General features: G+C 43.2%; 94 protein-coding genes, 6 tRNA genes and 2 pseudogenes (1 of these 102 running past the window's edge). 39 read left to right on the forward strand and 63 right to left on the reverse strand.

Annotation, left to right across the window (positions count from 1 at the left end):
- Positions 1–249 precede the first annotated feature (249 nt).
- The 5 genes from L3V32_RS10240 to L3V32_RS10275 form a co-directional block, all read right to left on the reverse strand.
- Complete coding sequence (locus L3V32_RS10240; protein ID WP_237284227.1) at positions 250–585, reverse strand: hypothetical protein; 336 nt, start codon at positions 583–585, stop codon at positions 250–252.
- Between the two features lie 808 nt (positions 586–1393).
- On the reverse strand, positions 1394–1921 hold the full coding sequence (locus L3V32_RS10250; protein WP_237284228.1) for a hypothetical protein: 528 nt from the start codon (positions 1919–1921) through the stop codon (positions 1394–1396).
- Between the two features lie 136 nt (positions 1922–2057).
- Positions 2058–2456, reverse strand: coding sequence for a DUF6232 family protein (locus L3V32_RS10260; RefSeq protein ID WP_017058505.1), 399 nt, complete (start codon positions 2454–2456; stop codon positions 2058–2060).
- 163 nt (positions 2457–2619) lie between these two features.
- Positions 2620–3207 (reverse strand): hypothetical protein, encoded by a 588-nt coding sequence (locus tag L3V32_RS10270; protein ID WP_029817027.1) that lies wholly within the window; start codon positions 3205–3207, stop codon positions 2620–2622.
- A gap of 287 nt (positions 3208–3494) precedes the next feature.
- On the reverse strand, positions 3495–4091 hold the full coding sequence (locus tag L3V32_RS10275) for a tyrosine-type recombinase/integrase (protein ID WP_237284229.1): 597 nt from the start codon (positions 4089–4091) through the stop codon (positions 3495–3497).
- 197 nt (positions 4092–4288) lie between these two features.
- On the opposite strand from L3V32_RS10275, the gene L3V32_RS10280 reads away from it, so the two are divergent.
- Positions 4289–4486: a hypothetical protein gene (locus tag L3V32_RS10280; RefSeq protein WP_237284230.1), complete on the forward strand. Its 198-nt coding sequence runs from the start codon at positions 4289–4291 to the stop codon at positions 4484–4486.
- A 489-nt stretch (positions 4487–4975) separates the two neighbouring features.
- On the opposite strand, the gene L3V32_RS10285 is transcribed toward L3V32_RS10280, so the two are convergent.
- From L3V32_RS10285 to L3V32_RS10295, 3 genes are all read right to left on the reverse strand, one after another.
- Positions 4976–5890, reverse strand: a complete 915-nt coding sequence (locus L3V32_RS10285) for a hypothetical protein (RefSeq protein WP_237284231.1) — start codon at positions 5888–5890, stop codon at positions 4976–4978.
- Between the two features lie 387 nt (positions 5891–6277).
- On the reverse strand, positions 6278–8197 hold the full coding sequence (locus L3V32_RS10290) for a UvrD-helicase domain-containing protein (RefSeq protein ID WP_237284232.1): 1920 nt from the start codon (positions 8195–8197) through the stop codon (positions 6278–6280).
- Between the two features lie 9 nt (positions 8198–8206).
- On the reverse strand, positions 8207–10369 hold the full coding sequence (locus tag L3V32_RS10295; protein ID WP_237284233.1) for an AAA family ATPase: 2163 nt from the start codon (positions 10367–10369) through the stop codon (positions 8207–8209).
- A 556-nt stretch (positions 10370–10925) separates the two neighbouring features.
- On the opposite strand from L3V32_RS10295, the gene L3V32_RS10300 reads away from it, so the two are divergent.
- Entirely contained in the window at positions 10926–12251 is a 1326-nt protein-coding gene (locus L3V32_RS10300) for a DUF3644 domain-containing protein (RefSeq protein ID WP_140090674.1), read from the forward strand.
- Positions 12252–12659: 408 nt separating this feature from the next.
- On the opposite strand, the gene L3V32_RS10305 is transcribed toward L3V32_RS10300, so the two are convergent.
- The 13 genes and pseudogenes from L3V32_RS10305 to nrdD form a co-directional block, all read right to left on the reverse strand.
- Positions 12660–13865 carry a hypothetical protein gene (locus L3V32_RS10305; RefSeq protein ID WP_237284234.1) on the reverse strand — a complete coding sequence of 402 codons (1206 nt, stop codon included), beginning with the start codon at positions 13863–13865 and terminating at the stop codon, positions 12660–12662.
- 274 nt (positions 13866–14139) lie between these two features.
- Positions 14140–14697: a hypothetical protein gene (locus L3V32_RS10310; RefSeq protein ID WP_237284235.1), complete on the reverse strand. Its 558-nt coding sequence runs from the start codon at positions 14695–14697 to the stop codon at positions 14140–14142.
- Positions 14698–15149: 452 nt separating this feature from the next.
- Positions 15150–16142 (reverse strand): hypothetical protein, encoded by a 993-nt coding sequence (locus tag L3V32_RS10315; RefSeq protein ID WP_237284236.1) that lies wholly within the window; start codon positions 16140–16142, stop codon positions 15150–15152.
- 579 nt (positions 16143–16721) lie between these two features.
- On the reverse strand, positions 16722–17228 hold the full coding sequence (locus tag L3V32_RS10320; protein ID WP_178981080.1) for a hypothetical protein: 507 nt from the start codon (positions 17226–17228) through the stop codon (positions 16722–16724).
- Positions 17229–17230: 2 nt separating this feature from the next.
- Positions 17231–17635, reverse strand: a complete 405-nt coding sequence (locus tag L3V32_RS10325) for a hypothetical protein (protein ID WP_237284237.1) — start codon at positions 17633–17635, stop codon at positions 17231–17233.
- Entirely contained in the window at positions 17593–19257 is a 1665-nt protein-coding gene (locus L3V32_RS10330) for a hypothetical protein (protein WP_237284238.1), read from the reverse strand. Before L3V32_RS10330 ends, L3V32_RS10325 begins: the two co-directional genes overlap by 43 nt.
- Positions 19254–20030: a hypothetical protein gene (locus L3V32_RS10335; protein WP_237284239.1), complete on the reverse strand. Its 777-nt coding sequence runs from the start codon at positions 20028–20030 to the stop codon at positions 19254–19256. Before L3V32_RS10335 ends, L3V32_RS10330 begins: the two co-directional genes overlap by 4 nt.
- A 26-nt stretch (positions 20031–20056) precedes the next feature.
- Positions 20057–20482, reverse strand: a complete 426-nt coding sequence (locus L3V32_RS10340) for a hypothetical protein (protein WP_237284240.1) — start codon at positions 20480–20482, stop codon at positions 20057–20059.
- Positions 20483–20587: 105 nt separating this feature from the next.
- Positions 20588–21157, reverse strand: a complete 570-nt coding sequence (locus tag L3V32_RS10345; protein WP_237284241.1) for a hypothetical protein — start codon at positions 21155–21157, stop codon at positions 20588–20590.
- 18 nt (positions 21158–21175) lie between these two features.
- Positions 21176–21589 carry a hypothetical protein gene (locus L3V32_RS10350; protein ID WP_237284242.1) on the reverse strand — a complete coding sequence of 138 codons (414 nt, stop codon included), beginning with the start codon at positions 21587–21589 and terminating at the stop codon, positions 21176–21178.
- A complete protein-coding gene (locus L3V32_RS10355; RefSeq protein WP_178981074.1) occupies positions 21570–22901 on the reverse strand; it encodes a site-specific integrase in 1332 nt (443 codons plus the stop codon). The genes L3V32_RS10350 and L3V32_RS10355 overlap by 20 nt, the downstream gene beginning before the upstream one ends.
- Before the next feature lie 142 nt (positions 22902–23043).
- Positions 23044–23139 (reverse strand): annotated as a pseudogene (locus tag L3V32_RS10360) (4Fe-4S cluster-binding domain-containing protein); the annotation flags it as partial.
- Positions 23140–23223: 84 nt separating this feature from the next.
- Positions 23224–25344 carry an anaerobic ribonucleoside-triphosphate reductase gene (nrdD, locus tag L3V32_RS10365; RefSeq protein ID WP_237284243.1) on the reverse strand — a complete coding sequence of 707 codons (2121 nt, stop codon included), beginning with the start codon at positions 25342–25344 and terminating at the stop codon, positions 23224–23226.
- 309 nt (positions 25345–25653) lie between these two features.
- Between nrdD and L3V32_RS10370 the strand changes: the two are divergent.
- Positions 25654–26520: pseudogene (locus tag L3V32_RS10370) on the forward strand (endonuclease/exonuclease/phosphatase family protein).
- Between the two features lie 85 nt (positions 26521–26605).
- Here the strand turns inward: L3V32_RS10370 and L3V32_RS10375 are convergent.
- Genes L3V32_RS10375 through L3V32_RS10395 form a run of 5 tightly spaced genes read right to left on the reverse strand, consistent with a single transcriptional unit; the run spans position 26606 to position 32220 of the window.
- A complete protein-coding gene (locus L3V32_RS10375) occupies positions 26606–27661 on the reverse strand; it encodes an efflux RND transporter periplasmic adaptor subunit (protein WP_237284244.1) in 1056 nt (351 codons plus the stop codon).
- Complete coding sequence (locus L3V32_RS10380) at positions 27658–30966, reverse strand: efflux RND transporter permease subunit (RefSeq protein WP_237284245.1); 3309 nt, start codon at positions 30964–30966, stop codon at positions 27658–27660. The genes L3V32_RS10375 and L3V32_RS10380 overlap by 4 nt, the downstream gene beginning before the upstream one ends.
- Positions 30967–30994: 28 nt before the next feature.
- Entirely contained in the window at positions 30995–31453 is a 459-nt protein-coding gene (locus tag L3V32_RS10385; RefSeq protein WP_005479357.1) for a YeeE/YedE family protein, read from the reverse strand.
- A 10-nt stretch (positions 31454–31463) separates the two neighbouring features.
- Positions 31464–31883: a YeeE/YedE family protein gene (locus L3V32_RS10390; protein ID WP_237284246.1), complete on the reverse strand. Its 420-nt coding sequence runs from the start codon at positions 31881–31883 to the stop codon at positions 31464–31466.
- Positions 31884–31911: 28 nt separating this feature from the next.
- Positions 31912–32220: a metalloregulator ArsR/SmtB family transcription factor gene (locus tag L3V32_RS10395; protein WP_012842251.1), complete on the reverse strand. Its 309-nt coding sequence runs from the start codon at positions 32218–32220 to the stop codon at positions 31912–31914.
- Positions 32221–32398: 178 nt separating this feature from the next.
- On the opposite strand from L3V32_RS10395, the gene L3V32_RS10400 reads away from it, so the two are divergent.
- A complete protein-coding gene (locus tag L3V32_RS10400; RefSeq protein WP_012842250.1) occupies positions 32399–32584 on the forward strand; it encodes a DUF2892 domain-containing protein in 186 nt (61 codons plus the stop codon).
- Positions 32585–32655: 71 nt separating this feature from the next.
- Entirely contained in the window at positions 32656–34359 is a 1704-nt protein-coding gene (locus L3V32_RS10405) for an FAD-dependent oxidoreductase (RefSeq protein WP_109170296.1), read from the forward strand.
- Positions 34360–34434: 75 nt separating this feature from the next.
- Here the strand turns inward: L3V32_RS10405 and L3V32_RS10410 are convergent, their stop codons facing one another.
- The 4 genes from L3V32_RS10410 to L3V32_RS10425 all read right to left on the reverse strand — a co-directional run bounded on the left by L3V32_RS10410 (position 34435) and on the right by L3V32_RS10425 (position 39316).
- Positions 34435–35130, reverse strand: a complete 696-nt coding sequence (locus L3V32_RS10410; protein ID WP_203342477.1) for an aspartate/glutamate racemase family protein — start codon at positions 35128–35130, stop codon at positions 34435–34437.
- A gap of 145 nt (positions 35131–35275) precedes the next feature.
- On the reverse strand, positions 35276–36076 hold the full coding sequence (locus tag L3V32_RS10415; protein WP_237284247.1) for a PhzF family phenazine biosynthesis protein: 801 nt from the start codon (positions 36074–36076) through the stop codon (positions 35276–35278).
- Positions 36077–36217: 141 nt separating this feature from the next.
- A complete protein-coding gene (locus L3V32_RS10420) occupies positions 36218–36694 on the reverse strand; it encodes a DM13 domain-containing protein (protein ID WP_145535125.1) in 477 nt (158 codons plus the stop codon).
- Between the two features lie 297 nt (positions 36695–36991).
- Positions 36992–39316, reverse strand: a complete 2325-nt coding sequence (locus L3V32_RS10425; protein WP_237284248.1) for an FdhF/YdeP family oxidoreductase — start codon at positions 39314–39316, stop codon at positions 36992–36994.
- A gap of 667 nt (positions 39317–39983) precedes the next feature.
- Between L3V32_RS10425 and L3V32_RS10430 the strand changes: the two genes are divergently transcribed.
- The 10 genes from L3V32_RS10430 to L3V32_RS10475 all read left to right on the forward strand — a co-directional run bounded on the left by L3V32_RS10430 (position 39984) and on the right by L3V32_RS10475 (position 53435).
- A complete protein-coding gene (locus L3V32_RS10430) occupies positions 39984–40868 on the forward strand; it encodes a LysR family transcriptional regulator (RefSeq protein ID WP_046875405.1) in 885 nt (294 codons plus the stop codon).
- 53 nt (positions 40869–40921) lie between these two features.
- Positions 40922–41752, forward strand: coding sequence for a formate dehydrogenase accessory sulfurtransferase FdhD (gene fdhD / locus L3V32_RS10435; RefSeq protein ID WP_136976393.1), 831 nt, complete (start codon positions 40922–40924; stop codon positions 41750–41752).
- A 406-nt stretch (positions 41753–42158) separates the two neighbouring features.
- Positions 42159–43553, forward strand: coding sequence for a hexose-6-phosphate:phosphate antiporter (uhpT, locus tag L3V32_RS10440; protein ID WP_021707729.1), 1395 nt, complete (start codon positions 42159–42161; stop codon positions 43551–43553).
- A 138-nt stretch (positions 43554–43691) separates the two neighbouring features.
- Complete coding sequence (gene uhpA / locus L3V32_RS10445; RefSeq protein WP_046875403.1) at positions 43692–44300, forward strand: transcriptional regulator UhpA; 609 nt, start codon at positions 43692–43694, stop codon at positions 44298–44300.
- Positions 44300–45802 (forward strand): signal transduction histidine-protein kinase/phosphatase UhpB, encoded by a 1503-nt coding sequence (uhpB, locus tag L3V32_RS10450; protein ID WP_237284249.1) that lies wholly within the window; start codon positions 44300–44302, stop codon positions 45800–45802. Before uhpA ends, uhpB begins: the two co-directional genes overlap by 1 nt.
- Before the next feature lie 6 nt (positions 45803–45808).
- A complete protein-coding gene (locus L3V32_RS10455; RefSeq protein WP_005394568.1) occupies positions 45809–47149 on the forward strand; it encodes an MFS transporter in 1341 nt (446 codons plus the stop codon).
- Between the two features lie 124 nt (positions 47150–47273).
- A complete protein-coding gene (gene manA, locus L3V32_RS10460) occupies positions 47274–48509 on the forward strand; it encodes a mannose-6-phosphate isomerase, class I (protein WP_237284250.1) in 1236 nt (411 codons plus the stop codon).
- A gap of 352 nt (positions 48510–48861) precedes the next feature.
- Entirely contained in the window at positions 48862–50124 is a 1263-nt protein-coding gene (locus L3V32_RS10465; RefSeq protein WP_237284251.1) for a hydroxymethylglutaryl-CoA reductase, read from the forward strand.
- Positions 50125–50531: 407 nt separating this feature from the next.
- A complete protein-coding gene (locus tag L3V32_RS10470) occupies positions 50532–52100 on the forward strand; it encodes a DUF1800 family protein (protein ID WP_237284252.1) in 1569 nt (522 codons plus the stop codon).
- A gap of 9 nt (positions 52101–52109) precedes the next feature.
- Complete coding sequence (locus L3V32_RS10475) at positions 52110–53435, forward strand: DUF1501 domain-containing protein (protein ID WP_237284253.1); 1326 nt, start codon at positions 52110–52112, stop codon at positions 53433–53435.
- A gap of 86 nt (positions 53436–53521) precedes the next feature.
- Here L3V32_RS10475 and L3V32_RS10480 read toward each other — a convergent pair whose 3' ends face one another.
- Positions 53522–54616 (reverse strand): ketoacyl-ACP synthase III, encoded by a 1095-nt coding sequence (locus L3V32_RS10480; RefSeq protein ID WP_139059428.1) that lies wholly within the window; start codon positions 54614–54616, stop codon positions 53522–53524.
- 162 nt (positions 54617–54778) lie between these two features.
- Here L3V32_RS10480 and trxC point away from each other — a divergent pair, with 162 nt between their 5' ends.
- On the forward strand, positions 54779–55213 hold the full coding sequence (gene trxC / locus L3V32_RS10485; RefSeq protein ID WP_005394579.1) for a thioredoxin TrxC: 435 nt from the start codon (positions 54779–54781) through the stop codon (positions 55211–55213).
- A gap of 176 nt (positions 55214–55389) precedes the next feature.
- A complete protein-coding gene (locus L3V32_RS10490; protein WP_237284254.1) occupies positions 55390–56550 on the forward strand; it encodes an MFS transporter in 1161 nt (386 codons plus the stop codon).
- Between the two features lie 47 nt (positions 56551–56597).
- Here L3V32_RS10490 and L3V32_RS10495 read toward each other — a convergent pair whose 3' ends face one another.
- Together L3V32_RS10495 and L3V32_RS10500 are read right to left on the reverse strand one after the other, a co-directional pair.
- The gene (locus tag L3V32_RS10495) at positions 56598–56987 is read right to left on the reverse strand and encodes a nitrous oxide-stimulated promoter family protein (protein ID WP_152814325.1); all 390 of its coding nucleotides are present in this window, start codon (positions 56985–56987) and stop codon (positions 56598–56600) included.
- A gap of 13 nt (positions 56988–57000) precedes the next feature.
- Positions 57001–57510, reverse strand: a complete 510-nt coding sequence (locus L3V32_RS10500) for a GNAT family N-acetyltransferase (protein ID WP_150916495.1) — start codon at positions 57508–57510, stop codon at positions 57001–57003.
- A gap of 136 nt (positions 57511–57646) precedes the next feature.
- Between L3V32_RS10500 and L3V32_RS10505 the strand changes: the two genes are divergently transcribed.
- Positions 57647–57838 (forward strand): DUF2986 domain-containing protein, encoded by a 192-nt coding sequence (locus L3V32_RS10505; protein ID WP_012842232.1) that lies wholly within the window; start codon positions 57647–57649, stop codon positions 57836–57838.
- A gap of 53 nt (positions 57839–57891) precedes the next feature.
- On the opposite strand, the gene L3V32_RS10510 is transcribed toward L3V32_RS10505, so the two are convergent.
- Positions 57892–60063, reverse strand: coding sequence for a TonB-dependent receptor (locus L3V32_RS10510; protein WP_237284255.1), 2172 nt, complete (start codon positions 60061–60063; stop codon positions 57892–57894).
- A gap of 89 nt (positions 60064–60152) precedes the next feature.
- Complete coding sequence (locus L3V32_RS10515; RefSeq protein WP_203347404.1) at positions 60153–60890, reverse strand: siderophore ferric iron reductase; 738 nt, start codon at positions 60888–60890, stop codon at positions 60153–60155.
- Positions 60891–61310: 420 nt separating this feature from the next.
- Here L3V32_RS10515 and L3V32_RS10520 point away from each other — a divergent pair, with 420 nt between their 5' ends.
- A complete protein-coding gene (locus L3V32_RS10520) occupies positions 61311–62642 on the forward strand; it encodes an anaerobic C4-dicarboxylate transporter (protein ID WP_005394592.1) in 1332 nt (443 codons plus the stop codon).
- 88 nt (positions 62643–62730) lie between these two features.
- On the opposite strand, the gene L3V32_RS10525 is transcribed toward L3V32_RS10520, so the two are convergent.
- Positions 62731–63219, reverse strand: a complete 489-nt coding sequence (locus tag L3V32_RS10525; protein WP_005394594.1) for an NYN domain-containing protein — start codon at positions 63217–63219, stop codon at positions 62731–62733.
- A gap of 117 nt (positions 63220–63336) precedes the next feature.
- Between L3V32_RS10525 and L3V32_RS10530 the strand changes: the two genes are divergently transcribed.
- The gene (locus L3V32_RS10530) at positions 63337–63777 is read left to right on the forward strand and encodes a DUF4174 domain-containing protein (RefSeq protein WP_012842228.1); all 441 of its coding nucleotides are present in this window, start codon (positions 63337–63339) and stop codon (positions 63775–63777) included.
- Between the two features lie 13 nt (positions 63778–63790).
- Here L3V32_RS10530 and cobA read toward each other — a convergent pair whose 3' ends face one another.
- From cobA to nirB, 4 genes are all read right to left on the reverse strand, one after another.
- Complete coding sequence (gene cobA / locus L3V32_RS10535; RefSeq protein ID WP_237284256.1) at positions 63791–64549, reverse strand: uroporphyrinogen-III C-methyltransferase; 759 nt, start codon at positions 64547–64549, stop codon at positions 63791–63793.
- 173 nt (positions 64550–64722) lie between these two features.
- On the reverse strand, positions 64723–65574 hold the full coding sequence (locus tag L3V32_RS10540) for a formate/nitrite transporter family protein (protein ID WP_237284257.1): 852 nt from the start codon (positions 65572–65574) through the stop codon (positions 64723–64725).
- 196 nt (positions 65575–65770) lie between these two features.
- Positions 65771–66094 carry a nitrite reductase small subunit NirD gene (gene nirD / locus L3V32_RS10545; RefSeq protein ID WP_050933088.1) on the reverse strand — a complete coding sequence of 108 codons (324 nt, stop codon included), beginning with the start codon at positions 66092–66094 and terminating at the stop codon, positions 65771–65773.
- A gap of 13 nt (positions 66095–66107) precedes the next feature.
- The gene (nirB, locus tag L3V32_RS10550; RefSeq protein WP_237284258.1) at positions 66108–68672 is read right to left on the reverse strand and encodes a nitrite reductase large subunit NirB; all 2565 of its coding nucleotides are present in this window, start codon (positions 68670–68672) and stop codon (positions 66108–66110) included.
- Positions 68673–69201: 529 nt separating this feature from the next.
- Between nirB and rnk the strand changes: the two genes are divergently transcribed.
- The 3 genes from rnk (at position 69202) to L3V32_RS10565 (ending at position 73064) form a co-directional block, all read left to right on the forward strand.
- Entirely contained in the window at positions 69202–69609 is a 408-nt protein-coding gene (gene rnk / locus L3V32_RS10555) for a nucleoside diphosphate kinase regulator (protein WP_005394604.1), read from the forward strand.
- Between the two features lie 238 nt (positions 69610–69847).
- The gene (locus L3V32_RS10560) at positions 69848–70801 is read left to right on the forward strand and encodes a diguanylate cyclase domain-containing protein (RefSeq protein WP_237284593.1); all 954 of its coding nucleotides are present in this window, start codon (positions 69848–69850) and stop codon (positions 70799–70801) included.
- A gap of 478 nt (positions 70802–71279) precedes the next feature.
- A complete protein-coding gene (locus L3V32_RS10565; protein WP_203342463.1) occupies positions 71280–73064 on the forward strand; it encodes an Ig-like domain-containing protein in 1785 nt (594 codons plus the stop codon).
- 63 nt (positions 73065–73127) lie between these two features.
- Here L3V32_RS10565 and L3V32_RS10570 read toward each other — a convergent pair whose 3' ends face one another.
- Complete coding sequence (locus tag L3V32_RS10570) at positions 73128–74723, reverse strand: DUF11 domain-containing protein (RefSeq protein ID WP_176319506.1); 1596 nt, start codon at positions 74721–74723, stop codon at positions 73128–73130.
- A gap of 680 nt (positions 74724–75403) precedes the next feature.
- On the opposite strand from L3V32_RS10570, the gene L3V32_RS10575 reads away from it, so the two are divergent.
- Complete coding sequence (locus tag L3V32_RS10575; RefSeq protein ID WP_041853064.1) at positions 75404–76690, forward strand: hypothetical protein; 1287 nt, start codon at positions 75404–75406, stop codon at positions 76688–76690.
- 72 nt (positions 76691–76762) lie between these two features.
- On the opposite strand, the gene L3V32_RS10580 is transcribed toward L3V32_RS10575, so the two are convergent.
- The 3 genes from L3V32_RS10580 to L3V32_RS10590 form a co-directional block, all read right to left on the reverse strand.
- Positions 76763–78445 (reverse strand): Ig-like domain-containing protein, encoded by a 1683-nt coding sequence (locus tag L3V32_RS10580; RefSeq protein WP_237284594.1) that lies wholly within the window; start codon positions 78443–78445, stop codon positions 76763–76765.
- Between the two features lie 982 nt (positions 78446–79427).
- Positions 79428–79501, reverse strand: a tRNA-Cys gene (locus L3V32_RS10585).
- Between the two features lie 36 nt (positions 79502–79537).
- A tRNA-Leu gene (locus L3V32_RS10590) sits at positions 79538–79624 on the reverse strand.
- 302 nt (positions 79625–79926) lie between these two features.
- Here L3V32_RS10590 and L3V32_RS10595 point away from each other — a divergent pair.
- Both L3V32_RS10595 and L3V32_RS10600 read left to right on the forward strand, forming a co-directional pair.
- A complete protein-coding gene (locus L3V32_RS10595) occupies positions 79927–80856 on the forward strand; it encodes a CHAD domain-containing protein (RefSeq protein ID WP_176319507.1) in 930 nt (309 codons plus the stop codon).
- 69 nt (positions 80857–80925) lie between these two features.
- A complete protein-coding gene (locus L3V32_RS10600; RefSeq protein WP_237284259.1) occupies positions 80926–81714 on the forward strand; it encodes a lipase in 789 nt (262 codons plus the stop codon).
- Between the two features lie 74 nt (positions 81715–81788).
- On the opposite strand, the gene L3V32_RS10605 is transcribed toward L3V32_RS10600, so the two are convergent.
- The 4 genes from L3V32_RS10605 to L3V32_RS10620 form a co-directional block, all read right to left on the reverse strand.
- Positions 81789–82043 (reverse strand): hypothetical protein, encoded by a 255-nt coding sequence (locus tag L3V32_RS10605; RefSeq protein WP_012842214.1) that lies wholly within the window; start codon positions 82041–82043, stop codon positions 81789–81791.
- Positions 82044–82173: 130 nt separating this feature from the next.
- The gene (gene amyS, locus L3V32_RS10610) at positions 82174–83697 is read right to left on the reverse strand and encodes an alpha-amylase (RefSeq protein ID WP_237284260.1); all 1524 of its coding nucleotides are present in this window, start codon (positions 83695–83697) and stop codon (positions 82174–82176) included.
- Positions 83698–84005: 308 nt separating this feature from the next.
- Positions 84006–84079 (reverse strand) — tRNA-Cys (locus tag L3V32_RS10615).
- A 36-nt stretch (positions 84080–84115) separates the two neighbouring features.
- Positions 84116–84202: transfer RNA gene (locus tag L3V32_RS10620), tRNA-Leu, on the reverse strand.
- Between the two features lie 552 nt (positions 84203–84754).
- On the opposite strand from L3V32_RS10620, the gene L3V32_RS10625 reads away from it, so the two are divergent.
- From L3V32_RS10625 to L3V32_RS10640, 4 genes are all read left to right on the forward strand, one after another.
- Entirely contained in the window at positions 84755–86386 is a 1632-nt protein-coding gene (locus L3V32_RS10625) for a methyl-accepting chemotaxis protein (RefSeq protein ID WP_012842212.1), read from the forward strand.
- 189 nt (positions 86387–86575) lie between these two features.
- Positions 86576–87805, forward strand: coding sequence for an alanine racemase (gene alr / locus L3V32_RS10630; RefSeq protein WP_164665665.1), 1230 nt, complete (start codon positions 86576–86578; stop codon positions 87803–87805).
- A gap of 316 nt (positions 87806–88121) precedes the next feature.
- On the forward strand, positions 88122–88853 hold the full coding sequence (locus L3V32_RS10635) for an AzlC family ABC transporter permease (RefSeq protein ID WP_237284261.1): 732 nt from the start codon (positions 88122–88124) through the stop codon (positions 88851–88853).
- Positions 88850–89158, forward strand: coding sequence for an AzlD family protein (locus L3V32_RS10640; protein ID WP_124007969.1), 309 nt, complete (start codon positions 88850–88852; stop codon positions 89156–89158). Before L3V32_RS10635 ends, L3V32_RS10640 begins: the two co-directional genes overlap by 4 nt.
- A gap of 87 nt (positions 89159–89245) precedes the next feature.
- Here the strand turns inward: L3V32_RS10640 and L3V32_RS10645 are convergent, their stop codons facing one another.
- Entirely contained in the window at positions 89246–90157 is a 912-nt protein-coding gene (locus tag L3V32_RS10645; RefSeq protein WP_134645709.1) for a LysR family transcriptional regulator, read from the reverse strand.
- Between the two features lie 112 nt (positions 90158–90269).
- On the opposite strand from L3V32_RS10645, the gene L3V32_RS10650 reads away from it, so the two are divergent.
- Genes L3V32_RS10650 through L3V32_RS10660 form a run of 3 tightly spaced genes read left to right on the forward strand, consistent with a single transcriptional unit; the run spans position 90270 to position 92813 of the window.
- Positions 90270–91421, forward strand: a complete 1152-nt coding sequence (locus tag L3V32_RS10650; protein WP_046875382.1) for an alanine racemase — start codon at positions 90270–90272, stop codon at positions 91419–91421.
- 2 nt (positions 91422–91423) lie between these two features.
- Positions 91424–92347 (forward strand): ornithine cyclodeaminase family protein, encoded by a 924-nt coding sequence (locus L3V32_RS10655; RefSeq protein ID WP_046875381.1) that lies wholly within the window; start codon positions 91424–91426, stop codon positions 92345–92347.
- Positions 92340–92813 (forward strand): GNAT family N-acetyltransferase, encoded by a 474-nt coding sequence (locus L3V32_RS10660; RefSeq protein WP_046875380.1) that lies wholly within the window; start codon positions 92340–92342, stop codon positions 92811–92813. The genes L3V32_RS10655 and L3V32_RS10660 overlap by 8 nt, the downstream gene beginning before the upstream one ends.
- A 60-nt stretch (positions 92814–92873) precedes the next feature.
- On the opposite strand, the gene dld is transcribed toward L3V32_RS10660, so the two are convergent.
- From dld to L3V32_RS10690, 6 genes are all read right to left on the reverse strand, one after another.
- A complete protein-coding gene (gene dld, locus L3V32_RS10665; RefSeq protein WP_109169012.1) occupies positions 92874–94580 on the reverse strand; it encodes a D-lactate dehydrogenase in 1707 nt (568 codons plus the stop codon).
- Positions 94581–94963: 383 nt separating this feature from the next.
- Entirely contained in the window at positions 94964–95866 is a 903-nt protein-coding gene (locus tag L3V32_RS10670) for a LysR family transcriptional regulator (protein WP_065645675.1), read from the reverse strand.
- Positions 95867–96102: 236 nt separating this feature from the next.
- Positions 96103–96178: transfer RNA gene (locus L3V32_RS10675), tRNA-Gly, on the reverse strand.
- Positions 96179–96215: 37 nt separating this feature from the next.
- Positions 96216–96289 (reverse strand) — tRNA-Cys (locus tag L3V32_RS10680).
- Positions 96290–96495: 206 nt separating this feature from the next.
- Positions 96496–97950 (reverse strand): ATPase RavA stimulator ViaA, encoded by a 1455-nt coding sequence (gene viaA / locus L3V32_RS10685; RefSeq protein WP_193447534.1) that lies wholly within the window; start codon positions 97948–97950, stop codon positions 96496–96498.
- A 9-nt stretch (positions 97951–97959) separates the two neighbouring features.
- The gene (locus L3V32_RS10690; RefSeq protein WP_237284262.1) at positions 97960–99621 is read right to left on the reverse strand and encodes an ATPase RavA domain-containing protein; all 1662 of its coding nucleotides are present in this window, start codon (positions 99619–99621) and stop codon (positions 97960–97962) included.
- 268 nt (positions 99622–99889) lie between these two features.
- Here L3V32_RS10690 and L3V32_RS10695 point away from each other — a divergent pair, with 268 nt between their 5' ends.
- The 5 genes from L3V32_RS10695 to L3V32_RS10715 all read left to right on the forward strand — a co-directional run bounded on the left by L3V32_RS10695 (position 99890) and on the right by L3V32_RS10715 (position 104673).
- Entirely contained in the window at positions 99890–100405 is a 516-nt protein-coding gene (locus L3V32_RS10695) for an NUDIX hydrolase (protein ID WP_005396403.1), read from the forward strand.
- Between the two features lie 22 nt (positions 100406–100427).
- Complete coding sequence (ltaE, locus tag L3V32_RS10700; protein WP_005396402.1) at positions 100428–101432, forward strand: low-specificity L-threonine aldolase; 1005 nt, start codon at positions 100428–100430, stop codon at positions 101430–101432.
- 79 nt (positions 101433–101511) lie between these two features.
- Entirely contained in the window at positions 101512–101832 is a 321-nt protein-coding gene (locus tag L3V32_RS10705; RefSeq protein WP_005396401.1) for a cytochrome c, read from the forward strand.
- 203 nt (positions 101833–102035) lie between these two features.
- Positions 102036–103568 (forward strand): putative basic amino acid antiporter YfcC, encoded by a 1533-nt coding sequence (yfcC, locus tag L3V32_RS10710; RefSeq protein ID WP_237284263.1) that lies wholly within the window; start codon positions 102036–102038, stop codon positions 103566–103568.
- 109 nt (positions 103569–103677) lie between these two features.
- Complete coding sequence (locus L3V32_RS10715; protein ID WP_145472990.1) at positions 103678–104673, forward strand: succinylglutamate desuccinylase/aspartoacylase family protein; 996 nt, start codon at positions 103678–103680, stop codon at positions 104671–104673.
- 198 nt (positions 104674–104871) lie between these two features.
- On the opposite strand, the gene L3V32_RS10720 is transcribed toward L3V32_RS10715, so the two are convergent.
- Entirely contained in the window at positions 104872–105405 is a 534-nt protein-coding gene (locus tag L3V32_RS10720) for a lipocalin family protein (RefSeq protein ID WP_074189666.1), read from the reverse strand.
- 314 nt (positions 105406–105719) lie between these two features.
- Here L3V32_RS10720 and L3V32_RS10725 point away from each other — a divergent pair, with 314 nt between their 5' ends.
- A complete protein-coding gene (locus L3V32_RS10725; protein ID WP_005396397.1) occupies positions 105720–106100 on the forward strand; it encodes a cystatin domain-containing protein in 381 nt (126 codons plus the stop codon).
- A gap of 57 nt (positions 106101–106157) precedes the next feature.
- On the opposite strand, the gene L3V32_RS10730 is transcribed toward L3V32_RS10725, so the two are convergent.
- The 7 genes from L3V32_RS10730 to tssH all read right to left on the reverse strand — a co-directional run.
- Positions 106158–109214, reverse strand: coding sequence for an AAA family ATPase (locus L3V32_RS10730; protein ID WP_237284264.1), 3057 nt, complete (start codon positions 109212–109214; stop codon positions 106158–106160).
- Complete coding sequence (locus L3V32_RS10735) at positions 109211–110359, reverse strand: exonuclease SbcCD subunit D (protein WP_145472998.1); 1149 nt, start codon at positions 110357–110359, stop codon at positions 109211–109213. Before L3V32_RS10735 ends, L3V32_RS10730 begins: the two co-directional genes overlap by 4 nt.
- 326 nt (positions 110360–110685) lie before the next feature.
- Positions 110686–111525, reverse strand: a complete 840-nt coding sequence (locus L3V32_RS10740) for an NAD/NADP transhydrogenase subunit beta (protein WP_104972671.1) — start codon at positions 111523–111525, stop codon at positions 110686–110688.
- Positions 111526–111816: a PAAR domain-containing protein gene (locus tag L3V32_RS10745; RefSeq protein WP_005375969.1), complete on the reverse strand. Its 291-nt coding sequence runs from the start codon at positions 111814–111816 to the stop codon at positions 111526–111528.
- Positions 111817–111827: 11 nt separating this feature from the next.
- Positions 111828–113663 (reverse strand): type VI secretion system tip protein TssI/VgrG, encoded by a 1836-nt coding sequence (tssI, locus tag L3V32_RS10750; protein ID WP_104970760.1) that lies wholly within the window; start codon positions 113661–113663, stop codon positions 111828–111830.
- Between the two features lie 48 nt (positions 113664–113711).
- Positions 113712–114191 carry a type VI secretion system tube protein Hcp gene (locus L3V32_RS10755; protein ID WP_005375967.1) on the reverse strand — a complete coding sequence of 160 codons (480 nt, stop codon included), beginning with the start codon at positions 114189–114191 and terminating at the stop codon, positions 113712–113714.
- 208 nt (positions 114192–114399) lie between these two features.
- Positions 114400–115343, reverse strand: partial view of a type VI secretion system ATPase TssH gene (tssH, locus tag L3V32_RS10760; protein WP_124007982.1) — the end only. The gene runs 1624 nt beyond the window's last position; the window shows 944 of its 2568 coding nt (coding positions 1625–2568); its start codon lies off the right edge, out of view; the stop codon is at positions 114400–114402.

Raw genomic sequence — 115343 nt, forward strand, 5'->3', positions numbered from 1 at the left:
TGCTTGTTTGCAAGCTCTTTGCCTAAAGACCCGCACTTTTCACACTTTAATGATGAGTGTTTATTGCTATGCCCGCACCCAAAGCACTCCCATTTACTATCCATATTTCCTCTTATAGGCATAACGCCCAGTTAAGGGGTGAAGCACGCAATACCAATGTTACCGCATGGCACTTAAACACCGAAACCACCGCATACCAAAAATGCCACGCGTGCTGAATCCCTCTTGAACTGTTTGTTATGTATTTGTTTAATCCGCGTATTCTTGCTCAAAAACTATCCCGTTAAATGTATGCGTGCAACACTTACAAAAAGGTCGTAATGTCGATTCATTTACATCAGGATTAGTCACTTGCAGAATGCCTTGCTCATCGACATATAAACCACTGTAATAACTACTCTCACCAAGGCGTACATAGTCTTGAGAACGATCTTGTTCTAAGGATACTAGCCAGTATATTGGTTCGTTTTTATCGAGCCTCGAAGCCGCCTCACTAAACACCGAATCCCACTCATGTCCGACTTTAGAAAGAAGAAACTTAAACAGTGGAGTGTAATCTAAACCTCGTCTAACTCCTTTTCTCATACCAAAAGCCGTATCTTTTCCTCGACTATCACGATAATCGCCACCATGAATATGAGGAACTCTATGGGTTCTAGTATTAACCTTTCGATATAAAGGCTTCTTCTCGAATTTGTTCACTACACCCTCTCAAATACATAACGCCCAATTAAGGGGTGAGTAACGCAACACCGATGCTGCTGCAAACCGCCTTAACCACTAAAATTAACGCATAGTAAAAAATGCCACGCGTTACGAATCCCTCTTGAATTGTTTGTTAGTACGCTGCCCTTTAAGCTTTTGGTACACGCCAAGATACTGAAATATAGCACGAAACTTGTGGCTTAAAACACTGAAACCAAACGGACAACCGCCAAACTGAAAACTAACTTCAAGACGTAAGTTGGCTAGAAGAAAAACATGCCTAACTGCCCTATTTCACCGTTTTCAAATTAGCAAAGGATTCGGGCTTCGAATCTGAACAGCAGCGAAAAAGAACCTCATTTTTTACCTAAAATTTCTCAGCACCAAAGAAACCACACCAGAGAAATAGCCCGAAAGTTAGAAACCGTAAACGGTGAAATCAAAGCGAAGACTTCACATCTAGTGCCACCGGAGCGAACGTGGAAGGCACATTTGTTCAGGTGTAAAACTGGGAAAGAAACCAATAAACATCAAGACTTTTGACCTTTGATGCCTAACCAGTACTAACGCCGCGTTAAGTAGTGAGCAACGCTGCCACCGAACCTAATCCATTGCACCGTAAACACAAAACTTAATTTAAACTAAAAATGCCACGCGTTGCGAATCTGTCTTAAACGCTTTGTTAGGCTTACTTTTCCACTGAGTTTTGATGTAACGAAACTAAAAGGTCGGTAGCTGTTAGAAGAACAAGTATTTTCGTATGGGACAAAATGTATTGTTCTCGCGGCCGTTCTTCACAGTTCCAGAAGATTTGTTCATTACCGCACTTTACTGCATTCACAAATGATTTCGTTTGGTTTGCATCCATTGAGCTCAAATGAGACTCAAAAGTAAAATTTACAAACCTTATATTATGAGCCAATTTATTACGTAATTCGAAGAGCATTTGGAGAAATTTTGCCTCCAATGAACTAATACACCCTAGTTTTCTAAGTAAGGCTACTTTTCCAAACTTACTGTTACCAAAATCAATATATGACAAGCTATCTTCTAGTTCTACACACCCTAGTCTACCGACCAAGGCTTGTGTTGCAGTAGCTTCAAATAGTGCATTCAATTTGATAACAAATGACCAATCATCTTCACTGGCTAGATTCAATATAAAATTGGCGGGAACATTTAATTTAGTCTCAAGCTCTGAAATATTTTCTAGCACTGTAATTACCTCGTAAGCCTAACGCCTTGTTAAGGTGTGAGGCACGCAATACCGAAGGTTCCGCATAACACCTTAACCACTAAAACCAACGCATAATAAAAATGCCACGCGTGCCGAATCACTCTTGAACAATTTGTTATACGAATTTCTTTAGTGCCAACACTTGCTGTTCAAATAACTCACAATCTGACTTTGAGTATGACTTAGCGACATTAACCCATTGAACGCCCGTTTCATCTATGTGGCGAAACTCGACTTGAAGTGCATATTTAGAACAACGAAAAAGAGCAAAAACCAAACCTACAACCGTCAGGCTAAGAACTAAAACGAGTAGCCATTGTGGCACCTCTTCCAACCTTGGAATAACTAACCAAACTGCCCCTGAAAAAACACACACCCAGAATAAAACTTGACCTAAATTATCAAGAAAACTTAACTTTTTAACCCTAACATTGTTTATCTTAGACAAAGGATATGAGTCTTTCTTAAACCTGAACTCTTTTGAATCCAAGTTAAAATCAGTACTTTTGTACATAATTTCCCTCTATTCGTATAACGCCCTGTTAAGGTGTGAGCAACGCAATACCGATGCTGCCGCATGCCACCTTAATCACTTAAACCAACGCATGGTAAAAATGCCACGCGTTGCGAATCACTCTTAAACAGTTTGTTAGGCAACTTGCCGCTACGAATGAAGATCACTGTCGAACATTTACAATCCGGTCTATACCAGCGCTGTATTTTATAAAGCCACCCCCACCGAAGTTTTCTTTTGTTTTTGAATCAATACTATTGCTCTGCATCGTAGAGAGGAATCGAACCAAATATAGTCCAGGTGTGCTTGCTTCATAAGCATAAGAAATATCATATTTTTCATGGGGTCCAATATCAATATAAGGCAAAGTAATTTTGTTTTGTCCTTGATACCTCGAGTGACCCAGATACACAGGTTCGTTGTAAACAACTTGTCCATCTTTAAAGTTCATTTTTGTAACTAAAATAGAATTTTTATCAAGTGAAATACGAACATCTTCATTCCCTATGTTTTCTAGAGTAATTTCCATAGCTAAAACAACACCGCTCTTTGTCGTAAACTGCTTAACTGTCATCTCCGTCAGGACACTAGACATTAAACTCGTTTTTTGTTGAAGATCGATAACCTGAAGCTCAGCAATGCTTTGTTCCCGTTTAACCCAAGTACCATACACCGCCCAAGCAGCAACACAGATGGCTGCGAGAATTGAGAAAACTTCTTTCGCTATGGTAACTTTTTCAACAATCTTCATTTTGCCACCTTGGTTGCCTAACGCTTTCTATTCTGCTTTATGCCGCCTTTCATATTCCTATAATGCAACCTTTTTAATACCACATCAACGTGTAATCAATAGGTTAATGAAAGTTAACAGAGATTAGATTGCAAGGTGCCTTATAGTTTCAGAAAAATGCTGCTACCCAAACTCCTTCGGATAACTTTTGATAGGGGAAATTACCAGATTCGAAGTAAGCAAAAGTATTTTCTCTGAATCGTTTTGGGGCACAGGCTTTTCAGGAGAAAAGCCTGTATCAGCAAGCCTCAGCAGTCTGTTTGCTCTGAGAGCCTCAGAGCGTCTTCCAGTTCCACTCCAAGGTAACGAATAGTGTTATCTAGCTTCGAGTGCCCCAGTAAAATCTGTACCGCTCTGATGTTTTTTGTTTTGGCACAGATCAAGGTTGCTTTAGTACGGCGCATGGAATGAGTGCCATAGTAGTCCGCATTCAATCCAAGTTTTACTGCCCAGTTCCTGATAATCGATCGATAGAATGAGTAGCTGATAGGTTGTCCTTTTCGGCGACCACTTGGAAACAAAAAACTGCTTGCCTCTAAGGATGCCGAGTAGATCCATCGGCTAATACTTTGTTGCGTTCTCGGGGTAATCTCGTAGTGGACGTCGGTGCCAGTTTTTTGCTGGATGCATTGAACCCTTTCATAGATTACACCTTGCGAAGAAACATCATATACATGCAGCCTTAGTAAATCACTTGCCCTTAATTTGGTATCAATGGCTAAGTTCAATAGTGCAAGCTGCATTAGGTCGCTTTCAAGCTCTAGCCTAGTTCTAATTCGCCAAATTTCTTCCAACTTGAATGGTCGTTTAATGCCGCTGCATTTTCCTGAAGATAACTTCCTCATGTTGACCTCCTCTTCGATATTATTGGTCAACATAAAGTCTGGCTATAAACTGAAACTGTTCCAGCCTGATAGCCATCGATCACGCAGTCGTTCAGGGTGCTCAGAATCATCCGTGGACATTTTTGAGTTAGTGATTTTGCTAAATTAGCGAAACACGGATTAGTTTATGTATGTATGGATGGATGGGTGGGCTTCAAATGCGTGGCCAAACTCCTTTGGCCACTACAAACGGTAGGATTAGTATTCCATTAACCAACCAAGGTGTGTTAGCCCCAAGAATGGTAAGAATGCTGAAAATTGGCTCGGACATTCGTGACGTGCACCACCCAGTGGACGTTAACGATATTGCCCCTATGAAGATGACCCTGCGCTATGTGACGAAGTATTGGCGGTGATTACCAAGCTTCCTCAAAAAGTAAACGGTTATTGACTTTCATTGGCTACCAGTTCGCTAGTGGCCATCTTCACTAAACCTTTAATCGCAAGTCTCGGGTGGAAGAACATAAGTTTTGCTTGAGAACTTTAATGCAAGCTCCCGTTCAGATACACATTCAATATAGCCTTTCTCATTAAGCTCTTGCTTTGTTGATACATTCGTATGCCAACCATATGCAAAGGAAGCCAAGAATAAGCAGCTTAGAACTAGCACAACCGCTTTAGGTAACCATCTTAAGCATCGGCCAGTAATGAATACTATCAATGACAATAACGATGCAGTGATCATTGCGTAGCTAAGAGCCAGTAATGACGCGTCATTTAGTGGGCTGTATATCTTGACCACATTTGGGAGACTTTCTGAGTCGTAAAGGCCATTGGTAGAGAAAGGGACTATGAGCAATGATGATGCTATGCATGCCGCCAAAAATAGTCCAGAGCGAAAACGATTAATTTTCATCAATCAACCTCTCAATTTCTTTTTTCATTGGTTCGGTGAACTTGTATTGGTCGTCAATAGCCGAAACAACTTTACCAATACCGAAAGCAGTAAGCACAAAGAAACCCAACAATAACACTGTTGGTGGCGCTGCAAACGCTGCGGTAACTCCAACTCTAAGCCCTATCGTTATGCCTTGAGCAATCACACCAGCAACCACACCTTTTGATACATCCGATGTAAACTGTCCTACTACCTCACCTAGCGTTTTTTCATCGTGCAATATGTAATCAACTGCATTAACCGCACCACTGAATACAAGTTCTACATAGATATTGCTGCTCAAGAAACTGACATTGCCTCGAACGGTGTTTAGGGCGTGACCAATTTTAAGCATTTTAGGCGTTGCTTCCTGCCAACGGACACCTAGATCTAAATATCGAGGCTTGTAGTTCTCAACCACAATGTTCATTACACCATTGATATTGACGGCTTTGGCGGTTGCCCCAAATCCACCGAGATCTTTGGCCACGTCATAAGCGTCTTTAAGTCCCTTGCTAACGCCAGTGTAGTCCTTACCTATAGTGAGCTGTCCGTGCGTGTCTTTAATGAGCAAATCCAAATACTCGTTGGCTTCTTCAACGGTTAGTACGGCAATACTGACGTTCTCTTGTTGAGAGGTGTCCCATTGATATTCTTTAGCTTGCTTTTGTAAATCATCGTCCCATTCTTTTTCTGTTAAGCCATAAGCTTGTTGGGCAGCTTTGCGTTCAGCAAGAACGCGCTCTCTATTTTCAGCCCATCGTTTCTCATCGCTCGCGGTATATCTCAGCTCTTCCTGACGTTCTAGGCGTTGACGTACTGTACGTTCTCTTGTGGTTTTTTGTCTTTCTACTGGAGCTACAGGAGCGGATTCATATCTCATGGGGTTTAGTTTTACTAGTAAATAAAAAAGGATAATAACAATATTTTCAGTGCTTTATCATCCCCCAACAAGATACCTCGAGGAATTAACTGGTTAAATAGGCAAATTGCCAGGTCAAACAAGCATAGTGAAGGGGCAAGTTATGTTGGTTTGTATTCTATCGGATAACTTTTTGTAGGGTAAATTTACATCAGCAAGATATGAAAGAGCATTTACTCTGAATGACTTTAGGGGCACTTCTGTGCTACGAACTACCAACTGTGAAGGTTCTGAACAAAAGCGAGCTAAGTTATTTGTTGTAGCTCGCCAATATAAGATTAGTAAAAGTAAGTTAAAACCCTAGAAACAAAAATGCATGATTGGCTCCCATTCACGAGACTTGTTTCCTTAAAGCTCAATAATCTCACCTTCTCGAGCAAATTTTCTTTCAAGAAGATTTGTCTTTAGTCTGTTTACATCGGAAGTGTATATCACATGGGCAAGACTACTTTTCGCTCGCGTAGATGTAACATAGAACAACCGTTGAGTGCGATCCAAACCAGTTTCTTCACCCGCATCCTGCTTTTTCTTGCTACTTTGAGAAAGTTCCTTTACGCCAAAATACTGCTCGTAGGAAAATAAGAACCCGCCGGCTTCATCATCATCCATGATAACCATAACACGATCGAATTCGTTGCCCTTCACGCCTTGATGGGTGCGAAAGATTGAGTTCTCCTCAATGTATTCTTTATAGTTCCGAATTTGAAAGAAATCAGTCTCTAAGGCTTCAGCCCAAGCAGAAATCTCGCTGTCATCCCAATCTTCAGGTTCAACCTCCAGTATGGCTTCCGCTTGATCTAGCTTTGATTCAACCACGCGTTCTTCAGTGGTAGCTACAAAAGACTGCAATTTCGCTGGAATTCTTAGGAGGTTATGCTCAGCAAGCACTTCTAGAACTTCACGAAAGCTAACCTCAACATTTGAAATCACACATCTAAACGCATGTTCTGCTGCTCGGGCAAGCGCTAGCGGATCATCCTTGTGAGCATCAAGCACACTGGCGTCCAGAAGCGGCGACTTCGTTTCCCTTAAGATAGACATTAATTCAGCTCGGTTTTTCTTCAAACTCGCCTCAGCAATAGGAAAAACAATGCCAGAAAAAAAATTCAGCTCTGTATTTTCACCTTCAGAAATCCGATCTTTAATTTTGCCTGACTTTGAAAGCTTGTCCCAAAGAGCATCAAAGCCAAGCCGACGGCCAGCCATCTTATGTTCCAGAAGTAAGATAGCGGTTTCTTTTGATTGAATATCTATCCAGTCAGTATCACCCGTAACTTCCGCCATAGTCTCACGAATTTTCAATTCGATGTCATCTTTATCTGAAACACCTTGCTTTAATAAGAAATATCGTACGTAACCTTCTTCTGCTCCTTCTTGGGCATACTGTTTCCGTTCATCACCTGCATTACGTATTTGATTGCCTAGCCCCACGATACGTCGTGCTGACCGATGGTTCATTTCCTTATTGAAAGTGGTCCAACCGCTTGGCTTTGTGTTGCCTAGTTCAGGTTCACCCCCGCCAAAGATGCGCTGCATCGTATCTCCAAACAAGCCGATGACAACTTTATCCGATTTGTTATTTTGTAGATCAAAAAATGCACTGACTACATCTTTGTTAGTATCCTGACTTTCGTCGAGAAATATAAAAGGGAACTTATTTACTATGACTTCGGCCATCATCGGCTTATTAAGCAAAAAAGTTGAGAAAATTTTTAATACATCTGCATGCGACAGCGAATTCGGGGAGGAGTTGACTCCATTTGGGTCGTAAATAAAAGATCGTGGCTCTGCTAGCCATTCCATTTTTTTAGTCAAACGGATGATATCTCTTTTTCGAGCATCAGAAGCCTTGCCTGGTCGACCTTTCCGTTCTTTTTCTTCAAGATCTTCTAAATCAGTGGGGATTTTTTCCAAGTACCACTTGCGAATATCCTCATTGAAACCAGCAATAGCGGACCAGCAAAAACTATGAATCGTCGAAACCGCAAAGATTGGGCTTTGTTCAATCCGATCTTTAATTTCATCGGCTGCGTTGTTCGTAAAGGTCACAACAGCAATTTGCTTTCCCTTAAGAATAAAGTCATCAGAATATTGAACTTTCAGGAATTCTAGAGCCTTTTTAAGGGAGTAGGTTTTGCCTGACCCCGCCCCTGCGAAGGTGATGAAGCTTTTTCCCGAACCAATACTTAGACACTCACGGATACCTTCATCAACTTTATTATCATGATCGATAGGTTTGGTTCCAGCCAAGTAAAATTGCTCTGACATAATTTCCCCCTACGCTTTTGATGACAGCTGATCTTGCAACCACGTAAGACCATCGCTCATATATTCTGGGGGATTGAAGCTATTCGCCTCATTATCCGCGAGATGAAAGAGGCAATTGAAGGCAAAGTCACCCTTCTTTAAGCCTTGTACATAGTCAAAAAGTGACTTCGACAACGGTTCCGTGCCGTTTTCAAAATCAGTTTTCGCATCTTTGAGCTTTTTAATGTTCTGGAAATAATCATCCTCGAAATTCGCCAAAATCAACGCATCTTCAAAAGTTCGGGATAAAATCTTTTCTCCAGAAATCTGTGTTGGTTTTTGATAGGCTACATAAAGCGGTGCATCTCCACTTGTTGTAGCATGTTCCGCTTGAGGTAAGGTCACCAAGTCATCTAGCGCTTCTTTCTTTGGATGCCACTTCTTCAAGGTATCATTATTAGTTTTTTGAACTGACTTCTGTTGCGGGAAACAAGACTTCCCTTCATTATTAACAGAATCAAGATCTGTCAGAACTAGAGTTGCTACTCCAAGCTTCTCGACTAAATTTCTGTACTTGTGCGTGTGCGCACCGTTCACCTCAAGCATAGAGATGTACCGACTCGACAACTTCGGGAAGCTCTTGGAAATAAATTCCGGCACAAGAAGGCTCTCAGCCTGGCCTTCAACAAAAATAACGCCATCGGCAAAGAAGATGTCACAATGAGTGAGCTTCAAGTGTTTTCTAACAAATAAAAGCTCATCTTTTGCCTTCGCAAAAAGTTCTGACATGTTTGCAATTGATGTATGATCCATTTTGATGGACTTATTCGCATCATTTCGTCGGAAGTAACGTAAATCTTTGAAATCAATATCGTTGATAATATGACTAGAGTGGGTACTAATCACGAGCTGTGTCTGGTATTCAGACTTATCTTTTTTGGTTGCCTTGTCGCGCAAATCGGGGTGGTTCCGCAAAGTATCATAAGCTTTCGATACAAATACTCGCTGAACTTGAGCGTGAAGATTAACTTCCGGCTCTTCGAGTAAAACTAAATGGATCGGTTCTATCTGATCCTCCACTTTATCCTCAAATGAAGCCGACTTTCCTACGCGCATCCATTTGTCACGAAACTCTAGAAGCCTAAAGGTTAGATATATAAGATTTTGGTAGCCAAGGCCTAAGTAGCTTTCGGGAAGAAACTCTTCTTCATTTGTATCAAAACGATATCGGACCGATGAGGATTTTTGTAAAGCATCCGTGCCGCTAATTTTCGCGGCAATTTCAACAGTCGGATTGCCGCCGATACCGGGATATCCCATGTTCTTCAGTTCTTCGAAGGGTGCATTGAACTGATCGTTCAACCTACTTGTAAACCCCTCTTCTAGGTTTTGCTGATGCCCCAAGACTTCAAGATCTTCTGGCTCAGGAAAATCTTCGGGGTTCAAGATACGATCGTAATATCCTCGAAGGAGCTTATTGAGCCGCTGCTTTTCCGAATATGGTCCTTTTTGATCCGTGTTATCTTCATCACCTGAGCCGCGTTGCTCAGATTGCACATCGACTCTGATTAACTTTTTCAAAGCGTCAGATTTTAGGGGCTGCAAAACCTCTTTCGAAGTAGGCTCGACTCCTTTACTCAAAATGTAATGCTTTTGCTTAACGAATTTACTGAGGTTACGACCTTTCTCCAAGAAATCACATAGATCTTTGGGCCACAAACTTACCTTACCTGTATATTTGGATACAACGCCTCTCATATCAACAAACTCACGACACAGTTTGGAAATATCGGTTGCTTCGTAAGTTATGCGAACAAATAACGCACCACCACGCCACTCCAGATCTGGTAGGATGTCACGAACCTTGTATGCCTCATTCACTTCCGCAGTGATCTCTATGTCTAAACTCGGCAGTAGACTGGTAAGAACATCCGATAATTCCTGCATTTTCTCGCTAGTAGGGAATTCTTGTTCGATTTGTTTGCCTAGTTTTTGGATTTCCTTCCAATTACGCTTCGATATATCTCGAACTTTTAGATTATCTGGGCTTTTCAGGAAGGTGTGTAGCGCCCCTATACAGGACGTTTTTCCACTATTATTAGCTCCGACAAGGACAGTTGTTTTATCATCGAGCACCAAGTTGACGTCGACTAGTCTTCGGTAGTTTTTCAAAGCGAAAGAGGAGATCTTCATATAACAAAACCTAAAAACAGAGATGGGGCTTTCAAAAACATAGTCCTGTAATTCTGAACGGATAAACGTCAATGAGAGCAATAATTTACAACATATAGTTGCCTCTCCCTCCTATTCTGCTCGCCTTTAGTAAGCAACTCAACGTATATCAGAAAACTGTGTGACGGCTCTGCGTATAATGAGAATGAACAACAGCAAAACTGATTGAGTAATAGTCTATTGTTGCATTAATATTGATAAGGCAAGGTTCAATTAACAAAATGTGAAAGAGCCTTTACTCTAACAAGAAAAGGGGCAAAACTGTGCCAGAGCCAGCAGTGCTCTAGACATTTTTCGACTAGCGCTTTTGCTAAATTGGTAGGAACGGATGAGGAGAGGTATAGCTCAAGTGGCATTTTTAGTATGCTCTCCAAACTGAAGCACAAAAACTTTGCACAGAAGACTGGTCAATTCAAATTGTTTAGGGGTATTCAATTATTTGATGCCACTCTCTGATCATCTTGGTGTTATACAATAAAATGTAGCACAACAAGGTGAATAAATTATTGGAAATCAGATGGCTAAAGTCGAAATGCAGTTATTGCTGTACCAATTCTTGCAGAAGCATCAAACAGAGAGTTCAACTTTCACCAAAGAAGAGCTTATCGCGCATGTAGGCTGGAAGCCAAGTACATTCAAATCTTACTACGGGAAGGGTCAGATAACTCAATTCTTAGCAGAGATTGGAGTTAATACATACGAAGCAATCAATGTACTAGATGTAAGTTTTATCGAGTTCAAAAAGCGTTTATCTCAGAGTAAGCACTATCAAGAGCTAGGTCATAAATGTAAATCTAACTTAGCTAAAGCCCTGCTCAAAAAGTCCAAAGATAACATGATGCTTGCATTAGAGCTTTACAACAGACCGTCACTTGAAAACAAGTTAGATGGATTTGTAATGATGTACTCAACTGCTTGGGAGCAGCTTCTGAAAGCAATAATCATTGAGCGAGATGGTGAAGAAGCGGTATTCGAGAAAGCGAATAAGCAAGGCGTAAAGAAAACAATATCTTTGAGGCAATGCTTGGATAAATTGTTCAAAGAAAATGACAATGTAAGAAAGAATATCTCTCGTATCGCTGATTGGCGTGATGGTGCTGTTCATCTACTTATGCCTGAGCTTCAAGGGTTGGCTTCTCGCATATTCCAATCTGGTGTGCTGAATTATTCATCTAAGTTTCAGGAGTTTGCAGAGGTACCATTTATGCGCTCTCAGCATGCTGGAATGATATCACTAGTTGGTGATTTTAAGATGCCACCAGAGCCAGTGTTGCGATCATTGTATGGTAAGGCAGCGGAAGATATGCTCGAACTAGCTAAAACGGTGCAAGATGAAATCGAGAAAGAAGATGATATTGAGTTCGCTATACCGATTAACGTATCACTTGTGTATGCTCGTGATGAGAAAGACAGTCAGATAATACTTGCTGCGGCTAACGGTAAAGCTCAGGACTTGGAGCAGTTGAAAAAGGCTCTTGTAGTTGAGAAGCAAGTAGATCCAGAGAAAACTCATACTTTCACTCAAAAGACTGCTATTGATGCTATTAATAAGACCCTTCATGCTAACTACGATATGGCAAAACTAGAAAAATGCTTAGTAGCTCGAGACAAAAAGGGAAAGCCAACAATAAACAGTCATTGCTTCCAAGCGGCAGTCTCAAAGCTGAACTGGAAAGCAACTTGTAACAAGCACCACCACTATCAAAAGATATCTAACACACATATTTATTCCCAAGATGCGGTTGATGAGCTCGTTAGGCAAATTACGACGAAGGATAATTTTATCAAGCAAGCAAAATCTCAAGCTAAGAAGAAAAGAAATAAACAGGCTGCTCTTGCTTAATATTTTCGATATGGCTCTTTTTGATATTGGCTAGGAGCCAGTTATTAATCTCCCTCTAATTTTAGGCCGACTACTTACATTAGAAAAAGTAACCCGACTAAGTGTCACGCAATTTGACATTGGCGTTAGTGCTAACAACGAATGGGGCACTTTTACGCTAGAAAGTACTACTATGAAGGTTCTGGACAGATTAGTGTCAGCCCAAATAAGCGGATGCAAACTGTCGAGGATTTCTGGGTTGTTGCAAATGCGCTTAGGAAGCTAAACTAACGGTAATTAGCCTAACGATCGTTAGCTTAACCGTGTGCCGCATATTTGTTAAGCCTATCTGGGATAATCTATGTTACCCCGGCATTACAACAGCGAGCAGTACGTTCGCAGTACCGAATGTTATGGATGCTATACCTTTTAGCAAGCTATAGAGTTTTTCAGAAAAGCTCCTGCACACGGTCGGTAATCTCTGAGTGTACTGTTAGTGTGCGATTTTTTCAAAGTACTTAGATTCGACATAAATTCATCTATACCCGCCTCAAGATTTTGACCACCAATGGAGCGCCAATAGTTCTGTGATTCACGCATTTTCCTAAGTAATTCTGAGTGGATTTGCTCGAAATCATCAATAATGGCCGTGGAGCCGACTGGAGACCACCGTTCCAATTGGTGTAGCTTTCCATATTCGTGAATGTGCATTCGTATTGTGAACTTACTAATTGCTTGCTGGCTTTGCTTTTTTGAACAATAGGACAGAAACTGGTCTATTGTGGTGTTGGATTCTTTACAGGCGTCCACCATTCCTTCGAAGTCTGCAACACTTGCTATAAATACATTCTCTAATGCAAGACAATCTCCCAGTGCTTCGGTAAGAGCTGCTGAATGCTCCTCTCCGAGATAGTCAGTAAGGTGTTTACCGTCAATGATGTAGAAGTCTTGATGTGTTGTAATCAGGGCATAGCGTTTTTCGATAGCAGCAAGATTAGGGTAGGCATTTTGCTCCAATATACTTGCACATTCGCTGGCCTGCTTTAGCCCCTTCAGAATGTGGCCAGCCAGCTTGTCTTTGAATACCTTCGGATTGCTGGTCAAGAGTAGCATCTGGTGAGGTTCTACGCCCTTAGCATCAATGAACACGTTGGTTTCGTTGTCTGCGATGAGAAAGTCTACCTTCTTAGCCTCAACAGCATACTGTTTGTATAGAGCTGCTAGATTGGACTCAGGGGTGTAAGCTATCCCTTTTAGATCTAATACAAGCGCTAGGTAGCACTCGAATGCTTTGGTGAACTTATCCCTAAAACGGTCACGTTCTGTCTCACTGGCTTTGAATGACCTAAGAACGTACTCACTGATGCCTATTGATGCAATATAGCTGTGAGGGGTGCTGATGCCGTTAGGGGCGTTAATCAGTGGCCTAACAAGCAGGTTTGGTTCTGCAAAAAACTCTGATGGTTTGAGTTTTCCAATTTTTTCTCTGCGCTCCTCTGCTGACACCTTCATACCATATAGATTGCTTCCTACGCTCACCAGAAACTTCTGAATAGTCTTTTGGCTGTAGGCGGGGCAGAGAAAGCGAACAATCTCATGATATGGTATGAATGTTCCCTTTTCTGCGTTTCTCATAAGGCGCGTGATAAAATGGACATTACTGTGATTCTTAGCTCAGCAGCCCATTCAGGCATGCTACCGCCCTCACGTTCGCAAAGCTCCGTGCCCCTTATCTACCCAGCATAGCTGTATACATTTCTGAGTTAGACTCATTGCTCGATATAGAAAAAATAGATTAGCAAAAGTATTGGTAACGCCCGGCTCAGGCGCAACCAGCCAGAGCGGGATTTGTGCCAAAATTGGCGCTCGCGCCATAGGCATAAATGACGCGGCCGCTTGGAGCCGTTTGTTAGAAAACACTTACTCCACGAACTCTATTTAGCATGACTTCATATATTTCCATAAGCCGCCGACAAGCAAATGTCGCTGAATTATGATCACTAGTGAACGAAGGTCGATCTTTATCTAAATTTATCTCAATACCATCTACGACTATAGCCTGTGGCTTTCCTTTATGGATTCCTAGGTTATGCACTGTGTTTCTTTGGCTTCTGTAGTAATCCAAGAACTCTCTCGCCTTTATTCGCTCCTCTTTATCCATTTCACATTTAGAAAGAACATAGCTTATCTTTTCAGCGCTGGAGATGTGAAAATTAACGCCTTTTATTTTTTCGAGCGTGAGATTCTTTTTGTTAAGGTCACTTTCTGAGTTATATCTTTCTATCAACTTAACGAGTTCTTTTTCTTTTTTATTACTTCTTGGTGAAACAGAGATTAACTCCACATAAAGCTCGTCAACGTGATACTCAAAGGCGGAGAATGTGTTAACTTTAAAATCAAGAAAGTTAGAGCCAATAATAAAATCCGTTCTATTTGAAAAAAGAACAAAAAAATCTTTTTTGCCCACTCTAACTTTTTAAAATCCTCATCCTTATAAAACTCACCAATGAGCTCATCTCTGAGTTCATTTATTGGACCTCTTTCATGAAGTGAGGCAGAGATTTCGTCATTAATAAAATAGACAAGCAACAAGTCTATTTGATTAGAAATTGAAGTGAAAAAATTACTATACCCCTGCCCCTCAACTAAGCCCTGTCTGTATGAAAAAAATCTCCTTTAATCAGAGCCTCTCCCTTCAAAACAAGAAGATTATAAATTCTTTCTTTGATATTGGTATCAAACGAATTTACTTTTTCGTACACGGATCCTCCTTGTTTTCTAACGCTAAGCACATGCGCCCGTGACCGCTGATGGCAAATTGACCACTATAAACACAACTGCCGATTCATACCAAAACCGTTGAGTAAAACGGGACGCTTGGTGCGGTTTGTTATGTATAATTACGATAGTTCAAAATAATCATTTCTTGATTTTATTCTTAGATTCTTTTCTCTTTGTTAAAAAAGGAAAATACACTTTTAATGGTATGAGTTTATTTGTTCTACCTTGATAAGGAAATAAGGTTTTATAACATGATAAGTAATGATCTTGACTACTATTCTCGTGATCAAGTTCAAATCCGAATATTTTGTAATTAACCTTGATGAAATCCTTGGTTGCTCTAATCGCTTTTTGCATACTCTCTTTATCATCAGAACAAACGTACATAACAAGAAATAATTCACAAGAAGGCCTCTTTACTCGCTTCTCTAACTGCTCAAACGCAGTTAACAACATTGATTTTAGGCTTTTCCCTTCATCAATAAACCGTTTACACTCTATAATTGCACTGTAGTCAGGATATTTCTCATAAAATAGATCAATCCTTCCGTCAACGTTCGGTTTTTCAGGAGTGCATCCTTCACCTAACAAAATGCTAAAGTTATTATTTAAGTCATTTTCAAGTTTAAAACCATCACCATCACGATATAACGAAGGATTTTCGATTAATTTATAAAGAGCACCAGTTATTTTCCCTTCAAAGGGTTCAAGAATTTGTACTTTATATCGATAAAATAAATCCCACAAAGGCACTACAATGTTCGACCTCAATACTCCACCTTGAGAATAATAATCGACATTAATTGCTTTTGAATAACTTCGTAAATTTACGCCTTGGTATCGCATCACTAGATCTGATATCATGCAGATGCGCTTCTGTATATATTCAAAAGTAAGTAAATACGTTGTAAAACCTTCAACTTGCATCGTTGAATTAACACGATACTCTATTTCTTTAATAGCATTTCTGATTGATTTTATTATATCTTGTACATCATGAGCCTTATCAAGGCAATACCTTATAGAACCCAAGTGTTCTAATGCTTGACTAGTTGTTTTAAAAATCTCATCAGAAAATAATTCAAACAATTCTATGGGGTATTTTTTAGATATCAGATACGATTTAGTCACTGTCTCTCCTTGTTTTTAGTCAGCTCTTATATGCATCTATTTCCAAACCATAACAGCATATTAGGCAGCATGCTCGATAACAAGCACGCCATCTTGATTGCATTTTAGCTACTTCAGTAACGCTATCAAGCATTTAAGCCCTACATTGATATCTATGTGCGGTTTTACGTTCGGTAAAAGCAAGCATGCGCGTATAGCGAGACCTCATATACGCTCATCAAAAATGATAAAGTTAATATTTTCAATTAGATATATAGTTATGCACTGTAGAAAGCAAGCGATTCTTGTCTCGTTAATATCGCAAGGATAGGTGAAAATAAGAGTGATTTAGTTATAACTGTATACCCACACAGTTGTCTTGGGTTGTGCGTTAATAACCTGTTGAACTTCACTTGAATGAAGTTGATAAGAAATTCTAAGGCAAATTCAGAAGAACAGCCTGTGAATGAGTCAAAGCATTAACAACGAAAGGGAAAAGGTGACTCACAGTAGAACGCCCTGATTTGTCACAAGGCAGATACGACTTAGGGCAAGCTGTTAGGTATTGTTACAACTTGGCATGTGCTCTAACCGATTGAGTCATGAAGAGTCCGAGTCATTTCCACTTGGAAACTGAATCAGCTTAGCCTTAGATGCATAGAGTCTTTGCCTATCTTTCGGTGATAAACTACTGTGTATAGCCATAATTAACTCAACTTCTATCTTTTGCTGCTGATTTAACGCAACTTCAGCACGCTCTAACTTAAACTCTAGCTCTCGTTTAGCTTCTTTGAGCTTCTTTATTTCAGATTTCAGCTTTCCAGTTAGTTGTTCCAGTTGTTCCGGTTCTTCCACTACAACTTGTTGCATTTCGTTAGCATCATTTGAGTTGGTACCGTTGTCACTAGCTGCGTCTAAAATTATCTTCTTAAGCTCAGGGTAATGTCGCAATGATCCAACTGACAACTTAGCCTCGCGCTCGACAGTATATGGGTTGATGTCATATGGCTCAGCCACATATTCTGCATTTCCCTCAACTAATCTGCTCAAAGCACTTAAAAACCGTTCTTTGGTTTTCTTTCGTTTTTGCTCACGCCTTGTGACCATGTTTACACCTCATTATTTAACGAAATCAAAATGTTCTCAATTGAATCTGGAAGAACAAACCGATCGAAAGGTATCCCGAGATCATCCATAATCTTTTCCGCAGATCTTATTCTCAACAAATCTCTGGAAACTAGGCTAGGATCTAACCAACCTTCACGTTCTGCTAGCAAAAGCATACGCATCGCTTCTTGCCTTGTAGACTCTGCGTATGAGGCCGACTCAATAATATCAAACTCGCAATCTACACATTCAGTTAAATCAATTTCCATTCGCATAGAACAATTCCTATTCGTGCAATACATGTTTGGAGCAATTGCGTGGAAATGGCTGCCATCTCTAATTTCCTTTTCCCAATAAGCTACCGTCAGCTTTCTATTTTTAAACGATTGTTCAATCGGTTTAGACATGGCTTCTCTATGTAGCTGCTTACCTTTACCTCCAGCAAGGCGTTCCCCATTAGAAATTTTTTGGTAAATACCAGCAATTTTAGTAGCTTTTTGTCTGACTCGCTCCCGTTCCAAATCGGTATACATTTTTCTAAAGGAGTCAGCATTACGGCGTAATACATCGTCATTGCCATACTATAATGAGAAAACTGCCTTTTCAGTTGTGGGTGATCTGCTAATTCAAACCCTACAAGGTAAAACGCAAGGCTTCGCCTCAATTGGTGCTTTGTAACTTTCCAAATACCATTCTTAGGTGGATTGTAATCAGGGTCGCTAAGCTGCAAAGATGCATAATCACCATTAGTCAGGGCCCAGATTGATTTATCCCGCTTGGATAGTGAGTTAACAAAGCCTCCAATTTCTGTGCGTCTTCGTGGCCAATATGTAAGAGTTAATGAACAAAACATCCACTTCTGTTCTGTAAGGGGTAAACACTTTCTGATAGGAGTATGTATTGCATTGAGCATTCTAAATGCGTTTGCGCCTGTTTCTGTTGTTACAAAAACATCATCCTTACCTTTGTAGGATAAGGTTATTTTATTCGTTCCTGTATGTACCAACGGGATTTTTTCACCGTTTATGGTCAAATATTGCAGTCCATAATTAGGATTTAAATGTGCCAATTCATCACTGCGCATTCCAGTTAAGGCTAGGACCAAATAAACACATTGATTATTTAAATCATTGATAAACTGTTTAAGTTCACTAATACTGTAGTTTTTTCCGTCTATCACTAATGGTGGACACGATTCAATAAAACTATCTGACTTTAAAGCAGAAGCATGAGCTTCACAAACTCGCATCCAATCCTCATTTTCACCATAATCATGAATTGGAATATTCTCTTTTTCAAAAGCCTTTACAAAGTCTGAGTACTGAGACTTATTTCGAGTATGCTGAAAAACTGTATAAAACGAAACTTCGTTACGCCTAAATCTAGCTAATATACTGTTTCTTTGTTCATGTTGCCAAGTTAGCAAAGCACTCCAAGTTTCTGAAATCTTATCTATATGGGGAGACCAACGTTCCAGTTCATTTGTGTAGTGATCTAATGCATTAGCATAAACTCTATATGGTATCACTGGTGTTTGAGTCTTTCTGGTTCTCTTGACACCAAAGTCTTTCTCGTAAGATAGATAGTTGACAAAATTTACTTTGAAAGGAAGGTATTCGCTACATCGAATAATTTGGTTTAGTGGCATTAAGGCGTTATGATTATGAAGTGACCATCCAAAGTTTCTATCACTAATCTCGCTGAGGAGTTCTATATCTAATCCATTGAATGTCGCCCGACTCTTTGACGCAATACTAGCAGCTAGATTTCTCAACACGGAGAGAGAACCTTGAATTGATTTCATAGCCATTCTGTTTGTATCTTTGTACATTAAAATTAATGTAAACGATTTTAGCTGATTGATGAGTAGTCGAGGCAGCTCTATTTCAGGATGATCAAACCTCAGGAACATATTGGAAAGTTTTCCTACTTCAAATCCTGTTAGATTCCATTGATCTTGCCCGAAAAAAGATAGAGCAGCTTCCGTATTTGGCTGGACAACTTCATTATATTTACGGAAAAGATTCAATTTCGGCCTCCACTAGACCCTATTGTTAGACTTAGTGTTGATGCCCAATATATGTGCCTCCCATTTAAACGCAGCAATTCACGTGCTTTTAACACAGTCCTTTTTGATAAATTAACGTTAATAGCTAAATTAATCTTTTGAATCACCTCCCCAAGATTTACTTCAAACTGACTTCGATATAGGTGTTCTGCGTCTTTTAAGCACTCTATGAATGACAACAACTTGTATACAGCATCAACTTCATCAACCATTTTGCAACTTGAACATCCTATACATTCATCATATTGGCTACAATGAAGTTGGTAATTTTTATCTAATAACTGCATTTTCTTCACACGATAGCTTTGCTGATTATGTGAAGGAGTAGAACCATAAGAACAAAAAGTACCTGCGATTGTTGTATAACCTCTAAATTTATTTATAGACTCATAAGTGAGCACATCCATTTCTAGATATTTTGCAACATTTTTTTTTGCTAACTCCAACTCCTCACCTTTTGCTAATCTTTCAATTACCAACAACGCTTGATGTACAATTTGTTTATCTCTTTCTGGATTATCTTCACAATAATGTGCTAACTGTACATTAATAGAATTATGCAGAATTTGTTGGACGCTAATTAAAGACGAGTTAGTTTTTACCCGTGCAAGCATAGCATTAGCTTTTCGAAACTTTGCGTTTTGCAACTCCAAAAAATAATCACCATTTCGAATACCATAATCCGATAATTTATTAAACCCCATGCAATTAGGAACCAAGCCTTCGATTGGCACTAATATTCCTGACTTTAATTCGGGTGTTAACATCTTATGTGGACACTTCTTTTTTTGACAGTGCTTATATCGTTCCATTGTAAAAAAACAATGTCGTCAAATATCTTTTTGTACTCTTTTTTGATTTCAAAAGAAGATAATTCTCCACTTAAAAGAGTACCGGAAACGATATAACAATCACTTTCTTCCTTAATGGTAAGAGGTAATGTTACTTTTCTGATATCAATATCATCATCAATAATACAGTTAAGTATTGCAAAGGAAATACCACCAGCCATTGCTCGCCAATGCCTTGCTTTCTTAACAGTCCTTTCTACGTAGTTTCCTTTTTTATGTGTCTTTATATGATCATATTTTTGGTTATTAACCAAATTGTAGAAAGTGTTAATCAGTGGTTCTATTGCGCGTAAGTTGTTATCTGATACTAGATGCAACAATACCTCTAACTTCAAGCAATAGGCATCCCTAGTGGGAGAGATCGGAATTGGATTTTTATCCTTATCTAATAAATAAAGTAAACTACCATTCGAATGAGAATGGAACATATTTGACAAGGTTTATAATAGAATTATGAATTGATATCCACTCTTTAAGGCTTTGCCAGTAATCCTTTCGGATACATCCCCACCAACCAGAGCATAAACATCGTGATTCCCTCTTCTTTTATAGGCTTCAAACTCAAACCACTCTTCTGTTCTATCTATTTTCTTACTTGATATTCTTTTTAATGGTCGGCAAATTGATAATAGAGGAGTTGAATTCATTGCTGTGAAATAGGACATCAAAAAGAAGCCTGCTATCATTGCCTGATTTATTGGAAAACCTAGGTGTGATGAGTTTGACAAATGTTTTCCCCGACATTCGGGTTTACCCACAGTAATTAATTTCCCATCAATACTGATATCAATAGGTGAAAATGGGTCATTAGTTCTAATTATTGATGTTGTTATCTGTGCGAAAAATGATAATAACCTACTAAGTAATAACTTTATTTCATTTTCGGAATATGATTCTATGGGATTATTATTAGATTGAAACATTGGTAATTGTGCAGACCATGAATCACTAAATACATTGCAAAGGAGTAAAGACTTTTTTACAAAACCAATTTCACCTTTTGCTGACATCTCAGTAAAAGGAAGCTCCTAATTATTCTCATACAACCAAAGTGGCTTAAACACATCACTATTGCGAACTCTCTCCCATAAGTAATTGTGGTAACTGAGATAACCTTCCTTATTCATAGGATCAACTAGATTTTCGTCACAATGCCTTAAGTATCTTTTGAATCCCATATAATAACGTTCAAGAGATGTTTGTGAACCTCCATCCTTTATATGTTTATGCAAGTTTCTAACATATGTGTCTATAAATGACTTTCTTTCTTCAATTATATCACCATGTGTTTCGACTGAGCTGACCCTCAATAACGAGCAATCAATAACTCTACGTTGGTTATTAACCTCAATTGTTATTCTGTCTATTGGTAAGTCATTGATACTACTTTCAACATTTTTATTATACTGCTGAGCTTTATAATTAACTGTACTCTTTGCCATCGTCATTCCCTGCAATAGAATCTTCACAAATCTGATTAAGCATACGACCATGTTCTTTTTTTACAGCATTCACCTCAAAAAACTTAATGTATTTTAATGTTGATGAAAAATCCTGCTGTCGCATTAGTGACTGAAGCAAAGTACCAGCCGTTATAACTCCATATATTTCCACTAACTCTTCAAACTTGTATGTTGCGAAGGTGCTACGCAAATCATGTATTCTGTAGTACCAAGAGCTATCTATTTTTCTTATCTTCCTTCTAAACGCAGACCATGCTGTTTCTATGGTATTTTTAGCAAATAACTTCCCATCTCTATTTATAAATAGTCGATCAGAATTTCCTTTTCTGTTTATAAATCTTTCTGAAAGAGTGTAATCGTATAAGTCCCACATCAGCTCTGAGGAAATTTCGATGACACCACCTTCTTTTGAGTTTTTTGTTTCCCAGTTATCTTTAATTGGACTAATAACAACTTTAATTACATCTTCAAACTTAGGTCTTCTAACAATACGAAGAGGAACTGTCACAAATTCTTCTAAACGTAATCCACACTCAATAGCAAGACGAAACATTAATTGCTTTTCGACTTTTAGCTCAGACAACATGTTGTAAAATAGCGCCTTATGCTTAGGTGTCATTGGTTTTAATGTGTCATGACTTGCACGATACTGCGAACTTGGAAAGCTCGCCATAATATCAGTAGTGTGTACAATTTTTGTATATCCACGGCTAGATCTTGCACTAATATGAGATAACATATTTGAATCTCTTGAGCGTGTATTTCTAATTTCTACTTCTTCTTGGACAAAAGCCTTGTTGATAATCTCAGGATCAATCATCCGTTCATAAATTAGGTATCGGTAAAAGGCGAGTACCGTGCGCATCCTATTTTTTGCGGTGCTCAACGAAATGTTATCGTCAGAATCAGCTATCGCTCCTATCAAGTAGTCTGCATATCGATAGGTAGGTCTATCTTCTTCTCGTTCTGGGAACACATCAAATGTACAACCGCAAAGATCAATAAAACGGAAGTAATGCAGCAATGCCTTTGCTTGAGGCGAGGTATCTTTCTTATTTTGATTTTTTTTGAGGTAATAGAGGTATTGTGTTGCTGAGCGTACTATTTGCGCATTTTTATCCATTAGAGCATGGATGGTGAGTGATATAGGCTCATGTTCTTCTTTTAAGCGAAGAGTTTCTTTTCTAGTTAAGTCGTCTATTTCAACTTGAATCTTGGGGTATTTATTAACCTCTATCAGTTGTATGTAATAATCATCAACCTGAAGACGCCCCTTGCCTTTTATGCTCATAGGTATCACTAATCCATAGCTTTATTCTATACAGATAAAAGAAAGACTTCGAACTAGCTAGTGTTCAAAATCCATACAATAAAATCATAGAAGTGAACATTATTTTTAGCAAGGGTGTTTGTCATAATGTTTTCGCAGGGGTGCCGCGACACTGATGTACACACCCCGACACAAACAATGTGCAGCGCGTACCCGGTCCGTTAACAACGTCAATTGGATAATATTGGTGGTAGTTCATAATGCGTCTCTTTGTTATCGCGAAAAAGAAAATCAACCTAAAGCAGGTTGATTTTCAAAGTGTTGAATCGAGTGGTAATTAACCTTATAGGTGTTTCACTCGACGTTTAACTTCTTCTTGTTTGCCGAAGTTAAACGGACGTGCATCTGGGCTGCCCAAGTAGCCACATACGCGACGTGTCACCGATACTTTGGTTGAATCGTGGTTGCCACAACTTGGGCAAGTAAAGCCTTTGCTTGTACATTCAAACTCACCGGTGTAACCACATTCGTAACACTCATCAATCGGAGTGTTGGTTCCGTAGTAAGGAACGCGGGTGTAACTGTAGTCCCACACGTTTTCTAGCGCTTCTACGTTACGTTGCATGTTCGGGAACTCACCGTAACAGATGAAGCCACCGCTTGAGATTTCTGGGTAAGGCATCTCGAAGTCGATCTTGTCGTAAGGGTTAACCTTCTTCTCAACGTCCAAGTGGAAGCTGTTGGTGTAGTAACCTTTGTCTGTTACGCCTTCAATCAAACCAAACTCTTTAGTGTCGATGCGGCAGAAACGACTACATAGGTTTTCACTTGGTGTTGCGTACAAGCTAAAGCCATAGCCAGTTTCGTCAGCCCATTGATTCACCGCATCTTTTAGATGTTTGATGATCGCGACCGCTTTTTCACGCAATACCGCATCATCGTAAACGTGCGCTTCAGTACCAAACAACGCGTTGATAGTTTCATGCACGCCAATGTAGCCTAGAGAAATTGACGCACGGCCGTTTTTGAAAATTTCTGCAATCGAATCGTCCGCTTTCAAGCGCACACCACATGCACCTTCCATATATAGAATGGGCGCAACGCGCGCTTTTACGTTCTCTAGACGAGAAATACGCGTTTCTAGTGCTTTACGAGCAAGACGTAGACGATCATCAAGCAGTTCATAGAACTTCTCTTCGCTGCCTTTTGCGCGAAGCGCAATACGTGGCAAGTTCAAGCTAACTACACCAAGGTTGTTACGACCTTCATGGATAAGTTCGCCATCCTCTTCGTAAGTACCTAGGAAGCTACGACAACCCATAGGTGTTTTGAATGAACCCGTTACTTCCACGACTTTGTCGTAGTTAAGAATGTCTGGGTACATACGTTTTGAAGCACACTCAAGTGCAAGCTTCTTAATGTCGTAGTTTGGATCTTCTTCCTTGTGATTTAGACCGTCTTTAATACCGAACACCAATTTAGGGAATACGGCGGTTTTACGGTTTTTGCCAAGACCAGCGATACGGTTTTTCAAAATCGATTGCTGAATAAGACGAGACGCCCAGCTTGTACCAAGCCCAAAACCAAACGTAACGAATGGCGTTTGACCATTTGCCGTGTGTAGTGTGTTTACTTCGTACTCTAGCGATTGGAATGCGTCGTAACACTCTTTCTCAGTGCGAGCTTTAGCGAACTCTTCTGGCTCAGCAATGTTCCACTCTTTCGCGATTTCTAAATGCTTTTCATAGCTCGTGATGACGTAAGGTTCTAACACTTCGTCGATACGGTTGATGGTTGTACCGCCATAAATATGGCTAGCCACTTGAGCAATAATTTGCGCTGTTACTGCGGTCGCAGTTGAAATCGATTTAGGCGTATCGATTTCTGCATTACCCATTTTGAAGCCGTGCGTTAGCATGCCTTTCAAATCGATAAGCATACAGTTAAACATCGGAAAGAATGGCGCATAATCCAGATCGTGGTAGTGAATGTCACCCACTTCGTGTGCTTGAACCACATCACGAGGCAGGATGTGCGTTTTCGCGTAGTGCTTCGCCACGATACCAGCCAACAAGTCACGCTGAGTTGGGATAACTTTGCCGTCTTTGTTCGCGTTTTCGTTGATCAAATCAAGGTTACTTTCTTCAATCAACCCCTCGATTTCACGAGTTAGTGCACTTTGCTTTTCACGCGCGATGTCGCGGTCATGGCGGTATTCAATGTAAGAACGTGCTAGGGCTTTGTAAGGACCTTGCATGAGTTCATTCTCGACTAAGTCTTGAATCTCATGGATGTGAACTTCATCGTGATCTTTTAGCTGTAACTCGACAGCAAGAGCGACATTAAGAGCATAAATGGCGACATCTTTATCCTTGTTTTCCGCTGCCGCTTCAACTGCTGCTTGGATACGATCCCTGTTGAACGGAGCTCTTGAGCCGTCACGCTTGATTACGATTGGTTTCACTTTCTTCTCCTTACCCCAGCATACTCACAGAGTTATCCACAAACACACTATATGGGGTTATTTTTTATTCTGCTAACACAATATATTGTGGCGTATTTAACGAAAAGCACCACTTGAAAACATTGATTTTGATCAATAAAGATCGGCTAGCGGACAAGAACAAATCGATCTTATTGGTACTGATCTCAGTTGCGAAGAAAACTATGAAAATTGCAAAATTGGTACGAAATCTACTTGCTTTTTTTAGAGCGCTTATAGGATAAAGGTTGGAAAGGAATACGCTAAAATCCAGGAGTGAAACAAGCCAATATGCGATCACTATTTGTTACTGCCTTATTAATTTTTAGTTCAACGTCACTTGCTCAAAACTCCATCAGCTTAACCAGTTGGAATATAGAATGGCTGTCTATAAATGGAGGTAAGGTTTCGAGAACCAGTGACGATTTCGTCAAACTCAACCAATATGTGGATAAAACTCAAGCCGACATCATCGCCTTTCAGGAGGTCGACTCCAAAGCCGCCGTTCAAAAAGCCGTAGGCGATGGCTACGCGATTTACCTCTCTGATCGAGCTCAATCAAACAATAAGCACCTTCAGTTTTCTGATACTAATCAGTACACCGGTTTTGCTGTGCGCAAAGACATAGAAGTGTCTGACCCAGCAGACTTCTCAATCACGCGTGGTAATAGCAAGTTGCGCTTTGCCAGCTACATTGTCGTTAACCCAAACCAAAAGGACGAGCTTCACCTGATCTCTGTGCATCTAAAAGCAGGATGCAGCGGAGCATACAAAAACAACCGCAATTGCCAAACACTGAGCCAACAAGGAGAAGCTCTTGCGAAATGGATGCGCGAGAGAGAAAAGAAAAAGCAGCAGTACGCCGTAATGGGCGATTTCAATCACAACTTGTCGTATCAACGTGATTGGCTGTGGGCGATCATGACGCTTGGTAACGATGCTCAATTGGTAACGCGAGATACCAAAGCGGATTGCAAGGTTCGCTCAAATAAGAACCCAAGAAAAACACACCAATTCCGCTCTTTGATTGATCACATTATTGTTAGCCCGCAAATAAAAGCGAAAAACGCACATTAAACGCTGTTCAGCTCACAAGATGTTTTGGATTACAAACTGAGTGACCATTGCCCTGTAAACGCAACGGTAACGCTTAACTGAACGAACAAAATAGCCCAGCATCATGCTGGGCTATTTTATATTGTTTGTTAGATAGACGTTTGATTAGACGAGAGAAACCGTTCTATCAAAGCGATCTTGGATTCAGCAGTACGACGTCACCCTGCTTTAACCCCGTTCGCACTCTCCCCAACTCTCCAAGCTGGATAAGTCGAGTTTCTACCTCACCGCTGTCTTGCACCACTTTTACGTAGTCCAATTGACCAACTTGGTAAACCGCCTCTTTTGGCACGCGAAGTACAACATCGTCGGTCAAGGTCAACGCGACTTTGGCGTATGTACCTGGATAGATAGCCGTTAGCGGCTCAAATTGAAGCTTTACGGTATAACTGCGCGAGTTGGCATCTGCCGACGGCGTCACTTCTTTTACCGCCGCTTGCGCGTTGAGGTTGTAAGACGGAAAAACAACGTCCACTTCTTTATCGTAAGTCACATAAGGCATGACAGACTCAGCAAAGTTCACCTCTATTTCCAACGAGTTTGGATTGTACATTGATAAAAGCAAAGCCCCCGGCGTCGCAGTATCACCTTTGTTGATGGGCTTTTGCGTGATCAAGCCATCAAACGGCGCAGTAATAATGCTGTAGCCAAAGGTCGTTTCCGCCTCAGAGACCGCCGCTTGAGCTTTATTGAAGTTGGCTTGCGCGGTTTGCAACGCACTTTCCGCTTGGTCAAATTGCGATTGAGGGATCAGTTTTTTGTTTAAAAGCGCTCTGACACGAGAAAACTCCTTTCTCGCCGCATTGAGCTGCGCTTGTGCAGAGGATAAAGCCTGCTCACTTTGACGAACTCGCGCGTCGAGATCATCGCTTTCTAGCCGCGCCAACACGTCTCCTTGCTTCACTCTATCGCCAACCTTCACCAATACCTCCATCACCGATGCCGTTAACCGTGCAGCGATATCGGCGTGCTGCTCTGCAACGACGACGCCCGGAAACTCTCGAACAACCGATTCGCTGGTTAACATCAGTTGATGTGTCTCTGCGTTATTTACATCAATCTGGTTGGTTTTCGCGTCATGTTCTGTCGGCAACTTTTCTGTAAAAAAACCAGCCATATAGAGAAAAAGAAGCGCGAGTATGGCAAACAGAATCACGCCTAACCATTTGGTATCTAATTTCATTGCTCTTCCTCCATCTGAGGTAATCCATGTCCTTTGGTGTTTTGGTATGCAAGGTTATAAACCACCGGAACCACAAGCAGCGTAAAGATGGTCGAGGCGGTAATACCGAATATGATTGCCCAAGCCAAACCGTTAAAAATTGGGTCTAGCGTAATCACGACGTTACCCAGTAACGTTGTACCCGCGGTCAGCAATATTGGCCGCATACGAACAACACCAGATTCAATCAACGCATCATGTAAACTACGACCTTCAGCCAGCGATTGCTGAACAAATTCAATCAAAACGAGTGAGTTACGCACCACAATCCCTGCTAGCGCAATCATGCCGATCATCGCGGTCGCCGTGAACAGCGCTGGGTTCGGGTAATTACCGATGTCACTGCTTAACACATTCAAAATCCAAAACCCCGGCATAATCCCAATCACGGTCAGGGGTATCGCCAGCATGATGATGCCCGATACCGCAGGTAAACCAGTTTGAATCAACATCACCACAAATACGCCAAGCAGCGCAGCGCCATAAGCAATGCCTAAATCGCGGAATACGTCCACTGTGATTTTCCATTCCCCCTCACCACTCCAAACCACTTCGATGTAATCTGGCACGCTCCAAGTGACACCAGCGCCATTGCTCAAGTACGTGCGATCTTGCCAGTGACGATGCACATCTTCCGCGTGAGTTGAATCTTGGTCAGCCATCACATCGGCAATCACTTCACCCGGAACACGCCCAACTACCTCGGCGTAGACATACACAACAGGCTTGAGGTTTTTATGGAAAATCGGTTTGTCCGCTGCGCGTTTCACAAAATGACCGACTTCAGACAACTGCACGATAGGCTGAGGAGCATCCACAACCGCCCCATTGGATTCTACTTTTGCAATGCCCGGACGGCCTCGCACATAAAGTTGCTCTAGTTGATTAAGGTTATCTCTGTCTTCGCGTCGGAGCTGCACTTCGATAGGTAATGGAGCCACTTCTCTTGGATCGGCGATATAACCGAGCACTTTGGCGTTCGCGGCGGTAATAAGCGTGTTATTGATATCAGCAACAGAAACACCAGACAGCGCCGCTTTTTCTTGATCAACGATGAACTGCCACGTTTCTAAATCACCTTGGATGCTGGTATCCACCTCAGAAACCAACTGTTCTTTGCGAAGCCTATCCGCGACTTTCTCTGCTTGAATCATCAGATCTTCATAAGATGTCGCTTCATCACCGTAAACTTCTGCCGTAATGGTGGCGATAACAGGCGGGCCTGGCGGCACTTCGACTAGCTGCACGTCAGCGTCAAAATTATCTGCAATCTGCTCTAAATCCGCCCTGAGTCGTGTCACCAGTTCGTGTGATTGCATTGCGCGGCGATTCTTCTCTGCAAGAACGACTCGAAGCTCGCCTTGGTATGGTTCGCTACGCATAAAGTAGTGGCGCACCATGCCGTTGAAATCCATTGGGGAAGCGGTGCCTGCAAAGCCCGACACACTTGTCACTTCCGGCACCGTCATTAAATAGTCCGTAAAGCTCGACAGCGCGTTGGAGGTATCCACAAAGCTTGAAGACTCTGGCATGTTTAATACCAATTGGAACTCATTTTTATTGTCATAAGGAAGCAACTTGAGTGGAACTAAGCGAAGTGCTGGCAACAATGCTGCCAAGACGAACAACAAGGCAACCAAACCAAGGAAAAGCCACGCTTTCTTACGACTTTCAAGTAGCGGAATCAACACACCACGATACAAACGATACATCGGCGAAGATTGGATGTCATAGTGGCCGTTTTCCTCAGCACCTTTGAGTAGCTTCTTGGCAAGCCAAGGCGTGATCATAAACGCAACAACGGTACTAAAGATAACGCTGATCGGAACGTTGAACGCCAGTGGCGCCATGTAAGGCCCCATCATCCCAGTGATAAAAAACATCGGCGTAAACACGATCACGATTGCGACCGTCGACATTAACAAGGCGCTACGAATTTCTGCCATGGCGAGAACAATCGCGTTGGTTCGTGTTAGATTTTTGCGTTTGAGGTAGCGTTCAATGTTGTCGATACTGGCGATCGGATCGTCCACGATCAAACCTAGCGCCAAAATCAATGCAAAGAGTGTGACTCGATTGATGGAATAGCCAAATGCCAAGTCCATCCCGAGCGCGGCGCCATAGCTAATCGGAATCGCGATACCAACCACCAATGCGCTTCGCCAGTTCAAGAACAAACCGACAAACACCACGACCGTTAGAATAGAGATGCCAAGGCTTGATACCAAGTTGTTTACTTTCGCATTCGCCGTTTCGCCATAGTCACGCATGACTGCAACATGAACTTGTGGAGGAAACTGCTCGGATTGAAGCTCCGCCAGTTTATCCCGAACAGACTGAGCGACGTTAACTGCGTTCGAGCCTTTTTGCTTAGCGACAGAAATGAACACCGCTGGGTATGCTTCATCGTGGTTTTTATCGCGATACCAAGTATCGGATGTCGCCTCACCTTCACCGTCGTAAATACGCGCGACATCTTTCAAGTAAACGGGTTTGCCATTGAGCACCGCGATAACAAGATCGCCAACTTCTTCGGCGTTGGTCAGAAACCGTCCCGACTCCAATGTGTAATTTTGCCCGTTTACGCGAACGTTCTTGCCTTGGGTTTTGCTATTACTGAGCTGAATGGCCTGTTCGAGGTCATCGATGGTTACTTTGAAGTTTGCCATCGCAACGGAATCAAGCTCTATCTGGATTTTTCTCGGCTCACCGCCAATCACTTCCACCTTGTTGGTGGCATCCAATGATTTAATGCCTAACGTGGCTTGGTCTGCAATACGTCTCAACTGATGGCGATCGAGAATGTCTGGATCGGTGGAATAAATTGCGGCAACAACAATGGGTACATCATCGATTTCAACAGGCTTTACAAGCCAGTTAGTGACAGAAGGAGGAACTTTGTCTTGGTTGGAATAGAGTTTGTTGTAAAGCTTAACCAAAGCATCTTCACGGTTTTCGCCGACATAGAAACGAACGATGACTTGCGCAGCACCTTCCATTGACGAAGAATAAACGTATTCCACACCGTCAATTTGGCTAACAAGCTTTTCTAATGGTTCAGTGATTTGATTTTCGACTTGAGAAGCGCTTAGTCCGGGAGCCGAAACCAATACATCTGCCATTGGCACAACGATTTGCGGGTCTTCCTCTTTCGGGGTCAACCACAAAGCCGCGGCACCGACCATAAGCGCGAGTAAAATCATGATCGGAGGGAAAAAGCTGTTCATCACGGACTGAACAAAACTTCGCTTTAGTTTGTCGGGCATCCTTTCCCCTCCATATCAGATTGATTATTTACGCGTTCGCGGTTTTCATCTTCTTCGCGTTACGGTGAGTAATGATCGCCTTCGCGAACAGAGATCCAACTAACATCGCAAGGAAGAACACCACAATGCTCACGTTGCCTAATGCCAGACTCGCAACCGCAGGGCCAGGGCAAATACCCGCCAAACCCCAACCTAAACCAAAGATCGCCGCACCAGATAACAAACGTCCGTCGATGTTCTTATTGGTTGGTGTGCAAAACGCTTCACCGCTAACTGATTGTTTTCTCGGCTTGATGATTAAAAAATAGCTTGGCATGAATACCGCGAGTGCGCCGCCCATCACAAAAGCCAAACTTGGGTCCCAACTGCCAGAAATATCTAAAAATCCAATGACTTTAGCTGGGTCGATCATGCCGGACACCGCCATGCCCATACCGAATAACACACCGCTCAAAAGAGCAGAAAAACGAAAAATAGTCTTGTTCATGGAATCTCTCTTAAACTAGGTGAAGTCGAACGAATACCGTTAAGCCAGCGACAACCATAAATACACAGGTCGCCACAACAGAGCGTTTAGACAAACGGCCCATGCCACAAATGCCGTGTCCGCTAGTACATCCGTTACCCAGTCTGGTTCCGATTCCTACCAATAAACCAGCGGCAATCACCATCCCTAAAGAAAGGTTCGCGGTACTAGGAACCGCAACGCCCAACATTAGGACGCTAATCAAGCCACCAGCTATCATTCCAACCGCAAAAAGCAATCGCCACGAATAATCGCCTTTTTTCGGTGACATAATGCCATTCATAATTCCACTGATTCCGGCAATTTTCCCGTTAACCAACAACAATATAGTGGCGGAGATCCCTAACAAAAGGCCACCAAACAACGATTCCCATGAAATAACGTTTAACATTATTTACCTCTAAAATCTTAGCTACGAATTAGTTACAGAAAACGCTATGAAGCGCCTTTATTAATGACTCAACTCTCGGTTCTGACAACGAATAAAACACTTGCTGTGATGCCTTACGAGCCTTGATCAATTTGTGTTTGCGAAGCACCGTCAAGTGCTGTGAAAAGGCGGATTGGCTAAGGAACGAGTTCTTTTGTAGCTCCCCAACACCAACCTCACCTTGGGTCAGTTGGCACAACACCATTAGCCTTTCCGGATGTGCCATTACTTTTAGGAGATCAGCAGCTTCATTGGCATTGCCTTTCATTGCTGCTACATCCATATCTGTATAGCTCATGACTCACCTCTATATTAAAAACTAAATTAGATACTACTAAAGTAACATATTTAGTCAACACTAAATTAGTAGTGATGAATTTAGATAAATTAACATTAGACATTTCTAATTTAGATAATTATAGTGATGAATATCAAAGGATGGCGTTCTCAGTTTGAGAGTACGAAGGAGAGGAGTTATGACGTTAGAAAATGCAGTACGAATTTTTGCAGGCACGATGGTATTGATCTCGGTCATACTAACCGTGTTCGTTCACAGTAACTTCATTTGGTTCACCGTGTTTATCGGCGTTAATCTTATTCAAAGTGCTTACACGGGAATCTGCCCTGCTGCTTATTTTTTAAAGAAATTTGGTTTTAGATAATCTAGAGCGTAGTGACCTTTCACACTGGCTATTCGTGAAAGGTCAGTTCGCCCTAAAACTTGGAGTTAAAAATGACTAAGATCTTAATCGTCGGTGGTGTTGCAGGTGGTGCATCTGCGGCGGCGCGTGCTCGTCGTCTAAGCGAAGATGCCGAAATCATCATGTTTGAACGTGGCCCATTCGTTTCATTTGCCAACTGTGGCTTGCCTTATCACATCGGCGGCGATATCCAAGAACGCAGTAAGTTACTACTACAAACGCCAGAAAGCTTTTTAGCACGCTTTAACGTTGATGTTCGCGTGATGAATGAAGTGGTTTCTATAAACCGACAGGACAAGACCGTTACGATCAAAAACCTGTTGGATGAGTCTGAATACGTAGAATCGTACGATTTTCTACTGCTTAGCCCAGGTGCCGGCCCTATTGTTCCGCCAATTCCAGGTCTCGATAACCCGCTCACCCACTCGCTACGTAACATTCCAGATATGGATCGCATCATCGAAACGATCCAAATGAACAAGCCAGAGCATGCGACGGTTGTTGGCGGCGGTTTCATCGGTTTAGAAATGATGGAAGCCTTCCACCAACTTGGCATTAAAACCTCTCTGATCGAAATGGCAGACCAAGTCATGACGCCAGTAGACCGTGAAATGGCAGGCTTTGCTCATGCAGAAATTCGTGACAAAGGTATCGACCTAAAACTTGGCGTCGCGCTTGAATCTGTGAAATTCGTACCTAACGAGCACGTTGCAAGTTTCGACTCTGGTGAGAGTGAGAAACACCAACACCTAGAAGGTGAATTGGAGTTAACACTGAACAACGGTGAAAAACTCACTACCGATATTCTGATCATGGCAATCGGTGTACGTCCTGAGACAAAACTGGCGCAAGAAGCCGGCCTTCAAATTGGCGCGCTAGGCGGTATTTACACGAACGAATACATGCAAACCAGCGATCCATCTATCTACGCTGTCGGTGACGCGGTAGAAGAGAAAGACTTCGTGACTGGCGAGCAAACTCTAGTGCCACTTGCAGGCCCGGCAAACCGTCAAGGTCGTATGGCAGCGGACAATATGCTTGGTCGCAAAGAAACTTACCAAGGTACACAAGGTACTGCGATTTGTAAGATCTTCGACCTTGCTGTGGCTTCAACAGGTAAAAATGAGAAACAATTGAAACGCGCTGGCGTTGAATACGAAAAAGTGTACGTCCATACCGCAAGCCACGCGAGCTACTACCCTGGTGCAGAAGTGGTGTCGTTCAAAATGTTGTTCGATCCAAAATCAGGCAAGATTTTAGGTGCTCAAGCAGTTGGTAAAGACGGTATCGACAAACGTATTGACGTTATGGCTGTTGCACAACGTGCTGGCATGACGGTTGAACAACTACAGCATCTTGAACTGACTTACGCGCCACCTTACGGCAGTGCAAAAGATGTGATCAACCAAGCGGCGTTTGTGGCAAATAACATCATCAAAGGTGACGCAGCGGCGATTCATTACGATGAAATCGACAACCTGACTGAAGATCAAATTCTCCTCGACGTCCGTAACCCGGGTGAATTGGAGTCTGTTGGTTATCTTGAAGGGGCAATCAACATTCCGGTTGACCAGTTACGCCATCGTATGGGTGAACTACCAAAAGACAAAGAGATTGTGATTTACTGTCAAGTAGGCTTGCGCGGTAACGTGGCATACCGTCAACTGGTCAACAATGGTTACAAAGCTCGTAACTTGATTGGTGGATACAGAACACTCAAATTCTCGCGCTTATAACGGGATAATAAAAACAGAGAAAACCGAGGGATTGGTTTTCTCTTTTTTTATTTACATGGACTCAAATCTAACTCATTAACCTTCTATCGCCAAACGGACTGCCGCTTGAGCATGGATAGACGTGGTATCGAGTAGCGTAACATCGGTGTGACTTTGGTTTACAAGTAAGGCAATTTCAGTGCACCCGAGAATCACAGCTTCAGCTCCCTGCTCTTTTAGTTTTTCAATGATTTGCAGGTATATCGTTCTCGATTCCTCTTTGATTTCACCTTGGCATAACTCTTTATAAATAATGTTATGCACTATAGAGCGATCATCTTGAGCAGGAGTTATGACATCCAGCCCATAGAGGTCGGAAAGCCTTCCTTTGTAAAAGTCTTGCTCCATTGTGAATTGAGTACCTAGGAGTCCGACCTTTTGAACCTCTTTCTCACGAAGTAACTCAGCAGTCGCGTCTGCGATATGTAGTATGGGGATATTAATGCTGGCTTCAATTTGAGGAGCAACTTTGTGCATTGTGTTCGTACAAATAAGAATAAAATCAGCGCCCCCTTTTTCTATTGAAGATGCAGCATCAGATAGAATACTTGCCGTTTCTTCCCATTTACCTTGGTGTTGAAGTTTCTCTATCTCTGAAAAATTCACGCTATACATACAAACTTTTGCGGAATTTAGGCCACCTAACGCCTCTTTGACCCCTTCGTTGATCAATTTGTAATAACTAAGCGTCGACTCCCAACTCATGCCGCCTAGAAGACCGATAGTTTTCATATAACTCTCCAATCGTTATACACCACTATGGGAGGGGTGCTTTTACAAACAAAATCAACCACGTGGATAGACAGCTTTCTAGCTTTGTCACTAGTGAAAACTGGATAAACCTGCGATCAAAAAAAACGAGAACCAAAAAGGACGACTACGCGATTCTCATATCTCCTCGCAACATTGTTACCGCACTTCCAGAAAGCTTAACGTATTCCGGACTCAATAGTTCTGTATAAACAACTCCACTTCTCTTGGATGCTTGAAAGCCTTTTAATTGCGCTTTACCGAGCTCTTTAGCCCAGTAAACACATAAAGCGCAATGAGCAGAACCTGTCACTGGATCCTCATCAACACCAACCCAAGGGGCAAAGTAACGAGAGACAAAATCAGCGTCAGTGCTTGAGTGAGCAGTGATAACAACTCCACGACCTTTTTGTTTAAGTAGCGCACTAAAATCAGGTTCGAGTTGCTCTATCAAAGACTCATCATTGATGACGATCAACTGCTTATTATCAAACTGACCATAAGCGTTTACATCAGCCACATCGAGCCCTAAGCCGTGAAGCAAGTCTGTGTTAATACTTGCTCGCATATCTAAAATAGGAGCAGGAAACACCAAATGAATGTCGTCATGATCAAGTTGTGCAGTTAAAACGCCGGATAGCGTGCCAAACTCAATGGTATCACCAGTACTATATAACCCTTGCTCTCTCAGCACGTGCGCCGTGGCCAACGTGCCATGTCCACACAAAGCGACTTCCGTTTCAGGTGTAAACCAACGAAGTTGCATTGTATTTAATGACAGAAACGCTGTTTCAGATAGTGACATCTCTGCCGCTATGACCAACATCATTTCCTCATCAAGGCTTGATTCTGTGATACACACACCTGCAGGATTGCCTTTGAACACATCTGATGTAAACGAGTCGATCTGAAAAATTTTAACTTCCACAAAATATCCTTAAGTTCTATCAACCACTGTAGAACCATTAGCAGCACTTAGTGCATTTGTACCACGTAATGTATTGCACCAGTTATTTGAGCAGTAAACCTTTCTTAACTAAGAAGAAACCACTTTTTCTCCTGATGGGATTTATTGGTATTTTGCCGAAGTAATGAACTCACCGAATGTTTCACACCAAACAACAACAGTATTGTATTCAGAAATGGAAATCCCTTGAGGAACCTCAACAACGAAGTTATTGAATGTTTTGACATCACCAACCAAGTTCATCTCAGATTTAAGGTCATTAAACGCTTGTTCAGTCTCGACAAATTTAGGAGATAAATAGAGTTTATAGTCAGGCCCGGGAGCGAGTTTTCCTACCAGCGTAATAGCTTGGGAACTCAAATGAATTTCACCTTCTCCCCAATGAAAAGCGTCGCTACCTTTGAGTTCCCTCTTAAACACTGCGCTGTATTCTGCACCTTGCTTGCTCTTAGCAACTTGCTCATCGGTCGGCGCAGGCGGTGCAATAAGAATCGGTAAAGTATAGATACCTATCGCAATACCAATCGCAACAGCCACTAAGTGGCTTAACGTTAATTTAATTATACTTTTCAAGGTCATCTATCTTCTTGTTAGTTTCATCAGCTTAGATTTCGGCTCAAATACAGACATCCGTCAGGTTATACGTCTAATAGCCTAATTTCATTAATATTATACACAAGCTGGACCAATGCGCCTTAATTGCTGCCTTTTAGAGTGCTATCCAATAACCCCGTTATTAACGAAAATAACTATTTTAATTCAGCCCCCTACACGCCTTCGACGAAATGATCTAAATGCAAAGTGAGCAATTAAAAACGGCTGATAATTGATATCAGCCGTTTGCTTATCTGGAATGTCGTTGTGCTGGTTTGGGAGCTATTCTGCTTCCACCAAAGCGATCTTATCGGATGTCGATTTTTCCAATTTGATCGCAATAAACTTAGAGGTTGGCGTAAACGTTCTATCCCCATAACTATCTAAAGGAACCAATGGGTTCGTTTCTGGATAGTAAGCCGCCGCCTGACCTGCTGGTACGTCATAGGCAACAAGCGTAAATCCGCTCACACGCCGCTCAACGCCATCTTCCCACAATGACACCATGTCTACTTTATCGCCCGGTTCAAATCCGAGTTTACGAATATCCGCGTCATTGATGAACAGGACTTCGCGCATGCCAAATACTCCACGATAACGGTCATTCAAGCCGTAAAGTGTCGTATTGTATTGGTCGTGTGAGCGCATGGTTTGCAAAATCAAATCTGGCTTTTGGCCTTTTTCGAGTATCGCTTCGCTGATCAACTGCTTCGGCAACTCGCTAGAGCTGAACTGTGCTTTGCCGCTTGGTGTATTCCATCGACGCTCGGCTGCTGGGTTTACCAAGTGGAATCCACCCGGGTGTTTAAGCTTATGGTTAAAGTCGGTAAAGCCCGGAATCGTGTCGGCAATCAAATCGCGAATTCGGTCGTAATCTTCAATCGCCCACAACCAATCAATTGGTTTTGCCCCGAGTGTAGCATTGGCAATACCGGCAATAATCGCTGGTTCTGAACGCAAATGCTCCGAACGCGGTTTTAGCTGACCAAATGAGATATGCACCATGCTGAAGGTATCTTCAACCGTCACGCCTTGTGGGCCAGTCGCTTGCTGATCAATCTCGGTACGGCCTAAGCATGGAAGAATAAGCGCATCTTTACCTGTGACAAGGTGAGAACGATTTAACTTCGTCGAAATGTGTACGGTTAAATTACAGTTTCGCATCGCGCTGTGCGTACGTTCTGTGTCTGGCGTTGCTTGTGCAAAGTTACCGCCCAAACCGATAAATACTTTCGCTTGCCCTTCTTCCATCGCTTTAATGGCTTGCACAGTGTTGTGGCCTTCACCACGCGGGACGGCAAAGTTAAATCGACTTTCAATTCGATCCAACAACAGATCTGAAGGTTTTTCATCAATACCCATCGTACGGTCGCCCTGAACGTTACTGTGACCACGCACTGGTGAAAGACCCGCGCCCGGCTTACCAACATTACCTCGTAACATTTGCACGTTTGCGACTTCTTTAATGGTTGGCACAGAGTGACGATGCTGAGTCAACCCCATTGCCCAACACATGATCACACGTTCTGCACGTCGATACATGCTCGCCACCATCTCGATTTCACTTAAATCAAGACCCGATTGTTCCGCGATGTGTTCCCAAGAGGTTGCGTCCACTTCAGCCAAATACTCATCAATACCTATCGTGTGTTGCTTGATGAATTCACGGTCAAATACCGCTTTGCCACCGTTTTGCAATGCCTCGCGTTCCCATTGCAGCAAGAACTTCGCGATGCCACGAAACACTGCCATGTCTCCACCTAAAGCAGGACGCAGGTACGCCGTGTTTGTAGGCTCTGAGCCATTACTCAACATCTCAATCGGCATTTGTGGGTTTTGGAAACGCTCTAATCCGCGCTCTTTGAGCGGGTTTAGACAGATAACCTGTGCACCACGTTTTACCGCTTCGCGCAGAGGTTCAAGCATTCGTGGGTGGTTCGTGCCCGGGTTTTGACCTATCACGAAAATCGCGTCGGCTTCTTCAAAATCATCAAAGATCACTGTGCCTTTACCAACACCAATGGTGTCTTTCATCCCTATTGCACTGGCTTCGTGGCACATGTTGGAACAATCTGGGAAGTTGTTGGTACCGAATGCGCGCACAAATAGCTGATACAAAAACGCCGCTTCGTTGCTTGCACGACCAGAGGTATAAAACTCCGCTTGGTGCGGCGAATCCAATTGATTGAGATGTTTCGCGACAAGAGCAAAAGCCTCATCCCAAGAGACTGGCACATAGTGATCGGATTCAGCATCGTATCGCATTGGGTGCGTGATACGGCCTTGGTATTCCAACCAGTAATCGGTTTGCGTTGAGAGAGAAGAAACGCTGTGATTGGCAAAAAACTCAGGATCAACCAGACGATTGGTCGCCTCCCAGTTTACCGCTTTCGCGCCATTCTCACAGAAATTGACTTTACCACTATCTGGCGACTCACCCCATGCACATCCCGGGCAGTCGAAACCGCCATTTTGGTTGGTTTTGAGCATAGTGCGAATGTTTTTAACTGCATTTTCACTGCCCCACCAACTTCTGGTTACGGCTTTCAGTGCACCCCAACCACCAGCTGGACCTTTGTATGCTTTTATTTGTTCTTTTTGGCTCACGACTTTACTCCTCGCAGATATACCAGCAAGCAGGGTGCCCGTGAAAACAAGCGCGTTATTTATTGAGATAATGCGGAAGTATTGAAGGGCTTAGTTTCTAATCCATGTATTTTTTAATCCAAATAAGTAACCACTCAACATGCTCTCGCTTGTCCGAGCGTTTACTTATCTAGATTCTTGCTATCGGATACCCGCCTACTGTTTCTAAGACTGTTAAATTCAATTTGCATTGTTGCGCCTTGATCTAAATCAAAGATTAAGTCGTTATTCAATATGCGTCCAATTGATAATCCTGACCGAGTGATAAACAAAATCTATGACGAACTTTTCCACTGACGCTCATCACATTTTTAATCAATACAGTTTATGAGGTTAATCGTTTTCCCATTCGATTCCACCTAGTTCGCTTAACGAACTCAATAAAATCGGCATTCTTGATAATAGATAGTATCTATCACACTATAGATACTTTAAATTTGACCCTAATTAATATCAGGAATAGCCTTGATTCAGATCAATTTTGAGTGTGGTTTTATTCTTGACTTGGTTTTGGTTTTCCATTTCCCAGTTAAAACGCTCCAGCGCTTAAAAAGTACGGTAGTGCTGTGCCCTTTTTTAGGGAGTTCCCCCGTACATGTGACTCACAACGCAAGGTGAACAATCCATTATGGATATCAAACAACTGAAATATCTCATCGCACTTGAACAGACCAAACACTTTGGTCAAGCCGCCGCATTGTGCCACATTACGCAGCCTACCTTGTCCATGAGAATCCGAAGCTTAGAGGAAGAACTCGACCTCGAATTAATCCAGAGAAGTCAACGATTTGAAGGATTTACTGAAGCCGGAGAACGCATTTTAGCTTGGGCAAAAACCGTCTTAGCCGCTCATGATGGATTGCAAGCCGAAGCCGCCAACTGCCGTGGTCAATTGGTCGGCTCTCTTCGGCTTGGAATGGTGCCACTCGCCAGCCAAAACCCTATGCAATTGCTCAAACCATTAGCTCAACAGTTCCCTGAGTTACGCTTTCAAATACTCTCCATGACGACCGAACAGATCATAGACCAACTCAATCGCAATCAACTTGATTTGGGGATGTGTTATGTCGATCAAGTTAACACCGCTTACTTCGATGTTATCGAGCTAGATTCGACCAAACTTGGCGTTTTATTCGATGAGCGTCATTTTGATTTTGCCGAATCTGAAGTGTTGTGGGAGTCACTCAATAACATTCCGCTAGGGCTGCTTTCGAAGGGCATGCACTATCGCCACTCAATTGATCTTAGCTTTGTGAGTAAAGGACTGGTTCCGCAAACCGTCATTGAAAGTAACTCCACCTTTCACTTGATCCAAGCAGTAACCAGTGGCCTTTGTTGCGCCATTATGCCGCTGAATTGTGGATTGGAAGAGTTGAACGATACGCTTCGCATTATCCCTATCGAAGAAGCCGCCGTTCACGCCCCGCTAGGTTTGTTAAAGAGAAAACAAGAACCCTTCTCCGCGCTAACCGATCAGTGCTTTGCAGAAGCAAAAAGCATATTCAATCGATAACAAGAATACACACGTCAATTTTTGGCATAGACAACGGCTTATGAGGTGATTTCATGAGATGTACTACTCAGTCTTATTTTGAACTGTCCGATTTCAATCAAGCACCACCTCAACCAAGTGCGTTCAATTACCGAGAATTGATTGATGGCCGCCCAGTGCAACAAATGTCGCTGGCGAGTGAATCCGCCTTAGCTATCAGCTACAACGGCATTAGCCAAGCGGTCATGATGGTGACGCCAGGCCATCTGGAAGACTTCGTGAAAGGATTTAGCCTAAGCACAGGCATCGTCCACGACTTCAAAGAGATCAAAGACATTGAAATTGGCGGCGATCACGAATCTCACTATGCGGAAGTGGAAATCAGCAACCGCGCTTTCTGGGCGTTAAAAACACAACGCCGAAATCTTGCTGGCACAACCGGATGCGGCATTTGTGGCGTCGAGGCTCTTGAACAAGCTTTGCCTGATTTGGCGCCGCTGACACCGTCTCTTCCTCCGCGCTCCGATGTATTTGAAGGGCTGCGAGACAAAGTCGCACTGCATCAAGAAGCCGCACGTGAATCTGGCGCGTTACACGCCGCTTTATTTGCAGATTTACAAGGCAACATCAAGTTGTGCCGAGAGGACATCGGCCGCCACAACGCGCTAGATAAGTTGATTGGCGCATTGGCCAACAATCACATCGAACCTCAAAGTGGCTTCGCAATCATGACCAGCCGTTGCAGCTTGGAGTTGATCCACAAAGCCGTTCGCGCGCGTATCCCCACTCTGGTTTGCTTATCTGCACCTACAGCGTTAACTGTCGAATGGGCAAGAAGAAACCATTTGAACCTAATTCACTTGCCAAAATACGGCTCGCCGCGTCTATACAGCCCTGCGCCTTAACACGTCAACCTAGCCGAATTCCTAATAATTTTTACAGAGACCTGTGGGTCTCTGTTGTTCGCTTCTCGTTCCCAATTGATACTTAGCGACAAGACACTATTCTCTCCAACCAAACGTGCTCATCCCTTGTCAGCACTAAGCTTACGCATATTAATCCGCTTGCATTTGAACGCTTTCCAATCCGATAAGAACCCAGCCAAAAACCCATAAATTAGTAAGGATTTTGTGTGACTCTTTTCACGCTTTTCCGCCTTTCTAGGCATTTATAGGAATTTTTCCTAGCCGATCTAGGCAACCATCTCATGTGCCTCACAAAACCACTCTCTAGAATTCCGCTCAGTCAAAGGTAACAAGAGCGCATAACGGTCTCCGTTGTGTTTCTAAAACAATTACAAGAGAGTTCATCATGTTAAAATTCCTCGAACAGGTGCGGAAGCCGACCCTCGATCTTCCTGTCGAAGTTAGAAGAAAGATGTGGTTTAAACCGTTCATCCAATCTTACTTGGTCGTATTCATCGGCTACCTAACCATGTACTTGATTCGTAAGAACTTCAATGTCGCGCAAAACGACATGATCTCAACTTACGGTTTGAGCATGACAGACCTAGGTCTTATTGGCCTTGGCTTCTCCATCACATACGGCATCGGCAAAACCGTTGTGTCTTACTACGCTGACGGTAAGAACACCAAGCAATTCCTCCCTTTTATGCTGATCCTTTCTGGTCTTGCCATGCTTGGTTTCAGCTTCAGCATGGGCGGTGGTAGTGCAAGCCTGTTCTTGATGGTGGCTTTCTACGCTCTGAGTGGTTTCTTCCAAAGTACTGGTGGCCCTTCTAGTTACTCAACCATTACAAAATGGACACCTCGTAACAAACGCGGCTCTTACCTAGGCTTGTGGAACATGTCACACAACGTTGGTGGTGCTGGCGCAGCGGGTGTTGCTCTTTTCGGTGCTAACTACCTATTCGACGGCCACGTAATCGGCATGTTCGTGTTCCCTTCTATCATCGCGATCATCGTCGGCTTTATCGGTATGCGCTTTGGTAGCGACTCTCCAGAAGCTTACGGTCTAGGTAAAGTAGAAGAACTTTTCGATGAAGCAGTGAGTGAAGAAGACACCGCTGCTGAAGAAAACCAGATGACCAAGAAAGAAATCTTTGTTGAATACGTTCTTAAAAACAAAGTTATCTGGCTACTTTGCTTTGCAAACATCTTCCTTTACATCGTTCGTATCGGTATCGACCAATGGTCAACGGTATACGCATACCAAGAGCTTGGCCTGTCAAAAGAAACGGCAATCTCTGGCTTTACTTTGTTCGAAGTCGGTGCACTTGTGGGTACGTTGATGTGGGGTTACCTGTCTGACCTAGCAAACGGTCGCCGCGCATTGGTTGCTTGTGTATCTCTTGGTTTGATCATCGTATCGCTTGAGTTCTACCAGCACGCCACTAGCGAGTTCATGTACTTAGCCTCTCTATTTGTATTGGGCTTCTTGGTGTTTGGTCCGCAACTTCTTATCGGTGTTGCCGCGGTTGGTTTTGTCCCTAAAAAAGCAATCAGTGTGGCTGACGGCGTAAAAGGTACATTCGCTTACCTAATCGGTGACAGCTTCGCGAAACTTGGTCTCGGTATGATTGCAGACGGTACACCAATCTTCGGTCTAACAGGTTGGAAAGGTACCTTCGCAGCCCTAGATACCTCCGCCATGATTTGTATTGTTTTGCTTGCTTTCGTCGCTATCGCGGAAGAGAAGAAGATTCGACACGCGAAGAAGCTTCAACTTGCACAAAACCAAGCCTAGCTTCTCTGCGCGCTTTACTTCGGTAAAGCGCGCAAGATCATTAAAAAGCATGGCTCAATTCAGTATCATTAAAGATTTTTCTATTAGCTCCTGTTGGAGCTTATTGTTGTTAATCGTCTGCTCTATTTGGTTGTAATAATGATTCATGTTGCTCTAGTTGATGATCACGTCATCGTGCGTTCAGGTTTCGCACAATTATTAAATTTAGAAAGTGATATTACCGTTGTTGGTGAATTTGGTTCTGTCGCAGAAGCACGCACAGGCTTGCCTGCGGTACACCCACACGTCGTCATCCTAGATATTTCCATGCCAGATGAAAGCGGCTTAAACTTTCTTAGCGAAATACCAACTGGCATTGCCTGCGTGATGCTTAGCGTGCATGACTCCCCTGCGATGGTGGAAAAATCACTAAAGCTAGGTGCAAAAGGCTATCTTAGTAAACGCTGTAGCCCAGACGAACTTATTCAAGCCGTGAGAACCAGTGCTTCTGGCGGCTGTTACCTCACATCAGATATTGCACTTAAACTTGCAACGCCTAGCGACAACACCACCTCTCTATGCCAACTGACAAAACGTGAAAACGAGGTCTGTCAGCTACTTGCTACTGGGTTAGATGTCAAGTCAGTCGCGGCAGAGCTTGGCTTGAGCCACAAGACCGTGCATGTTCATCGTGCGAATGCCATCGACAAACTCGGCGTGAAAAACAACGTTGAGCTCGCCAAACTATTTTCTCAAGAGTCCTTTTAATGCGAGCTTATGCTGTTACCACCATTTGCGGACTTTTTGTTATGGCTTGCGCCTGGTTCTGCTTATGGGTGATTGCCTATTACTTTGTCAATGATCCCGAGCTGGCGATCTTATTGTTTCCTTTCGCTTTACGATTAGGTGTCGCCCTGCACACTCGCACCGCTTATTGGCCGACGATTTACCTTTCGGAGTGGGGGCTTTCCATCGCACTTGCGATGTTACTGGGTCAACCGCAGTGGCTTACCGTGCTGATTGCGAGCATTGCCAGTATCCCGGTCACTCTGATTGCGAAAAAATACTACTACGGAGACCAAAACCGCCATTTAGCCGTGATGAGCGTTGTCATTATCATTAGCGCGTTTATTAATGTGATGGCCGTTGGTTTTCACGTTCCTTCGGTTTACATGGTGTGGCTGGCTAGCATTTCTGGAGGCTTGCTCGTGGTGCCTATGTGCTACTTGTTATGGAGTTATTTGTTCCAAAGTCGTTGGTCTCCGCTTAGCTCTCTCCTACTTAGTAATGCCGTTGTATTTCAGGTGCGTCATATCGTGCTTTATGCGCTGCTTTTGATCGGCAGTATTTTGGTGCAAACCAGCTTGCCTGAAGAGCTAAAACGATTTGCGCCATTTTGTATGGCGATTCCAATCATCGTGCTTGCTCTGCGTTACGGCTGGCAAGGTGCCCTACTCGCCACCATGCTCAACAGCATTGCGCTAATTGCGGCTCGCAGCGGCGTATCAAATCTAGAAATCACCGATTTGTTATTATCTCTCTCGGCGCAAACCATCACCGGCATTATGCTCGGCTTAGGGGTTCAGAAACAAAAAGACCTCAATCACAAACTGCGCGGCGAACTTGCACGCAATCAGAATTTGTCTCGCCAGCTTATCAAAGCGGAAGAATCGGTAAGACGCGATATTGCGCGCGAGCTACATGACGAAATCGGCCAGAACATCACGGCAATCCGCACACAAGCCAACATCATTAAGCGGGTAAATAACACAGAAACACGCGTGGGTTGCGCCGACATGATCGAAGGGCTTTCCCTCAACGTGTACGACACCACTAAGCGACTGTTAAGCAAGCTAAGACCAAAAATGCTGGATGATTTGGACTTGAAAGAATCCGTCGAGCAACTGACGCGAGAGATGGAATTCGCCAATCACGGAACGACTGTTCAACTGAACTGGCAAGGCGATTACACCAACTTGAGTGACACGCTCAAAGTCACCCTATTCCGTTTATGCCAAGAGTCATTGAATAACGCCGCCAAATATGCAGAAGCGCAGTTGATCAGTATTGAACTGACGATCGGAGAAACGGCGGTGTCACTAATGATTCACGATGATGGTGTCGGTTTCAAAGTTCAGGACAGCATGAAAGGCATGGGCGTTCGCGGCATGCAAGAGCGTGTGCACGCATTGGGTGGGAAAATGGTTATCTACTCCACCAGCGATCAAGTGATCGGCACTCAAATCAGCATTACTTTACCTAAGGTGTAACTCAAGATGTTTGGATTTTTACGTTCACCTAAATTTACTCAACCGAGTCTAAGCAACGAGCAAATCGACCAGCGTTACCGCCATTGGCGTTTGCACATTATGTTGGGGATGTACATCGGCTACGCAGGTTTCTACTTTACCCGTAAGACCTTTAACTACGCCGCACCAGCTATGATTACCGATCTTGGCTTAGATAAAGGCGATTTGGGTCTTATAGGCACGCTTTTCTACATTACCTACGGCTGCTCGAAGTTTATTTCCGGTACGATCTCAGATCGCTCTAACCCTCGTTATTTCATGGGATTAGGATTGATTGCGACAGGTCTGGTCAATATCGCGTTCGGTTTTTCTAGCTCACTCGCGGCTTTCATTACTCTGTGGATCTTAAACGCCTGGTTCCAAGGCTGGGGCTGGCCTTCATGCTCCAAGCTGTTAACCACTTGGTATTCACGCTCCGAGCGTGGCTTCTTATGGGCGATTTGGAACACCGCACACAACGTTGGTGGCGCGCTGATCCCTATTTGGGTGGGCTATTTAACGTTGCACTACAGCTGGCGTGAAGGCTTTATTCTACCCGGCATCATCGGTGTATTACTCGGTCTATTCGTTTGTTGGCGATTGCGCGACAAACCCACAACAATGGGTTTACCAAGTGTCGGACAATGGCGCAACGACGCGCTAGAACTTGCGCAAGAAAATTACGGACGTGGCCTCACCTACCGCGAAATTCTGAAATCGTACGTATTTAACAACAAATACATCTGGCTGCTCGCGTTCAGTTATGTGTTGGTTTACATCGTCCGAACCGCAATAAACGACTGGGGAAACCTGTATTTAACCGAGCAGCATCACTATAGCCTGATTAACGCCAACGCTGCTCTGTCGATGTTTGAAATCGGCGGTTTTGTTGGTTCATTGGTTGCAGGCTGGGGCTCAGACAAACTCTTTGGCGGTAACCGTGGGCCAATGAACTTGCTGTTCGCGATTGGGATTTTCTTATCTGTCTCTGCGCTTTGGCTTATGCCCCTGACCAACTTTGCATTCCAAGCGGCGGGATTGTTCTCCATCGGCTTCTTTGTCTTTGGACCACAAATGCTGATCGGTATGGCGGCGGCGGAGTGCTCTCACAAAGATTCTGCCGGCGCGGCAACAGGATTCGTAGGCTTGTTCGCCTACATGGGCGCAGCATTGTCTGGCTATCCACTGGCGTTAATTCTTGAAGAATATCATTGGACGGGTTTCTTCATCACCATTTCAGTTTGTGCAGCCGTCATTGGCCTTTTATTGCTGCCATTTTTGCAAGCGCAACCATCACGAAAACCACTCGAACCAAAACCTCGGTTGTAAATCGACTTATCGCCCTTCGGGCAAATTGGCGAGTGACCTAACCGCGCTCGCCATCCTTATTTAACGTATCTCTGCTCAATTTTTCTTCCGATTCAGTTCGGAGGGTTAACTATGGGAAAAATTCATGAATTTGAACACTATTTCATCGCATAGCTTCTTTCAAATGAACAACAAAATCCAAAACTACGCTTGGGGAAGCACCTCGTCTATTCACGATTTGTTTGGCTTTTCTAACGAAACAAATGAACCTCAAGCAGAAGTATGGATGGGTACTCACCCAAACGGCTGCTCTGAAGTTCAGGTTGAGCAAAACACGCTGCCTTTGTCTGAACTGATTAAACAAAACCAACCCGCTTACTTATCAGCAGAAACCGCAGCGAAATTTGGCGACCTGCCCTTTCTGTTTAAGATCTTAGCGGCCGAACACGCACTGTCGATTCAAGTTCACCCAAGCAAACAAGATGCCGAAATAGGTTTCGAAAAAGAGCAAAGTGCTGGCATTCCACTAAACGCGAGCCATCGTAACTACAAGGATCCTAACCACAAACCTGAGTTGGTGTACGCGTTGACAAGTTACCAAGCCATGAACGGTTTTCGCTCGTATTCCGAGATTATTGAGGCATTTAGCCTTTGCGATATCGATGAGCTACGCGCGCCACTAGATGCATTCAAACACGAAGCCAACTCACAAGGTTTACGCGATTTCTTTGTGCACATTCTGACCATGGAAGGAGAAACAAAAGAGCGAGCACTGAAACAGCTTCTTGCCCACGCTTCACATCAATCGGAACAAAGCACTGACTCGGAGCAAGGCACTGACAGCGACGCTTTCCAACTCATCTTGGAACTATCCACTCAATACCCCGGCGATGTCGGCTTGTTTGCGCCACTACTGTTGAATGTCATCACGCTGCAACCTGGCGAAGCGATGTTCCTGAGCGCAAGAACGCCACACGCTTACATTAAAGGAACGGGATTAGAGATCATGGCGAACTCAGATAACGTTTTGCGTGCAGGACTCACGCCGAAACATATGGATGTTGAAGAACTGGTTAAATGCACAGACTTTGTGCCTAAGCCGTTTAACAGCCTTGTTCTAGAACCCAATGCCGATGGTTGCCAAAACCTTTACCCCGTTCCAGTGGCAGACTTTAGTTTCTGCATTCTAAACCAACCGAACAATGAAGTGGTTGAGGCAAACAGCGCAGAGATTTTGATGGCGATTGATGCCGACCTGACACTCATCAGTGATAACGGTGAGACGTTAACCGCAGCGAAAGGACAATCTGTATTTGTTCCTGCTTACGTTGGCCATTATCGCATTCAAAGTGCGGGACGTGTGGCTCGCGCCTTCAACTAGTTTGTGAACAACTGATTCAAACTAGCGTCTGACCCAAGGGACTGGGTTAGACAATTTATTCCTTTCATAGATTGAGCCAGTCCGCTTTTAAGGCAATCATGCTTATCCCTTGTCGACTCCAAACACTCACAGTCCAATTTATCTAAGAACCATAACCTCCCGGCTCTGCCATTTACTGCAACATTCATTGTCAAAACTCATTTATTTCCGGTAAATTCGCCGCTCCAATATCAAATTACTTGGATAACAAAGGCGCTCACACAGTGGTATTTGTTGCAAAACGTATAATCAACGTTGTAATCAAAGCCTCAATCACTACAATCTCTGGTTCGATTTTTCAGTTAACGTTTGTATGCCGAAGTTAAACCAAGATAACCCTGTTCAAAGCTCCGCCCTTTCCGATATCGAAACCAGCAGTAAGATTCAATCGGCATTAGAACCGAAGTTTCACAAGCCAGAGAAACGTCTCTGCTTAAGCCCTGGTCTATCGGATAAGCATTTGGCGCGCCGTTGGCAAGTATTGGAACACGTGACCAATAAAGATCATCTTCTTGATCCTTTCACGCAGTCACATTGCGACGCTTACTCCAACAACATCGAGCACTTCATTGGTACTGTCAATGTGCCGGTCGGCATCGCAGGCCCTTTGCGCGTCAATGGTTTGTATGCGAACGATGACTTTTTGGTTCCGCTCGCAACGACAGAAGCCGCGTTAGTCGCTTCCTACAACCGTGGCGCAAATCTTATTACCGCCGCTGGTGGCGCGAGCGCATTGTTACTGAGTGAAGGGGTGAGCCGAACGCCAGTGTTCGCCTTTAATAACCTTGCCGACGCTGGCCTGTTCGTCAGTTGGGTTGTGACCCAGTTTGACGCATTTCGTCAAATAGCGGAATCCACCACCTCACATGGCAAACTCAAAGACATCAATGTAAATATCGAAGGAAACCACGTTTATTTGGTCTTTGAATACGTGACTGGTGACGCTTCCGGACAAAACATGGTGACCATCGCAACAAACGAAGTGTTCCATCATATTTTGGCGACCAGCCCAATCAAACCAACGCAAGCCTTCTTGGATGGCAACTTATCAGGCGACAAAAAACCAAACGCGCACACACTGCGCTCGGTACGCGGTAAGAAAGTATCCGCCGAAGTCACCATTCCTGCTGAGTTGGTGGAAAAATATCTGCATACCACGCCAGAGTCTATGGTTCAATTTGGCAAAATGACCACGGTGGGTGGTTTACTCAGCGGGACGATTGGCGTCAACGCGCATTACGCGAATGCCCTTGCCGCGCTGTACATTGCTTGTGGTCAAGATGCCGCTTGCGTTGCAGAGTCTGCCATTGGTATCACTCGTATGGATGTGGACGCTCAAGGCAACTTGTACACGAGCGTTACCTTGCCAAACATCATGGTGGGAACGGTTGGCGGGGGCACTGGCCTTCCAACACAAAAAGCATGTTTGGATATTTTGGGGTTGCACGGCAACGGCAATGCGAAAGCCTTAGCCGAAGTCGCAGCTGCGCTTTGTCTGGCTGGCGAACTCTCGATTGTGGGCGCATTTTGTGCCGATCACTTCTCCCGGGCTCACCATAAACTTGCTAGAAAATAATCCTTTTTACTTTGTACAAGAGAACAGCCATGCGGTTTTCTCTTGTGCCAATAAAACAACTTTATTTATTAGCTCATAAATTAGTTTAAGTTATATTGCATACTTAATAATTACACCACTCTCACGTTGACCGCATTATTGCAGTATCACCACACATTCCTCGCTATATCACTGTTTGACCCTATTCTCACGCGATATTAAATATCAGTACGTTACCTAAATAAATATCAAAAACATCTAGCACTAAAGTACCAAATTCATAGATTGAGTTTTTTGTTAGTCACTTATAGAGACTATACTCGTTCCTGCAGCTGCTTGATTTTTCTAAATTTATTATTTAGCTCAAATGAGCTTAATCACTCCCGTTAAATGGATTTAAGTCGTTCCCTCGGGTAAGCGAGTTAACTATGAGACGTCAGAAACAGAATGAAATCTCTTGTTGGGTACTAGGGTTGATTATCTTATTACTAAGTTACGTCCCTTCAGTACCAGCAGAAATGGAACTAACGCCCTCCGATCAAACCGTTGCGCGTTTCCTCTATCAGAGCACTTTTGGGCCAACACCAACATTAATTGATGAGGTAGAAGAAGTCGGGATGGAAAGTTGGATATCTCAACAAATCTACCTTCCTGCCACCTATCATCAACCGCTCTATCGGACACCTTTTTCCAAAGGCGCACAATCCAATCGAGAAAACGCTTGGTATCAAATTGTTATTACCGCTGATGATCAACTCAGACAGCGCATGGCGTATGCATTAAGCCAGATCTTAGTGGTCTCTCGCTATGGCGGTGTCCTTTCCAGTAAGCCCACTGGTCTAGTCGACTACTATGATGTATTGATTGCTAACGCTTTTGGCAACTACCGAGATTTATTATATGACGTTTCTATTCATCCTGTTATGGGCAGCTATTTGTCCATGCTCGGTAGCGCAAAAGAGAGCAACACGACGGGTGCATTACCTGATGAGAACTTCGCTCGAGAGTTGATGCAGTTGTTCACCCTAGGCTTGTATGAACTGAATATCGATGGCAGTAAAAAGCTTGATCTTACAACGGGTAAGCCTATCCCCACATATACCCAAACGGATATTCAAGAGCTCGCTCGAGCATTAACTGGGTGGAAAAATGCCGATTTAGCGTTTGTCGAACCGATGCGAGTCATCAGCCACCGACACGATAATGGCGAGAAACGATTGCTTGGTAACACAATTCCTGCTGGTTTAACTGCGCAAGAAGAGCTTTCAAAAGTGATCGATATTTTGATGTCTCATCCAAACATGGCGCCGTTTGTTTCTAAGCTACTTATCCAACGTTTTGTAACTTCGAATCCAAGTCCGGAGTACATCGCACGTGTTGCTTCGGTATTCAATAACAATGGCGAAGGAGAAAAAGGAGATTTAAACGCGGTCATTCATGCCATCTTGCTCGATTCTGAGGCTCTAGGCATGACAGATACCCCGCCAATAAAAGTGAAAGAGCCAATACTGGTCCTAACTAATTTTCATCGAGCAGCGGGTTTTACAATCAAATCTACACGTTACGAAGACGCTACTACGATGATGAATATCGCCAATCAAGGACCTCTTCGTTCTCCTTCCGTATTTAATTTTTACTCTCCTGACTACCAACCATCTAACGAGTTTACGGAGTCTGGTATTAGCTCTCCGGAGTATGAGCTACTGAACTGGTCTGTTTATACCGATTTGGTCAACTATATGTTGACCAGCACTCGCAGAGGCGGCGGTGATTCCTACACTCTCGATCTCGGCGAGTTTTATCTTCTTTTGGATGATCACGATGCCTTAGTCGAGCTGGTTAACGCACGCTTCTTTGCTGGAACGGCCTCGGCGGAATTAAAAAAACTCATGCTCACCGTGTTAGATGAATATCGTGAGGACTATGTGCCAACAACAAAGCTCGCCTTGGTGATTTTTACCGCCATTTCCGGCGATGAATTCTATATTCAGGATTAGGAGTGGATTATGGATATTTCACGACGACATTTTATAAAAAGCACTGCATCGATGGGCGCTTTAGCTTCGCTTGGTCTACCGGGTTATTCTCTCGCGGCGCCATCTAATGACTTTCGAGCATTAATATGTGTCTATTTAGCAGGTGGAAACGATGCGTTCAACACTGTACTGCCGTTGTCTGACGCGCACTATAACCAATATGCCAAAGTCAGAGGGGCTCTTTCTGTCGCCAAAGACGACATACTCCCTATCAATTTGCGTACCACCGATGGCTCGGATAACCTAGTAGAACTTGGCTTACACCCCAAACTAAAGGCGCTGTCTTCAATTTTCGAACAAGGCGATGCCAATATCGTGCTCAATAGCGGCATTCTCAACCATCCCGTTACAAAACAAGCGATTGAGCTAGGTGAAGCGTCACTTCCCGAGCAACTGTTTTCCCACAATTCACAAACTGACGCTTGGTTACTTGGTGGTATGCAAGAATCTAGCAACTTGGGTTGGGCAGGAAGAATGTTGGACGTATTAACTTCTGAATCAGAAATAACCCCGCTATACAGTGTGCACGGGAACTCGCTTTGGTTACGCGCGATGGAACACCGCCAAACCGTGCTGAAAAAAGACCGTGCGGTTCAGCTTACCGCGATTGATAACCCGCTATACAAGGGGATCTATGACCAACTGCTTTCTCATCAAACAGAGAATCCGTTTAGTGGTCACTTTAATTTGATGGTTGATGAGTCGATGATGATGAGCCGCGTGCTAAGCGAGCAACTCAATCATATTGATGACGCGCCGCTGTTCACCTCATCAACACTCGGCAAGCAGATGCAAACCGTCTACAAATTGATCGCAAGCCAAGATGTGTTAAAGCAACAACGACAAGTCTTCTTCGTTAAACACTCTGGCTACGACCTACACGATTCTCAATTAGTTCGACACCCCGTACTACTCGAAGATCTAGCGACTAACCTCTTAGCAATGTATCGTGCGATTGAACGGTTGGGGCTAAACAAGCAAGTCACCTCTTTTACAATGTCTGACTTTGGTCGACGGATGACAAGCAACGGTAACGGCACCGATCACGGTTGGGGTGGTCATCAACTATTGATTGGAGGCGCAGTGAATGGTCAGCGAGCTATCGGCACATGGCCTGAACTAGTATTGGGCGGAAACGATGACTATTCTCAAGGTCGACTCATACCCCAAATTGCAGCTGATCAAGTGGGCTCAACCCTCGCGCAATGGATGGGCGTGAGTGATAACGCGGCATTGGAATACGTGTTCCCGAATATCCGCAACTTCGCTAATTCAAACCTTGGCTTTATGGCTTAAGCTGCTTTAATGAGCTCTTAATTAACTTGTCATGAAAAAGGGAGCATTTACGCTCCCTTTTCAATATCATTTCCGCTGAATGTCCGTTACGCTTCGTCGCGACGACGCTCGTTACACAGCTTAATGGCACGCTCAAGCAATTCTAGCGCGGATTGCTCACATTCAGGCAGAACCGCATCACTTTCACCAATTGGCGTTACGCGGTCACCCCATTTCAATACTGCCGCACCCCATGTCAAACCTGCACCAAATGCAGCAAGAAGCATGTTATCACCTGGGTTAACTCGGCCTTGCTCTACCGCTTCACACAATGCAATTGGCACCGTCGCTGCAGAAGTATTGCCGTAGTTTTGGATGTTCACAAACGCTTTGTCGTGTGGGATCCCAGATAGGTCACATAGGGTTTGAATAATGCGAATATTCGCTTGATGAGGAATAACAACGTCGATTTGGTCGGTAGTTAACTGTGATGCTTTAAGCACGGTTTTCGCAGCTAGCCCCATGCCTTTTACCGCACGTTTAAAAATTTCTTGTCCTACAAAGTTGAAATCCCAGTAACCGTTGTCCTCAGCAAAGCGATCCATACAAGTACCAAACTTTGGCACGGATAGAATATCGCGACCTTTAGCGTCACAACCAATTTGAGATTGCAGTAGACCCGTTTCTTTTTCTGTTCTTGATAACACAACGGCGCCCGCGCCATCACCAAATAGAACAGCGGTATCTCGCATGGCCCAATCAATGTAGAAAGACAATCTTTCCGCGCCAATAATGATCGCGTTGCGATAGTTACCTGATTGAATCAAACGTGTGCCCGTTTCAAGGCCGTAGACAAATCCCGTACATGCGGCATTTAAATCAAAGGCCGCCGCAGAACGAATGCCCAAGTTCTGCTGTATTTTAGATGCGATGTTTGGAATAAGTGAATCCGGAGAACAAGTCGCCACAATGATTAAATCAACGTCGCTTGCGTCAACGCCCGCGCGCGCCAATGCGTGTTTGGCAGCAACGGTTGCCATGTCTGAAGTATTTACATGGCTAATACGGCGGTTTTCGATACCGGTGCGGGTACGAATCCACTCATCTGAAGTATCAAGGAAAGTGCTAAGATCATCGTTAGAGAGCACGGCAGGAGGAACACATTTCCCCCAACCTGTAATTTCAGCGTAGTAATTTGTCATCGCAGACCTATTTATTGTTGTATTTTAATAAAATTTCTTAGAACCTTAGGCTCAAATACAAACCTGCTCTGCGTTATTTCGGCAGGTTAAAAAATAAGTATACAAATAATGAGGCTGACTGGTAAGTCATGTTTTCATCAATACGTAATAAAGGAAGAAGTCATGTCATCGTTTAAAACTCGCTGCCCTTCATGCGGCGGTCTGAATCGTGTCCCTAATGAGCGTGTTGCAGAGTCTGCAACTTGCGGTAAATGTAAAAGTGCACTTTTTGATGGCGCGCCTATCGAAGGAACGCAAGATAACTTTTCTGCCCTATTACAAAGTGATACGCCTGTTGTCGTCGACTTTTGGGCCCCTTGGTGTAATCCGTGCGTCGGTTTTGCCCCTGTTTTCTCGGATGTCGCTCATGAACAAGCAGGAACGGCTCGTTTTGTAAAGATTGATACAGAAGCACAACAAGCGCTCGCTGCACAATTTGGCATTCGAAGCATTCCTACCATCATGGTTTTCAAGAACGGTCAACGCGTTGATATGATCAATGGTGCGCTACCTAAGAGTCAGTTTGATCAATGGTTAAATCAAGCACTTAATAAGTAATCCTCCACGCCAACCTCACTGGTAGGTTGGCGTTTTTATGCAACTTATCGACCTATCTATTTAACAAATATTATTTGTCGAAACGACTTAAATTAATCATTTTACTTGCCTAACTATTAGCCTCATATTCGCGCCGAATAACCCATAGATTTCATTTAACTTATAGGCGCAAAACAGTGGAAAACACAGTCGTTCCTGCAGCATCACCACGAGTTACAGTTCCAGTCGTCGCACTGTCTCTTTATGCGGTGGCTTCGGGCTATTTAATGAGCTTGATCCCTCTCATGCTCGGTGAATACAACATCTCAACAGATTATGCGAGTTGGTTGGCGAGTGTTTTTTATGGCGGCTTATTGGTCGGCGCGATGTTTATTGAACGTGTCGTGCGTCAAGTTGGTCACCGCAAAGCGTTTATTGGCTGCTTAGCGGCATTCTCGCTAACGATTGTCACGCTACCCGTTTTTGCTAATGGGTTAGTGTGGCTTGCTGCTCGTTTTATCGCAGGTATTGCCGTTGCGGGCGTTTTTGTCATTGTTGAATCTTGGCTAATGTTTGGCGACGAAGCATCACGTGCAAAACGTTTGAGCTTGTACATGATATCGCTTTATGGCGGTTCTGCATTAGGCCAATTTGGCATTGGTGTACTTGGCGTAAGTGGCGGTGTTCCGTTCATTGCAATCACAACGCTGATCCTAATGGCGATGTTGGTGCTGATGTTTATTGAGTGTGAACAACCAAACAGCCATGAATCAACCGCTTTGTCATTTAAGCAAATTGCCAAGCTAAACCATGCTGCAATTATTGGTTGTGTTGTATCAGGTTTGACCTTAGGCGCGATATACGGATTAATGCCTGTTGAGCTAACTAACCGTAAAATCAACCATCAAGACATTGGTACATTGATGGCACTAGTGATCCTAGGTGGCATGTTGGTTCAACCAATGGTGACCACATTGAACAAATACATGAGCCGCACAGTGCTAATGGCGTTCTTCTGTATTTTGGGTATTTTTTCGATCGGTTTGACCTTTATTTCATCGTCAGCCGTGGTATTAGCTGCTGCTTTATTCTTTTTAGGTGCAGCTACTTTTGCCTTGTACCCAATTGCGATCAACTTAGGTTGTGAAGGACTTGATGAGCGCTTTATTGTCTCTGCCACACAAGTCATGCTGTTCAGCTACAGCATTGGCTCTGTTGCTGGCCCGGTTGCGGCTGATAAATTTATGGGCCAAGAACATGGCTTACTAGGCTACTTGTTTGCCGCTTTGGTTGCGACTGGCGTATACATGCTACTTGCAGCAAGCAAAACCAAGCAGCGTATGGCGGCTGGCCTCTAACCACGCAACTTCCACTCAACGAAAACGAGGGCATGTCGCCCTCGTTTTTATTCTTCGCTTTTTTGTTTAGATAAACGTTTGTGACGATTTGACGCGTTCGCTGCAGGTCTTTCCGGTACCGCGCGCTTTTCATGAAGTAAATGACGAACCGCCAAGATGGGATGTTTCAATAACATTCTGGGGCCGGAGTAACGCATGACTAAACGCATTTGCTCTTTCGGGTCCGGTTTATAACAGTGAATCGGACACTTGTTACACGTCGGTTTATTCTCTCCATAAGGACAGCGATCGAGACGAACTTCTGCGTATTCAAGCAGCTCACGACATTCTGAGCACAAGTCACTTTTTGTTCCATGGTGATCGTGACAGTAAACCTCTACCATGGCTTTTACCGTCTTAAATTCAGTGGCGAGCTTGCCAAGTAAAATATCGCTCATGAGCTTCCAAAAATCACAACGTCATTGTGTAAAGTTCTAACGTTCGGCCATTATCGTATTGCTGCTCAACTCGTTCAAACTCAAAGCCCAGTTTTTTGAGCAAACTTATACTACGAATATTGTCATTGTTGGTGATGGCAGCCAACTTATCGAGTTTCATTTCCTCTCGAGCATATTCCAGCACCGCGGTTGCCGACTCGACTCCGTAGCCGCAACCATAAGCAGAAGGTAAAAAACCATACCCAAGATCGTAGTGTTGCAATGTGTCACGTTTAACTAGCCCACAAATACCGATCGGTTGTCCATCGTCTTTTTTCTCTACTACGAGTAAACTCACACCTTTAACTTTTTGCATGCGTAGCATGTTTTCTTTTATATAACGCGCCGCTTCATATTCAGTACGAATTTGTTTATCTCCGACAAAACGATAAAAGTCTGGGTGGTTATAAAGTTCTAATATGAATGGTGCATCATCTACACTCACAAGACGTAGTATCAAACGTTCAGTGATCAGTGTTTTCATTTGGACTCCATTAAAACGCGAGAGATGATTGGGCATAGAAACGTACTTGGATCTTGCGACCGACGTAAGGGCTTATTTAGTTGTAACTTGATAAAAAAATAACTATCCTGCCCCGCTAAATTAAAGGACCACCACCATGAACCGCAAGAAGAAAATCAATCAGATCTTAAAAGCGAAGCAGAAGAAGCATAACGCTAAGCTACATAAGAGCAATAAGCCGCGTTATATCTCCAAAGCTGAACGTGCAAAAATGGAAGCTGAAGAGCAAAACCAAGCTTCGGAAAGCACGGAAAATGTTGTAGACACAGTGCCGACAGATCAAGCCTAAAAGAAAAGCCGCTTTATGCGGCTTTTTTGTTTGTTGTACGAGGAGAATTGACTCTAATATTCAACACTGTAGTTCAGTGTGAATGTGCGACCTCTTCCTTTGTAGTCGTAAGCTGCTGCATCGTAGTGTGCCGCGTAAAGAATCTGCGCACGTTGACCCCAAGCGGTTGTGTAGTCTTCGTCAAATAGGTTTTGAATACCAAAGCCTAACTGCCCAACAGGTAGTGTTACATTACCCAGAAGATCAAACGTGGTGTAGCCCTCCAACTTATTGTTGGCGTCATCTTCGTAATCAAACATCGTCTGACTTTGTAGACGAATCGAGTACGAATCTTGGTAGTATGCAGCCCATGCATTAGCCTTAGACGTACTGGCTTTACCTGCGCTCAAATCTTCCCATTTACCATCAGTTTTCAGCTCAGAAACTACGTAGTGTCCTGATGCCCCTAACAGGATATCGCGGGTCACCCAGTAATTGATGTTTGCTTCTGCACCGTAAACACGCTGCTCGTCGTCAACATTCGTAATCAACAACGTTTTTCTATCATACTTGATGGAGTTGTCTGAAAGCGAGTAATAGCCTGCCGCCTGAAGCGCAAGAGAGTTGGTATCAAGACGGTAACCGATCTCATAGCTGTCCGTTTTAATACCTGACATTTTTGAGTCAGACACATTAATGCTGTTGTTCAACGCATAATGACCGTTTGCATCCACAGCATCATAGCTGCCTTGACCATAGTACTTCGCAGGGTCAGCAAGTTCGAAACCTTGGGAGAAGTTTGCCCAAAGTTGAGATTCATCATTAAGCTGATAAATGGTGCCCAAATTAAACAGACTTACAGAGTAGTCGGTGCTGCCACCTGGTACCGCATCCGCTGACACCCCCTTACCCGAGGCAATCTTCTTTTGTACGCTATAGGCAACAAAGTCATCAATCTTATTGTCCATGTATTGATAGCGGTAACCTGCTTGAACGGACCAATCTTGATTAATTTGATAGTCACCTTGAACAAACATTGCGTAAGACGTTACATCTACACCTGGGTAACGACCAACTTCGGCGTACGTTTTATTAATCAAGTTTCCAGAGTTGTTTGCAATGCTTGGATCGAATAGAGCTTGATTGCTCTCAAAACGGTCTAAATACGTATCAACACCATAAACAAGATTGAATGATTCCCAGTTTTTTGCCAGTGCCAAACGTCCAGCAAAAACCTCTGTCTTTTGCTGAGAAGCGCCTTGGTAATAAGGAGTAAACGTTTGGTCTTCACTTCGGTAAGACAACTCGCCAATCAGTTGATGGCCGAATACGCTGTCGTGAGCGTAGTTCGCGCTTAAGAGAACTCGCTCTGTACCGTGTTCACGATCGGAATCGAATCCCTCTCGTACATCAACAAATTTATTGTTAACAATGTACAAGCCGTATGGCGAATCTTGCTGGCTGTCATAGTATTGTGCGACAAGGTTTAACTTGCTGGCATCGGAGATTTGAATCTCTGTCGATCCCATAACATCGAGCGTTGAATTGTACTGCAAAGAGCCTTGGGAGATATCTGGCGTGACAATGTCGCCATTTGCGTCAAATGCACCTTGTGTCTCGGTGTACACAACCGAACCCCTAGCGGCAATTCGCTCATTACCACCTGAGATAGACTGCGCTAGTTTGTAATCAAAGTCATCGCTGCTGTTAAAACCTGTAGTGCCACTCAGGTAGGATTCAAACGACAAGTCATCGGAGTAAGCTTTCTTGGTGATAATGTTGATAACACCACCTGTAGCGCCAGCCCCATAAATGGAGGTTGCACCAGATAGTACTTCAATTCGCTCGATGTTGAATGGGTCAATTGCATCAAGCTGACGACTAATTGGGCGAGAAGACTGCAGTGAGACACCATCAATCATCACCAACATCGCTCTGCCACGCAGGTTCTGGCCGTAGTTAGTTCGACCACCCGTACCAACGTCTAACGAAGGAATGGTTGCAGAAAGAATGTCACCAAGTGTCTTGCCCGCGCGATATTGCTGAGCAATTTCCTCTTGCCCTACAAACCAAACCGTTCCTGGAATATCAGAGATCGATTTCGGCATCACACTGCCCACGACCACCATTTGTTCATCACTTGGTGTTGATGTTTGTTGAAGTTCTTCCGCAGCTATTGAGCTAACTGCGTATCCACTGCTCATCGCAAGTACGATGAGATTAAGAGAAAACGTCCTTTTTATCATTGTATTTATCTTTTTGTTGTCAACAAGAGCATGCAATGATACTTATTCTCACTCTCAAATCGAGCACTGTTACATAAGTTAACCAAATGTTAATTAGGATTATGCTTGCTCATAAGCTGTCGATTTTTTTCTAAACGAGGACAATCTTCACAAAGCTTTCTGCCTTCACACTTATAGACTAAACAACAGCTTTTTCTGACCAATTTTAGCGGCTGATCCAGTGACGTCTCATAAAGTGAATGACTACTGTTGGCATCTAAACCCAATGCCTGTAACCACAAGATGGCATGCTCACGCAATGTCGTGTTGGTCATTTGCGGAAAACGCTGTTGAAGACGAATCAAACAAGCCATGATCCCATCCGACATCAATTGATGAGTGAAACCTGGGCGAATGCGCGTCCATTGACTCATTTCTTGTTGGTAGAAATCGAACAACTCTCGAATTTGACGTCCGGCCTCTTTTATTAATTCTTCTGGCTTACCATGTATATGTGTTTCGTCAGCGAATCGATATCCAGACACAAAACAAGGCTTGAGGTGCTGCGCCATCTCACGAATGTTTGGCAACGTGTGGAAACCGTAAATAGAAATGAACGCAACATAAACAGGCTGCCAACACAACAAATCCCACGTTCTCGTCAACCAATACGCTTTTCCCGCTTCCGGATGAGCCTCAGACAACTGTTGGTAAAGGCCTTGAATGATCGGATTGATATCATTTTCGATATGAATAACTTCTTGCCCTATTTCGCCAATATCACCGTGAAGGTAAGGCGTAATCTCACTCGAAGTTTGAAATAGTTGCGGGAAAAATTGCTCAGACATGATGGTTTATTGTTGGTGTAGTCATTCTGACACCTTTATACCCAAGCACTAATCGCAATGCAAACTATTATCTTTTGTGTTCACATAACAATAACCTATTCTCATCTGTGGTCTCTGTCTCTATTTTCAAGCTCTTTGCGCCCGTAAGGTCTGGTTACGTATGCGATGAATAGCAACAAACTCTTAAACCTCTTCGCATTTAGCGCTGACATGATCGCAAAAATACACAGCATAAAAACACCCTGATAAAACTGTGTTAACAGTTTCCCTGTGTAGCGTGAGTTATTGCCAATAATTGAATATTGCTGTTTCTTATCCAAAGGAGTGTGAACAACATGAAGTATTTTCTTTCTGAATATCGGGACAATGTAATTAAGTAATTTGGCTATATAGCCCCCTGTTTTGAATAAGGAAATCCACATGTTGTATCTTGAGTTTCTATTTTTGCTCGTGATGCTGTATATCGGCTCACGTTATGGTGGTATAGGCCTTGGGGTCGTATCTGGTATTGGTTTGGTGATTGAAGTCTTCATCTTTAAGATGCCGCCAACCTCCCCTCCTGTCACAGTTATGTTGATCATCTTAGCAGTGGTAACATGTGCATCCATTCTTGAAGCGGCTGGTGGTTTGAAATACATGCTGCAAGTTGCCGAACGTGTGCTTCGTAAGAACCCAAAACGCGTCACCCTGATCGCTCCTTTTGTTACTTACTTTATGACCTTCTTGCTCGGCACAGGTCACGCGGTTTACTCCATCATGCCAATCATTGGCGACGTTGCACTGAAAAACGGCATTCGTCCGGAACGTCCAATGGCAGCCGCTTCCGTCGCTTCGCAAATCGCGATTACGGCCTCTCCAATTTCAGCGGCAGTGGTTTACTACTTGGCACAACTCTCTGATATTCAGCACGAGATCACTCTGCTTTCTATTTTGCTCGTTACTGTTCCAGCGACGCTATTCGGTACGTTGCTGATGTCACTTTACAGCCTAAAACGCGGTAAAGAACTGGAAGACGATGAAGAATACCAAGAGCGTTTAAAAGATCCGGTGTGGCGTGAAAAGATCCTCAACACCACTGCAACGTCTCTTGATGAAGTGCTACCAACAAGTGCTCGTAACTCTGTGTTGCTGTTCATCGCGTCTATCTTGGTTATCGTCGTTATCGCGATGTGGCCGGACATTCGTACCATCGTGGATGGCGCGAAACCAATCAGCATGGCCGTTGTGATTCAAATGATGATGCTCTGCTTCGGCGGTATCATTTTGCTTGCAACCAAAACTGACCCACGTGACGTACCAAACGGCGTAGTATTCAAATCAGGTATGGTGGCTGCCATTGCTATCTTCGGTATCGCCTGGATGTCAGATACTTACTTCCAATACGCAATGCCTCAGTTCAAATCTGGCATCGTTGAGATGGTAACCAACTACCCTTGGACGTTCGCGCTTGCGTTGTTCATTGTATCGGTTGTGGTGAATTCTCAAGCAGCGACTGCACGTATGATGTTGCCTGTCGGTCTTGGCTTGGGTCTAGATCCTGCACTGCTTATCGGCCTAATGCCTGCGGTATACGGTTACTTCTTTATTCCGAACTACCCTTCAGATATCGCGACAGTGAACTTCGATACGTCAGGTACCACTAAGATTGGTAAGTGGTACTTCAACCACTCATTTATGTCGGTAGGTTTGATTGGTGTGATTGGTGCTTGCTGTCTGGGCTACTTGTTAGGACAAATGATCATTCCTTCATAACTAGCCAAATCAACAATAAATTAGAGGCGAGTCATTGTACGTTAGCGTACAGCCTGAATGACTCGCCTTTTCTTTGTCACGTTAGTGATTACAGTAAGAAGTCATCATCAATCGCGACAAAGTTATCTGCACAATCAATCAGAGTTTGGGATGTTAGCTTAGGCACACCATAAACGGTCACCGTTTTATTGAAGCGCTGCTGAATTCGTTCCACCAGAAGACTAAAGTCCCCATCTCCAGAAACGAGAATCACTTCTTCAACTTCAGGGGCAATTTCAATCGCATCAAGAGTAATACCGACATCCCAGTCGCCTTTCGAGCTGCCGTCACGACGCTGAATATAGGGTTTAAGCATTACCTCGAACCCAACACCGCGTAAAATGTGATGAAACTGACGCTGTTTTGGATCGTTACTCGCGATGGCATAAGCACGAGCACTCACCACCTCTTTCCCTTGTGTGGCAACATACCAAAACTGGTTGTAATCAAAATTACTGCGATACGCTTCGCGACAGGTGTAATACACATTCTGTACATCAACCAAAATGGCGATCTTTTGTTTTCTTTCTGAATTCATCTTTTCTACGCTTGTTTTATTTGCTGCCTACCCTAAGTCAGTTTTGGAAAAAGCACAATGAGCCAATTCCACTAAACTTAACGTATAAACGGTATTTGGGTTTCTAGGGGAACTGTCATGGGCGGAAAGTTACTAGTGATACTACTTTCTTGTATCTTGTCATCGACAGCATTCGGTTATCCAGCACATTCAAAGTACTGGCCACATAGAAGTGTGCTCTACTTTGCGCCGGAAAATGATGAATACGTCAAACAATTCTTGCTAGAAACACTTATGAATGAGTGTGAGTTGGAAGACAGAGATGTGGTCACATTAGTCATTACAGAACAAGGTTACACGTCTCCAGCTTGGCTCAAAGAAGAGTTTGATTTGAAAATGCTTGCCAAGCTGTATGAAATTGAAAAAGGCTCACATACCGCAATTTTACTTGGTAAAGATGGCCAAGAGAAATACCGATGGGGCGCAGAAACGGATTGGCCATTTATCAACAACTTGATTGACCAAATGCCAATGCGTAAGCAAGAAATGCAGAGACGTCATAGCCCCTGCAAAATCTAACCATTAGATGAACTTATTTTCTAAACCAGTCTAGTTTGTTGTGCAACTGAGTCACGCTGCCAACGACGATCAATGCTGGACTGATCGCCTTCTCAGCCATTTCAGAAAGTTCGTTCAGTTTTCCTTGGAACACGCGCTGCTCTGGACGCGTACCATTTTCAATAATGGCGCATGACATCTCTGGATCTAATCCGTGAGTGATCAGGTTATCCATGATGTGACCGCTTTGCTTCAAACCCATGTAGAACACAAGTGTGTTGTTAGATTGCGCTAACGAATGCCACTCAATTTCGCGACCGTCTTTTTGCACGTGACCTGTAATAAATTGAACGCTTTGCGCGTGGTCACGGTGCGTTAATGGTATACCAGCATAAGCTGTTGCACCCGCTGCAGCGGTGATCCCCGGCACCACTTCGTATTTGATGCCATATTCTGCAAGCTCTTCTAACTCTTCACCGCCGCGTCCAAAGATGAAAGAATCACCACCTTTTAGGCGCACAACGCGTTTACCTTCTTGCGCTTTTTGTACCAAGATTTGATTGATCTGGTCTTGTGGTACGCAGTGAAAATCGAGCTTTTTCCCGACATAAATCATCTCAGCAGATGCGTGAGCCAGTTCAAGAATGTCTTTCGACACCAATCGGTCATACACCACAACTTCAGCCGCTTGAATGGCTTTCAAACCTTTGACCGCCAGCAAGTCTGGATCGCCCGGACCTGCACCAACTAAAGAAACAAAGCCGCTGTTTAAAGATGAGTTCGCAGTAGTCATATCAACGCCTATCGGAAATTTGGATATAAAGAGTAACACTCACGTTATTAACTTAAGGTTTAAACTACCCCAAGGAGTTATTACTTTTTATAGCTAAATCAATACAATATCTATTGAAAGTTAAATGAGTTGAGTAGCCCTACCTTCCATAGGTAGGGCCAGATAAAAGCAGTTTATTTTGCGATTGCAGGCTCTGCTTTTACTTCTTCTTCAACTACGTTGATAGAAGGCGCTGTTTTCGCATGAGTTAGGTACAGTGGCAGACAAGTCATGACAAGACCACCAACGATGTTACCTAAGATGGTTGGGATAAGGTTGAAGTTCAACCAAGTCGCGATACCAAAATCCGCACCTAAGATCATACCCAGTGGGAATAGGAACATGTTTACTACTGTGTGCTCGAATACTAGCGCGAAAAAGATGAAGATTGGGAACCACATCATCGCTACACGACCAGATACTGAACGTGCCGTCATGTTGCCGATAACGCCTAGGCACACCATTAGGTTACAGAAGATAGCGCGAACAAAACACGTGATCCATCCGTCCATGCCCATGTTTTCGAAACCAAGGCTACGGGCAGTCGATACAGCGACAAACTTCTTCGCTACCGCGTTGAGCTCTAGAGAGAAGTTACCGGTTAGAGAGATTGCCACTAGGTAAGCCACAATTAGAGAACCAATCAGGTTACCCAAACCAACAAGTCCCCAGCAACGGAAAATACGACCCCAAGTGATACCCGGGTGGTTTGCAAACTTAGCCAAAGGAGCAAGACCAAAAACACCTGTGACAAGGTCGTAACCCATCACACTGAGAATCACAAAACCCACAGGGAAAACAAGCGCCCCCACAAGGCCAATGCCCGTTTGTACAATCGCGGTAATAGCAACCACCACCGCAAGAGACAGAATAACGCCTGCCATCGTGCCGCGAAGCAGAAGATCTCGAGTGCTGGTATTAATTTTCGCTTCACCCACGTTGATCATGGTTTGCACGAATTCAGCAGGTTTAAAGTCTGTAGACATGAATGTGTCCTTATTCAAAATTGAAAGTTAAAAAGTTAAAGATTGAATAGAGAAAGGCTTCCCGTTGACACCCACTGCTGTCGACATCATATCGCTTCCCTGTTCCCCCAAGATGACGCTTGGAAAGCCTTTGTCTATTGAATCTAAGTACTCAGTGCATTCCCTCCCCTTAAGGAGGAGGGAATGCGAACCAAGCTTATGCAGAAATTTCTACTTCACCGTTGGTTACACGCGTTTTGTACGCTTTCACGTTAAAACGCTCGTCTTCCATACAAGCACCTGTTGTCAGGTTAAAGCGTTGCTTCTTAAGTGGGCTTGCTACCCAAAGTTCGCCTTGGTGCTCACAAATCAAACCGCGAGAAAGCACGTTTGATTGGAAGAACGGGTCTGTGTTGCTGATCGCCAGCACTTCTTCTGCTTGTGTTGGGCGGAATACCGCAACTTGCTGACCATCAACCAGTGCACAAACGCCAGTGCCCGGTACGATGTCGCTGATTTGGCAAATCTTTTCAAATGACATAATCAACCTTCCCTTATGCTTCAGTGATAGCTACGTGTAGGATATCGCCTTTCGCTTCAGGGTGTTTTTCCGTGAAGGTTGCTGGGCGGTGCTGTTCACGCTCTTGTACAAACACAACGTTGTCATCGCGCTTGTCAGAGTTGATGAAGTGTGCAAAACGAGTCAGTTGTGATTCGTCATTGATAGTTGCAGTCCACTCACATTCGTACTCGTCTACAAGCTTCGCTACGTCAGCTTCTAGTTGAGCGTTGATGCCAAGTTTGTCGTCAACAATCACTTCGCGTAGGTAGTCAACACCACCTTCCATGTTTTCCATCCAAACTGATGTGCGTTGTAGTGGCGCAGCAGTACGGATGTAGAACATCATGAAGCGGTCGATGTACTTGATTAGCGTTTCTTTATCTAGATCGCTTGCTAGTAGGTCTGCGTGACGAGGCTTCATACCACCGTTACCACATACGTACATGTTCCAACCTGCGTCAGTCGCGATGATGCCAAGGTCTTTACCTTGTGCTTCCGCACACTCACGAGTACAGCCAGAAACACCGAACTTCATCTTATGAGGTGTACGAATGCCTTTATAACGGTTCTCGATGTAAGAGCCTAAACCAACAGAATCTTGAACGCCGTAACGACACCACGTTGAGCCAACACAGGTCTTCGCCATACGAAGTGCTTTTGCGTATGCTTGACCTGTTTCGAAACCAGCGTCGATAAGCTTGCGCCAGATCTCTGGAAGATCGTCTTTTTGAGCACCAAACAAACCAATACGCTGAGCGCCGGTGACTTTGGTGTACAGGTTGTATTCAGCAGCAACGTTCGCTAGCGCACCCAGTGCTTGAGGCGTTACTTCACCACCCGCCATACGTGGGATCACAGAGTAAGTACCGTCTTTTTGGATGTTACCTAGGAAGTTGTCGTTCGTATCGTGCAGCTTAACCAGTTGTGGCTTAAGAATGTGCTCACCCCAGCAAGAAGCCAAGATAGAACCAGCCAATGGTTTACAAACTTCACAACCGTAACCTTTACCGTATTTCTCTAGAAGCTCATCAAACGTTTTGATCTCTTCAATGCGGATTAGGTGGAACAGCTCTTGGCGCGAGTAAGCAAAGTGCTCACACACGTCGTTCTTCACTTCGATACCCGATTTAGCAAGCTCGGCGTTTAGAACAGAAGTGACTAGAGGAATACAACCACCACAGCCTGTACCTGCGCCAGTCACTGCTTTGATGTCACCCAATGTGTGGTGACCATCAGCAACCGCTTGAGCGATCTTGCCTTTGGTTACGTCGAAACATGAACAGATCACTGCGCTTTCTGGTAGTGCATCCGCACCGAGTGCTGGTTTCTCAGCGCCTGCGTGTGCAGGAAGGATCAATGCGTCTGGGTGTTCTGGTAGGTCGATTTCGTTCAACATCAATTGAAGCAGATCGCCGTAGTCAGACGTATCACCCACGAGTACTGCACCTAGCAGCTTCTTGTTGTCTTCAGAAACGATAAGACGTTTGTAAACTTCTTGCTCTTCGTTTTGGTAAACGTAACTCTTACAACCTTCTGTACGGCCATTCGCATCACCGATAGAGCCCACTTTCACACCAAGCAGTTTTAGCTTCGCAGACATATCAGCGCCTTCGAATTTGCTTTCTGTGTTACCTAGTAGGTGATCAACCGCAACGGTCGCCATCTTGTAACCAGGAGCAACAAGGCCGTAGAACATTTCATTCCAAGACGCACACTCACCAATCGCGTAGATGTTCTCATCAGAAGTCTGGCAGTGGTCGTTGATGGCAACACCGCCACGAGGGCCAAGTTCTAGCTCCATTTGGCGAGCCAGTTTGTCTTGTGGACGAATACCCGCAGAAAATACGATGAAGTCTGTTTCTAACTCAGTGCCGTCAGCAAAACGCATAACGTTGCGAGCACTTTTACCTTCTGGCGCAATCTCAAGCGTATTTTTGCTAGTATGAACGTTCACACCCATACGCTCGATCTTTTGACGAAGTTGGTTACCACCAGCAAGGTCAAGTTGCTCAGCCATCAGCTTTGGTGCGAACTCAACAACGTGCGTTTCTACACCCAATGCTTTTAGTGCGCCTGCCGCTTCAAGACCTAGAAGACCACCACCGATAACCACGCCTGATTTGCTGTTTTTCGCACACGCTTCAATCGCTTTTAGATCTTCGATCGTGCGGTAAACAAAACAGTCTTTGCTTTCATGACCTTTGATAGGCGGGACAAATGGGAATGAGCCTGTAGCAAGAATCAGCTTGTCGTATTGAACTTCACGGCCAGTGCTTGAGTAAACAATGCGGTTTTCACGGTTAATGTTAATCGCACGTTCACCGATCAACATATTGATGCCGTGTTTCTCGTAGAAGCCTTCTTTCACTAAAGAAAGTTCATCTGCAGTGTGGTGAGAAAAGTAAGAGGAAAGGTGCACACGGTCGTATGCGACACGAGGTTCTTCACAGAAAACGGTAATCTCCATATTAGAGATATCAGCTTTCTCGACTAAGTCTTCAATATAACGGTGCCCTACCATACCGTTACCGATGACTACTAGCTTCAACTTGCTCATTATAATTCCTAAGGGTTAGGTTCTTATCACTGAGCTCATTGTTAATTGTGAAAGAAAATTAATACATGATGTAAATCAATTACAATTTCAAACTACCCTAAAGGGGTAGATGAATGTTTTTATCTTGATATTGAAGAATAAAAGGTAATTTATTAACGGATGTTGGTAGTTTTTACAAAATGAGATAACCGCAGTCATGCTCACAAAGGGCTATACAGTTTTGGCTTTTACAGAATGGCAATGATTGTCGAGTTAAACCACGCTAACGATTAACCCTGCTTTGTTTAAAAACAAAGCATTCGTTTTAACCTAGCCGTTTCAAGGCTATTAAAGGTGAACAACTGAAGTGACTGAAAGTTTTAGAAAAATCAAGTCTCACAATAAAAATCTTTTACTAGCTAAGTCGCACTATAAAGACTAGAATCTGATTTAGTTCATATGGAATAAAATCCATATGATTGATACCGTAATTGACATATAGAGTGCCGTCCCATGTTTGTGAGGCGGCCTTTTATTTGGGAGTCATAAAATGTCAGAAAACAATTCTATCTACATTTCAAGCTTAGATATGAACCGAATCACGGCTTTGTTGGATAAAATGCCAAACATCGCGGCGGAGCTTGTTGAGCTAGAAGCAGAGCTAGACCGTGCGACGGTTCTTGAGCCAGAACAAATGCCAGATAATGTGGTCACGATGAACTCAACTGTAGAGTTTAAATTTGCAGGTGAAGATAGAACCATGACAAAGACACTGGTTTACCCATCTGAGCTGAAAAGCAGTGATGATATTTCCATTTTTGCGCCCGTAGGCAGCGCACTGATCGGTTTGTCTGTTGGTCAAAAACTTGAATGGCCAATGCCAAATAATCAAGTGAAGACAATTGAAATTGTCGATATCACCTACCAGCCTGAGCGTTGTGGTGCACTAAACCGCTAACCCTCAGTAGTCCCGGTGCAAAGGCCTCATTTATGACTTTGCACCAGGAGAGCCCCTCGCTTATCCCCTATTTCCCTCTTTGTTTTTCCAAGCATTTACTTTGCTGCTCTTAAGTAACATCACCGATTCTTTATTATTTACCGCATATTCAATACTTATATCTCCAAGCTCAATCATAGAAATTGCAAAGTATTTTTCGTATATTGTCGCTCCGAAAACGACGTAAATTATGCGCAAAATGGAAGAATATCTAACTCGAATTGCCGTCTTAGAAAAAGAAAATGAAGAGCTGAAGCGGAAAAATGCGCGACTACAAGAAAAGTTGAATGCTGCACTCGACAGTAATGGACTGTGTTTGTGGGAGCAGCATATTCCTTCAGGTACTTTGACGATATTCAATATGCAGTGGGGCAAAATGCTAGGTTATCAGCCCCATGAGTTAACCGCGACGGTTGAAACGTGGAAAAACAATCTCCACCCTGAAGATTATGATCTTGCGGTGGGTGCATTTGAAGATCACCTAGCTGGCAAAACCGACCTTTATGAGGTAGTTCATCGCATGATTCATAAAGACGGCAGTGATAGTTGGGTCTACGATCGAGGGCGCATCGTCGAGTATGGTTCTGATGGCGAACCACTACGCATGATGGGCACTCATATCGATATTACAAAAGAAAAGCGATATGAGCAGCAACTGGCTAAGTTAGCTTCGAGTGATCCATTGACCGGATTGTTAAATAGAAAAGCAATTGAGGAAAACTTTAATCATCAACCTCAAACCAAGCCGTCTCAGCAGTCTGCCTTAGTGTTTGTTGATATAGATAATTTTAAAGCAGTTAACGACCAGCTAGGCCATCATACTGGTGATACTCTCCTCATCAATATCGCCAATAGCTTAACAGAGCTTGCGCCAAGCAAGTCTCAAGTCGGACGCATAGGAGGAGATGAGTTTGTCGTTTTAAGCTCTTATTCAAATCAAGAAGAAATATTTCAACTTTGTGATCGACTCTTAAGTTCCATCATTCCTGCGATAAATCAGGACTTAAATAAAGTAACGATTGGAATGAGCATCGGTGTTTGTCTATTTGATAAAGGAAAACAACAGTTTAATGAAGTTTATCAAAAAGCCGATCATGCAATGTATGAGATAAAGAAAAATGGCAAAAATGGCGTTGCCTATATCCAGGTATAATAAGTCTCTTGTTTTTGAAATTAATATTTCTTTAATTTGACAATGTTCTCTACGGAATTGATAGCGTCTTATTTTTAATAAGTCATTTATATAGGAAACAAAAGAAATAACAAACAATTAAGAATGTTGCATATTACACGGTGTAATATTATTACTGTCTTTGTAACTACTTTTGTTGCATACAATATTATTTCTTATTATTTTTATAAAAACCACTAGTAAAAAGTAGTTAAACATTATAATTCATAAACTTATAAAAACCGAAATACATGGTTGAATTTTAACCACCCCTTCTGCTAATATCTCGCCTCGTGTTTAAAAGTAATAAACACACACAAATATAAAACAAACTTTATAAAACATAATGCACACTTGATAATTACTGGTTCTATTTGGATAGAGCTCGGTATTTATTTTATTTAAAACATTATGAATTTGTAATTTCATTTAATATCAAAATATTAAGTAGGTATATAAATTGAAGAAGGTCATCCTCCCTCAATTGGGCTTTGTTGCGTCAAATTTACGCTTGCTAGCTCTTGGCTTTGTAACCCTCGTGTCAGCATATTCTTTTTCATCAGAGGTTTATGCTGAGCAAGTGGCTAGTGGTGAACAAAAAACATTAGTTGTACTCGTCAATTTCCAAGAAAACCCTCAAGAGATCCCGATCTCTAAAGAAGACGCCCATCATGTTGTTTTTAATACCGTTAGCGACTTCTATTCGCAAATGTCCCAGGGGCAACTTTGGCTATCTGGTGATGTTGCTGGAACATTCACCTTACCGATATCAAACCAAATTTGCGATGATGATGCTGTAGCAGCGGAAGCCAACAAAATGGCTGAAACTGCGGGATATCAACTATCAAACTATGACCGTTTTATCTACTTAACAACCAAAACTGGATGTGCATCAGAAGGCTCTGGTAGTCAAGGAGTAACTCCCTCTAGAGCGTCAATAAATGCGGTTTTCGAGCCTCGAGTTATCGCCCATGAATTAGGACATAATTTTGGATTGCATCACGCTTCCGCACTCGACTGTAAAGACGGTACGTTAGCTGGTGATTGCCGTGTCATAGAGTACGGTGATAGCTACGATACAATGGGTAACTACGATATGGGTTACTTTAGCGCCTTCCAATTGGAAAACTTAGGGTGGCAGACCTCCCCTGCTCAAATCATTTCTAGTGATGGTGTTTACTCTATTGATGCCTATGAAGACTTTGAAAGTACTTCATCAAAAGTTTTAAAAATCCCAAGAGGTACCGATCCAATTACAGGTCAGCGCCAATGGTTTTACGTTGAATATCGACAAGCTCTTGGCTACGACAGCTTTTTACGTGACCGTTCGTACATCGTATACCGCCAAGATGTGACAGAAGGTGTGGTTGTGCGCCTAGCGACAGACGGTGATCTTAAAAGTAGCCGCTTGCTACACATGAAGCCTGACTCCACTTTCAAACAATTATTTGGGAGTAATGACTGGGAAGACCCTGCTCTTCCAATTGGTGGAACATTCACCGATCCAAAAACAGGCGTGTCGATTACTTTGGAAAGTGCTAATGGTCAAAACGCACAGGTCAGTGTCATATTTGGTGGTGAATCCGGGCAATGCGTTGCGACATCGCCTCTACTCTCTCTAACCCCACTATCAGGTTCTGATGCAAATGCTGGAGAAACGTTAGCGTATAATCTTAAAGTGACGAACCAGAACAATACAGAATGTGCAGACGCGACTTATACAACGGCTTTAAGCGTTCCTGACGGATGGAATTATGACGCAAGCGCGTTGACGGTTCCTTCCGGCATGAGTGCAGAAACGACGGTCATGGTTACGTCAAACAGCGATGCTCAGCCGAACTCTTACAGCATAACCGTTGACGTTATAGATGCTGAAAATGAACAATCAGCCAAAACCGAGCTATCTTACACAGTGTTGTCTGAGTCGACGTCACCACTTGAGGCGGTGAATGATAGCGTAACGATCAGTGATAAATCCGTCGTTCGCATCGAGCAGTTAAATAATGACTCGTTTGAACAATCGACCTCTCTTGCAATTACGGTCGCTAAGCCAAACAAAGGCAGCGCCCGTGTACTGAGCGATGGCTCCATTGAATACACACCTTCGAAGAAGTTTAAGAATAATGATTCATTTACTTATACGATCAGTGACGGTCAATCTTCTTCAACCGCGACGATTAGCATCACCTTACAATCGACTTCTGGTGGGAATGGTGGTGGAAACGGTAAAGGGAAACCGAACTAAATCACGCAATTCATACAAAAAAGCCTGGAGAATACTCCAGGCTTTTTATTCAAAAGACGTCAATTAGTTACTTGGTGCAGGACAAATATCACAGTCTGCAGAAGCTGTATTCGTCGCTTGAGTATTATCGATTTTCAAGAAACCAACCGCCGTCACAGTATCACGGAAAGATTGTGTTTCTGCATTGCTAAATGCCGTTGGGATATAACTACCAGTATAAGACTGACATTGATCCGAAGCGAGTTCGATATTATTCACTACTGTCACGTCATCAGAAGCATCCTCAGGCGTACCTGAATCATCCACAACAGAAACATTCACTAAAGTAAGTCCAGGCGTTGTGTTACATACCATTCCCGAGAAGCTCACTTCAGCAATGATACCATTTTCAGTAAGCTTGAAGCCGCTTTCACATGACTTCGTTACACTAATCATTGGAGACAAGCTCAATGACTCACATGGATCACTTGCGGTATCAGTAATGGTCGCTTGGCCACCCGGAGTCGCAGCTGCTGTGACTTTCACCGTATTAGTTAGACCATTGCTTGTACTTTCAAAACTGCCGCTGTATGAAGCACTATCACCTGAAGCAATGGCACCTAAGCTATGTGTAGTACCTGCTTCTAAATCCTCTACAACAACATCGTATAGCGTACCAACACCATCATTAATCACGTCGCCGCTGTATGAGTAAACGTAACCATCTTCTGTATCATTCACGACCGCTTGATTACATGTTTTGGTGATATCAACACTACACAACTCAAAGTCACCAACCACGAAGTCTTTCAACTGAGCGGTAATACTGCTTGATGCTCTTGTTTCGGCTGCAAATGAGCTAAAACAGGTGTCTGTTTGTAGAAGTTCAGTAAGGTTTACACCACCTTCAAAGAAGGTTTCTGGAGGGAAGACATTTTCGACACCACTTTTTGGCGTATACGCCCATGGTGCAGGTGAGTCAGTTGTATTGGTTGAAGCACACACATCTTGCGCGCCTGGTGAACACAGTGCATTTGTCTTAACTTTCAAACGTAAGTTTGTCGCAGCACACTGACCATCTTGTGGATTATTGTTATCAGCTTTCGCACAAGTTGTGTCCCATTCAAGAACCAAAATTTCTGGCCCCTCATTTGCCCCTTGCAAATAATTCACCTGAATCAAAAGGTCGCCAGCAATATGTTGACCAGTGAATGTACCGTCTGGGTTTGTACTGACTGAGTCTTGATAAAACCAAAAACCTAAGAAGGCATCACCGCTGTTACCAAAACGGTCTGCACCAAAGGTGAGTACAAGGTCATTATTAATGTTGTATGCCGCTGCATACGCATGAAGAATGTCCCCTTTATCAAGTACCGTACCAGTCTTCCAACCAAGTTCCGGTATGTCTTTGATGTCTTTATTACCACCAGTAAATATTGTATCCGGTGTTGCCGTGTCATTCTCAAAGCTAAATACTAATGCTCCACCACTGTTTGGCGGCGTTGACCAGTCATCTGGAGCTCCTACTCCAGAGTCATCTATCGCATTAGCATTTGCTTCTAACTCAAATACGCCATCTGTTGGTGTTGCAAATGCAGAGCTACCTATTAGCAAGCTTGTAAATATTGCATAAAGAAAGCTCTTCATCGTATGCCAGATACCTGACTTACAAGAATTCATAACCTACTCCTTAGAACGCTTCTAAAGCTAGACGAAGGTCCCTATGTCATTAATTGCCTTTTAAGAAAGAGTGAAAGCGAGATACAACTTTCGTTTCGAGCTCGTATAACGCATAGAGCATGCCACTACTTAAGGTTATGATTTTATTAAACTAAATATTTTCAACAGCGAAGAGAATGAACAGAGTGTTCAATTTTAAAGAAAGAGAAAGAAAACAAAAGAGACAAAAAAACCTACGATAACAAAGATATATACGTGTTCTAGGATAATGTTACAGATTGACACTTTATTGTTTACACCTGTGACAGATGCACAAAAACGACGCTATTGAAACTGTCCACTATGAATATGAAATAGACGCTTACTCACTTGCTCCAACTAATGTGAAGGTGATGTGTAACACCTGTTTGCATAGTGTTACATCCTTTACACATCTAATTGAATACTCATTTAACTAAAACATATTCAGTCGTTTAGCGAATAAGTTTTAGCTCAACCATTTATGAAAATATAAACAAACTGTTCACCCATATGTACAAAAGTAAAAAATAATCAACAAATACAAAAGGTTAAACATGGAACACTCTATGCTAGTCAACTGGCGCAGTTTAACTCTGTGAGAAAACTATCACGTATGTGGGCTCAAGGACGTAGCGAGCCCACTTACACAAGGAGGTTTTATGAAAACCATATTTAACTCTTGGTGGGGCAATAAGAGTTACCGTTGTTCCACTTTATGTAGCCAGAATATACTTACAGCGATCAATATCAGTAGCATGTTTAAGCTGTTTACTTGGGTCATAGCGGTTAGCTTAGTGCTGAGCTCTCAAATTGTTTACGCATCCGCTGGCGACCCTTCAAGCCGAGGCGTGCAACCAATATTTGTTGAAGGGAATAACACCTGTCAACAATTACTTCCAGGGATCGATGGTTTGATAGAATACAAGCTTGAGCCAGTTACAGACGGCACTTTCGGTGATGGCATGCTTGAAGTGGTTATTGATCAACAACCTGGGGCAAAAACCTTCAGTTGGGATCAAGGTGATAGCCCTGTGATTATGCAAGCTATCTTCGTAAAAGGTGGTCCTGACGGAAACCTATATAACTACTTTACAGATGGATTATTGTATCAAGATGATGCCTTACTACATGCACCTGTGGGTAACAATGGTAGATACTATGGCTTAAGTCATATTTCATTCTGTTACACACCAGGCGTACCAGACATTAAAATCACTAAAACTTGTACATTTGGTGATGTTGTCAATGGTAACACTTTGAAATACAACTATAAACTCACTGTAGAAAACACCGGTGACTTTGCATTGTATGATGTTGTGGCAACAGACACTACAGCCGTTGACAACGATATGGCTGCCGGTGACCATGTGTTCAATTTAGCGATGCTCGCCGTCGGACAAACGCAAGAGTTTAATGGTTCGTTTATTATTGACCAAAACGGTATCACTAACTACGCAGAAGTAAGCGCAGCACTTGAAACTGGTGGTGGTGTTGCGGTTTCTGACAACGCAGATTGGGAATGCCCAAGCCAAAACATCCCTGGTTCATTGTCTCTAGAGAAAGACTGTAGTGTCGTCGTCGTGAATCGATTTGAAGATACTGGTATTAATGAATACGGTCTTCAAGTCAATTACAGTGGTAGTGTATGTAATACCTCCAATGTCACCATTGACGGCATTGTCGTAATCGACAACAAAGACTCGAATCCAATCCAGGTTGGTATGCTTGCGCCTGCTGAGTGTTACGACTTTACTGGTAACTACGAGCCAATCCCAGGAGATGGTGAAGGCCTTCCATTACCGGGTGAAGAAGTCAGAGCGTTTACAGATACTGTGGATGCGAGTGGTGAAACTATCTTCGGTAATGTTGTCGTAGAAGCGATAACAGCGTCTGCAGAATGTACGCTATGTCCAACTTGTCCAGAGCCTGTTAGCTGCCCTGAATAAGGTCTACTTACAACTTAATAAAACAACGCCTGACGTTAACTCGTCAGGCGTTTTCTTTCGAACTATATCGTTCTATTTATTCTTACCTTTCCCATTGTTACCAGAGTTGCCAGAATCTCCACCAGATGAAGACTCTAACTTCACTGAGACCTGAGCGGTCGAGCTGCTTTGACCATCACCTATGGTATAGGTAAAGCTGTCGTTATTTTTGAATTTCTTCTCAGGTGTGTAACGCAGGGTGCCATCTGATAACAGCTCTAGTCGCCCCTTGCTTGGTCTAGTAAAAGAAACCACGCTTGCAGAGTTTTGCTCTCCAACAACATCGTTTGCCATCACATCGATAATCACCGACTGTTTCGAAGACATAGTCACCTGATCATCAACAGCAACGAGCTCTGGTGATGGCGAGATTTCAGTGGTTACAGAGTAATTTACGGATGCTGCGGTTTGCAGACTTGAGTCCTCGCCGTGCGTCACGATCATATTCAAAGCATAGTCTTTATCACTAGCGTCCACCGAAGATACGACTGATATCATTACTTGTCCGGTTTCACCTGCTGCTAGCGTGATTGCATTGCTGCTTGCTTTCCAACCAGTTGGCACTGACGCGTTTACAGAAAAACTGCTCGCAGAACAATCTGCACTATCTTTGTTAGTAATAGTGACCTGATATTGAACCTCATCGCCGGCTGCAACCGAGTTGTTTGTTGCAGCTTTCGCAGTCACTGATGGAGCATTAACAGTACAAGTCCCGATATTACCGTTGTCAGAGCCATCAAAGACAACGCTTACTTCAGCGATGCCGTTCGCTGCACTCACCAAACTCAATGTTACACCTGAGTCTGGGTCAGTATAGCTACCACCGACCGGCATAGATGGGTCAAACCAGTCATTTCGGCCAAAAACCGCACGATATTCAGAATCAGTTTTAAAGTGAAGCAGATTACTGCTGCGTCCATCGCCTTCTACAGCGCTTCGAATGATGATGCCATCCGTAACGTCCCCACGATAGAACGAGTAAGAACGAGCATCTAAAAAGTCATCAAACCCAATAGACTGGCGGTATTCAATGTAAAACCATTTTTTTGCACCTGTAGAAGGATCAGTACCACGAGGTACTTTTATCGTAACTGGCTGCTCACTAGTCGTCTCGTAATTCGCGATGGAGTAAGTACCATTTTGAGTAACTTCCAGTGTCTTTGAGGCGTGCTCTCCCTCTAGCCATCCTAGTCGCTCGCGCTGGAAAGTATTCAAATAGCCGATGTCTGGACCACCCATTACATCATAGGTATCACCGTATTCACGCAACGTACAGTTGTCTGAAAGCGTATGCTCGCCACAATCAAGAGCACGAGAGTGATGCAAACCAAAGTTATGTCCAAGCTCATGAGCGATATTCATCGGAGAAAAATCACCATTGATGTGCGCGCGTGAAGGCATGCCATCAATAGTTGCCGATCCAGCGACACCACATGCCGTTCTTGTCATCAAGTAAACAATACGATCGTACTCTTCAAGCTTCACTCCCGCAGCGATGGCTTCTTGATCCGCTGCATCTTGAACAGCGGTAAAATCACAAACCTGATTAGACAACGGTAGATTAAACCAACCCACGACTTTCCCAGACAGCCACATTTGATCAAAAGAGCTTTCACGGTAGAAGTCATTCACTGTGCCAAAGATTAGATTATTTGCCTCTGATAAAGTTAATGGCTGCTCATTTGGGTTTTCTTTGAAGTTCAGCAGGATAACCAATGTATTTTGCTGTCCCGTCGTACTTCCTGCTGCACTGGCGTAATGGATGCTCTGTAAACAAGCGAATATTACTAATAAAAATGACAACCCTTTATTTAGGGTTGTTCTATTTATTTTAATATTTTTTATCACTGCTTCACCTAATTTTAAATTAATAACTAGTTCACCTTCCCGCCAATATAAGCAGAAATGGTAGGGTAAAATAATATAAATTTTAGGCAATAAAATGCCCTAGCCTATAAAGCCAAATATGTTCCTATATACATCAACATGGTTATAAAAGGATAACCACCAAAAATATAAGAGCCGGAATCATAGCAAAGCAACCGGTCAAAATTCAACCAGAGCGATAAGTAATTTAGGTTAAGTTTGTGTAATAATAAATTTGTCCATTTTTGTCAGTTACTTAAAATAACCTTATGATTGTTTTATATGAACAACCTTTGTATTCAACAATGACTTTAATAAATCACTTGCACTACAGCTAATTTAAATCATTAAAAATCAAACAAGTAGAAATTGAACTAAAACAACCTCAATTTCATCGCATGAAATTATAACCTTTAAATTCATTAACTTAATAACGAGTCATTCGAATAATATACCTCAACAACTCTTGAGTAATATTATCCATCTTTAATTGTTAAATTTACGTTAAATTAAAGTGGTGAAAAGTTTTTTGCTCACCTAGTTTTATACTCGATTAAAAGACAGACTGAGCGATACAGTGCAATATCAACTAGAGACATATAGAGAAACAAGCAGGATATATGTGCAACTTTATTTTCAATATTGAACTAAAATCACATTGATAATATAACGCTATAGATAGCAATTCAGGAAAACCAGTTAAAGGGTGATTAACTGATAATTGAGGTTGGTATTTGTACAAAAATTAATTATTCAATAATAAATGTGTATTAGAATAGTTTGACAATACCAGATAGTAAAAAACCGGCACAAGGCCGGTTTTTAGAAATAGTGGAGGCGCCTCCCGGAGTCGAACCGAGGTCCACGGATTTGCAATCCGCTGCATAGCCACTCTGCCAAGGCGCCTTTCTGATTTTGTATCTCTGATACCAAAGATTTTGATGGTGCCCCGGGCCGGACTTGAACCGGCACAGCGCGAACGCCGAGGGATTTTAAATCCCTTGTGTCTACCAATTCCACCACCAGGGCAACGCAATCATGCGATGGGTTAGACACCATCTGTCTCAGCGGCCTTTGCGGTGAGAACGAGGCGTACTTTAACGGATTAATTTATCTGGTCAACAAAAAAATTAGTCTTTTTTATTCAAATGGTTAAAAAGCCAACTCAAACGAACAAAGGGCGATCATTTTGCTCACAAGAACATCAGCGTGTTTTACTCTCGTTTACTTTGCTTCATCACTTCATGTCAACGAGGAATCGACAAGTCGCACAAATTGGCAGTATGGGTATAAACTTAACTCGTACTGCAGGGGACAAATAAGCGCTCATCATGTTTCGAAAGTCATCATTTCAATTACCGCTACATACTGATTCCGAACTCGACTTCGTAGTGCCCCACTTCTTACTTACTGAATTTGATTATGCACGCTCTCTGGAACAGAGGATCGTCCAAGACTTGGATCCTGAATATACACACCAATATCGAGTCACACTGAGGCGCATACGCTCACTATGCTTGCTACTTCACGAACTGCTCCCTCCTTTTGAACTGCGTATTTTGAAACCTCATTTAAAAATAATGATGAAGAAAACAAATAAGCTGCGTGATTTGGACGTATTTATCTTGGACAAAAGCCAATACATTGAAATGCTCCCAAACCACAAATCCTCTCTTGAGCCGCTTTTTGGCTTTATAGAATCCGAACGTACTTACGAACAGGCAAAAGTTGCGCGTTGGCTAGCGACAAAAGAATACACAACGCATTGCACTTTGGTCAGGAATAGTCTGCTGCGAAGTACACAACACGAACGAGCGGATAACAACGTACCTGCGTTACTCTTCGCAAGCCAAAAAGTCTCCGAACAATTTAAAAAGGTCGACAAAGCACGGCGCAAGATCTCGGGCAAAAGTTGTGACAACATGATTCACTCGATGAGGATAAAGTGCAAAGCGCTGCGTTATTTGTTAGAAGGGTTTTCCGCACTCTACCCTTCCCCACAGCACAAAAACAACGTGAAACAATTAAAACTATTGCAAGACAAGCTCGGTGACTTTAACGACACTTCAAGTCAAATTGAATTTTTCGCACAGCTCAAAGAGACAGCAAATCTTAATAAACAAGATCGTAAGGCTTTGAAAAAGCTAATTAACGTGCTTAGCGAACATCATGAACTCTCTCGCCAAACCATCTTGACGCATTTAAGCCAGTTTGAGTCTTTCATTCGCGATACCAATACACAGAATCTCTACCGACCCTAAATCAAGGTTCACGTATTTTTAATATTCATTAATTACAGTCAATCGTTAGGCTCCACTAAGAAAGATAACGTGAAACCATTAAAACGATACCAATACGAGCGCTATGCGGTGCTTTGTAATCTCGCCTACCCTCGCGTCTTCAGACAAACTCAATACGGGTTCGATCCTAATGGGCAACGAGTCATTAGAAATGAACACGGTAAGATTATGATTCGTGTGCTCTGGAGTAAAAAACAGAGTGAAGTGGTCGTAGTGATTAAAGGCTCACACAGTATCAGTGATTGGTTGTTAAACTTCGCGATGTGGACGAGAAGCTGTCGACGGTTGGGACTGAATTACCGCATTCACGCGGGTTTCTATCATCTTCTGTTTCAAGAAAGTTTACCGAGCCGAAATGAAGATCGGTTGGGGTTGAGCGTGCTCGAGCGCCTCGAAGGTATCGTTGTACCGCTCATTCTTAGGGGAAAAAGAATCACCATTACTGGTCACTCTTCAGGTGGCGCGATTGGCAGTGTTTTTGCCGACTATATTGAGAAAAAATACCCAAAGAGCATTAAACGCGTCGTGACTTTCGGTCAGCCCGCGGTTGGAGATTGGACCTTCAAAAAACGCTACCGTTTGGGGCACAAAACTTACCGGATTTGTTGCGACATCGACATCGTGACATTCATGCCGCCAGTGCCTTTTCTCTATTGGCATGTAGGCAAAATGCTATGGTTGTATAACGGGAAAATATACGAGAATACGCCAACGTTCATTCGACTTGGACGTTCTCTATTTAGTTGGTTGATGCGACCATTCTCTTATCACTTTATGAGTAAATACATCCGCGATAAAGACTTCTTTGACGAACGCTGAGCTAAGTACCCTAAAACTATGATGTACAGGCACTAAAAAGCCGGACTCAGCCGGCTTTACGTTTTTGTGGTGAATTACAGAGAGGCAATTTCTTTTTCAAGTTGATATTTGCTATCTGTGACTATGCGCTCTAACACTTCAACGCGTCGCTTCAAGTCACCAATTTGCTTGTTAAGGTTATCTTGTTCTTCTTGGCTCATCGTATTACGTTCAGATATCTCCAAGGCTCTTACTTCTTTACGATGATTCAAGATTAACTTAATTATCCCGCCTCCAAATATGGCACCGAACACAATAGCCACAACCAATACATCAGCAATAGATTCCATTCTTCATCTTCCTCTAGATAATGCTCAAATATAAGTTACTCATTTGTTATATGAATATCAAATAACGTATTGATTCACCGCAAAGTTTCATCAAAATTTGCCTGTTCTGTATCAAAATCACAAGAATGACTTACTCAACGCTAACCCAAACCGAGACAGATCCACCATTTACAGGAAATTCAGCCCACCCGTTCGCATCTGTCCAAATGTCTTCAGTTCGGATGCCCAACTTGTCGACATAGCGTGTACTTGGCTTGCCCGTATACATCCACTTCGAGCCACCTGGTCCATCGCTCATAATCACTGCCATTGAATGTGGATGTTCTGCATCGCCCTCGCGAGTCCAGCCAATTACATCCCAATGGTCGAGATAAGAATGTTGTTTGCCATATGCATAGTCTTTACGCAGTGTTACGAGCTCTTCGATGTAAGGCACTTTGACCATATTGATGTCATGCCCTTTATCACTGTACTGCGCGCCGTAGTAATCTGCATAAAACACAGATGGATAACCTTCTTCACGCAATAAGATAAACGCGTAAGCGAGCGGCTTAAACCACCAATCGACCGTCGACTCCAACGCCTGCAAAGGTTGAGTATCATGGTTTTCTACTAAGGTTACCGCTTTGACTGGATTGTCCTTCATCAGCGTACCATCCATGATTTGACGCATATCGTAGCTACCACCCGATTTAGACGCATTGTAGAAGTTCATATGTAACGGTGCGTCGAATAGAGACATGCTGCCAGAAGTTTTGGTGATAAAGTTATGCAGCTGATTCACATCGTAGTTCCAGTACTCTCCGACCGTGAAGAGTTCTTTCCCTGTTTTCCAACGTAGGTGATCAATCCATTCTTTAAGATATTGGTATTTGATGTGCTTCACCGCATCCATTCTAAAGCCATCAACACCAGTCATGTTGATGTACCACTCACCCCAATCTTTCAGTTCTTGTTTAACTTCAGGATGATCCATGTCTAAGTCAGCATACATAAGGTAGTCGTAATTCCCCTTTTCAGAACTGACTTCCCAATCCCATGCCTTACCTTCACCTTTGAATTTAAAAATGGCTTTTTCTTTACCTGCATCGTCCCAGTCCACCCCATCAAAATGGTACCAAGTCCAATGGAAGTTAGAGTACTTGTCGTTGCGTCCAGGGAAATCAAACTCCACCCACGCTTCAATCCATTTATCACCAAGTTCAATTTTGCGGTTGTTCCAATCTACCCGCTTAGTATCAACCCAAGATTTCCCATCTGCACCACCACGGTGGTTAAACACCACGTCACCATAAACCTGGATATTGTTATTGTGAGCGGCATTGATAGCACTAAGATACTGATCTTTCGTGCCGTATTTGGTGCGCACTGATCCTTTTTGATCAAACTCCCCCAAGTCGTACATGTCATAAACGCCGTAGCCGACATCATTACTGCCACCCGCTCCTTTGTATGCAGGTGGTAGCCAGAGCGCTGTGAATCCGTTTTCTGCTAGCGTTGGAGCGTTATTTTCCACTTGAGTCCACAGTGTGCCATCGTTAGGCACATACCAATGGAAATACTGCATCATTGTGCCATTCTCAGCAGCCAATGCAGATGAACTTAACAACAAGGTTAAAGGTAAAATAGTGCGTTTTAATTTAAATGTTTTCATTATTTTTCTCTCACGTTAAGGACTAAAATCCTCCTTTCTGCTCATACACACCAAGCATTGCCAACGGTCACGCTAGCCAAGTTGCTGCCTGTGATACAAAAAGTTCGGATTACAATCGAAGAGAAATTAGCACCAATCACCCTATACAATTATTGAGTTATTTAACATTTATAAAATCAATGACTAGCGCATTGAAAATATTGAATGGTGATCAAAACATGGGAGGAATTTAGAGAAGCGTGAACGAGTATAGATTGATGGATTTAAAACGAAGAAAGCCAGTCATTTAAGACTGGCTTTCGAAATAGTGGAGGCGCCTCCCGGAGTCGAACCGAGGTCCACGGATTTGCAATCCGCTGCATAGCCACTCTGCCAAGGCGCCTTTCTGATTTTGTCTCTCTGTCACCAAAGATTTTGATGGTGCCCCGGGCCGGACTTGAACCGGCACAGCGCGAACGCCGAGGGATTTTAAATCCCTTGTGTCTACCAATTCCACCACCAGGGCAACGCAATCATGCGATGGGTTAGACACCATCTGTCTCAGCGACCTTTGCCGTGAGAACGAGGCGTACTTTAACGGATTAATTTATCTGGTCAACAATAAATTTTATCTTTTTGATTTAAGTGCTTAAAAAGCGATCCAGGCGGTACAATTGGCATTCAATTAGGCCAAGAAACACTCGTTAGCTTTCATCAACTCTAAGTCACACACATGTTGATGCCCGTAACGGCTTAGCTTGTAAACGCCTGACTAACGCGGATCGTAGTCACCACTCTCTTCAGCTCTGTAACATCTGTAACAATTGGAGTCCCTACTCTTGGCACTATTTCACACGAAATATCATATTTTGTTACCGATAACTTTGCATCGAATGTGGTCGTACCTTTATAAAATCATTGACATTTTTTATTTTCAAAAAAAGCTCAATTCATTATCGAAAATATCAATAAATAATGATAGCTTACACTCGTTGCAGTAATTTAATGGACATATATCACATATAAGGACGTGGTTTACTTTGGCGACACACCATAAGAAAAACAAGGTATATCACTAATGTCTATCAAGAATCTTTCTATAGCGAAAAAGATATCGCTATCGTTTTTACTCATTGCCATCGTCAACATTGCGTTTGGCGTGTTTTTATCTACAGAGCTCAAAAGCATTAAATCTGAGCTTTTAAACTATACCGATGATACGCTTCCTGCTATGGAAAGAGTAGATTCGATCCGAGATCACTTGTCTCGCTGGCGCCGTGCTCAGTTTGCGACATACACTTATGAAGACGCAGACCAAATCAGAAACAAAATTGCCAGCAACATTCGCGAACGTGAAAAGATCAGCAAAGAGCTCGATTCTTACGGTGAAACGATTTGGCCTGGTGAAGAGCAACAAACTTACCAGCGCCTTATGCGTCAGTGGAAAAAGTACTTGGTTACTATGGATCAGTACAACGAAGCGATGCTAGCCAACGACAAAAGCAAGGCCCACCCTATTTTGGCGAACTCTTTACCTGCTTTCGAAGCGGTTGACTCTGAGCTCGGTGAACTGATCCGTCTACTTAAAAATGCTATGGACAGTAACAAAACTCATATTCTTTCTTCTGTAAATGGATTGAGTAACTCGTCAATTGCGAGCAACGTGATTATTCTACTTATCATGGTAGGCATGACGTACGTGCTGACACGCCTTATCTGTGGCCCACTAAAACTTGTTGTCGAGCAAGCAAATGCCATCGCAACAGGTGACCTATCAAACGACATCGATCGTAAAGCCATCGGCAATGACGAGCTAGGTGAGCTGGCAGATGCGACCACTAAGATGCAAGATGACTTGCGCCAAGTTATCGACAACGTGATTGCTGCGGTCACACAGTTAAGCAGTGCAGTAGAAGAGATGAATCAAATCTCCGATATTTCTGCATCTGGTATGAAGGATCAACAACTGCAAATTACACACATTGCTACGGCAATGACAGAAATGAAAGCAGCAGTAGCCGATGTTGCACGTAATACTGAAGATTCAGCGAACCAAGCTAACGAAGCAAACCGTCGTACACAACACGGTGTTCGTGAAACGCAAGGCATGGTTGACGCGATTCATGAAGTTTCAAACGTAATTGGTGCTGCGGGCGATACTGTGGCAGAGCTTGAACAGCAATCGAATAAAATTAACGTTATTGTTGATGTTATCCGTGACATTGCCGATCAAACCAACCTACTTGCTCTTAATGCAGCCATTGAAGCTGCGCGTGCTGGTGAGTCTGGTCGCGGTTTTGCCGTGGTTGCGGACGAGGTTCGAACGCTTGCAGGCCGTACGCAAGATTCAACCAGCGAAATTACGTCGATCATTGAACAGCTACAATCGCTTGCAAAAGACGCGAAATCTGCGACAGAACTTTCTAGAACCAGTATCTCAGAATGTGCAGAGCAAGGCATTCAATCAAAACAGCTGATGAGCGACATTGAACACTCGATTTCTGATATCTCAGACATGGGCACCCAAATCGCCACGGCTTGTAACCAGCAAGACTCTGTTGCAGAAGAGCTTAACCGCAGCATTGAAAACATACACTTGGCATCTCAAGAAGTATCACAGGGCTCAGAGCAAACCGCACAGGCTTGTCGTGAGCTAAGCCAGCTGTCAATTTCTCTTAAAGATGTAATGAGCCGCTTTAAACTGAGTTAAACTCAGTGGATACCTTAGTTGATATTGAATCAACCTCGATTTGCACAAATTGAGTGCAATCACTTAGGTATATTGAATCATGATCTTCAAAAACGCTCCAAAGCACTACTTGGAGCGTTTTACTTCGTCAGGTACTTTCCCCAAGTACTCAATAACATAACCAATACAAAAAACGCGTACGGAGACTTTATGCGCTTAAATAAAACCTTACTATCACTAACTATCGCTGCTGCAACCGTTGCTCCTGCGATGCAAGCTACTGCTGCCCCTCTTCAAATTAGCAACACTGTAGTAAAAGCAGAGCAAGTTCAAGGCGCTAACGCTTGGCTGGAAATAAACTTAGGTCAATTCCGCGATAATATTGAGCAGTTCAAGTCGCACATGGATGGCAAAACGAAAATCTGCGCCGTGATGAAAGCCGACGCATACGGTAATGGCATCGCGGGCCTGATGCCGACTATTATCGAACAACAAATCCCTTGCGTTGCCGTTGCAAGTAACGCCGAAGCACAGACCGTTCGCGACAGTGGCTTTAAAGGTCAACTTATGCGTGTACGCTCGGCGGATATTGGCGAGATCGAAGCTGCAATCGACTTAAATATTGAAGAGCTGATTGGCACTGCAGAGCAAGCCAAAGTACTGTCTAAGCTAGCAGAGAAAGCGGGTAAAGAAATCAAAGTTCACCTTGCTCTTAACGACGGTGGTATGGGACGTAATGGCGTTGATATGACGACAAAAGCGGGCAAGCAAGAAGCGCTAGAAATCGCTCAACAAGCTGGCGTTAATATTGTTGGCATCATGACTCATTTCCCTAACTACAATGCAGACGAAGTTCGTCAAAAGTTATCTTCGTTCAAAGACAGCTCTGCATGGCTGATTAAAGAAGCGGGCCTAAAACGCGAAGATATTTTGCTGCACGTGGCCAACTCTTACACTGCACTTAATGTTCCTGAAGCACAGCTTGATATGGTTCGTCCTGGTGGCGTTTTATACGGTGATCTGCCAACCAACCCTGAGTACCCTTCTATCGTGTCTTTCAAAACACGCGTGGCATCCGTTCACCACCTGCCAAAAAATAGCACTGTCGGTTACGACAGCAGCTACAAAACGAGCAAAGAAAGCCTAATGGCGAACATTCCTGTTGGTTACTCTGATGGCTACCCACGAAAAATGGGCAATACGGCAGAAGTACTGATCAATGGCCAACGAGCAAAAGTTGCAGGTGTGGCTTCAATGAACACCACCATGGTTGATATTACAGGTATCAAAGATGTTGAGCCTGGTTCTGAAGTTGTACTGTTTGGCTCTCAGCAAGGCAAAACGATTTCGGCAGCAGAAATGGAAAAACATGCAGAGGTCATCTTCCCAGAACTATACACGGTTTGGGGTACTGCGAACCCTCGTGTCTACGTAAAATAAACCCTTTCAGTTATTCGTAACAGAACGAAAAAGCGAGCCTCGTGCTCGCTTTCCTACTTATATACTAATCTGTAACAATCCGTGCTCTTCTCAATTGAACAGAGTTTGCTATTTGCGTTGCGTTACTTTCCTTGAGCCCTAGCAAGTGACAAATCCTCTAACCCCTTCATTTTAAAATCGTTCAGGTATACTTGTTTTTTATATAGCACTTAGTGTTTGAAAGCCCTTTCAATTGATGTTAAACATGAAGTTTACAAAAGAATAACAAACGCATTCATATGGCACTGCCCTTTTTGCCTGCTGGCTAGGTATCTCTATGACAGAAAATACTCAACATCTTCAGCGTTCCTCATCTGAGTTGCACGAATTTACTCGGGTCGACGTGTGGAACGGTTTCACCCAACTTTTACCTCTGTCCATGTTTGTGGTCATATTTGGCCTCGCATTCGGTGTTGCCGCCGTACAAACTGGACTAGATGTATTTCCCACTATGTTGATGAGCACACTGGTCTTCGCCGGTGCTTCACAATTTGCCACGCTAGAAATGTGGGGAGCAGAAGTACCTCTGATTCCAGTGCTTATTACTGTATTTGCTATTAATGCTCGTCACCTCTTGATGGGCGCTACGCTTTATCCATGGTTACGACAACTCCCGCCGAAAAAACGTTACGGTGTAATGCTAGTAGCATCAGACGCGAACTGGGCAATGGCACTCAATGCATTTGGTAGAAAAGAACCAGGTTTTGGCTTGCTTGTTGGTGGCGGCTTAGCGATGTGGTCGTTTTGGATTGTTGGCACCTGGATCGGCATTTATTTTGGTAACGCAATCAAAGACCCGGTGGGCCTCGGGCTCGATATGGTTATGGGATGCTTCCTGCTGTCTATGGTGGTGGCAGGGCCGAAAGACTTAAGAATCTTTGCGATTTGGGCCACAGCAGCAGCCTCTTCTATGTTGGCGTACTGGTATTTACCAGAGAATAGCCACGTAGTGGTTGGCGCCATTACTGGTGGAGTCTTAGGTGCTTGTTGGAAGGAGAAAAAAGCATGAACATCGAAACGAGCGTTGGTGGCACACTGCTTATCATCATCGCTATGGCGTTAGTCACGCTCATAACCCGCTGGGGCGGAGTGTATGTTATGTCATTTATTCCAATTAGCGAACGGGTTCAACGTTTCATTACTGCGATGTCAGGTTCCGTATTGGTTGCCCTTTTAGCCCCACTAGCGGTTGAGGGTGATTACGGTGCTAGAGCAGCACTTTTTTCTACTGCTGTCGTCATGTTCATCGTGAAAAAGCCTCTGCCCGCAATTGCAGCTGGCATCATCGCAGCCGCCGCGGTACGCGCTCTTTAACCGTCCTCAGCTAGATAATTACTTAAGCTCACATTCTTCGATTGTGAGCTTAACCGAGCCTTATAAACTAACCATAACAACTTAGTCTCAACTTAACCACGGTGCTTTTTGGCATTGCTCTTTTAGTAGAGATAAAAAGCCAGTGACTCGCGCTGACCTCTCATGCGCAGCAGAACTCACGAGGGCAACAATATCGGCATTTGGAAGCTCGTAATCTGGTAATAATCGCACTAATTTACCACTATCAATCTGTGACTGAATATCCCATTCAGATCGCATGATGACCCCTAAGTCTCTTAAGGCCCAGTCTTTAATCACTCTGCCCTCATTACTTGCAAGTGAAGGACGAATTCGAACATTTTCTATGGCTCCTGAGACTGTATGAGTAAAGCTCCACAACGTGACATCTTCATTATTTTCTCTCAACGCAATACATTGATGCCTCTTAAGATCTTGCGGAGTTTCAGGCTGTCCATAACGTGATAAATACTCCGGCGAAGCGCAAACAAAGCGCTTGTTTGGGGCTAAACTCACCATCTTAAGGCTGGAATCCGCCAGGTGACCAATGTAGATGATAATGTCCCATTTATGATGATTGGCCCAGTTTGGCTTATCTGATAACTCTAGCTCCACTTCTAGGCGCGGATGAGCTTTTTTATACTCACCTAATAAAGGTGCTATCACATCGTTGCCAAAGCCAAGGGGCGCCAATACTCTTAGACGACCACTGACATCCCCTCTGCTTTCATTGAGTTTATCGGTGAGTTCATCCAAATCCTCAAGGATAGAACTACCTGTATCGACTAAAACGCGCCCTTCTTCTGTTAAGCTAACTATGCGCGAAGGCCGTTGAAGTAACTTAAGCGATAGCTTCTTTTCGATATGTTGAATACGCTGAGTGACTGATGGAGGCGTTATATTGAGCGCACGAGCCGCATCTGCCAATGTTCGATGGTTAGAAACAACCACAAGAAATCGAATATCTTCTGTCGTTAACATTAACTTTCAACCTAATGTATAAGTAGATTTTTGTTAATATAATTCAACTTCTTCCTACTTCATAATCATTTCATCAATAGTTGATTTCACTTTGCAAGCTTAGGTAAATGAAATGATTAAGCATACAGAACACCCTAATTTAGAAAAACAATACAATGCTATTGGCACACCATTTCTCTATTTGGACAAACAAAAATTTTTGAGCAACCTTACTCAAATGCGCAGCCATATGTCGAAACTAGGCACACCACTAAGGCCCCACTTTAAGACAGTAAAATCGTTAGATGCGCTTCCTTACTTAATTGACTCTATAGAGGACCCAATCACTGTATCCACCCTTGAGGAAGCAGAACAGCTTGCCAGTTATGGTTGTAAAAACATTCTCTATGCTGTTGGCATATCAAAAGAAAAGCTATTGCGAGTCGAACTGCTACTGAAACGCGGTATGAGTATTGTGGTTTTACTTGATAGCATGGAACAAATCGATTTCGTTAACACCTACTGTCAAGAACGTGGGTGTGTCATTAGCTGCCTGATAGAGATTGATTGCGACGGACACCGAGGTGGTGTAAGTGCAGATTCCGAAGCCCTAATTGCAATGGCTAAGAGCTTAGATATGGGTTTGGCCGATTTTAAAGGGGTGATGCTCCACGCAGGTGAGTCTTACCACTGTAAGTCTCGAGAAGCATTAAACCAATCCGCCAGTAATGAAGTAGCGACTGCACAACTTGCAGCGAAACGCCTCGAGTCGGTTGGGATTTACTGCGAAATAGTCAGCGTGGGGTCTACCCCGACGGCATGCTCATACACAAACACAAGTGGAATCACAGAAGTCAGAGCTGGCGTCTATTCATTGTTTGACTTAGTGATGCATCGGCTCGGAGTGTGTACCTTAAACGATATCGCAATCTCAGTAGTAAGTAGTGTTATTGGACACAACAAATCGAGGGGGCAAATATTTGTTGATGCTGGTTGGATGGCTCTTTCTTTAGATAAAGGCCATGACGAACAATGTTATGGCGTGGTTCTCCAACCGAACGGCCAAGAGAATCAAATACTGAAAGTCGTGCAGGTAAATCAAGAGCACGGCATACTCGAAGCGGCTTCTGGAAGCGAGATCGACTTCGAATGTTTTCCCATTGGTTCTAGAGTACACATCGTCCCAAATCATGCATGTTCTACAAGCGCGATGCACAGTAAATACTATGTCTTTGACTTGGTAGAGGGTCAAATTGAGCAATGGAAACGTGTTTCAGGGTGGTAAGCATGATTTATCTAGATGAAAAAACGACTGCAGCGTTAATTTCTCACGAACTGGCATACAAAGCGGTCAAAGCGGCATTTTCTTCAGTACAAGATCAGCACTCATCAATATTTCCGGTCGTTAACGCATCAGGCCCGATCGAAGGCTCAATGTTTTCACTCAAATCAGCATGCACAAATCAATTACTTGGTTGGAAAATGGGAAGCTATTGGCCTTGTAATAATCAGTTTGGGCGACCAAACCATGGCACTCATATCTTTCTTCTTTCACCGGATACGGGGGAAATGAAAGCCATTTTGTCAGCAAGCTTGGTCAATGCCTACCGAACTGCAGCAGCTGATGCCATCGCTGTTGATCTACTGGCGAGACAAGATTCATCTGTACTCGCGTTATTTGGCACAGGTCATCAAGCTAAATACGAAGCGCTTGCCATTTCAAAAGTTAGGAATCTATCTAAAGTCCTGATTGTTGGTAGAAATCAGACTAACGCCAACCAATTAGCGCAAGAGCTAAGCAAAGAAGGGTTAACAACAGACATCAAATCCGCTCAAGAAGCCTGTGAAAGCGCAGATATTATTGTTACCGTTACAGCGTCCACCGCTCCTTTGTTTGAATCTTCATGGGTAAAACCTGGAACTCATATTTCTGCAATGGGAGCAGATAAAATAGGAAAACAGGAACTTCCACCATCGCTATTTGAGAACGCCACCCTCTACTGTGACTATTTATCTCAGTCCAAAACGATTGGTGAGTTCCAGCATGCGCCAGATAAAGAGATCTATCAGATCGGTGACAAGCTTCAATTAAAAGAAAGGAACAAAAACGACATTACTATTTTTGATAGCTCAGGAATTGCCTATCAAGATCTTTATGTTGCGCAAATGGTTTTAGATAAATACCTATCCAAGGAAGATTACCATGAATAACGTTAGCTTTTTAAAAATAAACGGTAACACCATCGATGACATTATCGACCTCTCCGTGGAAGAGTCCCAAAAACATCTCATTGCTAATAATGCAGAATGGCTTGCAGAGGCGAGTTTCAACGACGATAGCGTCAGTTACGGCATTTATTTAGACGACAAGCCAGCAGGGCTCATCTCTCTTATCGATCCAAGACTACTCGACAAGTTCGATGATCACTTTCAAAAGGATCATTTGTACGTGTGGCGCGTCATGATTGACCATCGTTTTCAAGGAAAGGGATTGGGAAATCAAGCGATTAACTTTAGCAAGCGATACGCTTCCATTATCGGTTTACAAGGCGTGTCCCTAACCACAATGGATAAAGAGGAAGGGAATGCTCTCCATATTTACCAAAAGCTTGGTTTTACCCCAACAGGAAGAAGACTTGATGATGAAATAGAGTTGATTTTTAGCGTCAAAGAGTAAAAAGCCAACCTGGTCGGCCATATAGTGTTCCACCAGGTTGACTTGATGAATATTCAATGTTTACGCACAGCAGTTACAATTGCGCTTGTATTTGTCCATTTTGCCAATGCCAGGGTTAAAGGTGTTGGTTGGATCTAGCTCGTGGTAAAACTTCTGCAGCGAATTTTCAGCTTCGTACAAGTGACCCACATTATGTTCTGCTGGGTATTTAGCACCACGGCTATTGAGGTGTTCTAGCATCAGCTTTTTCATCAACTTCGTGTCGGTCCCTTTTTTGAAAATGTAATCTTGATGGAATACATAACACATAAAGTGACCATAATAGAGCGCTTGAACAAGGTTCTTACTCACCTCTTCCGGTAAAGTTTCTAACCACTCTTCATCATTACGTCGCAAAGCGATATCAAGTGCAACGATGTCTTCTACGTCTTTTCGGTGAATCGTCTCGTAACGAATTGCTGCACCTGCTGCTGCAAAGCGATGTAAATAAGCTTTTTTACCCTCTTCCGGCGTACACTCGAAGAAATCACAGTCGTCTTCAACAGCCCAAACTTCTTTGAGGTATTTTTGTGCCTCAGCAATACCACCATCACTCATTTTTAATACCAGGTGATGCTCATACTTGTCGCGGAAATCCAGCATTCGTTCTGGTAAATGTTGTGGGAACAACTTACTCGCGTAGTACAAAATGGTATCCGGCAAGTATTTACTAACAAACGGGACGCGCTCTAAGAAATTTTCTACTTTAGCTTTAAGTGCAAACATTTTTGGCAGCTTATCTGTGCCTAATAAATCGATGGATAAGAAGACATCTTTGCCGTACTTCTCTGCCATGTTGAAGATATCTCGATGCAAGTACTCTCCCATCTCAGGCAAGTTCTCAAACGTAGATAAGAAGTCTTTTCGCAGCTTCGTCAGTTTCGCAGGATCATTGGTGCCAAGGTAAAAAACCTGCTCTTTTTCAGGTACTGGGTAGCTGTCAACTCGAACGGCAAAAACACCCAACTTACCAGCACAGCCACTGGCTTCAAATAATCGACGTTCATCGGCATTAAAACGAGAAGGAATGTCAGAAGTCACGTCTCGAACACGTTCATCGTATTCTTTGTCTGATGCCATTCGCTCGTCATGAATGATCTTCGCTGGGTCAAAGTTTCCTTCTTGCAGGTTTGTCAGAATTTCTTCTGGCGTTTCACCTAACCCTTCAATACCAAGGTGGTTAACCAGGTGTAACTGGCCTTGCTTATCGACCTGCGCATAGATCGCCAGTTCGGTGTAAGCAGGACCACGCTTGACTAACGCACCGCCTGAGTTATTGGCGATACCACCAACCACAGTGGCACCTAATGATGAAGAACCGATGATAGAGTGCGGCGCTCGGTTCACCGCCTTCAATTCTTTTTCCAATGAGTGCAAACTTGCACCAGGCAAGCATACCGCCTGCTTACCGCCATCTAATAAGTGAATCTTCTTGATTTTGGTAATATTGATCACAACCACATCACGGTCATAATCATTACCACTTGGAGCTGAGCCTTCTGTTAAACCTGTTTTGGCAGCCTGCATAATAATAATGCAGTTTGCTTCAACGCACTGTTTAATGATCTTCCATTGTTCTACAAGAGTATTAGGAAACACGATAGCAAGCGCAGTGCCACTACCTGAGCGAAAACCCGAGCGGTAGTATTTTGTTTTAACCTCGTCGGTTAGGACATTTTCTTCCCCAACGATAGTTTTAAATTCGTCAATCAGCTGCTTTTGTTTCATATCCGTATCTCTAGTTATTGTACTTCGCTCACATCACCGTTTAGTGACGGTAATGGGCGTTTGAGCCACTATAAGCAGTCCATTTCTCGGCGTCTATGTCAGGCAGGCGAGCAACACTTAACCAATAAACAACAAACAAAATAATTCTTTATTTTTCTGTTACTTATCTTTCACATTTGAGAAATTTAACGTAAGAAACAGACCGTTTCTTAAAAGAAACAATAGCAAAACCATTTGTTAACAGTTGTGCGAGGTATCTTGTTATCAATATTAGTGATAAAACAAGGAGAAAGCTTAAGCTTCTAAATTTATAAGAATTATTAGAAATGAAGATGGAAACAATAACTCAACACCAACATAACGATTAGTGTTGAGTTATTGTCTTAAAATCGATGATTTTGACTTTGAAAGCTGGTGTATAGATGATCAATGAAGATCTTAATTTTTTCTGGTTGTTGACGAGTGTAAGGATACACCGCATAAATACCCAAACATTTGGCGGTTTCGTCTTTAAATAACTGAATCAGACTGCCTTGCTTTAAGTCTTCATAAACCAAGACACGCGGTACATAGATGATTCCCTGCCCTAACAGCGCCACATTTCTCAATACCGAAGAGTTGTTGGTACAGAGGTTACCGTCGACTGTAATTTGATACACCTCGTCTCCCTCTTTAAACGCCCACTCACGCGCCCCGGTTTCTTGGTAGGAATAAACCAAACAATTGTGCTTATCCAAGGCTTGAGGTTGCTTAGGAATGCCATGTTTAGCAAGGTATTGAGGTGACGCACAAACAATCCAATTGGCATCCACCAGCTTTCTTGCGATCAGGCTAGAATCTGGCAACACACCCGTTCTAATTGCCAGATCAAAACGTTCATTCACGATATCGACGAAACGATTATCTAGATCCATATCGATATTGATGTCAGGGTATTTCTGATTAAACTCATTGATCACTTGAGGAAGAATTAACTCACCAGAGATAGTGGGTACAGAAACTTTAATGTTTCCAGATAAATTCTTACCTAACCCCACAATGGATTCTTCTGCCGTTGCCACCGCTTGATAAACGGCTTTTGCATGAGTAAAGAACGCTCGCCCTGCCTCCGTCAACGTTAACGTTCGCGTTGTTCGGTAAAGAAGCTGTACACCAAGCTCTTGCTCAAGCTTCGCGATGCGTTTACTGACAACCGATTTGGTCAATGACATGTGTCTTGCAGCAGCACTGAATGAGCCTTGCTCGATCAGGTGATAGAAAATGATGTAATCGTCGGTATTTCTCATGCGTCTTCGTCAAATCCTTTGTAGACCGATATTGTAAACGGATATTGGTCAATCTGCGAAATATCGGGTCACACTTAACAGCATAACTGGTGACAGAAACAAGGGTTATAACCACAGTTCAAGAAATTGAGATGGCGTAAATTTATCAATATTCAGATACAAAAAAACCAGCTTTCGCTGGTTTTAAGTTGATGCACTTGGCATCGAGATATCGCAATTGCCATATCTGAATAATTTGGAGCGACACACGAGGTTCGAACTCGTGACCTCAACCTTGGCAAGGTTGCGCTCTACCAACTGAGCTAGTGTCGCATTGATTCTCGAAAGCCATTCACTCTCAAAAGAATAATGGAGGCGCCTCCCGGAGTCGAACCGAGGTCCACGGATTTGCAATCCGCTGCATAGCCACTCTGCCAAGGCGCCTTTTTTACTTCGCTTCAGGGCTCTTCCCCGTTGCGTTGGTGGCTACTTTACGGATTGAGAGAAGATAGTCAAACAAAAATCTTTCATTTTCTGTTTGTTTGATTTCTTTTAAGCCAATTAGACCAAAGTTCGATCTTATCGGCTTAAAACGAAGCAATATAAATCTAGCTTCCTGTACGTTTTACTCAATAGAATTTCAATGTCACTTAGTAATTACCGACCCGTTTAAGCAACCTGCCCACAACATTAGGATGATAAGACCACGTGTGATCAAACATCGACATCAATGCCGGGTTTCCGTATTTAGATAGGCTGATCGCGTGAAAACGGTTTTTCTTCGCTTTAAGCGCATCCACTTTGGCAAGCAACTCGTCTTGTTGTTTTGGCGCGATAAAGTCGGAAATGACCACCATATCGGCATTTTTGTACTTATCACCGCTCATCAAGTCGATAGATTTGATCAAAGTTGGCTCTAAGTCTGTACCACCATGGAAGCTATAAGTTAAAAAGTCCGCCGCCTCGCGCAGACCATCTTGTTTGGTTAGCTCATACGTAATGTGTTCCGTCGAAAAAATAATGACATAGCAATCACGTTGCTCCGCTAATGCAATTTGCATCAGCGCATAAGCCATGGCTTTGGCGCATTGTTCAGGAAACCCGCTCATTGAGCCGGACGCGTCCACACACACAATAAACGGTCCTTTTTCGATATCTACCGCTTTGTTGTCAGGTCGGTGAGCTTTAACTTTACGTAACGTGCGCGATTTGCCCTGTGTACGGTAGTTCATAAGTCGTTTATCGACTAAGTGTTTATAGAACACGACCTCGAGTTCAGGATACGCCAAAAACATCGTTTCGTTGGGAAGTAGCTTATTTAAATCATCGCTTTCGTGAATGCCGACAATATCATCTGTCGCTTCATCACTCTTCTCTTCGATCATTTGTAGCTCTTCAGTAGGTGCGCGGTTAAGTTCGGGATCATTCACTTGCCCCGCCATACGGCCAAGTTGCTCGGCTATTTCTTGCAAGCCTTGGTGCTTCTTCAGAAACTCCGCATGGCGTTTCATCACTGTTAAGTCAGTTTTGCTCAACTTGGCAGATGCCATATCCCATAAGCGCCCTAAACTTTCAGCATCACCCGACTCCGTGACCTTATCCATATTACGCATGGTCTCCATACGCTGATACAGGTCATTCAGCACTTTCTCTTTATTGGCCTCAAGCTCGCTTACTTGCGCTTGCTTAATCGCATCGGCTAGACTTTGGTACCATTGATCACAGAAGTAATGTGGGAACATGGGATTATTCATCCCCTTGTTCTTCTCCATCATTCGGCGAGCCTGCATATAAAAAGCGGAGTGCCACTCAAGCTTTTTAATCACATCTTCGATGTTTTCGAAAAACGCCTCTTCATCCCAGTGAATGACTTCTTGATATAAAGACAGCTCTTGTTGGAAACGCTCTGTCTCACATACCTTGGTAATCCGTTTTTTAACACTGCCCCTCCACTTTAATAAGTGGCCTTTGACTGAAGATTTAACGCCTCGGTTTTCTGCCATCATCATGACTTGTGAACGCGCCATTAAATCATTAACTGCACTATCGATGATGCCAGAGTCGGCTACCATCAGCGCGAGGTTAAGTCCGTCTGCACCTAGCATGTCGTCTCCTTATGAGAAAAACTGATGTAAGTTTTTAAAGCGTTGGATAACTTTTTCGCTTTCAGCTTGGATAGACTCAAGTCTCTGACTGACCTGCTGCAGACTCGACTCCATTAGGCGTGGTAGTTCAGGATCAACAAAGCTATGCGGAAGCGCATCATGGAAATTCGCTTTTACCTTGCGCATATGGTGCTCTGCTTCACTGAGTTGATTTACGGCTTTTTCACTCTGCGTTAACCACTTTTGGTAAAGCTCTACATCCAAGCCCTCTTGAGTCACTAAGCTCACCAGAATGCCTCGGTTTGCGATATCACGGATAACTAGGTTATTTGCGGCATCAACATCAAATCGTAAACGACACATGTTGGTGTTTTGATTGACGTAGCCATACACATCACCGTGTCCCTCTTTGATGACTCGGTCTAGTTCATCTTTTGGCACGTAAACCCAGCGGCTATCGCCTTTCTCTGACTCTGAAACCGACATGTTGCTTTGCAAAATAACCAGTTTAACTAAGTTAACGGCTGCGCCAACTTTGTAGGTCTTAGCTTTAGAGGTATCAAAACGCATGGTTTCTTTGCGCAGAATACCCGTTGCCGCTTCAGACGTTAACGTCATGCGGTAGGCATCTTCAAGCTCATGCTGAACATCGACCAAAGACTCGCGACAGTATTCAATTTCCTGTTCGGCGTCTTGTTGGTCAAATGCATATTTTAGGGCGAACTCTTGTACCACTTCGCGTACCACGTCTCGCGATTCAGGGCTGTTCCATAAACAATCTTGCAGCAGCAGAAGATCAAGTGGGTTGATTTCATCGCGTCCATTAAAAAACGCGCTCGCTTTTAGCAATTTCACGGCTTTCTTCCAGCGGCGGTCAGACACATACATGTCGGTATTAGCGACATCGCCAAACTGAGCTTCGACTTTGCTTTCTAACATCGTTTTAAGCTGGAAAAGCTTCTCGAATGCATTATCGGTTAACGTCAGCTTGTCGAGCTGCTGTTGCCATTGATGATATTCTTCATCTGTTATTGCTAGCCCTTCTGGCACTTGTGCCTCTTGTGACGTGCCTACCGTCAACATCGACTTAAAGTTTTGTTTATTCTGAATTCGATTCACAAACACGCGCACCAACATGCGGTCATAGAGTGCATCCAAACCACTGTCTTCATCTGGCAGTTCATTGGACGCCGATACCAACAAACGCATTGGCACACGCTCAATATCGCTGCCATTTTTGAACGTTTTCTCATTGACCACTGTCAGCAATGTATTCAGAATGGCGGGGCCCGCCTTCCAGATTTCATCTAAAAATACGACTTGTGCGGTTGGCAAATACCCTTTAGTTAAGCGAACATAACGACCGTTATCTTTGAGTTCTTGAATACTCAGTGGCCCAAAAACTTCTTCAGGTGTTGAGAATCGAGTCATCAGGTATTCAAAGTAACTGCTATTATCGAACGCTTGGATAAGTCGCTTGGCAATTAAGCTTTTTGCAATGCCAGGTGGGCCTAAAAGAAAAACACTTTCACCAGCAAGTGCCGCAAGGAGGCAGAGCTTGATGGTATGTTCGCGTTCATAAACGCCATCCGTTAACGCTTTAGCCAACTTGTTGATGCGTTCTGAGAGAAGCGCTTTTTCGGCATTTGAGGCAAATAAGGTTTGTGTCATACGTTCTCCGGCTGCTGAACTGGTATTGCGTTAACATTTTTATACACTTGTTATAACTTTGTTACAAATGTATTTTGTTGAATTCCCCTTATAGCAGATGCTTACCCCCTTCTTTAGCAAGCAATCAAAGTTTCCATTTATGAGATACAGCTCACTGAAAGTGCAAACGCTTTCGTCGTGTTGCAACATTTTTTGCTTTTGTTTCCCACCATTTGTGGTTAATGTCGAAAAACGTCAAAATGCGGTAACAGCTAGGGTTAATAACTGCATGAGCAAAATAATTCATAAATGGAAGCAAATTTCTCTGATTGAAGAAGAGGTTATGCTTCCTACAGGACAGGCAATTACGCACACCACAATCCATCACCCGGGCGCTGCGGTGATTCTCCCGATTACAACGGAAGGAGAGATAGTCCTTGTCCATCAATTTCGCCCTTCACTTAATAAATGGCTTTTGGAGCTTCCTGCTGGTACAAGAGAAGGCAATGAAGACCCTCTCTGCTGCGCGAAAAGAGAGCTAGAAGAAGAAACGGGCTATAGTGCAGAAAAATTCACCTCTCTCGGCCAAGTCACTCCCCTTGCCGGATTTTGTGATGAGATACAGTACCTATTTGTTGCTGAGAAGCTCAGCCAAACCAACCGTTACGAATGTGATGAAGATGAAGTGATTGAGGTTGTTACCTTGTCACTCCAACAACTCGAAGACAAGATTATTGATGGCACAATTACCGATGCCAAAACGATCGCTTGTTTAAGCAAAGCGCGCCTTTGCGGATATATTTAGGACTTTGACCAAGGAGACATTCATGGATTTTCGATCAGATACCGTTACACAGCCTACCCAAGCCATGCGAGAGGCCATGTTTAAGGCCCCCGTTGGGGATGATGTTTATGGTGATGACCCTACGGTCAATGAGCTTGAGGAGTTTGCCGCAGAGCTTGCAGGATTCGAAGCGGCTTTGTTTACCACTTCAGGCACGCAAGCCAATCTGCTCGGCCTAATGGCGCATTGTGAACGCGGAGATGAATATCTGTGTGGGCAGCAAGCACATAACTACAAGTACGAAGCCGGCGGCGCAGCAGTACTTGGGTCAATTCAACCTCAACCAGTCGAAAATAACCCAGATGGCACACTCCCATTTGATAAACTGGCAGCGGCGATTAAGCCAGATGATTGTCACTTTGCTCGTACCAAGCTGCTCAGCTTAGAAAACACGATTAATGGTAAAGTATTACCTCTGTCTTATTTAGCAGAAGCACGTGACTTCGTGAATAAACATAACTTGCAGATGCATCTAGATGGCGCTCGCGTTTTTAATGCAGCCGCTGCGCTTGATGTTCCGGTAAAAGAAATCGGTCAGTATTTTGATTCAATGACGATTTGTCTGTCGAAAGGTTTGGCTGCCCCTGTTGGTTCGTTACTGCTTGGTAGCAAAGAGTACATCGCAAAAGCACGTCGCTTAAGAAAGATGGTCGGCGGTGGTATGCGTCAAGCGGGTATTCTTGCCGCAGCAGGCAAACTCGCCCTTACCGAACAAGTGGAACAGCTAAAACAAGATCATACCAACGCAAAAACCTTAGCGGAAGGTTTAGCTGAACTGCCTGGTTTTTCAGTCAACCCTGAATTTGTTCAAACGAATATCGTATTCGCGAAACTTGATCCTCAAGTGGACATAGTAAATATCGCTGCGAAACTAAAGGAACAAAATATCACGATAACACCTGGAAACCCCATTCGTTTCGTGACTCATAAAGACATTTCAGCGCAAGATATCGACAATTTCTTATCAAGCATTAAATCTCTGCTTTAGTTTGATTTTGATCATTGAGCTTCCCCTAAGGGGAAGCTTTATTGTATCGATATGACTTTTTAGCGAATAGACAATCTTCATGTTCAGATTTGTACTTCTAACCTCTCTTATTTTCTCTTCCGCTAGCCATGCCGCGCCTTTTGGTGATGCTGATAAAGGTAAAATCAAATCCCCTAGCTGCGTCTATTGTCATGGTGCAACAGGCGTCGCAGGTAATGATGCCTATCCAAATCTTGCAGGTCAAAATGCCCAGTATCTATACGATGCGATGAAGTCTTACCAAGCAGGCGAACGTAAAGGGCCGCTTGCCGAAATGATGGGCGCACAGTTAAGAATGTTAAATGATGAGGATCTTCGTGATGTCGCTGCATTTTATGCAGAACAGACGCAAGACAAATGATTTGTTTATCTCGGCTCACAACAAGAGCTTGTGAGCCCTCGACCCGAGCCAAAACATTTAACCAAACTTTGCTTGTAAAATAATCACAATGACTTCACTTCAAATATTTGATGAATTTATAGTTCAATATTTCCATCAATGTTGACTTTTTATTCTGTTTTATTGATATTTCATGCTTCATTGAATTTAACGTGAAGTAAGTTATGTCTCACACACATGCGCAACCAACGGACTCGGTTGCTACACCCAAATCATGGCAGATGCCAGATACCCTCATTTTGATCTTCATTGTTGGTATTCTCGCTGCGATTCTTACCTACTTAATTCCTGCTGGCCATTTTGACAGTCAGCAAGTGACTTATATGGTCGATGGTGCAGAAAAAACTCGCACGGTTATCGATCCATCTTCTTTCTCTTATGCAACCGACGAAAACGGTGAATTGGTTTACAACAAGGTTGGCCTGTTTGCTTCTGGTGGTGGCATTGGTTTAATGAACTTCCCATTCGAAGGGCTAGTTTCAGGCTCTAAATGGGGCAGCGCGATCGGCGTGATTATGTTCATGTTGGTTATCGGTGGTGCTTTCGGCGTTGTAATGCGAACAGGCACCATCGACAACGGTATCTTGCGCCTTATCGATAAGACCAAAGGTAACGAAGCGCTATTCATTCCAGTGCTATTTTTGCTGTTCTCTCTGGGCGGTGCGGTATTTGGTATGGGTGAAGAAGCCGTAGCATTTGCGATTATTATCGCTCCGCTTATGGTTCGCCTTGGTTACGATGGTATCACTACGGTAATGGTGACCTACGTGGCGACTCAAATTGGTTTCGCAACATCTTGGATGAACCCTTTCTCTGTTGCTATTGCACAAGGTATTGCGGGAGTACCTGTTTTATCCGGCATGACAGTGCGCATGGGGTTATGGGCTGGCTTTACGTTAATCGGTATCGCCTTCACCATGATCTACGCCGCTCGCGTGAAGTCAAACCCAGAACTTTCTTACAGTCACCGCACAGACAAATACTTCCGTCAGCAAGAGCTTGGCAATCAAGATTCTCGTTGGAATATCGGCGATACACTCGTTATTCTTACGGTTATTGCAACCACAGTATGGGTTGTTTGGGGCGTGGTCGCTAACGCATGGTACATCCCAGAAATCGCTTCTCAATTCTTCACTATGGGCTTTGTTGTCGCGATCATCGGTACGATTTTTCGCTTAAACGGTATGACGCTCAACTGCGCAGCCGATGCGTTTAAGGAGGGGGCGGCTATTATGCTTGCTCCTGCTCTATTGGTTGGTTGTGCGAAAGGTGTGTTACTTATCCTAGGTGGCGGTACGACTGATGAAGCGAGTGTACTGAATTCTATTCTGAACAGTGCTGGCGGCGTGATCAGTGGGCTTCCTGACGTAGCTGCGGCATGGTTAATGTATGTATTCCAATCTATCTTCAACTTCTTCGTTACTTCCGGATCTGGACAAGCGGCACTGACGATGCCTTTATTAGCACCATTGGCGGATATTGCAGGTGTCACGCGCCAAGTTGCCGTTTTGTCGTTCCAACTTGGAGATGGCTTTACCAACGTTATCGTCCCTACTTCAGCATCCTTGATGGCAACGCTTGGTGTTTGCCGCATCGACTGGGGTGATTGGGCAAAATTCTGCTGGCGATTTATCCTATTACTCTTTACCCTGTCGAGTGTCGTCGTTATCGCAGCTCATATGATGGGGTTTGCGTAAAACGAAATCAATTGGCACTAAGGCGAGACACGTTCTCGCCTTATTAATACTCTTCGTATGGCGACGTTAAGGTTTTAGATTGGCTTATGGTTTTGGAGTGGTAACTTTAATGGCAACACAACTTCTCGATGACATGATTCAAGGTCATCAAGTGATTCAATCTCTCAATGTAGCAGACCTAGGTCCGGGTGAGCATAAGTTTTGGTTCCGCATCGCGACCAACGCGCTCTCTCAGTGGCAACATCTTCCTGTTTTGGTATTCAAAGGTGAAAAACCTGGCAAGAAAATCATGATCACCGCAGGGGTTCATGGTGATGAATATAATGGTGTGTTAGCAGCGCAGAAGACCGCTAGAGAACTCATTGGCACTGAAGTCGCTGGTACTGTCACTATTGTTCCAACCATTAACATGCCAGGTATGCTAAACCACAGCCGCGATTTCTATTCCGCAGACCCGGATGCGTCTCCTGCAAACTTAAACCGTTTTTTCCCTGGTGACCAAAATGGCAATGAGGCACAACGCTACTTATATGCATTGTGGAATGATCTGCTCAAGCCAAATGCTGATTTAGCCATTGACCTTCACACTCAAACCAGTGGTGCGGCCTATCCACTATACGTGTTTGCAGACTTCCGAATTGAGCAATCATTAGAAATGGCTCGTCTCATTAATCCTGATGCGATTTTAAATGATCCTGGAGATGCTGGCGTCCTTGAAACAGTTTGGAATAACCATGGTGTCCCAAGCATTACGGTTGAAGTGGGTATGGGGCGCTACACAGAGCAAAAACTCATTAGTCGAACCGTATCAGGCATTTTTAATGTGTTGAAGCAGCATAACGTCGTAGAAGGTGAGATAGAGCCTATCACTTCATGCTTGGAAGGAAACGAGATAGTCAGTGTGAAAGCGACACATGGCGGCTTTGTACTACCTCATGTTGGTTTGATGGATTTTGTCGAGCAAGGCCAACTGGTTGCGATTCAATACGACAGCTTTGGCACTGAAGTTGAGCGCTACACCGCCCCTACAAGTGGTACAGTGCTCAGCCACAATGTGGAATCTATTCGGGCGCCTGGCTCTCTGATCGTTCGTTTGATTAAGTAAACCATAACCGTTTGTCGATAGATCTACCTTTCGATGCTCACTCAAATTTATATAAGCCCCATCACGAGTAATCACAAATGATGGGGCTATATTTTTGGTTACATGAGGTTACAAGGTAACAAAAATATTCCAAGCAAAACTCAAAACCGCTAGACAGAAACTTCGCTTCTGTTGATTTTAGAAGTCACATTGATGAACTTAAAACTGTCGTCCACTCTCTTGATCAACGAGAATTAGCTCATCTAACGCGAAACCTTTCTCTTTAGCAACCTGCTTAAAACGCTCCAGGATTTTCTCATCAACGTTGGGGGTTCTAGACAATAGCCACAAGTAGTCGTGGTTGTAACCTGAGACAAACGCATAGTCATAGTTTTCACCTAGCTCAAACACAATGTAAGAAGAATAGATTGGCCCAAAAAAGGAGACTTTTAAGTGCCCAACCGTTTCGTCTTCAACAAAATAAGCTTTACCTTCAGCTTCTGACCACTGCTGATCTTCTTCTGAATACCCGCGGTTTGTCACCTTAACCCCACCATCCTCACGAAGCCGATACTCGGCCGTAACGTTGGATAGACCACGCTCAAACGAATGATCGAGCCGTGCGATTTCGTACCACTTGCCTAGATAAGGCTCTAAATCAAAATTGTTAACTGGCTGTACCCCATCAGGTTTAGAGGTACAGCCAAATAAAGTAACAAGTGATAAAAGTAATAATGTTTTTAGCGATTTCATACAACACCTAAATTTGATTTAGTGATTGATTTTACTGTAGAAGGTAGCAAATCGATCACTAAGTCGCACCACTGTCCCAAAGGTACGTAGCTACACATCACAGTTCTTCATTATCAATAGCATGCTGAACACCAAAACCTCGTTATGTCAGCAATTCCCTAACAATATTGTTCTATGTTTTACTTACAAGTTGGTCATACTTGTATATTTTGTCAGCATTTAACCGTATGCATATAGAAACTTTGCACAATATAGACATACGCTGTCATATCCCCCTCCTATAATACGTCGCGATATAGACAGAGGTTATTGTTATGAAATTAAAAACAGTGTCAGTTTGTGCACTTTTGGTATTGCTTGCAGGTTGCCAGCAGGAAAACCCAAGCCAAGCGACACAATTAACAACCTCGGCAGATGTATGTAATACACAAGGAAACATGCCAGGTGGGTGGAATGAGTTTAATGCTACCCCTGATGCACAAAAGGCAATGGCTTTTGTTTTGAAAAGAATGGACACAATAGCGTCGTTCAAACAAATACTGAACGTTCACGCGCAAATCGTTAGCGGCGTCAACTATGCCATTGAGTTTGAATTGGATGATGGCTCTATTTGGAATACAGTTGTTTATCGCAACCTAGATGGTGAGTATGCGATTACCCAATCGCCAAAAGAAGGCCACTTTTGCGAACAGTAGCGATTAAGTAAGAAAGCCCCTAGGTAGGGGGCTTTGGGTTTTGTGATAGCAACGGAATTAGACAGCGAAACTACATTGAGATTTGACCGATACTGTCGAACCGAGTCTTGATGGTTCAACATCAATCCTCTGCGCCATTTGTTCTTTTAACTCAGAAACGTGAGAAATAACACCGATCATGCGTCCAGTCTGTTGTAAATCCACTAACGTTTGAATGGCGAGATCCAAAGACTCTGGGTCTAAACTACCGAACCCCTCATCAATGAATAAAGTGTCTAAACGGATACCACCACTATAGGATTGCACAACATCCGACAAGCCAAGCGCCAATGCAAGCGCTGCCATAAATGATTCACCACCGGAAAGTGTCGCAACATCACGTGTTTTTCCTGTGTAGCCATCTTCAACCATTAAGTCTAAGCCGCGACCCGCAGCGCCTTTGAAGCCCTCTGTTTTTCGAGCAAGAATATAGCGCCCTTTACTCATGAGGCTTAAACGTTGAGAGGCCTGAATCAACACATCATCCAACAGTACACCAAGAACAAAGCGATGCAGGCTAACCCTGCTGCCTGTTTTACCGCTGGCAACGTCGTATAACGTACCAAACACTTTGTACTCTTCTTCTAACTTGCTATTTTTCTCATGCAGCGTATCAATATCTTTACGAACTTTTTCAATTCGCTCAAAGGTTGAGCGCGTGGTATCGAGCTGATTCCTTACTTCAATATACTGCGCCTGCAGAGTGGTTAAGCTGTCGTTAAGCGAATCCAAGTCCGGTCTTTCAAGCGCTTTCAATGCATTGTTTAAATCATGTAGTGTTTGTTCAAGCTTGGTTTGTGTCTGTTTGAAGTTGTCTATTTCTTTCTGCCACGCTTGAAGCTCATCATCTGTCACTCTGCTATTTAGATAACTGCTTTCATCCTCAAATTTACTCGCCTGTAATGCCTCATTCCACGCTAATTCTGCTTGGCTAAGCTTTTGTTCTGACTCAGATAGCCACTGCTTGTTCGTCACTAACTGACTTTCAGCATTCGATTGCGCTAATACCGCTTGCTGCAAAGCGTTTTGCGCCTTTTCTAAACCTGTATTCAAGGTCAGAATTTGCTCTTTTGTGAGCGAAATGTCACGCTCAAGCACATCAACGGAACTGTATTTCGGATCAATGGAAGCTTGTAATTGAGTCAATTGTTCTTGGTTTGCTTGAACGGTTGATTCATTTGCCGCCATTTGATTCTGCAGCTCATGAATTTTATTTTCACCCACTAAGCAGCGTTGATTAAGCTGTTCAACGTTCTTTTCTAGCTTTTCAATATCAATAGATTGTAGACGTAGAAGTTGATCATTAAGCGCCTGCAACCCAGTTTGAACCGTCGAGATCTCAGATGCAGCATGCTCACCAAGCTCTTCTTTCAACTGGTCGATTTGATTCTGATGCTGAATAATGACAACGTTATGTTGTTCTTGCTGATTACTTAGCTGGTTCAGTGAGGTTTGAGCTTCTCTTTCTTTCACTCTGGCAGCCTGAACTTGCTCTTTTGTAACGACTTCTTCAACAAACGTTGCAGGGTTAGGATGCGCTTGGCTGCCACATACCGGACATGCTTCACCTGCCTTTAGTCGCTGCGCTAATACTGCCGCTTGAGCGTTGTGCCACTTAAGCTCTATCGTATCAGCGGCTTGTTGACACAGCATATAGCGCTGACTGGCTTCCTGTAATGACTGCTGCTTGCTTACGGTTAACGCCGTGAGTTTAGAGAGCTCCAAAGTAAGACCATGCAGCTTTTGTAGATCCTGTAGTAGTCGTTGTTTTTGTTTTATTTCCGCATCGATGCTGCCAACAAGCGCAACATCTACTCGGGCTTGCTCTAGATCTTTCTGGCCCTGTTGCGCCTGAAACGCTAACTTGTCTTTCAGCTCTATGTACTGTTTTAACGTTGCTTCAAATTGTTGTTTTTGTTGATGACCTGCCGTTATTTTGCTTTCCAAGTTGGCTTTTTCAAGCAACTTGTCTTTCATGCTTTCAAGTTGATACTGCAGCTGCGTTAACTGTGGGACTTTTGCCGCGGCTTCTTTTGCACTTTGCTGCAAGTTTTCTTTTTCTTTCGTAACAGCATTGGCTTTATCAAGGCTCTCTTTCAAAGCTACGATTTTTTGTCTGAGCTCTTGAGTTTGAGTTTTTGCATTTTGTAATGAAACGTAGGGTAATTCTATCTTATTGGCATTTTTAGCATTTTCTAATTGCTGTTGACGAACTTTTATCGAGTCTGAGTGTTCTAGATGCAGCTTGAGTGCGTTTTCTGCTTGCTCTCGTTTCGAAAACTCTCCATTAATAGTTTCCGCTTTTTGCAATTCAGATTTAGCAACATTTAGCTTATCTAACGAAGCTTGTTCATTCTTTCTATCGACCTCTAGCTGCTCAGCTGCTTGTTCAAGCTGGTGTAATAATTCCTGCTCTGAACTCACTCCTGCAACTTGTAAAGCGCCTCGAATTTGATTATCAAATTCATCTTTCGCTTTACTGATTGCGCTCGCTTTATCCTTGAGCGCGTACTCAATTTTTTTATATATGTCCGTTTGAAAGAGCTGCCCAAAAATTTCTTCGCGCTCTTTAGAACTAGCAAGCAACAGCTCTCGGAACTTTCCTTGAGGCAATACCATTACTTGGCGAAATTGCGTTTCATTCAAACCAATAATATTGCTCACTTCAGTTTTAACCTGAGTCGTCTTGCTAGTGATGAGCTTTTCGGTCTCGCCGAGTTCATAAAGAGCCGCAGTGTGCTTTTTTACCGTCATCCCTTCGCCACGCGCTTTGGGTGCTTCCTGCTCTGGAGATCGCACAACTCGGTATTGTTTGCCATGTAACGAAAATTCTAGAACGACTTCGGTTGGTAAGTCTTGCGCCGATAAGTCACATCGCATCTGGATGCCTTGCCGCTCATTACCGGTAGTTTCACCGTAAAGGGCAAAGCAAATGGCATCTAAGATCGACGTTTTACCTGAGCCTGTAGGACCATTAATCAAAAACAGAGGGTTGCGGCCAAGCTTTTCAAAGTCAATGACTTCGGTTTTTGCAAACGGACCAAAGGCTTGCATGGTAAGTTTGATTGGTTTCATCTTTGGTCCCTATATTGCTGTGATAATTGCTTAATAATGTCAGTAACGGCTTGTTCTTGCTCTTGGGATAATTGACTATCTTGTGCCTCAATAAAAAAGTCTCGGAACATATCAATTTCGCTTCGGGCCAACTTTGCTTGCGCCATTTCCTGCTCTACCCCAATTAACATACCCGGTTTCTCAAGATGTAAAACGTTTGGATACACCGAACGAAGCTTTTCCATTGGATTTAAAATCGCATGTTTATCCATCAAACGAACTAACAAATAATCTTCATTTTTAGGGTCAGTCTTGCCCTGCTCTATGACTTTATCTAGCTCTCCCTCAACAATGCGCATTTCATGAGGGGCAATTAGCTCAATATGTTTAGCAGAGACAAATCCTTTCTTGTCTAGTTCGACTAACGTGAAGCCTTTCTTCTGGTTCTGTTCACCAAAACTGTACTTCATGAGCGAACCAGAATAACGGATATGCTCTGCGCCTTTCTTTTGAGGCTGATGTAAATGACCAAGTGCGACGTAGTCGAAATCTAAGAAATGCTCATGACTTACGCGATCAGAGCCACCAATAGATAGTGGTCGTTCAGAGTCAGACTCAATAGCACCATCAACAAAACAGTGGCTAACGAGAACACGCCTTTGCTCTGAAATGAAATGCTCTCTTATTTGCTCTACAAGCAGTTGATGTGCCTCATCATGAGTTGATACCGAGGTTTTGTAGGCAAATCTGACCTGTTCAGGGTCGTTATAAGGCATGCCATAAAACGCTACTTCACCCGCAGAGTCCGTTTTTATGATGATGGGAGTTAGCATATCTTCAAAGTTACTAACAATATGAAGGCCTGCATTTTTCATTTGCTCTGAGCCAAAACCTAATCGTTCTGCACCATCATGGTTGCCAGATATCAATATCATCGGTGTTTTCAGTTCAGTACAAATACGCTTCACGACTCGATTTAGCAGTTCTATTGCAACCGTTGGTGGCACCGAACGGTCATAAATATCTCCCGCCACTACAACGGCATCGACGGGATTGTGTTCAATATAGTTAATCAGTTGTTCGAGTACTGCTTGTTGATCTTCGAGTAGTGATACATTGTGGAATTGTCGACCAAGATGCCAATCTGAGGTGTGGATAAACTTCATTCGAATTCACTTTCCGCCAAATCTTTAAGCTAGGTTTGCTCCTGCAAGAATCCGAATTTCAGCCGTGTAAACAACATCAGAGTATTACGCGACTGGCTGAATCTGGCACAAACCAAAGCTCAATATATTTAATTTGGGTTAGGATATCTTGAGTCGAACAGCTTTTCATGTAGTTTATGTTCTATGGTTCACTATTTCACCGGAAAGCGAGAAGAACGTTGTATAAACACCTTTTAAGCAACATTAAGCGATGGTCTCGAATAAAAAAACCGTCACATTTAAACCATTAAAAGCCAACGTTTAGAAGGGACAAACTAGATCCAGAACTACTCGTTATGCCAATTGTATAGAACTCCCACCGTATAACCATCTGGCTCGATATCAGCTTGCAAAACGTGGAAGTCTGAGTTGAGGCTACTTCTTTGATGCTCCTCAATCATTAACACTTTTAGAACACCTCCGCATGCGCCCAGCCCTCCTAGTTTAACATCAATAAATTGATACTGAGTTTGATCAGTCACCCAGGGAGACAAGAATTGCATAGCATTTAACCATCGAGGCTCATCTCCATCAACGGATAAATGCAACTCACTAAGTGAGTGATCACACCCTACTCCAAGTTGTTTAAACACTTTATCGACAGCAATGCTTTGTTGTTTGGTATCTAAATCAATTCTAACATCATCAGTAACAAGGCCGGACTGTTGAAAAAAGCACTTCGTCAAAATGATCGAGTTTTGAGATTTGGCATGCTCTTCTGCATCGCGAGCAATTTCTATAGCCAGTATCCAAGTTGCTTGTGTTTCGTTAACTTCACGGTTTATCCGATTTAGCGCCATCAAGAACGCCGCTTGACCATAAGGATAAAAATAAATTTCTCTATTGGCAGAGTTACCAAGGATAAGAGAAAACTCGTTTATCAATGCCTTAAGCAAGCTTTTATCTACCGAAGACGGTAAAAGAACGCAGATATTCCCTTTGATATCACTTTGCTCCAGTATCTCGCGCTTAGAGCGCACAAGATTTAATATCTGCTCATACAGTGATTGATCAGGATAGGATCTTGGTGTTTCTGCGGGCAATCTAAAACATTCGTTAGCTATCTCACGAACAGTGTATGGCCTGCCATTAATAGCAAGAAGATGAGTTTGAAATGCGAGTGGCATCTAGCCTCCGATTAAAACCGTAGGCATGCCAGACAGAATTTTACCACCATGAGACGTTGAATCCCCGACCCTTGCCGCTGGCTTACCGTTGATTGTAACGCTAGAAGAACCTGCTGAGATGCTATCCGGAGGACCTATACATATAAGCTTATCTCCCTGCCTAGCCGCTGGAATGCCGCCAATTGTCACGTTTGGCGAGCCAACTACGACGGGGCCACCTACATGAGGAATTTTTCCTGTTTTTTTAGGACAAAGATGAAAGCTGCCCAATATCGCGGCTGGTTTACCCACTTTAAATCACCTTAGTTCAATGAAATTTGCCCAGCTTTAAGAGCGATAGCAGAGCCGTTAATAGATATTTTATTGCCTTTGATGTTGATTTCTCCGGAACTAGACATCTGAATCGAAGCGCCACCGACTTTGATCTCGATACTCTTTCCTGCATTAAAAGACAACACTTCACCCGTTTCATTAGAAAAGTTTTTACCTACTTTCAAGGTCGCATTCTTGCCAATCTCTTGATTGACATCATTCGTCACTTTTTCGGTTTTACTGTTTTCAACGGCAATATCAACACAGTCTTCAACTAGCATTTGGAAAAGTTTTTCGGCATGAAGATAGATGTGTTCTTCACCGGGTTTGTCATCAAAGCGCAACTCATTAAAATTAGATGTGCCTTTTTGTACAGAACGCGATTTATAACCACTTTGAGAGCTTTGCTCTGGTAACGTGTAGGGAGGGAGTTGACTACCATTGTACAGTGACCCCGTAACAATTGGCTGGTCAGGATCGCCATTGACAAACTCGACGATGACCTCTTGTCCTACTCTAGGATGAAACACCGAGCCCCATCCGTTACCCGCGATATTTTGCGCAACACGAATCCAACATGAGCTGTTTACATCGTATTTACCAACACGATCCCAGTGAAACTGAACTTTAATACGACCGTGTTTGTCTATGTAAATTTCGCCATCTTTGTTTCCCGTTACCACTGCGGTTTGCAAACCTTTCATCTGAGGTTTCGGATAGTTCACTGAAGGGCGAAGGATTGTTTTTGAGTCAACACAACTAAATGATACTTTAACACCTTGCGCAGCAGTGCCACCTTGACCAGTCTGATTATAAACAGCCGCAGATAAAAAAACGGAGGACAGTACGTATTCTTTGCCGACTCGAGACTTATCTTCATGCTTTTTAAACTTAAAGCACTTTCCCACACTGAACGTTCGACACGTTGCCTCGCCACGGCACAGATATGCGTTTTGCTGTAGTGCTTCTATAGCGTGCGTGTTTCTAAGTGCGTATTGGTCATCACTTTCCGTTTCACCCATGTATTCAAAATACTCGCTTTCAGGCACGGTAAAAAAATCACTTTCACCCTTGGCAGTATTTTTAGGATTAGACGAAGGCTTAAGCATGTTATAGCCAGACTTTTGGCTTGCTTTAGTCGTCAAAACTTGGGTTTCATGCCAAGAAGAAATATGGCTAGACTTAGCCGTACCTGTATCAAAATCGACTAAAAACTCTGTACCCGGCTTATAGAAACTGATGTCGTCAAAAATCTTAAGCGTGTGGACAGACTTAGTGTGTGTGAAACAGAACGATAGCCCTTCTTCTGACAATAAGCGTCTGACAAATTCAAGGTCTGACTCTTCATATTGCACTTTGTATGTGTATTTAGGGTACGACTTAGTTAACTCAAAACTAAAGGCGACACTATGCTCCGAGAGTACTTCGGAGATAATTTCTTTTATATCTTTATGCTGAAATATTCTGCAATTTTTTCTGTAATCGGCGAAACGTAATTTAGGCTCTATTAATAACTCTATATTTTTATAATTCTCACCATTATGAGTATTAGAAACTCGTTGCCCTTCTAATCTTGCAGCAGATACATAACCATGTATATAACGAGGTTTTGAAGAAACATCCTCACTATTTTCAAGGGTAATTGTTACTTCTTTACCAATTATTTCGTTTAACTCACTTCGTTGATCATTAAAGTAAGCTTTAGCACGCAATGAAAAAAGTTCTGAGATCTCTTCTCTATACTCAAATGAGTTTAGTATGATGGCATCTTTTCCGAATGGAGAGGAAATTCGGATGAAATTGTTATCTTGAGTTGCTCTTTTCATTAAATACTTCTTTCAAAAAATGCGGGGGAATATTCCCCCGCATAAAAATTACATTTGTTGACCTTTAACACCGCTGTAGCCGTATACCAATGGCGCAGAAGTGTTGTTTTTATCGTCAGTAGGAGTCACTGTCATCATCATTTCAGTGTAAGAAATAGTGATGGTTTCAACTGGACGATCATCCTGGATAGAAACTGAGTAGTTAGAAATCATCGCATCAGTCAGTTCGATCTTCATGATTTCTTCAACTTTCTCACCCTGCTTAGTAATATGGAAAACCGCAGGTTTACCTTTACCAATTGTCGCTTCTTTAAATAAGTCAGGAGAAGAACGGTCTTGAAGTTTAGTGATAGTCAAATCATATAGACGAGTAGCGCTCGCTTCACGGTCCATCGCTGTACCAGTGTATGATGAGATCTCACGACCTACACTCCAATCTACAGATAGTAGTGTAATCAAATCTTTATATTGCTCGGCAGTTGCCTCACCCTTAATATCTGCGTATTTAAGATACGTATTAGACTGCATGCTAATCTCCTATAGCATTATTAATTGACATATATCGTAGTAATTTAATTATCTGACGTTTGATGATAATTAGTGATTAATGTATCAAAAACTTCATTTTAAATACGCCCTGTTATATCTTTAAATAAGACTTAATTTAAGCGTTTTTTATAAAAAATAATAGTTAATATGAACCAACTCCCAATTATTATTGAGAGTGTAAAGGATGTTAAACTATTGAGACATCAAGTCCACTAGTTGTACCTTTAACAATAATTTCATCAAACGTCTTATCATTAAGAATTGCATGCAATATTTCATGAGAAATCTTAGGAAGTAATGTGTTTTCTATGGTTGTCTGTACCACACGTGCACCGCTCCCCGACTCATTACTATTGTCTACAATATCATTAATTAGTTCTTCATCAAAAAATAGGTCAGCGCCGTAATTTTTACGAATGCGATTCGTAACTTTGGCTAATTTTAATTTTGTTATTTCTATCAATACTTCTCTTGATAGAGGCAAATAAGGTAATACATTAACACGTCCTAAAAATGCAGGTTTAAAGTCAACCAACAAATCGTCACGCAAAGCATCTTTTAGTGCTGAAGGTTCTGGAGATAAATCAGGATCAGAATACAACGACATCGTCGTTTCGGTCCCTGTATTCGCGGTCATAATAATAATAGTGTTTTTAAAATCTATATCGCGACCTTCACCATCTTTAATTGAGCCTTTATCGAATACCTGATAAAAAATATCTTGAACTCCAGGGTGTGCTTTTTCCATTTCATCCAAGAGAATCACACTATAAGGTTTGCGTCTGACGGCTTCAGTAAGTACACCACCTTCGCCATACCCAACATAACCTGGAGGCGAGCCTAATAATAAGGAAACTTTGTGCTCTTCTTTAAACTCGGACATATTGATAGTTGTGACATTCTCTTCACTGCCGTACACTTTCTCTGCAATAGCTAAAGCAGATTCAGTTTTACCCACTCCACTTGGTCCCGTGAGAAGAAATACACCATTTGGTCGTGTCTCATCCGTGAGCTGTGCACTGGCAGTTTTTATCACTTCAGACATGACTTCCAAAGCGTGCTCCTGTCCGACAACTCGTTTACACAAACTCTCTTTCAAACTCAGTACTGCTTGGATTTCATCATCCTGGA

Source organism: Vibrio sp. J2-4 (assembly GCF_021728155.1).
Taxonomy (GTDB): Bacteria; Pseudomonadota; Gammaproteobacteria; order Enterobacterales; family Vibrionaceae; genus Vibrio; species Vibrio diabolicus.

Coding starts and splice junctions, on each gene's coding strand:
- uhpT (WP_021707729.1), top strand. CDS start 42,159: ATGTTAAAATTCCTCGAACAGGTGCGGAAGCCGACCCTCGATCTTCCT.
- alr (WP_164665665.1), top strand. CDS start 86,576: ATGCGCTTAAATAAAACCTTACTATCACTAACTATCGCTGCTGCAACC.
- dld (WP_109169012.1), bottom strand. CDS start 94,580: ATGAAACAAAAGCAGCTGATTGACGAATTTAAAACTATCGTTGGGGAA.
- L3V32_RS10295 (WP_237284233.1), bottom strand. CDS start 10,369: ATGAAGATCTCCTCTTTCGCTTTGAAAAACTACCGAAGACTAGTCGAC.
- L3V32_RS10380 (WP_237284245.1), bottom strand. CDS start 30,966: ATGCCCGACAAACTAAAGCGAAGTTTTGTTCAGTCCGTGATGAACAGC.
- L3V32_RS10690 (WP_237284262.1), bottom strand. CDS start 99,621: ATGACACAAACCTTATTTGCCTCAAATGCCGAAAAAGCGCTTCTCTCA.
- L3V32_RS10560 (WP_237284593.1), top strand. CDS start 69,848: ATGGAAGAATATCTAACTCGAATTGCCGTCTTAGAAAAAGAAAATGAA.
- L3V32_RS10540 (WP_237284257.1), bottom strand. CDS start 65,574: ATGTCTACAGACTTTAAACCTGCTGAATTCGTGCAAACCATGATCAAC.
- L3V32_RS10260 (WP_017058505.1), bottom strand. CDS start 2,456: ATGTACAAAAGTACTGATTTTAACTTGGATTCAAAAGAGTTCAGGTTT.
- ltaE (WP_005396402.1), top strand. CDS start 100,428: ATGGATTTTCGATCAGATACCGTTACACAGCCTACCCAAGCCATGCGA.
- L3V32_RS10410 (WP_203342477.1), bottom strand. CDS start 35,130: ATGAAAACTATCGGTCTTCTAGGCGGCATGAGTTGGGAGTCGACGCTT.
- L3V32_RS10375 (WP_237284244.1), bottom strand. CDS start 27,661: ATGAAATTAGATACCAAATGGTTAGGCGTGATTCTGTTTGCCATACTC.
- manA (WP_237284250.1), top strand. CDS start 47,274: ATGAATTTGAACACTATTTCATCGCATAGCTTCTTTCAAATGAACAAC.
- L3V32_RS10720 (WP_074189666.1), bottom strand. CDS start 105,405: ATGAAATCGCTAAAAACATTATTACTTTTATCACTTGTTACTTTATTT.
- L3V32_RS10655 (WP_046875381.1), top strand. CDS start 91,424: ATGATTTATCTAGATGAAAAAACGACTGCAGCGTTAATTTCTCACGAA.
- L3V32_RS10240 (WP_237284227.1), bottom strand. CDS start 585: ATGAGAAAAGGAGTTAGACGAGGTTTAGATTACACTCCACTGTTTAAG.
- L3V32_RS10290 (WP_237284232.1), bottom strand. CDS start 8,197: ATGTCAGAGCAATTTTACTTGGCTGGAACCAAACCTATCGATCATGAT.
- L3V32_RS10755 (WP_005375967.1), bottom strand. CDS start 114,191: ATGCAGTCTAATACGTATCTTAAATACGCAGATATTAAGGGTGAGGCA.
- L3V32_RS10530 (WP_012842228.1), top strand. CDS start 63,337: ATGGGCGGAAAGTTACTAGTGATACTACTTTCTTGTATCTTGTCATCG.
- L3V32_RS10385 (WP_005479357.1), bottom strand. CDS start 31,453: ATGAACAAGACTATTTTTCGTTTTTCTGCTCTTTTGAGCGGTGTGTTA.
- L3V32_RS10735 (WP_145472998.1), bottom strand. CDS start 110,359: ATGAAGTTTATCCACACCTCAGATTGGCATCTTGGTCGACAATTCCAC.
- cobA (WP_237284256.1), bottom strand. CDS start 64,549: ATGACTACTGCGAACTCATCTTTAAACAGCGGCTTTGTTTCTTTAGTT.
- L3V32_RS10285 (WP_237284231.1), bottom strand. CDS start 5,890: ATGAGATATGAATCCGCTCCTGTAGCTCCAGTAGAAAGACAAAAAACC.
- yfcC (WP_237284263.1), top strand. CDS start 102,036: ATGTCTCACACACATGCGCAACCAACGGACTCGGTTGCTACACCCAAA.
- L3V32_RS10740 (WP_104972671.1), bottom strand. CDS start 111,525: ATGCCACTCGCATTTCAAACTCATCTTCTTGCTATTAATGGCAGGCCA.
- L3V32_RS10475 (WP_237284253.1), top strand. CDS start 52,110: ATGGATATTTCACGACGACATTTTATAAAAAGCACTGCATCGATGGGC.
- L3V32_RS10355 (WP_178981074.1), bottom strand. CDS start 22,901: ATGAGCATAAAAGGCAAGGGGCGTCTTCAGGTTGATGATTATTACATA.
- L3V32_RS10570 (WP_176319506.1), bottom strand. CDS start 74,723: ATGAATTCTTGTAAGTCAGGTATCTGGCATACGATGAAGAGCTTTCTT.
- uhpA (WP_046875403.1), top strand. CDS start 43,692: ATGATTCATGTTGCTCTAGTTGATGATCACGTCATCGTGCGTTCAGGT.
- L3V32_RS10405 (WP_109170296.1), top strand. CDS start 32,656: ATGACTAAGATCTTAATCGTCGGTGGTGTTGCAGGTGGTGCATCTGCG.
- L3V32_RS10390 (WP_237284246.1), bottom strand. CDS start 31,883: ATGTTAAACGTTATTTCATGGGAATCGTTGTTTGGTGGCCTTTTGTTA.
- L3V32_RS10430 (WP_046875405.1), top strand. CDS start 39,984: ATGGATATCAAACAACTGAAATATCTCATCGCACTTGAACAGACCAAA.
- L3V32_RS10520 (WP_005394592.1), top strand. CDS start 61,311: ATGTTGTATCTTGAGTTTCTATTTTTGCTCGTGATGCTGTATATCGGC.
- L3V32_RS10280 (WP_237284230.1), top strand. CDS start 4,289: ATGCGTGGCCAAACTCCTTTGGCCACTACAAACGGTAGGATTAGTATT.
- L3V32_RS10730 (WP_237284264.1), bottom strand. CDS start 109,214: ATGAAACCAATCAAACTTACCATGCAAGCCTTTGGTCCGTTTGCAAAA.
- L3V32_RS10705 (WP_005396401.1), top strand. CDS start 101,512: ATGTTCAGATTTGTACTTCTAACCTCTCTTATTTTCTCTTCCGCTAGC.
- L3V32_RS10625 (WP_012842212.1), top strand. CDS start 84,755: ATGTCTATCAAGAATCTTTCTATAGCGAAAAAGATATCGCTATCGTTT.
- uhpB (WP_237284249.1), top strand. CDS start 44,300: ATGCGAGCTTATGCTGTTACCACCATTTGCGGACTTTTTGTTATGGCT.
- L3V32_RS10515 (WP_203347404.1), bottom strand. CDS start 60,890: ATGTCTGAGCAATTTTTCCCGCAACTATTTCAAACTTCGAGTGAGATT.
- L3V32_RS10495 (WP_152814325.1), bottom strand. CDS start 56,987: ATGAGCGATATTTTACTTGGCAAGCTCGCCACTGAATTTAAGACGGTA.
- L3V32_RS10320 (WP_178981080.1), bottom strand. CDS start 17,228: ATGGTCACAAGGCGTGAGCAAAAACGAAAGAAAACCAAAGAACGGTTT.
- L3V32_RS10670 (WP_065645675.1), bottom strand. CDS start 95,866: ATGAGAAATACCGACGATTACATCATTTTCTATCACCTGATCGAGCAA.
- L3V32_RS10595 (WP_176319507.1), top strand. CDS start 79,927: ATGTTTCGAAAGTCATCATTTCAATTACCGCTACATACTGATTCCGAA.
- L3V32_RS10725 (WP_005396397.1), top strand. CDS start 105,720: ATGAAATTAAAAACAGTGTCAGTTTGTGCACTTTTGGTATTGCTTGCA.
- L3V32_RS10605 (WP_012842214.1), bottom strand. CDS start 82,043: ATGGAATCTATTGCTGATGTATTGGTTGTGGCTATTGTGTTCGGTGCC.
- tssI (WP_104970760.1), bottom strand. CDS start 113,663: ATGAAAAGAGCAACTCAAGATAACAATTTCATCCGAATTTCCTCTCCA.
- L3V32_RS10350 (WP_237284242.1), bottom strand. CDS start 21,589: ATGGCAAAGAGTACAGTTAATTATAAAGCTCAGCAGTATAATAAAAAT.
- amyS (WP_237284260.1), bottom strand. CDS start 83,697: ATGAAAACATTTAAATTAAAACGCACTATTTTACCTTTAACCTTGTTG.
- L3V32_RS10420 (WP_145535125.1), bottom strand. CDS start 36,694: ATGACCTTGAAAAGTATAATTAAATTAACGTTAAGCCACTTAGTGGCT.
- viaA (WP_193447534.1), bottom strand. CDS start 97,950: ATGCTAGGTGCAGACGGACTTAACCTCGCGCTGATGGTAGCCGACTCT.
- L3V32_RS10345 (WP_237284241.1), bottom strand. CDS start 21,157: ATGTCAGCAAAAGGTGAAATTGGTTTTGTAAAAAAGTCTTTACTCCTT.
- L3V32_RS10645 (WP_134645709.1), bottom strand. CDS start 90,157: ATGTTAACGACAGAAGATATTCGATTTCTTGTGGTTGTTTCTAACCAT.
- L3V32_RS10270 (WP_029817027.1), bottom strand. CDS start 3,207: ATGAAGATTGTTGAAAAAGTTACCATAGCGAAAGAAGTTTTCTCAATT.
- trxC (WP_005394579.1), top strand. CDS start 54,779: ATGTCATCGTTTAAAACTCGCTGCCCTTCATGCGGCGGTCTGAATCGT.
- L3V32_RS10325 (WP_237284237.1), bottom strand. CDS start 17,635: ATGTCTAAACCGATTGAACAATCGTTTAAAAATAGAAAGCTGACGGTA.
- L3V32_RS10275 (WP_237284229.1), bottom strand. CDS start 4,091: ATGAGGAAGTTATCTTCAGGAAAATGCAGCGGCATTAAACGACCATTC.
- nirD (WP_050933088.1), bottom strand. CDS start 66,094: ATGTCATTTGAAAAGATTTGCCAAATCAGCGACATCGTACCGGGCACT.
- rnk (WP_005394604.1), top strand. CDS start 69,202: ATGTCAGAAAACAATTCTATCTACATTTCAAGCTTAGATATGAACCGA.
- L3V32_RS10650 (WP_046875382.1), top strand. CDS start 90,270: ATGATTAAGCATACAGAACACCCTAATTTAGAAAAACAATACAATGCT.
- L3V32_RS10715 (WP_145472990.1), top strand. CDS start 103,678: ATGGCAACACAACTTCTCGATGACATGATTCAAGGTCATCAAGTGATT.
- L3V32_RS10660 (WP_046875380.1), top strand. CDS start 92,340: ATGAATAACGTTAGCTTTTTAAAAATAAACGGTAACACCATCGATGAC.
- L3V32_RS10395 (WP_012842251.1), bottom strand. CDS start 32,220: ATGAGCTATACAGATATGGATGTAGCAGCAATGAAAGGCAATGCCAAT.
- L3V32_RS10455 (WP_005394568.1), top strand. CDS start 45,809: ATGTTTGGATTTTTACGTTCACCTAAATTTACTCAACCGAGTCTAAGC.
- L3V32_RS10525 (WP_005394594.1), bottom strand. CDS start 63,219: ATGAATTCAGAAAGAAAACAAAAGATCGCCATTTTGGTTGATGTACAG.
- fdhD (WP_136976393.1), top strand. CDS start 40,922: ATGAGATGTACTACTCAGTCTTATTTTGAACTGTCCGATTTCAATCAA.
- L3V32_RS10470 (WP_237284252.1), top strand. CDS start 50,532: ATGAGACGTCAGAAACAGAATGAAATCTCTTGTTGGGTACTAGGGTTG.
- L3V32_RS10695 (WP_005396403.1), top strand. CDS start 99,890: ATGAGCAAAATAATTCATAAATGGAAGCAAATTTCTCTGATTGAAGAA.
- L3V32_RS10635 (WP_237284261.1), top strand. CDS start 88,122: ATGACAGAAAATACTCAACATCTTCAGCGTTCCTCATCTGAGTTGCAC.
- nirB (WP_237284258.1), bottom strand. CDS start 68,672: ATGAGCAAGTTGAAGCTAGTAGTCATCGGTAACGGTATGGTAGGGCAC.
- L3V32_RS10500 (WP_150916495.1), bottom strand. CDS start 57,510: ATGAAAACACTGATCACTGAACGTTTGATACTACGTCTTGTGAGTGTA.
- L3V32_RS10400 (WP_012842250.1), top strand. CDS start 32,399: ATGACGTTAGAAAATGCAGTACGAATTTTTGCAGGCACGATGGTATTG.
- L3V32_RS10480 (WP_139059428.1), bottom strand. CDS start 54,616: ATGACAAATTACTACGCTGAAATTACAGGTTGGGGGAAATGTGTTCCT.
- L3V32_RS10505 (WP_012842232.1), top strand. CDS start 57,647: ATGAACCGCAAGAAGAAAATCAATCAGATCTTAAAAGCGAAGCAGAAG.
- L3V32_RS10465 (WP_237284251.1), top strand. CDS start 48,862: ATGCCGAAGTTAAACCAAGATAACCCTGTTCAAAGCTCCGCCCTTTCC.
- L3V32_RS10640 (WP_124007969.1), top strand. CDS start 88,850: ATGAACATCGAAACGAGCGTTGGTGGCACACTGCTTATCATCATCGCT.
- L3V32_RS10510 (WP_237284255.1), bottom strand. CDS start 60,063: ATGATAAAAAGGACGTTTTCTCTTAATCTCATCGTACTTGCGATGAGC.
- L3V32_RS10305 (WP_237284234.1), bottom strand. CDS start 13,865: ATGAGAAACGCAGAAAAGGGAACATTCATACCATATCATGAGATTGTT.
- L3V32_RS10300 (WP_140090674.1), top strand. CDS start 10,926: ATGGCTAAAGTCGAAATGCAGTTATTGCTGTACCAATTCTTGCAGAAG.
- L3V32_RS10575 (WP_041853064.1), top strand. CDS start 75,404: ATGAAAACCATATTTAACTCTTGGTGGGGCAATAAGAGTTACCGTTGT.